The following is a 107,689-nucleotide window of genomic DNA, read 5'->3' as shown; positions in this document are numbered from 1 at the left end:
GCTCGCTGAAGAAGCAGAAGGACGGCAGCTGGACCCTGAAGTACCGCAACAGCCTCGGTCACACACCCGGCCGCATCAACGCGAAGTTCGTCTTCGTCGGCGCGGGCGGCTGGGCTCTGAAGCTGCTGCAGCGCTCCGGCATCCCCGAGATCAAGGGCTACGGAGTCTTCCCGATCGGCGGACAGTTCCTCAAGACCACGAACCCGGCAGTCGTCTCGCAGCACAAGGCCAAGGTCTACTCGCAGGCATCCGTCGGAGCCCCGCCGATGTCGGTTCCGCACCTGGACACCCGCGTGGTCGACGGTGAGGCGTCGCTGCTGTTCGGACCGTTCGCGACGTTCAGCCCGAAGTTCCTCAAGAACGGCTCGATGCTCGACCTCGTCACGCAGGTGCGCACGCACAACCTGTGGCCGATGCTGCGCGTCGCGTTCGCGAACCCCGACCTCATCACGTACCTCCTCGGCGAGCTCGTCAAGACGCACCGCAAGAAGGTCGACAGCCTGCGCGTGTTCATGCCCACCGCGAAGGACGAGGACTGGACGCTCATCCAGGCCGGTCAGCGCGCGCAGGTCATGAAGAAGGACCCGAAGAAGGGCGGCATCCTGCAGTTCGGCACTGAGGTCGTCTCGGCCGCCGACGGATCGATCGCAGGCCTCCTCGGCGCGTCCCCCGGTGCGTCCACGGCGGTGCCGATCATGCTCCAGCTGCTCAAGAGCTGCTTCCCCGAGCAATACGCGGGCTGGGAGCCGACGCTGCGCGAACTCATCCCGACGTACGGTCAGACGCTCAACGACGATGCGGCGGCAGCCGAGAAGTCGATGACGGCGACGGCCGACGCCCTGAGCATCTCGAAGTGATTCCGCGCCGTGGCGAAGCTGTACTTCCGCTACGGGGCGATGAACTCCGGCAAGTCCACGGCGCTGCTGCAGGTCGCGTACAACTATGAGGAGCGCGGCCAGCACGTGCTGCTGGCCAAGCCCGAGATCGACACCAAGGGCGCATCACAGATCGAGAGCCGCCTCGGCGTCACGCGCGAGGTCGACTTCCTCATCCCCGCTGGCGGCGATGCGCGTGCACTGTTCCGGGACGAGCGCGAGCGGATGCGGCAGCGCAGCGCCGAGGGACTGATCCCGGCCGATCCGGTCGATGTGGCCTGTCTGCTCGTCGACGAGGCGCAGTTCCTCACCGCTGAGCAGGTCGACGATCTGTTCCGGATCGCCGTGGAGGACGGCATCCCCGTCATGGCGTACGGGATCCGCAACGACTTCCTCACGCACGCGTTCCCCGGCTCCGCGCGGCTGCTGGCCATCGCGCACTCGCTGGAGGAGATGAAGACGATCTGCCGGTGCGGCCGCAAGGCCGTCTTCAACGGCCGCGTCGTCGGCGGCCGATTCGTCTTCGACGGCGACCAGGTCGCGATCGACGAGGCCGCCGGCGGGGGAGCGGCACCCGACGTGGTCACCTACGAGTCGCTGTGCGGAAACTGCTACCTGGAGGAGTCCGGCGGCCGTCTCGGCTGAGTGCCCTTGCGTGGTCTGACCACACGAGTTACGCTGTGGTCAGACCACAGGAGGAGACATGGCCGACCGCGCCTGGCAGACCGTGCTCGAGCACATCGAGCGGGACCTGCTCGAGGGACGCCTCGGCGCGGGCGACCGTCTGCCGTCCGAACGCGAGCTCGCCGCCGATCTCGGCGTCGGGCGCTCGAGCGTCCGCGAGGCTCTGCGGGTGCTCGAGGTCATGGGACTCATCCGCACCGCGACGGGCTCAGGGCCCTCCTCCGGCGCGATCGTGATCGTCACGCCCTCCGGGGGCATGTCTGCGCTGCTGCGCCTGCAGGTGGCCGCACAGGGCTTCCCGCTGGCCGATGTCGTGCAGACCAGGCTCGTGCTCGAGGATGCGGTCGCCGCATCCCTCGCATCCGCCGACATGCGCGATACCGCCGATGCGCACCGCATCCTCGACGCCATGGATGCAGACGGACTCGCCGCGGGGGAGTTCCTCGCACTCGATGCGCAGCTGCACCTCGCGCTCGCCGAATCGGCCGGCAACGCGGTGATCGTGTCCATGATGGCGGGGCTGCGCACGGCCGTCGAGTCGTACGTGCTCGCCGGATCCGAGCTGATCGACGACTGGGATGCCATGGCCGACCGTCTGCGCGCGGAGCACCGCGCCATCGTCGCCGCCATCGACGCGGGCGATGCGGATGCCGCGCGCACCCGCATCCACGACCACATCGCCGGCTACTACACCGCCACCGGGCTCACACCCGCCGGCACCGACTGAGAGGAACGCCATGGTCCAGCGCCAGTTGCCCAATCCCGCCGAGCTCCTCGAACTCATGAAGTTCAAGAAGCCCGAGCTCGACGGCCGGAAGCGCCGACTCGACGCCGCGCTGACGATCGGCGACCTGCGGACGATCGCCAAGCGCCGCACGCCCAAGGCCGCGTTCGACTACACCGACGGGTCGGCCGAGGGCGAGATCTCGCTCGCCCGCGCCCGTCAGGCGTTCGAGGACGTCGAGTTCCACCCCGGCATCCTCAAGCCGGCGCCCGACGTCGACACCTCCGTCGAGATCCTCGGAGGCCCGAGCGCACTGCCCTTCGGGATCGCGCCGACCGGGTTCACGCGACTCATGCAGACCGAGGGCGAGGTCGCCGGCGCCGGAGCGGCCGCGGCAGCCGGCATCCCGTTCACCCTCTCCACGCTCGGCACGACCTCGATCGAGGGCGTGAAGGCGGCCACCCTTCGACAGGCTCAGGGACCGGTTCCCCCGCGCAACTGGTTCCAGCTGTACGTCATGCGCGACCGCGAGATCTCCTATGAGCTCACGCGCCGGGCCGCCGCCGCCGGATTCGACACCCTGCACTTCACGGTCGACACCCCCGTCGCCGGAGCCCGCCTGCGCGACAAGCGCAACGGGTTCAGCATCCCGCCCCAGCTGACGCTCGGGACGATCATCAACGCGATCCCGCGCCCCTGGTGGTGGTTCGACTTCCTCACCACGCCCAAGCTCGAGTTCGCCTCGCTCAGCACGACGGGCGGCACCGTCGGCGAGCTGTTGGACGCCGCGATGGATCCGACGATCAGCTATGACGACCTGGCCGTGATCCGCGACCTCTGGCCCGGGAAGATCGTCATCAAGGGGGTGCAGACGGTCGACGACGCCGTGCGCCTGCGCGATGAGGGCGTCGACGGCATCGTGCTGTCCAATCACGGCGGACGTCAGCTCGACCGGGCTCCCATCCCGTTCCACCTGCTGCCGTCCGTGCGCACCGCGGTCGGTGACGACTTCACCGTGATGATCGACACCGGCATCATGAACGGCGCCGACATCGTGGCATCCGTCGCGCTCGGCGCCGACTTCACCCTCATCGGCCGCGCCTACCTCTACGGCCTCATGGCCGGCGGGCGGCAGGGCGTCGATCGGACGATCGCGATCCTGCGCACCGAGATCGAGCGGACCATGCGTCTGCTCGGGGTCTCGTCTCTCGCCGAGCTCGAGCCGCGGCACGTGACGCAGCTGCAGCGCCTGGTGCCGGTCGCGCGGGATGCCGCGGAGGCTGCCGCGCGGTGACCGACGTCAGCGTGTCGCGGCGACCGTGAGCGTCGGGAGCAGCGCGTCGAGCTCGTCGGCTGTGCTGTGCCAGTCGGCGACGGCGATCGATCGCACACCGAGTGCGAGCACGGGGTAGTCGTTGCCGCCCTCGTCGAGACGGTCGCCGTAGAAGAGCATGTCGTCGAGAGGGATCCCGGTGCGCTCGGCGAGCGCGGTCATGCCGTACGCCTTGTCGATGCCCGCTCTCGTGATGTCGATCGACGTCGAGCCGCCGGCGCGCACCTCGAGCCCGGGAAGGCGGGCGGCGACCGCGTCGCGCAGCCGCAAACGCTTCTCGCCCGAGGGGTCCCAGGCGTGCTTGGCCGCTCCCGGCGCCTGCTGTCCGAGTGCGGAGAACGTGATCTGCGAACCGCGGTCCTCGAGGATCTCCCCCCACGGGTTCGGCTCCCACAGGCCGAGCCGCTCGGCCTCTTCGCGCAGCGCCAGCAGAGCCGCAGTCTTCTCGTCGTCCGACAGATCATGCGCGTAGACGGCGACGAAGTCCGTGCCGTCATGGCGGAGGTAGCGCGTGCCGCACGTCGGCAGCAGGTGCAGGCGCGCGAGCTCGGCCGCGTCGGCATCTCCCAGGTGGGCGATGACCTGAGAACGGAACTGCGTCTCGTTGCCGCCCGAGATGATGGCAACGTCCACGACGCGCAGGAGCGCGCGCAGCTGCGCGGCGATGCGCGGGTCGATCGCGCTCTTGGACGGTGCGAGCGTGTCGTCGAGGTCGAAGGCGACCAGGCGCGGGGCTGTCGGGCGAGAGGCAGTCATGATGTCTCCAGGATATGGAAGAAGGCCGCCCCGGAGGGCGGCCTTCCTGCAACGTCGGGGTGACAGGATTTGAACCTGCGGCCTCTTCGTCCCGAACGAAGCGCGCTACCAAGCTGCGCCACACCCCGTTGCAACCGTTCGAGTCTACAGGGAAAAATCTGCTGCGCCGAATCGGGGGCCGTGCCGTGATCAGGCGGGCGTGTCCCGTGCGGTGAGCGTCAGGAGCGTCGCCTCCGGGCGGCACGCGAACCGCACCGGGGCGTAGATCGAGTGGCCGATGCCGGCGCTGACGTTCAGCGGGATGCTGCGCCCGTCATGCGCCCACGTGCTCAGGCCCTTGGCCTGCTTCAGGGGGATGTCGCAGTTCGCGACCAGGGTGCCGTAGAACGGCAGGCAGACCTGGCCGCCGTGGGTGTGACCGCCGAAGATCGCCTGGGCGCCGAGGTCGGTGAAGCGGTTCAGCACGCGCTGATACGGGGCGTGCGTGACGCCGAGCAGAGGAGTGGAGGCATCCCGTTCGCCGAGCCGTGCGATGGCGCCGGGGAGCGCGTCGAGATCGTCCCACTCGCGGTGGGCGTCGCTCACGCCGAAGAGATCGATACGACGATCGCCCGCCTGCACGCTCGCGGCCGTGTTGTTGATCTGCGTCCAGCCGATCTCCTTCTCGAGGAACCGGTTGAGCGCGGCGGTGTCGAGCGGCTGCGCCTTCTCGTTGCGGCGCGACGGCGCGACGAGGTAGCGCAGCGGATTGCGCGGCGTGGGTCCGTGCACGTCGTTGGACCCGTGCACGAAGACCCCCGGGATGCCGGCGAACGGCTCGAACGCCCGGCGCACACCGATCAGGCCGTCCTGGTGACCCAGGTTGTCGCCCGTGTTGATGATGAGGTCCGGCTCGAGTTCGGCGAGCGAGGCGAGCCAGTCCTGCTTGCGGTGCTGCCAGGGCGCCATGTGCGCATCGGAGATGTGCAGCACGCGCAGCGGAGCGGAGCGGGGCGGGAGCGCCGCAGCGGTCGCTTCGCGGACGGTGAAGAGGTAGCGCTCGATCCCGATGCCCCACACGGCGCACGCGACGCCGACGGCCCCCGCCGCGCCGAGCGCGACGAGGGCCGGATGGGCTGACCTACGACTCAATCGTCGCCGCCGGCGCACAGGAGCATCACGGTGGAGTCGGGCTTCGCCTCGCCGCCGCCGGGGTTTTGGGCGACGACATCGTCACCGTTGTCGCATCCGTTCGAGTCGACTGAGAATCCGGCTTTCTCGATCGCCGCCTTCGCCTGGCCGAACTTCGATCCGACGACGTTGGGCACCGTGGCCGTCGGCGCCTTGCCGTTGCTGGGGGAGAGCGTCACCGAGGTGCCGCTGGTGACGCGGCCGGCGCCGGGGCTCTGCTCGGCGACGAGGCCCTTCGCGAGGTCGCTGTCGACGGCCTTGCCGACCGTCACCGAGAACCCGGCGTTGCGCAGCGTGGAGGTCGCCTCGTCGACGGACATGCCCACGACGCTCGGCAGGTTCACGTAGATCTGGCGCGTGAGGTTCTTGTCCGGCTGCGGGAACGGGTCGCCGCCTCCGAGCGCCCGGTTCGCGGCGGCCTGCATCTCGCGGGCGACCGCATACCGCATGTTCTCGATGAGATTCCCGTTCGTCCAGTAGCCCCAGATGTTGTCTTCCTTGCCGTCCGTGCGGCCGATGAACACCGCCGTGGCCGCCTTCGTGCTGGCCTCAATCATCATGGTGGTCGCGACGTTGTGCGAACCCGTCTTGCCGATGAGCGGAGTGCCGTCCCACGGGTTCGCGTTGCTGCCGGTTCCGCCGGAGGCCATGACGCCCTGCAGGGCGTATGCGGCCGTCGCTGCGACCTCAGGCGAGATCACCTGCGAGCAGTCCGCCTCGGGGACGGGAATCTCTTCGCCGTTCTGGTCGACGATCTTGTCGACCGCGCGGGGCTCGCAGTAGACGCCCTTGTTGGCGACGGTCGCGTAGGCGCCCGCCATGTCGATCGGCGCGATGTTCTTCGAGCCGAGCACGTCGAACGGAAGGTTCTTCTCCGTCGTCTTCTGTCCGGTGGCCAGCGACACGCCCATGCGGTCGGCGACGCCGTTGATGTCGCAGAGGTCGAGCTTGGCGGCCATGGCGAAGTAGCCGGAGTTCAGCGACTCGCGCGTGAACCTCATAGGGCTGCCGTAGTACCCGGGGTTGTTGCCGAAGTTCCTGACCTCGGAGGTGTTCACGGGGATGGTCGCGTTGTCGCACGAGGCGTTCATCGTCAACGTCTGGTAGCGCCCGTTCAAGTTCTCGTTCACCGAGTGGCCCTTCTCGAGCCAGTCGATGAGCGTGAACAGCTTGTACGTCGAGCCGACGGGGAATCCGCCGGAGCCGCCGTGATCCTTGTCGGAGGCGTAGACGAGACTCGAGTACGCCGGGTCCTTGCTCGCGGTCTCGCGGAACTTCGTGTTCTGCGTCATCGACAGCACGCGGCCCGTGGAGGGCTCGATCGTCACTCCGGCGCCGCCGAGGCTCAAATTCTGGAAGCTGGCCGGAACGTAGTTCTTCATCGCGGCGACAGCGGGCTTCTGGATGCGCATGTCCAGCGACGTGTAGATCTGCAGGCCATCCCGCTGCAGTGCACGCGTGCGCTCCGCAAGGTTGGCGCCGAGCGTATCGTCCTCGAGCAGGAGCGACTTCACGTACTGGCAGAAGTAGGCGTTGCTGCCTGCCGCGCCGCAGCCCTGCGTCGGGGCGTTGATGTCCGGCACGATGTCCGATGCATCGGCCTCGTCGAACTGCGCCTGCGTGATCTTGCCATCGGCCAGCATGCGCGTCAGCACGTAGTGGCGGCGGTCCTTCGTCAAAGACCAGCCGTCCGCCTCGCCGTTGACGGCCTCGCCGGCGTCATTGGTCGTCGTGCCGTCCTTCAGGTCGATGCGGAAGGTGTTCGGGTTCTGCACGATGCCGGCGAGCGTCGCCGCCTGCGCCACGGTGAGCTTGGCCGCGCTGGTGCTGAAGTAGTAGTTCGCCGCGGCCTCGATGCCGTAGACCGTGCCGCCGAAGCTGGCGATGTTCAGGTAACCGAGCAGGATCTCGTTCTTCGAGTAGTCCTTCTCGATCTGGATCGCGTAGCGCATCTCCTGGAGCTTGCGCTCGATGCCGTCCGTTCCCGTCGCGTTCGTGGCATCCAGCCAGCACTGCGCGGTCTCGTCCTCGTAGTTCTTGGAACCGGGCAGGACCTTCTGCTCGCACTGCTGCACGAGGACGTTCTTGACGTACTGCTGGCTGATCGTCGAGGCTCCGCGCGACGAGGTTCCGCGGAGGTTGTCGACCAGCGCCTTCACCGTCGCACCGATGTTGACGCCGCCGTGCTCGTAGTAGCTCTTGTCCTCGCTGGAGAGGATCGCGTCGTACATGACGGGACTGATCTGATCGAAGTCCACCTGCTCGCGGTTCTGATCGAAGAACGTCGCGAGCTTGACCGGCTTGCCGTTGATGCCGGTCGCGTAGATCGTGCTCGGCTCCATCGGCTCGTCCGGCTTGAGGTAGGACGGCAGCTTCTCGAACAGATCGAGGGCGCTGGATCCGGCGGCGCCTGCCACCGCGAGAGCCGGGGTGACGGTGGCTGTGACCAGGATGCCGGCGACGACGCTCAGGCCGACGAGGCCGAGCAGTCCGCCGAGCACGCCTGATGCCGTGCGATTCTTCTGGGGCATACGCTTGATGGTAGGGGAGTTCCCTGAATAACCGCCCTTGACGCACGGATGCCGGGCGTCACCGACGCCAGGAGTGCCATGACAACGTGGGAGTACCTCACCACCCCGCTGCTGATCCACAACACCGCCGCGATCCTCAACAACTGGGGCAAGCAGGGGTGGGAGCTCGTGCAGGTCGTGCAGGGCCCTGAAGGCGGGCTCGTCGCCTACTTCAAGCGCCCGGTGACGGCGGACGGCTCGAACACCGGCGGCCTCGCCGCGGCCGAGCAGGCCGCCCGCCAGTTCGACGGAGGTGCCGCATGAGCGTCGCCGCACGCCTCGCAGAGCTCGGAATCGAGCTGCCGGAGGTCGCGCCTCCTGTCGCTTCCTATGTCCCCGCCGTCGTGCACGGCGGTCTCGTCTACACCTCCGGTCAGCTCCCGTTCGCTTCGGGTGAGTTGCCGGCGACGGGCAAGGTCGGTGCAGAGGTGCCCGCAGAGGATGCCAAGGGCTATGCCCGCACCTGCGCCCTGAACGCGCTCGCCGCGGCGGCGTCCGCAGCCGGAGGCCTGGAGAAGATCGGCGGCGTGCTGCGCGTCGGCGGGTTCGTGGCATCCGCCCCGTCGTTCACCGGGCAACCGGGCGTCATCAACGGAGCGAGCGAGGTGCTCGGCGAGATCTTCGGCGACGCGGGACGCCATGCTCGTGCCGCCGTCGGCGTCGCCGTGCTGCCCCTGGACAGCCCCGTCGAGGTCGAGGTCACCTTCACGCTGGCATGACGCTGCGCCGCTGAATCCTCAAGGCCGCGCCGAGACAGCGTCGAATCGACGCAGTCTCGGCGCGGCCTTGCAGTCTCGTGGCTACTTCACCTGGCGCCGGCGGCCTCCGTCCGTGTCACCTCATCAGACGCGCGCCCGGCGCCGCGTCCGGAGCGATGAGCCGATCAGTGCGCCCGCTCCGAGCACGAGCAGTGCTGGCCCGACCCAGAGCGCCGCACCCGACTCGCCTCCGGTCGCGGCGAGTTCATTGCGCTGCACGGTCACCGCGGCAACGACGGTGAGGCCGAGGCCGTCGAAGCTGAGGATGAGGTGGTGCTCCCCGTCCGTGACGCCGGTGAGGTCGAAGCTGCCGGTGATGGCGGCGCTGTCCCACTGGACAGTGCCGAGCGATACCGGGGTCGATCGCATGTTGCCGATGATCGACGACTGCGAACCCTGCATCTTCGTCAGGAATGAGGACATCAGGTCGGCCGCTTCACTGCGCTTGTCGGTCAAGCCGGCCAGTCGCAGCATATCCATCTGCTGAGTGTTCGTGACGGCGTCGCGTTCTACGCGCAGCGTTGCGACGAGGTCGGCAGCGGCCGTTCTCACCCCGGTGGAGTCCGACGTCGCCGAAAGGAGAACGTGCGACTCCACGGCCGGGCGTGCGGCCGCGATCGCAGTGGCCAGCGACTCATCAGTCGGCCCGGCGACGTATGCGTTCAGGGCCGTGATGGCCGCGTTGAGCGTGACCACGCGGGCGTTGCGTTTCTGCACAGCCGTGACCTGAGAGGAAAGCTGCTGGTCGAGCAGCCGGACGCGCTGATCCTGGACAGCGCGCAGAGCCCCTTCGAGATCGAACGCGGTGAGCGAGATCTCGTTCACAGTGACACCCGGCAGGCTGGAGACCACCGGCGACAGCAGCTGGGATGCGGCGGCCGCCTCGTTCGTAGACGGCCGCTCCGCGAGGCCGAGCGCCTGTCCCGAGCCGTTGAGGAGAGGGAATGTGACATTCGGTGTGCCCGCCGCGGCCGCGAGCAGGTCGGCAAGCTCGGGCTCCGAGATGCCGCTGAAAGCGCCGGTGAGGCCGACATCGTCCGGGCGCTGGAAGACCGCGATGTAGGCCTGCTGTACCGGATCGGTGGAGGGCGTCGGGGTCGGGGTGGCGGTGGGTGTGGGTGTGGGTGTGGGCGTGGGCGTCGGAGCGTCCGTGGGTGTGGGTGTGGGTGTGGGTGTGGGTGTCGGTGTCGGGGTGTCCGTGGGTGAGGGGGTCGGTGCCGCGGTATCCGAGATGAGCGCGAAGGAGCGGTCCACATGGACGAGGCTGGGACTCTCTTCGCCTCGGGGAAGCGCGAAGGCGGGATTGTCCGACGGCTGCGCATCCGCGAGCGTGAATCCCGTGGCCGGCTCGAAGCGGATGCTGTAGTCGTCGGTGGATGTCGTCGGCAATGAGCCTGATCGGAACGTGCCGTCTGCGGCGACCGGGACGCGCTGCACTGCCGTGCCGCCACTGAGGATGGTGACGCTCGCGCCCGAGAGGTCGGCGAGAGGGGAGGCATCCGATGTCGCGGTCACCGCGCCGCTGATCTCACCGAAGGAGCCCTCGAGCGGGAGGGTGACGGGATCTCCCAGCGTGGGGTTGAACTCCCTCCTCACCGCGGGTTCGAGGAGGTCGCCGACAGCGCCGGGCCAGGATGCCTCGGCGATGAAGCTGGTGTCCGTCGCGGGTATGCGCACCGACACGGTTCCGTCTGCCGAGGTGGTGCCGGTGGCGATGACCTGCTCGGGGTACTCGGTGGAGAGCACGGTCACGGCAGCACCGCCGAGCGGTGCGGATGCCGTCCCGTCGGAGAGAGTCGTCGTGATGAGTATGTGGCCTGATTCGGACTCCGCGGCGCTGGCGATCGCGGGCAGCCCCACCAAGACAAGGCCGGTGGCTACGGACAGCACACCTGCGGTGCGTAGCGGGGAGAGCAGATTCCGACGTCGTCGTGCGACGGTGTGAGGCATGGCGATCCCTTCTGATGGTTCATGGCTAAGTATGGACTCAGTCCAAACTTTTACGCAACCCAGGGAGATTGACTTAGGGTGGGATGAAGGGAGAGGAGGGACGGCGATGACGGAAGGGCTCCGCGAGAAGAAGATGCGCGTCGCGCGTCGGGCCATGGAGGAGGCCGCGGTCGGAATCGCCTATGAGGAAGGCGTTCACGCCGTGACGGTCGACCGCATCTGCGAAGTGGCGATGGTGTCGCGCAGCACGTTCTTCAACTACTTCCCCTCGCTCGAGCATGCGATCTTCGGATCCGCCCTGGTCTACGACCCTGTGCTCACCGAGCGCATTTTGAGCGCGCACCGAGACGACCTCGTGATCGCCGCCTCGCGGATCGTGATGGAGACCGTCCGCGGGCAGGGTGGCGACGAACTCCTGCGCAAGCGGTTCGCGCTTTTCGCCCGGGAACCGGGCACCACTACGACGGTGTCGTGGGCGGCCGGGACGAGTCGCGCCGGACTGCAGGACGTGATCGAGAACTGGCTCGATGCACATCCGGCATCGGCTCGCTTGGCGGACGCCGATCACGCCACCGAGGCGCGGATGATCGTGAACTTCTCCATCACGCTCGGCGACGAGGTTATGCGGCTGGTGGGTGAGGACGGCGGGGACTTCCCGTTCGACCCCGCCGTGTTTCGCACGGTCCGCGAGCGGATGAGGGCGCTGAGCGTACCCGCACGGTGAACCCCCCGCACCGCGATCAACGGCACGAGGTGTTCGGGACCGCCGCTACTTGACCTGTGCCGAGATGATGCTCATGACCGCGGTGTCGGCGAGCGTGGTGGTGTCTCCCACTTCACGGCCCTCAGCGACGTCGCGCAGCAGCCGTCGCATGATCTTGCCCGAGCGGGTCTTGGGCAGCTCGCCCACGATGTAGACGTCGCGCGGGCGGGCGATCGCGCCGATCTGCTCGCCGACCCAGCTGCGCAGCTGCGTGGCGAGACCGGCCGGGTCGTGGGCCGCGAGGTAGCTCTCCTTGATAATCACGAAGGCGACCACGGCCTGCCCCGTGGTCTCATCCGACGCTCCGACCACCGCGGCCTCGGCCGTGGCCTCGTGGGCGACGAGCGACGATTCGATCTCGGCGGTCGAGAGCCGGTGCCCGGAGACGTTCATGACGTCGTCGACGCGGCCCAGCAGCCACAGGTCGCCGTCGGCGTCGAGGCGGGCGCCATCGCCGGCGAAGTAGTAGCCCTGCTTCTCGAACTTCTCCCAGTACGTCTCCTTGTAGCGCTCGGGGTCGCCCCAGATGCCGCGCAGCATGCTCGGCCACGGTTCGGTGATCACGAGCAGACCGCCGTTGCCGTTACCCACCTCGCTGCCCGTCTCGTCGACGACATCGATCGAGATGCCCGGGAGCGGCACCTGCGCCGAACCGGGCTTGGTCGCCGTGACGCCGGGGAGGGGCGAGACCATGATCGCGCCGGTCTCGGTCTGCCACCACGTGTCCACGATGGGGGCGCTGCCGCCGCCGATGACCTCGCGGTACCACATCCACGCCTCGGGGTTGATGGGCTCTCCGACCGAACCGAGCACGCGGATCGACGACAGGTCGAACTTCTGCGGGATCGCGCGGCCGGTCTTCATGAACGAGCGGATCGCCGTGGGCGCGGTGTAGAAGATGCTCACCCCGTACTTCTGGATGATCTCCCACCAGCGACCGGGATGCGGGGCGTCGGGCGTTCCCTCGTACAGCACCTGGGTGGCGCCGTTCGCGAGCGGGCCGTACGTGACATAGCTGTGCCCGGTGATCCATCCGATGTCGGCCGTGCACCAGTACACGTCGCTCTCGGGCTTCAGATCGAAGACGTTCCGGTGCGTGTAGGCGGCCTGGGTCAGGTATCCGCCGGAGGTGTGCAGGATGCCCTTCGGCTTCCCGGTGGTTCCGGACGTGTAGAGGATGAACAGGGGGTTCTCCGCGGGGAACGGCTCCGCGACGTGCTCGGCGGATGCCGCAGGCACGACGTCGTGCCACCACACGTCACGTCCCTCCACCCAGTCCACCTCGTTCTCGCCGCGCTTGACGACGAGCACGTGCTCGACGGTCTGCTGCTCGCCGAAGCGGTCGTCGCTGAGCGCTTGGTCTACGGCGGGCTTGAGCGGCGAGACCTTGCCCTTGCGGTAGCCGCCGTCGGCGGTGATGACGAGCTTGGCACCGGCGTCGTCGATCCGGGAGCGCAGGCTCTCGGCGCTGAATCCTCCGAAGACGACCGAGTGGATCGCGCCGAGCCTGGCGACCGCGAGCATGGACGCCACGGCCTCAGGGATCATGGGCAGATAGATCGCGACCCGGTCGCCTGCTCCGACGCCCAGCCCTTCGAGGACGTTGGCGACGCGCTTGACCTCGTCGGTCAGCTCGGCGTACGTGATGCGCCGTTCGTCGCCCGGCTCGCCCTCCCAGAGCAGGGCGACGCGGTCGCCGTTGCCCGCTTCGACATGCCGATCGAGGCAGTTGTAGGCGACGTTCAGTTCGCCGTCGTCGAACCACTTGGCGAACGGCGGCGTCGACCAGTCCAGGACGCGGGTGAAGGGCGTGTGCCAGTGCAGCAGCTCCCGTGCCTGATCGCCCCAGAAGCCCTCGCGGTCCGCCGCTGCGCGCTCGTACAGGTCTGCCTTCGCGACCGCAGACGCGGCGAACTCGTCGGACGGCGGGAACTGCCGGCTCTCGTCGAGGAGGTGATCGATCTGGCTGCTCATGGACGCGCTCCTTTGCGGTGGACGAGGTCGTGCACGGGTCACGACTGTGAGGTGAATCTAGTCTCGCTCATATCGCGCCAGTACCTCCGAAAGTGGGTAAAGGCGCACTGCGCAATCGTTCTGCACCGCGCGATCCGCTGCACCGGTTGCGCACGGGCCGTGGGTTTCCGGCCCCGGCGAGGATGCCGACGGGCCTAACGTCGGGTCATGCCGCAGCCGTTCATCATCCGACCCCGTGCATCCGCCGCGGTGCACATGCCGGGCGAGCGCGCACCGCTCCCTCCCGAGCTGGAGGCCGTGCTCGGCCCCCTCGCCGAGCACTGCGCCGATCCGCTCGTCACCGACCTGTTCGTCAATGGCGCCGACGGACTCTTCGTCGACCGCGGGTCCGGAGCCGAGCGCGTTCGCGACTGGGCGGCGTCCGAGCGCGAGGTGCGAGACCTGGCCGTGGCGCTGATCGGAGCGGGCGGCAGGCACCTGGACGACCAGTCTCCCTGCGTCGATGTGCGGCTCGCCTCCGGCATCCGCGTGCACGCCGTGCTGTCGCCGGTGTCGGCGTCGGGGACGGCGGTGTCCGTCCGCATTCCGCGCGTTGGGGCGAGCGATCTCGACGCGCTGGCGGCGCTCGGCGCCTTCGACGCGCCGCAGCGGGCGTGGCTCGAGTCGCTCGTGGCGGCCAGGGCGAACGTCCTCATCACAGGCGGCACGGGAACGGGCAAGACGACGCTGCTGTCCGCGATGCTGCGCGCCGTTCCTGCCCGCGAACGGATCGTGACCATCGAGGATGTCGCGGAGCTGCGTCCGGAGCATCCGCACCACGTCGCCCTCGAAGCACGGCAGTCGAATCTCGAGGGCGCCGGCGCCATCACGCTCGCGCGCCTCGTGCGGGAATCGCTGCGCATGCGACCGGATCGTCTGGTGGTCGGCGAATGCCGCGGCGAAGAGGTGCGCGAGCTGCTCTCGGCGCTGAACACCGGGCACGACGGCGGTGCAGGAACCATGCACGCCAGCGGCATCGCCGACGTGCCTGCTCGTCTCGAGGCGCTCGGCGCGCTCGCCGGGATGGATGCCACGGCTCTGGCCCGTCAGGTCGTCAGCGCCTTCACCGTCGTCCTCCACCTCGACCGTGATACCGGCGGCATCCGCCGTCTCGAACAGGCCGGCCGGTTCCTGCTCCGGGGCGAGCGACTCGACATCGAGGTCGTGCAGCCATGGTGACCGGGCGCCGCGGGTCCGCAGCCGTCGACACCGCCGAGGCGGCTGCCGTCGCCGTCCGGACGCTCGCCGTGCTGCTGCAGGCGGGATCGGTGCCGCTGAACGCCTGGCGCCACCTCGCCGACTCCGGCGATGCGAGTGCGCGCCGGGTCGTCGATCGCTGCGGCGAGGGGGTACCGCTCCCGGCGGCGATCGAAGCCGAGGGCGGAGCGTGGCGCGACGCCGCCGCGGCGTGGGAGGTCGCGACGACGGTCGGCGCACCGCTCGCGGAGGTGCTGCGCTCCCTGGCCGAGAGCATGCGGGATGCGGCGTCCGCTGCCGACGACGTGCGGATCGCCCTCGCGGAGCCGGCGGGAACCGCGCGTCTGCTGCTGTGGATGCCGCTCGCGGGGCTGCTGCTCGGATTCGCTCTCGGGTTCGACACTCTCGGCATCCTGTTCACGCATCCGATCGGCATCGCGTGCCTGGTCGCCGGGCTCCTGCTCGTGCTCGCGGCGCGGCTCTGGACGCGGCGCCTCCTGCAGCGGGCGCAGCCGGATCCGGGGAGCCCAGGGATGCACGCCGAGCTCGTCGCGGTCGCGCTGTCCGGCGGAGCGTCGATCTCCCGGTCGCTGCAGCTCGTCGACGACACCCCGGCCCGAGACCACCTGCAGGGCGATCGTACGGCCGCGGTGCTCGACCTCTCGCGTGCCGCCGGCGTCCCTGCAGGCGAGCTCCTGCGTGCGGCCGCCGCACAGGAGCGCCACGACGCCCGGGTGCAGGGGCGACTGCGAGCGGCGAGGCTCTCGTCACAGCTGCTGATCCCGCTGGGCGTATGCACTCTCCCCGCATTCCTCCTATTGGGCGTCGCACCCCTCATCCTCTCCGTCCTCTCATCCACCCCGCTGCCCATCTGACGGCGGCACACCCAGAAAGAAGGAACACATGAACACCGTCCCCACCCTCACCAGACGCCGCGCGGCGTCGCTGTTCACCGACGAGTCGGGAGCGGCGACCGCCGAGTACGCGATCACGACGATGGCGGCTGTCGCGTTCGCGGGACTGCTCGTCGTGATCATGCGCTCGGACGAGGTGCGTGGCATCCTCACCGACCTCGTGCGCCGAGCCCTGACCGTCTCGTGAGCGCATGCGCGGCTCCTCCCACGACTCCGAACGCGGCTCCGTGGCCGCCGAGCTCGCCCTCGCCCTGCCCGCCGTCGCGCTGACGCTGCTGCTCGGTGCCGGCGCGCTCGGCGCCACAGCGCAGCTCGTCGCCGTGCAGGATGCCGTGGCCGATGCCGCTCGGCTCCTCGGCCGCGGCGAGAGCGCAGCGGCTGCGGAAGCCGCGGTGGCGGCATCCGTCGACGGCGCGCGCGTCAGCAGCCACACCCGCGACGAGTTCGTCTGCGTCAGCGCGCGGATCGATGCCCGGCTCGGACGGATCATCAGCATCCCCCTGTCGGCATCGAGCTGCGCGCTCGCCGGGGGACTGTGATGGCGGGCACGGCGCTGTCGGCCTCCGTGCTCGCGGTGTCCGCAGCCCTCGCTGTCGGGCTCGCCGCGGTCGGCGGTGCGGCGGTGACCGCGCAGCGCGCGGCAGGGGCGGCCGACGCGGCGGCGCTCGCCGCAGCGGATGCCGCATCCGGGGCCGTGATCACGGACGCCGAGCCCTGTGTGCTCGCCGCGCGCGTCGCCGCAGCGTCCGGAGCGGTGCTCGTCGAGTGCACGCTCGACGGACTCATGGCGACCGTGCGCGTGGAAGCGGCGTACGCTGGACTTGCTGCCGTCTCCCGAGCCCGCGCAGGGCCGCCCGAGGGATTCTGACGGCATCGACCCGAGACCCGCTCACAGTTCTGCTGTGAGCACGCCACGACAGTGGTGTGTATGGTGTGCTTCGAAGAAAGGACGCACCCTTGGCTGAAGGCAAGAAGCTCGTCATCGTCGAGTCCCCGACGAAGATGCGGTCGATTCAGGGATACCTGGGCGACGACTACGAGGTGCTCAGCTCCGTCGGCCACATCCGCGACCTCGCTGACAAGAAGGACATCCCGGCCGCCGACAAGAAGGCCTACGGCAAGTACTCGATCGATATCGAGAACGGCTTCGACCCCTACTACGTCGTCTCCGACCGCAAGACGAAGACCGTCGCCGAGCTCCGGCGCGCGCTCAAGAGCGCCGACGAGCTCCTGCTCGCCACTGATGAGGACCGCGAAGGCGAAGCCATCGCCTGGCACCTGCTCGAGACCCTCAAGCCCAAGGTGCCTGTCAAGCGCATGGTGTTCCACGAGATCACGAAGGACGCCATCCAGGCCGCCGTCGGCAACACCCGCGAGCTCGACCTCGCGCTCGTCGACGCCCAGGAGACCCGGCGCATCCTCGACCGCCTCTACGGCTGGGACGTCTCGCCCGTGCTCTGGTACAAGGTCAAGACCGGTCTCTCTGCCGGACGCGTGCAGTCAGCGGCGACGCGCATGATCGTCGAGCGGGAGCGCGAGCGCATGGCCTTCGTCTCGGCCGACTACTGGGACGTCGAGGCCTCGGCATCCAGCGGCAGCTCGTTCCGCGTGCGCCTCGTGCGCGTCGACGGCGGGCAACTCGCTCGAGGAACCGACTTCGACGACACCGGAAAGCTCAAGAAGGCCGTCGTCGTCCTCTCCGAGAAGGACGCGACAGCCCACGCGCACGCCGTTGACGCCGCCGGCGCCGGCACAGTCACCAAGGTCGAGGCCAAGCCGGGCACGCGCAGCCCGTACGCCCCGTTCACGACCTCCACCCTCCAGCAGGAGGCCGGTCGCAAGCTCTCGATGAGCGCCAAGCAGGCGATGAGCGTCGCCCAGCGCCTGTATGAGAAGGGCTTCATCACCTATATGCGAACCGACTCGGTGGCGCTGAGCACCCAGGCGGTGCAGGCGGCGCGCAGCCAGGCGGTCGCGCTGTACGGCGACAGCGCTGTGCCGCTGAAGCCCCGGGTGTACAAGTCCAAGAGCAAGAACGCGCAGGAGGCGCACGAGGCGATCCGTCCGTCGGGCGAGAACTTCCGCAAGCCGGCTTCCGTGTCCGGCGAACTCGACCGCGAAGAGCTGCGCCTGTACGACCTGATCTGGAAGCGCACGGTCGCCAGCCAGATGGCCGACGCCAAGTACGAGACCACGACCGTCACGATCGCGGTCGATGCCGACGGCCGCAACGCCGAGTTCACGGCATCCGGAACCGTGTACACGTTCAAGGGCTTCCTCGAGGCGTACGAGGAGGGCAAGGACGAGAAGCGCGGCGACGCCGACGCGGACTCGAACCAGTCCCTCCCCGCCGTCACCGTCGGCGACGAGCTCGCGATGTCGGATGCCGAGGCGAAGGGCCACAGGACCACGCCGAAGCCGCGGTACACCGAGGCTTCGCTCGTGAAGGCCCTCGAAGAGCACGGCATCGGTCGCCCGTCGACGTTCGCCAGCATCATCGGCACGGTCATCGACCGCGGGTACGCCACCAAGCGCGGCCAGGCCCTCGTGCCGACCTGGATGGCGTTCAGTGTCGTCCGGCTGCTCGAGGAGCACTTCTCCGATCTCATCGATTACGACTTCACCGCAGCGCTCGAGGACGACCTCGACGCGATCGCCCGCGGCGAGCAGAAGCGCGTCGAATGGCTGCACTCGTTCTACTTCGGCTCGGATGCCCACGTGGGTCTGCGTCAGGTCGTCGACAACCTCGGCGAGATCGACGCCCGCGCACTGAACTCGACGCGCATCACCGACAACGCCACGCTCCGCTTCGGCAAGTACGGCCCATACCTCGAAGTGATCGACCCGGCCAAGCCCGATGAGCGCGGACGCATCGTGAACGTCCCCGAGGACCTCGCGCCCGACGAGCTCACCGCCGAGAAGGCACAGGAGCTCATCGACGCACCGGTCGCCGGCGACCGCGTCCTCGGCGAGAACCCCGAGAACGGGCGCGTGATCGTCGTCAAGGACGGCCGCTACGGACCCTACGTGCAGGAGAACCTGCCCGAAGAGGACCCGCAGATCGACGAGGCCACCGGCGAGGTCGTCGAAGCGCCGAAGAAGAAGACGGCGAAGAAGGACGCACCCAAGCCTCGGACCGGGTCGCTGTTTCGCTCGATGTCGGTCGACACGATCGATCTCGACACCGCGCTGAAGCTGCTGAGCCTCCCGCGCATCGTCGGCACCGACCCCGAGTCGGGCGACGAGATCACCGCCCAGAACGGCCGGTACGGTCCGTATCTGAAGAAGGGGACGGACTCGCGGTCGCTCGAGAACGAGCAGCAGATCTTCGACGTGACGCTCGATGAGGCACTCGCGATCTACGCGCAGCCGAAGTACGGCGCCGGCTCCCGCCGGGCCTCCAGCGCGCTCGCCGAGTTCGACGCCGACCCGGTCAGCGGCAAGCCGATCCGCGTGCGCGATGGGCGCTTCGGGCCGTACGTGACCGACGGCGAGACGAACGTGACGATCCCGCGCGGCCAGAAGCCCGAGGACGTCACCTTCGAGATCGCCGTCCAGATGCTCGCCGACAAGCGCGCCAAGGGCCCGGCCCCCAAGCGCGGGGCGAAGAAGGCCGCGGCGAAGGCACCGGCCAAGAAGACGGCGACCAAGAAGGCGCCGGCGAAGAAGGCCACGGCCAAGACGGATGCCGAGAAGGCGGCCGCCCGTTCGGCTGCGGCGAAGAAGGCCGCCGCGACCCGTGCGGCCAACGCCGCGAAGGCGAAGGCGTGACGAGGCGCTCCGGCCTCTGGATCACCCTCGAGGGCGGCGACGGCTCGGGCAAGACGACACAGGCGGAGCGCCTCGAGCACTGGCTCATCGAAGAAGGGCGCACCGTCGTGCGCACCCGCGAGCCGGGCGGCAGCGAGGTCGGGCAGCTGATCCGCGAGATCGTGCTGCACCACCGCGGCGACATCGCCCCGCGCGCCGAGGCCCTGCTGTACGCCGCCGACCGAGCCCACCATGTCGCGACCGTCGTGCGTCCGGCGCTCGAACGCGGCGAGATCGTGCTGCAGGACCGGTACCTCGACTCGTCGGTCGCCTATCAGGGCGCGGGCCGTGTTCTCGATTCCACCGAGGTCCGCGAACTGTCGCTGTGGGCATCCGACGGTGCGCTTCCCGATCTCACGCTGCTGCTCGACCTCGATCCGGCGGCGGCGCGGGAGCGCCTCGATTCGGCCGACAAGCCGTTCGACCGCCTCGAGGCCGAGAAAGTCGACTTCCACACGCGTGTCCGCGCGGCGTACCTCGCGCTGGCGGATGCCGAGCCCGAGCGCTTCCTCGTCGTGGATGCTGCGGCATCCCCCGACGAGATCGCCGAGGCGATCCGCTCCCGCGTCGCCGCGATCCTGCCCCCGCCGCCTGACCGCGAAACAGGTCCTCCCCTGTGAAACAGGGCGTCGCACGGCCCGTTTCGCAGGACAGGGCCTGTTTCGGCGAGGGCAGGCGGACGCGCCGGCCCTGTCGGCAGTGACGGTTAGGCTGAGACCATGACCGCGACCCTCGCCCCGTTCCCCTGGACGGACGTGTGGGGGCAGGAGGATGCGGTCGACGCGCTGCGGTCGGCGGCAGCCGATCCTTCGGCGCTGTCGCACGCCTGGCTCATCACCGGTCCGCCCGGATCGGGCAGGTCGACCCTCGCCTACGCGTTCGCCGCGGCGCTCATCGCCGACGGGCCCGAGGACGAGCAGACCATGCGACAGGTCCTCGCCGGCACGCACCCCGATGTGACGGCGTTGCGCACCGACAAGGTCATCATCACGATCAAGGAGGCGCGCGCGCTCGTCGAACGGTCGTACTTCGCGCCATCCGCCGGCCGATATCGCGTGATCGTCGTCGAAGACGCCGATCGCATGGTCGAGCGCACCTCGAACGTGCTCCTCAAGGCGCTCGAAGAGCCTCCCGAGAAGACCGTCTGGGTGCTGTGCGCCCCGAGCGAGGCCGATCTGCTGCCGACCATCCGCTCCCGGGTGCGTCCGCTGCGGCTGCGCGAACCCGACGTCGCCGACGTCGCCCGGCTCATCGTCGAACGCACCGGAGCCTCTCCCGAGGTCGCCGAGCAGGCCGCCCGCCATTCGCAGCGCCACATCGGCATGGCCCAGCGGCTCGCCACCGACGACGCGGCCCGCCGTCGGCGCGACAGCACCCTGCGATCCGTGCTCTCGGTGCGCGGCGTCGGGACGGCGGTCGAGGTCGCCGGCGAGATCATCCAAGCCGCGACCGACGACGCCAAGGCGCTCACCGCCGAACGCGATGCGACAGAGCGCGCCTCGCTGCTGCGCACCGTGGGCATCGCAGAGGGGCAGGCGGTTCCCCCTGCCGTCCGCGCACAGATCTCAGCGCTGGAGGACGATCAGAAGAAGCGCGCGACGCGCAGCCTGCGCGACGGCATCGACCGGGTCCTCACCGACATGCAGTCGATGTTCCGCGACGTCATGATGCTGCAGTACGGCCGCGGCGACGACCTCATCAACAGCGAGCTGCGCACCGAGCTGACCGCACTGGCGTCGGCCTGGCCGGTGGACCGTACCCTGGTCGTGCTCGACCACCTTGCCGAGACCAGGGAATCCCTGGAGCGCAACGTCGCACCGACGCTGGCGCTGGAGAGTTTGCTCGTGACGATCGCGAGCGGGAGGAAACCGTGAACATTCGACAGACTTCTCGCCTGCGACGGCTGGCGGCGATCACGGCCGGGCTGGTCGCGGCATCCATGATGCTGAGCGGATGCCTGTACTCGATGATCCCCGAAGGAGCGGAGCCCCGCCCCTCGGTCACGAACACCCCCGACACCGAGGGCGTGCCGGCTGAACTGCTGCCGTTCTACGAGCAGACGCTGGAGTGGGCGGCATGCGACCGGGGAGGCGCGACCTTCGATTGCACGTACGTCACGGCGCCGCTCGATTGGGAGAACCCGGGCGACGGCGAGATCCAGCTGTCGGTCGTGCGCCATCAGGCCAGCGGCACCCCGGTCGGATCGCTGCTGACGAACCCGGGCGGGCCGGGGGCCAGCGGCCGGGACTTCATCCTCGACAGCCTGAGCTACGCCGTCAGCGCCGATCTCGCCGACGCGTACGACGTCATCGGGTTCGACCCCCGCGGCGTCGGCGATTCCACCGCGGTGCGCTGCTTCGATGCAGCCGGCATGGACGCGTACCTCTATGACATCCCGGCAGCGCCCCGCGGCAGTGCCGAGTGGGAGGCGGAGCTCACGCAGCGCAACACGGCCTTCGCGGAGGCATGCGACGCGAACAGCGACGGCATCCTGCCCTTCATCACCACTGTGAACTCCGCGCGCGACATGGACCTGATCCGTGCGGTGCTCGGCGACAAGCAGCTCAACTACCTGGGCTACTCGTACGGCACGTTCCTCGGTGCGACGTACGCGAACCTCTACCCCGAGAAGGCGGGGCGCCTCGTGCTGGACGGTGCGATCGACCCGGCGGTCTCGGGAACCGAGGTCGGCACCACGCAGGCTCTCGGCTTCGAATCCGCGCTGCGCGCGTACATGCAGGACTGCCTGGATTCCGGATCCTGCCCGTTCAACGGAACGGTGGACGAGGCCATGGCCGACCTGGGCGCTCTGCTCGCCGCCGTCGACCGCACCCCGCTCGAGAACGGCGACGGCCGGATGCTCGGCGCCGACTCGCTCATGACAGGGATCATCGCCGCCCTCTATTCCGCCGACAGCTGGACCTACCTCACCCAGGCGCTCGACGAGGCCCTGCAGGGCGATCCGTACACGGCGTTCGTCCTCGCCGATTTCTACAACGCCCGCGAGGACGGCGCCTACCTCGACAACTCCAGCGAGGCGTTCCGCGCCTACAACTGCATGGACTACCCGGTCGAGAACGACCAGGCCGCTCAGGATGCGGCGGACGCGAAGATCGCCGAGGGCGCCCCGACGATCGCGCCGTACTGGAGCGGCCCGGACTCCTGCGAGGTGTGGCCGTACCCGCCCACCGGAACCCGCGGAGAGATCCACGCCGCCGGCGCAGGCCCCATCCTCGTCGTCGGCACGACCAACGACCCCGCGACCCCGTACGAGTGGTCGGTCTCGCTGGCGGACCAGCTGGAGGAGGGCGTGCTCATCACCCGCGTGGGCGAGGGGCACACCGGCTACAACAAGGGCAACAGCTGCGTCGACAGCGCGGTCGACGCGTACTTCCTCGACGACACCGTGCCCACCGGCGACCTGGAGTGCGAGTGAGCGCCTCGGCGCGCGCGACGCGTCGGGTGATTTCGCGGTGACGGTGCGGACAGGGTAAGATTCTTGATCGTGCCGCTTTCGCCGCGCACGCCCCGATAGCTCAGTGGTAGAGCATTCCACTCGTAATGGAAAGGCCGTCAGTTCAATCCTGACTCGGGGCTCCACAGGTCCCGTGATGCGTCCAGCGTCACGGGACCTTCGCGTTCGTCCGAGCGCCCGCGTACGCTCGAGACATGGGCAGAGCACTTCTCATCGTCGACGTGCAGAACGACTTCACCGAGCGCGGGGCGCTCGCGGTGACCGGAGGGGATGCCGTCGCATCCGCGGTCTCGGAACTCCTGGCCTCGCACAGGGGCGACTACGACGTCATCGTGGCGTCGCGCGACTGGCACGATGCGGCCGGAGACAACGGCGGGCACTTCGCCGATGACCCGGACTACGTCGACACCTGGCCGGTGCACTGCGTCGCGGATACGCACGGCGCCGACTACGACCCGCTGCTGGTGACGGATGCCGTCACACATCATGTGCGCAAGGGACAGGGCGTCCCGGCGTACTCCATGTTCGAGGGCGTGGAGGACGGCGGTGCGACGACGGCCGCGATCCTGCTGGACCACGGCATCCTCAGCGCCGACGTCGTCGGCATCGCGACAGATCACTGCGTGCGCGCCACGGCACTCGACGCGATCGCGCACGGCGTGCACGTGCGCATCCTCACGGACCTCGTCGCCGGGGTCGGCGCGGAGTCGAGCGCGGCGGCGCTCGGCGAGCTCGCGCACGCCGGGGCGGAGCTCGTCGAGAGCCCGGCGGCGTTCGAGGGCCGGGGATGAGCCGCAGCGTCCTGCTGCTTCGCGCTGTGAACGTCAGCGGTCGCAATCTCGTTCCGATGGCGCGGCTGCGCGAGGCGCTGGCATCCGACACCGATCTCGAGGGCGTGTCGACCTACATCGCGAGCGGCAACATCATCTGCGAAAGCCCGCCCGACGCCGTCGCCGCCTGCGCGCGCGTGCGCGAGCTCATCCATGCCGAGTTCGGCGTGGACACCCCGGTGATCGCGCGGACGCACGACGAGCTCGTCGCTGCGCTGGACGCGCTGCCCTTCCCCGGCGGCGTCGACAAGCTCGTGCATGCGATGTTCCTCGAGAACGATCCGGCAGTGGGTGCCCTCGACGCTCTGCGGGAGCGCCTGGTGCCGGGGGAGGAGATCGCGCTCGTCGGTCGCGAGCTCTGGATCGGCTACAGCGAGAGCGGCGTGCACGCGACCAAGCTCACCAAGGCCGTGCTCGACCGGGCGCTCGGCGTCGCGGGAACGGCGAGGAACCTGCGGACGACCCGCAAGCTCGCCGAACTCACCGGCTGAGCGCCGTCCTCACGCTGCGAGACGCTGCTTCTCACGGGCGTTGACCGCGGCGAACAGCCGGTTGCGCTTGGTGTTCTGGAACGACGCGCACAGCCAGCGGTCGCCCTCGCGCACCATGACGAAGGTCTGCACCTTGTCGTGGCGGATCCGCGCACCCTTGCCGATGCCGCCCTCGGTGACGACCACGGCGGCGCGCTCGCTCAGCATCCGCGCGTCGACGATCCGCATCGACATGCGCGAGCCGCGCTGCCAGCGTTCGAAGACCGGCACGTGGTCGGCGCGGATGGCGGCGCGACCCGTGCTGACGATCCCGGCGAAGATTACGTACGTCGCGTCCTCGGTGAATTCGGCAGCGTAGGCGGTCGCGTCGCCCGCATCCCAGGCGCGCTGGATGCGGTCGAGCGCCTCGATGACGCCGGTGGGGATAGCGGTGGTGTTCATGATGACTCCGTATGGCAACTTGCAATAACTAAATAGTGCAACTCGCCATAACGGTTGTCAAGCTCGTAGAGTGGTGAACGTGAAGGACCCCAAGCAGGAACTCCGTCGGGGCGATCGCGATCTCGCCGCTTTGACCGTGCTCGCCCTGCTCACCGTGGGCCCGCGGCATCCCTACGACATCCACCGGTTCGTCGTCGAGACGCGGAAGGACTTCGTCACCGGCGTCCCGCGGAGCATCTACCACGCCGTCGGCAGGCTCGAGCGCGCGCATCTGATCGAGCCGATCGGCTCGGAGCAGGCCGGCGGACGCCCGGAGCGCACGGTGTTCGCGCTGACGGATGCCGGACGCGCAGAGGTGCGGCGCCGGGTCTCTCTTCTCGTGTCGCAGCCGCAGACGGATCGCACCGCCACCGTGGCCGGGCTGTCGTATCTCGGCATCCTCGACAGGGCAGGCGCGATCGCGGCGCTGCGGGCGAGGGCATCCGCGCTCGACGCCATGATCGCGGCGATCGACGCCGACCTCGCGGAGGCCTCCGAGGTTCCGGAGATCCTGCTCATCGAAGCCGAGTACGAGCGAGCGCAGGTGGTGTCCGAACGCGAGTGGTTCGCGGCGGTGACAGCGCGCTTGGACAGCGGCGACCTGGCGTGGATGCCCGGGCAGGCATGAGCGGGTCCCACCCCTCCACGATCGCCCGCGCCGTCGATCACGAGCTGCTGGTCAAGAAGTCGCGCTTCATCGCACGCATCGCACCGGTGTCGTCGCCCGAGGATGCGGATGCCGTGATCGCCGCGGTCAGGAAGCGGGCGTGGGATGCTCGGCACCACTGCTCGGCGCAGATCACGGGCCCGCTGGGCGAACGCGCGCGTTCATCGGACGACGGAGAGCCGTCGGGGACGGCGGGAGTGTCGATGCTGGAGGTTCTGCGCCGGCGGGAGTTGACCGACGTCGTGGCGGTCGTGACGCGCTACTTCGGCGGCGTGAAGCTCGGCGCCGGAGGGCTGGTGCGCGCATACTCGTCATCCGTGTCGGAGGCCCTCGACCTCGCGACCGTCCTCGACCGGCGGATGCTCACCGCCGTCGAGGTGAGCGTTCCGTACGTCGATGCCGGACGCTTCGACAATCTGCTGCGCGAGTGGGTGCACAGCCGCGGCGGCGTTCTCGACGACCCCGTCTACGCGGCGGCGGCGTCGTCGTTCGTAGTGTGGGTGCGGCCGGAGGCGGTGCCGGAACTGGCCGCGGCTATCGCCGAGGCCTCCGCGGGCGCGGTGACGGCCCGGTCGACCGGTGTCGAGAAGCTCATCGACGTGCCGCGGGGCGCGCCGTGAGCGGTCACGTCCGCGGCTGCACCGTGACGGTCATGGCGATCGGCGGCAGCTGGGCGCTCGGGCTCAGGTCGATGCGGCGGGCGCCGCAGCCGGCGCAGACGACGTAGAGGATCGTCCCCTCGCTCGTCGGATGCCGGGACTCGACGTCCCAGCCGTGCTCGTGCGCGTCGAGAGCGATTCGGGGGAGCGGGGCGGTGTGGAGTGCGGTCATGCCTCCAGCGTGCTGTAATGGCCTTATGCATCTCAACCCTTACGGGGAGTACGCCGTGCTCCTGGCCGCATCCCTCGCGAACGAGTGGCCGGAGGACCGTCAGGGAATCGAGACGCGCACCCTCGACATGGGCATGACGATGACGTTCCCTCCTGCGTCGGGGGACCATGCGGACGTGCGTGCCGTCATCGACGAGTGGCTCGAGATCGTCGACGAGACGGACCCCGATGCGCGAGCCGCGCTGCTGAACACGCGCCTTGCCGAATCGGCCGCGTACCCGCGGCTGACGAACCATGACGGTGAGGGATGGCACCTGCACTATCGCGACGACGTGCCGTCGATGCCGTTCGTTCTGCGAGCGATCATCAATCTCGGAACGGCGCTGCATCTGGTGACGCGGGGGATGGGCAGGCTCGGCCGCTGCCAGGCTCCACCGTGCACCAATGTCGTCGCCGATGTGACGCGCAACGGCCGCCAGAGGTTCTGCTCCGTCCGCTGCGCGAATCGTGCGGCCGTGCGTCGTCACCGCGCGCGCGGCGTATTAACTCCGGCGGCCGTCGACGCTGCCACCGAGCGCCAGTTCGTTCCCATTCGGTCATAGGTGACGATCGCGTGGCAGTTGCGACACCGTACATCGCATTTCGCTATCTCGTTCGTGATCGTGACGAGACCGAATCCATCGCGCACGAGTTGCATGACGCCGTCTCGCTTGTCACTGCCTGGCCGGTGATCGAAATCGAGGACGCGCACGTCTGTCGCTCCGCAGTCCACGCAAGGGTGTGCGATCAGATACCGCCGGATGAGGTCGATGCTCTCGAGGCGTTGCGCATCGTTGCGTCTTCTGATCACCGCGATGTGATGTTCGCGATTCTCGCGGTAATACCGCCGTGAGCGCGAGCGATTGCATTCGCGGCAGACTTCTTGTCGTCCGTCAGTGCGAGACGACTTTCTGTTGAAGTCGGTCAACGGCTTGACTTCCTGGCAGGTGCCGCATTTCTTCATGAGCAGACGGTATCGCTGAGGTCTGACTTTGTGCGGTGGGCCCCATGGGGCTCGAACCCATGACCCGCGGATTAACATGCCACTTCGGCTTTCGCCGCCGTCCATGGACGTTCGTGGTCTGGACTGTCCCTTCACCCTGGCTTGCGCTTTAGGTGCCACCCGTCCAGTCTCTACACCTTCCGGACTCGCGTCCGGCTTGGCTCGGGATTGCCATCTGGTCTCCCAGGAAGGGTTCCCCGACTTTGAGTGGTGTCATCCCCGGAGTTTCCCCCGAGGCGCTCCTATTTATGTTGAAGTCCGATGCTCTGCCAACTGAGCTAGAGGCCCGCGTCTTCGAGTCTAGCCGTTCTCCGAACCGAGGCCGAGCCAGGCACCCGCGGCCACGACGAGCGCAGCGGTCCCCGTCTCGAGCGTCGGCTGGATCACCGGCAAGAACGCCGGGGAGTGGTTGGCCGGGATGTCGGAGAAGATCGTTCCCTTCCGCTCCGCCTCGGCCCAGGCATCCGGGTCGGTCCCGCCGATCGACCAGTACGTGTACGGCACGCCGAGCGCCCGGGGCACGTCGCTGAAGTCTTCGCTGGCGGTCTGCAGATCCATCTCCAGCGCGCGCTCGCCGAAGTGCTCGGCGAAGGCATCCGCCACCCGGGTCGTCACCGTCTCGTCGTTCTCCGTGAGGGGGAACGAGTCGTACACCTCGATCTGCGGCTCCTTCGGCGATCCGCTCGCCATGCTCTCGCCGCGCGCGATGCGTTCGATCGCTTCGAGCATGTGCGTTCGCGTCGCCTCGGTGTACGTCCGCAGGTTCAGCTCGAGCACGGCCTCGTCCGGGATGATGTTGCTCTTCGAGCCCGCCCGGATGCTCCCCACCGTCAGCACGGCGGTATCGGTCGGCGCGATCTCCCGGGCGACCACGGTCTGCATCCGCACCACGATGAGTGCGGCGAGGACCACCGGATCCACGGTCTTCTGCGGCGTCGACCCGTGTCCGCCGCGGCCGTACACGGTGATGCGCACGCTGTCGGCGCTCGAGAGCACCGGGCCGGGGCGGGTGAGCACGGTGCCCGCGGGGCCGGGCAGCACGTGCTGCGCGAGCGCGACATCCGGCTTCGGGAGGAGGTCGGCGAAGCCGTCGTCCAGCATCCCTCGCGCCCCGTCTCCGGTCTCCTCTGCCGGCTGGAACAGCGCGACGACCGTCCCGCTCCACTGGTCCTGATGCGACGAGAGGAGTCGCGCGGCGCCCAGCAGACACGCGACGTGCACGTCGTGCCCGCAGGCGTGCATCACGGCATCCGCGGTGCTTCCGTAGTCGGCTCCGGTGGCCTCGGTGATCGGCAGCGCGTCCATGTCGGCGCGCATGAGCACCGTCGGTCCGTCACCCGCGCGCAGGATGCCGACGACCCCCGATCCGCCGATGCCGCTGCGGACGTCGAAGCCCCAGCCTTCCAAGCGCCGCGCGACCTCGGCGGCCGTGCGCGACTCCTCATGCGAGAGCTCGGGATGCGCGTGCAGATCGCGGTACAGCGCCTCCTGATCATCGCGGATCGCGTCGTAGCCGTTCAGGATGCCGGTGGCCGCGCTCATTCGGATGCCATGCCCTTTCTCGGTCCTCCCTTGGCGTGCGGGATGCGCCAGTGGAACTTCAGCGACAGCACGCGGAACACGAACACGACCGCCGCGGCGGCGGCGACGGTGACGATGTTCGGCAGCGACGTGGACCACAGCGCCGCCACGATGGCCGCTCCGAGGAAGGCCGGGACCGCGTACAGATCGGAGGAGTTGAACAGCTGCGGGTCGCGGTTGGCGACGACGTCGCGCAGGAGCCCTCCGCCGACGCCCGTGGTCACGCCGAGCAGCATCCCGGCGACCGGGTTCATCCCGGCCTCGAGCGCCTTGACGGTCCCAGTCGTGCAGAACAGCGCAAGACCTGCGGCGTCGAAGATCAGCAGCGGTCTGGAGTACCGCTCGATGCCCGCGGAGAGGAAGAACACGAGCACGGCCGCCGCCAGCGGCGCCGCGAGATACACGGGCTGCGCGAACGCTGTGGGCGGCACCCCGATGATGAGGTCGCGGATCACTCCGCCGCCGAGCCCGGTGAGGCTTCCGAGCAGCAGGGACCCGACGATGTCATAGCCGCGCTGCGCTGCCAGGAGCGAGCCGGAGATCGCGAAGAAGAACGTTCCGAGCAGATCGGCCGTCAGCGCCCAGTTCATGCGCGCACCTCTGGGTGATCCGCTGCGAGGAGCATGAGGCAAGGATATGCGGCGCGCCCCATCGCGTGAACGAAGGGCGCGCCGCATCCGGGCGCTATCTGGAGCGGGTCACTCAGCCGGCGGCATGAGCACCGAATCGATCAGGTACACCGTTGCGTTGGCGGTCTGCACGCCACCGCAGATGACGTTCGCGTCATTGACCATCCACATGTCGCCCTCGCCGGTGACCTCGAGGTCGGAGCCCTGAACGGTCTTGTGGGTTCCGGCGATGTCTGCCGGCTCGATCTGACCGGGGACCACGTGGTAGGTCAGAATCGACGACAGCAGGTCGGAGTCGGTCTTGAGCGTCTCGATCGTCGCCGGATCGATCTTCGCGAACGCGTCGTCCACCGGCGCAAAGACGGTGAACTCGTCGCCGTTGAGAGTGTCGACGAGGTCGACGTCGGGGTTGAGCTGACCGCTGACCGCCGAGACCAGCGTCGTCAGCATGGGGTTGTTGGATGCCGCGACCGCCACCGGGTCCTGGGACATGCCCTGGATCGAACCTGCGCCGTCCGGAACCTGCTCGGCATACGCCTCGCATCCGGGACCGACGAGGTTCGCGGCCGGGTCCATGGTGTCGGGCGCCGGCTCCGACGTCTCCGGCGTGGTGGGCTCGGCGGGCTCTTCGGCCGAGTCGCCGCCGCCCATGGAACAGCCCGCCAGAACGAGCACGCTCGCGAATCCGAGCGACAGTGCTGCGGCCATCTTCTTCTTGGTGCTGAACATCTCTCTACCTCCGGGGGTCGGAGCCGCGACATCTCCGCGGCGTTGACTGGTGTTCGGAACCCCCGCCGGTTCGGATGGGACGATCTTCAGGTTTCTTCCGATCAATCCGAAAGAGGGCGCGCATCGAAGAACTCGCAACAGAAGCGAGGAGCTCATGGACCTGGTACTCATCGGCCTGCTCGGAGGGCTCATCACCGGCATCTCGCCGTGCATCCTGCCCGTCCTGCCGGTCATCTTCTTGACCGGAGGAGCGCAGTCCGCGAGCTTCGAGGGCGACGGCGAGGTGATTCCGGCGCGTCGCAGCCGTCCGTACCTCGTGATCGCCGGACTCGTCCTGAGCTTCACGCTCGTGACGCTCGTCGGGTCATTGATCCTGGGTCTCCTCGGGCTTCCTCAGGACGTGCTGCGCTGGGCCGGCATCATCGTGCTGATCATCATCGGGATCGGCCTGCTTGTTCCGAAGTTCGAGCAGCTGCTCGAGAAGCCCTTCCAGTGGCTGCCGCGCAAAGAGGTCAAGAATCAGGGGAGCGGCTTCGGCGTGGGGCTCGCGCTCGGGGCCGTGTTCGTGCCGTGCGCCGGGCCCGTGCTCGCCGCGATCATCGTGGCCGGCTCCACGGGGCAGATCGGCCCGGGAACCGTGCTGCTGACCGTGTCGTTCTCGATCGGCGTCGCGATCCCGCTGCTGATCTTCGCGCTCGCCGGACGCAGCGTCGTGAACCGCATCCGCGCATTCCGCACCCGCGAGCGCGGGCTGCGCATCGCCGCTGGCATCGCGATGATCGCGCTCGCCGTCGGCCTCGTGTTCAACGTGCCGCAGATGCTGCAGCGACTGCTGCCCGACTACACCGCCCCGCTGCAGCAGGAGCTCACGGAGAACGACGCCGCAGAGGAGGCCCTAGGCCTCGGTGGCCTCGTGAACGATGAGAACCGCGACCTCGACAAGTGCACGAACGGCGCGGACGAACTCGAGTCCTGCGGCACGGCGCCGTCGATCCGCGGGATCGAGCAGTGGCTGAACACGCCGGAGGGCGAGGCGATCGACCTCGAGGACCTTCGCGGCCAGGTCGTGCTCATCGACTTCTGGGCGTACTCGTGCATCAACTGCCAGCGATCGATCCCGCACGTCGTCGGGTGGGACGAGACCTATCGTGACAGCGGGCTGCAGGTCATCGGCATCCACTCGCCGGAGTACGCGTTCGAGAAGGATGCGGGAAACGTCGCAGCCGGCATCCGCGATTTCGGGATCGAGTACCCCGTCGCGCTCGACAACAGTCTCTCGACATGGACCAACTACCGTAACCGCTACTGGCCGGCGCACTACCTGATCGATGCCGAGGGAACCGTGCGGCACATCGCGTTCGGCGAGGGCAACTACGAGGCCACCGAGAAGATGATCCGCGAGCTCCTCGTCGACGCCGACCCGGACGTGCAGCTTCCGTCCGTATCCGGCGTTGCGGATGAGACGCCGGAGCTCGGCTCGACCACGCCCGAGACATTCCTCGGCTCGTCCAAGGACGTCAACTACGGCGGCGGCGATGAGTACGGCGCCGGGGAATCGGAGTTCTCCTTCCCTGCCGATCAGGCGGAGGACACCTTCGCGCTCGACGGCACCTGGGAGATCGCCACGCAGTACGCCACGCCGGCGGCCTCCGGAGCCGAAGTGCGTCTCAGCTACCGGGCCTCCGAGGTGCGGATGGTGCTCGCAGGCTCGGGAGAGATCACCGTGACCACCGACAACGGTGAGATCCGCATGATCGATGTCTCGGGGACCCCGCGGTCGTACCGCCTGCTGCAGGGGGATGCGGGGTCCGGAGAGCTGACGGTGAAGATCCCCGAGGGCATCCAGGCCTACTCGTTCACCTTCGGATGAGTCGTGTACCGGTGAGTGGTCAGGGAGAAGGGCGTTGATGCGGCATGCTTGTGGAGATGGTCATCGACGGTGTGGACGTGCCGGAGGACGGCTCGGCGGGAGACCCCGTCGCCGATCTTCTGGTCAGCGTCGCGCTCGGAGACCAGCGGGCATTCGCCGAACTCTACGACTTGCTCTCGTCCCGTGTCTTCGGGCTCATCCTCCGCGTGCTGGTCAACCGGGCGCAGAGCGAGGAGGTCCTGCAGGAGGTCTTCCTCGAGATCTGGCAATCCGCCGGGCGGTTCGCTCCGAACAAGGGGCAAGGACGCACCTGGATTCTCACGATCGCCCACCGCAGGGCGGTCGATCGTGTGAGGGCGTCGCAGTCCAGTTCGGATCGGGACGTCCGGGCCGGAATCCGCGACGTCTCGGTCGCGCATGACAGCGTGGCCGAGCGCGTGGAGCTGAGCATCGAGGGCGAACGCGTGGTGACCGCGCTGAAGACGCTGCCGGAGCCGCAGCGCGAGGCGATCGTGCTGTCGTACTACGGCGGTTACAGTCAGAGCGAGATCTCCGTTCTCATCGGGGCTCCGCTGGGAACGGTCAAGACGAGGATGAGAGATGGACTCTCACGGTTGAGGGACGAGATGGGGGTGAACGCATGAACGAGGACGAGTTCGCTGAGCTCGCGGCAGGGCGCGCCCTGCACGCGCTGTCGGATGCCGACGAGCGTCGCTATGCGGACGCCCTCGCCGCGCACCCCGAATGGGCCGCCATCGCCGAGCACGATGCCGAGACCGCCGCGATGCTGGCGGGCGGCGCTCCTGCTGCTGCGCCGCCCGCCGGCATCCGCGACGCCCTCCTGGCTCAGATCGCTGTGACACCGCAGGAGGATCCGACTTCGCCGACCGGAGCTGCGCTCGATGCCGAGGCCGCGTCCGCCCCAGTCGCGCCGGCGCGGCGCTGGAGCCGTCGCCTGTTCGCGCTCGCTGCATCCGTCGTCCTGATCGTGGGGCTGGGAGTCACCGCCGCCGTCGTGATCCCGCAGCTCACTCAGCCGGCATCCGTCGTCGCGCTCGAGAAGATCGAAGCCGCCCCCGACGCTCAGCAGGCCACAGTCGAGCTCGAATCCGGTGCGGAGGCGACCGCGCACTGGTCGGCATCCGTCGGCAGCGCCGTACTCGTCACGGACGGGCTCGCGGTGCTCGACGAGGACCAGACGTATCAGCTCTGGTTCGTCCGCGGGGACGAGGCGCTGCCGGCCGGGTTGTTCGAGACGGACGCAGGCACGGCGACGGCGCTGCTCGACGGCGCCATGCACGAGGGCGATGTGATCGCCGTGACCGTCGAGCAGGCGGGCGGATCGCCGACCGGGCAGCCCACGACGGATCCGATCATCGCGATCCCGACCGCCTGAGCGCGAGTACCCTGGACGGATGCCCGAGCAGTTCCACCGCCCCGTCCGCAGGCCCTCCGCAGCCTTCGACAATCTGGTCGGTTCGGCCGATTCGGCCGAGACCATCAGGGTCGCGCACGCCACGGCATCCGCTCTGCTCACGCGCGCACGCGAGGACTCCAGCGGCGAGAGCGCAGAGCGCCTGATCGCGTTCACCGCCGAGCACGGCATCGACGACATCGCCGAGCTGTGGGCGCAGGCACCGGCCGTCTCCCTGCCAGGAGCGCTGTGGCGGCTGTACCTGCTTCAGCTCGCCATCCACACCGATCCGCAGACCTCGGCGCTGCTGTACGAGCGCGGCCGTGTCGAGCTGGGATCCGCGGATGCCGTCGTCGCCGGCGCGCCTGTCCCCGCGAGCCCGGAGGAGCTCGTCGCCTTGATCGACACGATCCTGCGCGGAGTCTTCCGCGGTGACTTCTCGATCGCGTTGGATCGCGCGGCAGCGTTCTGCCGCGTGCAGGTGTCGGGCGCCACGCACGTCGCCGACGACTACGAGGTCACGGTGCCGGAGCGTGCCACCGAGCTCACGGCCAGGGCGCGCAGGCTGCACCTGTACGCGAACGACCTGACGGCTGCCGCGGGGCTGTGGCGGTCCGGCGGCCTCACCTGATGGGCGGCACGGAAGGCGCCTGACGGCGCCGGGAGACAGAAAGACCGGGCCGCAAGAACGCCTCTCGGCGGAAGGCCGCTCGCAGCGGCAGAAGTTGGAGCCCGGGGTTATGCGGCCCGGCCACTCCAGTGTAACGTCCCCGCGCCCTGGGTATTCCTGAGTGGCCGTAGAGTCTTCTCATGGCCCAGCGCTTCGCTCTGATTCTCGATCCAGCCGATGCCGCCGAGGAGCGCGCCGACTTCTCCGACACCTTCACGGTGGTGGATGCCGGTGCGCCGGCGCTGAGCGTGAGCGAACTGAGTACCCAGCGAGGAGACGGCGTCTTCGAGTCGATCGGTGTGATCGATGCGCACGCGCAGGAGGTCGTGCCGCACCTGGAACGTCTGGTGAATTCCGCCCGGATCTGCGATCTGCCGGCTCCGAACCTGGAGCAGTGGCGTCAGGCGGTCGCGGTCGCCGCCGCGGAATGTCCGGCCGGCGAGTGGGTCATCAAGCTGATCCTCAGCAGGGGAGTGGAGCACGGCCCCACACCGACCGCCTGGGTGACGGCCGCGCCGGCTGCGGACTTCACTGCGGTGCGAACGTCGGGAGTCTCCGTCGTCACGCTGGACCGCGGCTATCCGCTCGACGTGGCCGAGAGCGCGCCGTGGCTGCTCCTGGGGGCGAAGACGCTGTCGTACGCCGTGAACATGGCGGCGCTCCGCGAGGCGCATCGCCGGGGCGCCGATGACGCCGTGTTCCTCTCCAGCGACGGCTACGTGCTCGAGGCACCCACGGCATCCCTCATCCTGCGGTTCGGCGACCGATTCGTCACGCCGGCGCCGAGCGGCGGCATCCTGCAGGGCACGACGCAGCTCAGCGTGTACGAGTACCTGGAGGGTCGCGGTTTCGAGGCGGGCTACGAACAGGTGCCCGCGTCGCGGATCGCCGAGGCGGATGCCGCATGGCTCGTCTCGAGCGTCCGCCTGGCCGCGCCCATCACGGCTGTCGACGATCGCCTGCTGTCCGTCGACCACGCCCTCACGACGGACCTGAACCAGTACCTCCTCTCGCCCCGCGACTGACCGCGTCCCGAATCCCAGATGCTGATGCTGTTCAGCAGCGTGTCGGGTCTACGACACGCCGAACGGCGGCCGTTGCGTCTGGGATTCAGGCCGCGACGCGTGCGAACGAGTCACCAAGGTGGGCGCCGGCGCGGACCTTCGCCAGGATCGCTGCCTCCACGGTCGGCCAATCGTGCACGATCAGGGCGTAGTCGAAGCGCAATGTCTCGTACCCGAGAGCCGCGGCCTTGGCATCCCGAACCAGATCCTTGTGGCGGCGCGAACCCTTCAGAGGAGCGGAGACCCCGGGGTCGTCGTCGTGATTCTCCTTGCCGTCGGCTTCGACGATCAGGCGGTCGCCGATGACGAAGTCGACCTCTCCGACGCCGTCGATGAGAACCTGACTTCGCATATCGACCCCGACGCGGTGCATGCGCAGCCGGATCAGCGACTCGAGCCCGCTGTCCGCGTCCGCGCGGGCGAAGTTCACGAGCCACTTCAGCGCCTCCGGCAGCCGCCGCCGCAGCCAGCGCTCAGCATTGCGCGGGAGCCGACTCTGGCGCAATGCGGATTCCAGGGCGACGAAGAACGGCTCCTCCCCGAGGCAGAGGGCGATCTGCAGCAGTGTGTTGTGCACAGGCGGAACGGCGCCGAGCCCGGCGACACCGTCATCCCAGTGCATCCGGATGCTCCTCGCGCAGTCAGTTCGGTCGCACGCGTGGCGTTCGGCAGCGTGACCCAGCCAGAGATGCAGGCCGGTCTCGGACTCGTCATCCAGCATCCAGAGGCCGTGAAGCCTGCCGGCGCCGGCGCATCCGGGAGCGCCGCCGTGCTCCGCAGCGTGCAGAAGGAGGTCGTCTGTTCCGAGCGCTGCATAGACGCCTTGGCGGACCTTGATGATCTCTCCCGCGCGATGAGCGCGCGCGAGCTCTCGCTTCGACACGCCTCGTTCTCGCAGTTCACTCGTGCGAGCGATCGGACCGGTCTGCTGCAGCGCTGTGGATGCCAGGACGAAGCTCATCTCCCGAGCATCCGCGTTCTGTCGGAATGACAAGAGGCGGTAACCCGCCACGTGTGAAGGACTCTTCAGGAAGTGGCGCCCGTGCAGGACGAGTCAGAATGTGCCGAATCCCGGACGACCTGGCTCAAACGCGGCATGTCGTCGTGGTGACACACCGATGCGAACCCAAGTGTCTGGGATTCGGGACGGAGGGGAAGCGCTCCCGCCCCGGGGCTCAGCCGAAGCGGCCGGAGACGTAGTCCTCGGTCGCCTGGACAGACGGGGTCGTGAAGATCGTGGCGGTGTCGTCGTACTCGATGAGCTTTCCGGGCTTGCCGGTGCCGGCGATGTTGAAGAACGCCGTGCGGTCCGACACCCGCGAAGCCTGCTGCATGTTGTGCGTCACGATCACGACCGTGTACTGGGTCTTGATCTCGGCGATGAGCTCCTCGATCGCGAAGGTCGAGATCGGGTCGAGCGCCGAGCACGGCTCGTCCATGAGGATCACGTCGGGCGAGACCGCGATCGCTCGGGCGATGCACAGACGCTGCTGCTGACCGCCCGAGAGGCCCGATCCCGGCTTCTCGAGGCGGTCCTTGACCTCGTTCCACAGGTTCGCGCCGCGCAGCGACTTCTCGACGAGGGCGTCCTGGTCGGACTTCGCCATGCGCGAGTTGTTCAGCTTCACGCCAGCGAGCACGTTCTCCTTGATCGACATCGTCGGGAACGGGTTCGGGCGCTGGAACACCATGCCCACCTGACGGCGGACGAGCACGGGGTCGACGCCCGAGCCGTACAGGTTCTTTCCGTCGATCAGCACCTCGCCCTCGACACGCGCACCGGGGATGACCTCGTGCATGCGGTTGAGGGTGCGCAGGAACGTCGACTTGCCGCAGCCGGACGGACCGATGAACGCCGTCACGGTGTTCGGCTTGATGTCGATGCTGACGCCTTCGACGGCGAGGAAGTCGCCGTAGTAGACGTTGAGGTCGTTGACTTCAATGCTCTTGGACACTGGAATCCTTCTTGTCGGGTCGGAGGGCCGCTCAGCGGCCGGTCTTGGGCGCGAACACCTTCGCGATGATTCGGGCGACGAGGTTGAGGATCATGACGACCAGGATGAGCGCCAGCGCAGACGCCCAGGCCCGATCGATGAACGCCTCGGCGGGGATGCCGGGATATTTGGCCTGCATGTACGTGAAGACGGGGAGCGTGGCCATCTGGCCGCTGAACAGGTTCGTGTTCAGGCTCTGGACCATGCCGACCGTGAGCAGCAGCGGGGCGGTCTCGCCGATGACTCGGGCGATCGCGAGCATGATGCTCGTGGTGATGCCGGCGATGGCGGTGGGCAGGACGACCTTGAGGATCGTCAGCCACTTCGGGACGCCGAGCGCGTAGGCGGCCTCGCGGAGCTCGTTGGGGACGATGCGCAGCAGCTCTTCGGAGCCGCGGACGACCACGGGGATCATGAGCACCGAGAGCGCCAGCGAGCCCATGATGCCCATGCGCGTGCCGGGGCCGATGAGGAGGGCGAACACCGAGTAGATGAACAGACCCGCGACGATCGACGGGATGCCGGTCATGACGTCGACGAGGAACGTGATGCCGCGGGCGAGCTTCTTGCCCTCGCCGTACTCGACGAGGTAGATCGAGGTCATCAGGCCGATCGGCACCGAGATGATCGTGGCGGCGAGCGTGATGAGGAGCGTTCCCCACAGGGCGTGGACGGCGCCGCCTCCTTCGCCGACGACGTTGCGCATCGACGAGCTGAAGAATTCGGCGTCGAAGCGCACGAGACCGTTGACGAGCACGGTGTACAGCAGCGATACCAGCGGCAGGAGGGCCACGACGAACGCGGCGGACACCAGGGCGGTCATCAGGCGGTCGGTCGCGTGGCGACGGCTCTCGGCCACGGTCGAGACGACGAAGATCAGCACCATGTAGAGCAGCAGGCCGACCACGAGCGTCATGGCGATGTTGAAGTCGGCGGGGTCTCCGCCGCTGTTCGCGAAGGCGAAGACGGCGGCCGCGATGACGAGGCAGACGACCAGCAGCGCCCACGGCGCCCACTTGGGCAGGTGGCCTGCGGTGTTCGAGGAGGTGACGGAGGCGGGGGCGACGGCAGTGGTGCTCATGTCAGTTGGCTCCCGAGAACTCGGCGCGCCGCGAGACGATCCAGCGTGCGATGAAGTTGACCGCGAAGGTCACGATGAACAGGATCAGACCCGCGGCGATCAGGGTGTTGACGCCTTCGTCGTGCGCCTCGGGGAACCGCAGGGCGATGATCGCGGGGATCGTCGTCGGGTTCTCGGGGTTCAGGAGGTTGAAGGTCACGATGCCGAGCGGGGAGAGCACGAGCGTCACGGCCATGGTCTCGCCGAGGGCGCGGCCCAGGCCCAGCATCGCGCCGGAGACCATGCCGCTGCGCGCGAACGGCAGCACGGCCATGCGGATCATCTCCCAGCGCGTGGCGCCGAGCGCGAGGGCTGCCTCCTCGTGGAGGCGCGGCGTCTGCAGGAAGACCTCGCGGCAGATCGCGGTCATGATCGGGAGGATCATCACGGCGAGAACGAGGGATGCTGTGAGGATCGTCTTGCCGGTGCCGGACGGCGTTCCGCCGAAGATGGGGATCCAGCCGAGGTTCTCGTTGAGCCACTTGTAGAAGGGCACGAGCATCGGCGCGAAGGTGAGCGCACCCCAGAGGCCGAAGACGACCGAGGGGACGGCCGCGAGCAGGTCGATGATGTAGCCGAGGACGCCGGCGATCTTGCGCGGCGCGTAGTGCGAGATGAACAACGCGATGCCGATCGCCAGCGGTGCGGCGACGATCAGGGCGATGGCGCTCGCGTACAGCGTGCCGAAGACGAAGGGCCACACCCAGGTGATGAAGGACTGGCCCTCGAGGATGTGGTTGTTCGAGGTGTCGGCCTTGAAAGCAGGGATCGACTGGACGATCAGGAAGACCGCGACGGCGGCGAGGGTGACGAGGATGATGATTCCGGCCGCGAGCGCCGTGCCGGAGAAGACGCGGTCGCCCACGCGCTTCACGGATCGGGGCGCCGCAGACGGGCGGGTGGTGTCGGGTCCCGTCGTGGTGGTTGTCATCTGAGCGGCTCCACGGTGTTCAGAGAGAGGATCTGGGCTCGAGGTGTGTTCTGGTTCTCATGCGGGTGCCCCCGCGGCGCTTTTCGATCCATTCGATCAGCGCCACGGGGGCGTTGGACTGTCTCAGCGTGGGCTGAGGGTCAGGTCACTCCGTGACGATCGCGTCGATCGCGGCGTTGACCTTCTCGCGGAGGTCGTCCGAGATCGGGGCGCTGCCGGCGGCCTCGGCCGAGACGTCCTGGCCCTCGGCCGAAGCGACGTACTGGAAGTAGGCCTTGACGAGTGAGGCGACCTCGGAGTCCTCGTAGTTGACGCAGCCGATCAGGTACGAGACCAGGGCGATCGGGTACGAGCCCGCGGGTGCTGCGGCCGGGTCGACGGCGAAGGCGAGGTCGTGAGCCGAGCGGCCCTCCTCGAGCGGCGAAGCGGCGACGAGTGCGGACGCGGCCTCAGCGGAGTACGAGACGTACTCGCCCTCGACCTCGATCGCGACCTGGCCGAGGCCCGACGCCTGCGAGGCGTCGGCGAAGCCGATGTAGCCCACGCCGTTGGTGATCGCGTTGACGACGCCCGAGGTGCCGTCGGCGGCCTCACCGGTCGAGAGCGGCCACTCGTCGCTGGCCTCGTTCGTCCACACGTCGGGTGCGACGGCCTCGAGGTAGGTGGTGAACGTCTCCTGCGTGCCCGAAGCGTCGGCGCGGTGGACCGGCACGATCGCCTGGTCGGGCAGCTCGACGCCCTCGTTCTGCGAGGCGATCGCCTCGTCGTTCCAGTTGGTGATGTCGCCGGCGAAGATGCCCGCGATGGTCGCACCGTCGAGGTTCAGGCTGTCGATGCCATCGAGGTTGAAGGCGACCGCGACGGGGGAGATGTAGACCGGGACCTCGACGATCTCGTCATCGGTGCAGGCGCCGAAGCCGCCGGCGGCGATCTCGTCGGCGTTGTAGGCGCGGTCGGAGCCGATGAAGTTCGAGGATCCGGCGATGAAGTTCTCGCGGCCGGTGCCGGAACCCGTCGAGGTGTAGTTGACGGTGGCGCCCGTGTTGGCGGTCTGGAACGCGGCGACCCACGCCTGCTGCGCGGCCTCCTGCGAGGAGGCGCCGGTGGCCTCGATGGTGCCGGAGACGGTCGACTCGGGAGCGTCCGAGCTGCCGCCTTCGGGGGCGGTCTCGTTCGCGGCACAACCGGCGAGTGCGAGAGCGGCGACGGCGCCGATGGCGCCGATGCGAGCGATTCGGGAGATCTTCACTGTGGGATCCGTTCGATCGTGGATGGGTTGAGGCCCGGTGCAGGGCACACAGTGACGCTAGGCGCGGCGGTTAACGAGAATCGCCCCCGCGGGTAAACGGGAGGTGAACGGAATCGGGCCCGTTGGGGCGGACGCCGGTCACACCTTGGGGACGTGGGTCTCGATCGAGATGATGCCCGAGCCGGGGTTGGTGGCCGACAGGTGCGCGACGGAGAATGCGGCGAGCTCGAGGGAGGAGGCGCTGCCGACGTACGATCCGTGCATCGTCCCGGTGGCGAGGGCGAGCTCGGAGAGGATGCCGGGGAGCACAGGGCCGTGGCTGCAGATGACGGCGGGCTTGCCCGAGCGCACGCGTTTTCCGATGACCGTGCGGACGTCCGAGACGCCGTCCTCCCAGGCGTCCTGGCTGATGAGCTCGGTCTGCACCGGACGCCGATCGAGTGCTCGGGCGAGCGGAGCCACGGTCTGCACGCAGCGGACCGCGTCGCTGGTGACGATCTTGCGGATCCCGAACGCGCGCAGCGGAGCCACGATCGCCTCCGCCTGCTCCCTGCCCCGACCTGTGAGCGGCCGTGCGGCATCCGGTCCGTCCCAGTCCGACCTGGATGCCGCCTTCGCGTGCCGCAGAGCCACGATGGGGAACGTGCGCAGCGCGCCGTCCGACACCAGCCGCTCGAACTCGTCGAGGATCTCGAGGTCCACCGGATAGCTGAGGTTCTTGCGGGCCTTCTTCAGGCTCACCCACTCGAGCGCGGCGATCTCGCGGTTGGGCACGAAGGTGGACTTGCGGATCGCGTCGTCCGTCGCCTCCGCGGCCCAGTAGTGGACGACCTTCTGTCGCTTCGGGCGCATGAAGTAGCGGCTGACGCCCACCGGAACGCCGAGGTGCACCCGGATGCCGGTCTCCTCGTGGACCTCGCGCACGGCCGTCTGGGCGAGCATCTCTCCGGGATCGACCTTGCCCTTGGGCAGGGTGGCATCGCGGTACTTGGTGCGGTGGATCAGCAGGATCCGGAGCTTGCCCTCGGTCTGGCGCCACACGACCGCGCCAGCGGCGTACACCGCCTTGTCGTCGCGGACGACCTGCACCGTCTGCGTCATCGCACCGAACGGGAACGGCGGCGGCGACGGATCTGGCTCATGGTCTTATCCTGCAGATCGACCAGCGGCTTGCCGTCTGCATCCACGGAGTGTCGCTCCCATACCCCGTCGGGGCCGAGGTGCCACGTGCTCGTCCCGTCGTCCATCGCGAAGTCGAAGAAGTCGAGCAGTTCCGACACGTGGCGCTCGTCCGCGACCCGCACGAGCGCCTCGACGCGTCGGTCGAGGTTCCGGTGCATCATGTCGGCGCTGCCGATGAACACCTGCGGGTCGCCGTCGTTGTCGAAGGCGAAGATGCGGGAGTGCTCGAGGTAGCGGCCGAGGACGCTGCGGACCGTGATGTTGTCGCTCACACCGGGCAGGTCGGTCTTGATGCTGCAGATGCCGCGGACCCAGATGTCGACCTTCACCCCGGACTGGCTGGCGCGGTAGAGGCCGTCGATGATCTCCTCGTCGACCATCGAGTTCACCTTGATGCGGATGTGCGCCGGCTTTCCGGCGACGGCGTTCTTGCGCTCGTTGTCGATGTGGCGCAGCAGGCCCTTGCGCAGGTGCAGGGGCGCGACGAGGAGCCGCTTGAACTTCTTCTCGATCGCGTATCCGGACAGCTCGTTGAACAGGCGCGTGAGGTCCTTGCCGACCTGGGCGTCCGCGGTGAACAGGCCGAAGTCCTCGTAGATCCGGCTCGTCTTGGGGTTGTAGTTGCCCGTCCCGACATGCGAGTAGTGGCGCAGCTGCCCCTCCTCCTCGCGGATCACGAGCGCGAGCTTGCAGTGGGTCTTCAGGCCGACGAGGCCGTAGACGACGTGCACGCCGGCCTTCTCGAGCTTGCGCGCCCAGACGATGTTGTTCGCCTCGTCGAACCGCGCCTTCACCTCGACGAGCGCGAGGACCTGCTTGCCCGCCTCGGCCGCGTCGATCAGGGCCTGCACGACAGGACTGTCGCCGGAGGTGCGGTAGAGCGTCTGCTTGATGGCGAGCACGTGCGGGTCGCGCGCCGCCTGCTCGAGGAACGCCTGCACGCTCGTGGCGAACGACTCGTACGGGTGGTGGACGAGGACGTCGCTCTTGCGGATGGCCGCGAACACGTCGGCCCGGTTGCTCGAGCCGGTCGGCTGGAAGGCGACCGGTGTCGTCGGCAGGTGCGGCGGGTAGCGCAGGTCGGGACGGTTGACCTTGGACAGCGAGAACAGGCCGCGCAGGTCGAGCGGGCTCGGCAGCCGGTAGACCTCCTGATCCGTGATGTCGAGCTCCTTGATCAGAAGATCGAGGGTCACGTCATCCATGTCGTCGGCGATCTCGAGGCGGATCGGCGGGCCGAAACGGCGGCGCAGGAGCTCGGCTTCGAGGGCCTGGATGAGGTTCTCGCTCTCGTCCTCCTCGATCTCGACGTCCTCATTGCGGGTGAGGCGGAAGGCGTGGTGGTCGAGCACCTCCATCCCGGGGAACAGATCGTCCAGATGGTTGGAGATGAGGTCCTCGAGCGGGAGGTAGCGGGCGATCTCGCTCGTGCTGGGCACCTCGACCAGGCGGGGAAGCATCGGCGGCACCTTGAGGCGCGCGAACTCCTGGCGCCCGGTGCGCGCGTTGCGGATGCGGATGGCGAGGTTCAGCGAGAGCCCCGAGATGTAGGGGAACGGATGCGCCGGGTCCACGGCGAGCGGCATGAGCACGGGGAACACATGCAGCTGGAAATACTCCGTCAGCGCGGCGCGCTCGGCGTCGTCCAGACTGTCCCACTCCGTGATCTCGATCCCGGCATCCGCCAGCGCGGGGCGGACGAGTTCGGTCCAGGCCCGCGCATGCCGCAGCTGCAGCGCATGCGCCTCGCGCGAGATGTCGGCGAGAACGTCGGACGGTGCGCGTCCGACGTTCGTGGGGACGGCGAGGCCGGTGACGATGCGGCGCTTGAGGCCCGCGACGCGGACCATGAAGAACTCGTCGAGGTTGCTCGCGAAGATCGCCAGGAAGTTGGAGCGCTCGAGCTCGGGGATCATCGGGTCCTCGGCTAGCTCGAGGACGCGCTGGTTGAACGCCAGCCAGCTGATCTCGCGATCGTGATAGCGGTGGTCGGGCAGCAGCGAGTCCGGTGCCTCGATGGCGTCGAAGTCGTCGTCTTCGGCGTCGCCGAGACCGGCATCCGTGATTGCAGCATCGATCATGGACTACATCTTCGCATCGCCAGGTGACGTGCGTGTGAACGAGTCGCCCGCCGCGTCAGGATGCCGGTGCGCTGACCGCCTCGTCGTCATGCACGTTGAACCGGTAGCCGACGTTGCGGACGGTGCCGATGATCTGCTCCTGGTCGCCGAGCTTGGCGCGCAGGCGCCGCACGTGCACGTCGACCGTGCGCGTGCCGCCGAAGTAGTCGTAGCCCCACACCTCGCTGAGCAGCTGTTCGCGCGTGAAGACGCGGGACGGATGCGTCGCGAGGAAGTGCAGCAGCTGGAATTCCTTGAACGTGAGATCCAGCGGGCGTCCGCGCAGCTTCGCCGAGTAGGACTGCTCGTCGATCGTGACCCCCGAGGCCTGGACCCTCGTGGGAGCGGCCGTGGATTCCGCCTTCGCGATCGCCAGACGGATCCGGGCGTCGGTCTCAGCGGGGCCGGCGTCGAAGAGCAGGACGTCGTCGATGCCCCAGTCGCCGGACAGCGCCGTCATACCGCCCTCCGTGACGACGAGCAGCAGCGGTGCGTCCTGCCCGGTCGCCCGAAGCAGGCGGCACAAGGACTTGGCTCCGGCGAGGTCGGTCCGCGCGTCCACGACGACCACGTCGCTGTCGGGGGCGTCGACGAGCTGAGCCGGTTCGGCGGGGATCCTGCGCACCTGATGGGCGAGCAGTTCGAGCGCGGGCAGGACCTCTCCGGAGGGAACCGAAGACAGAACCAGGATCGAAGCCACGCGTATTCCTTTCGGGTGACGGGACCGCCACCCAGACCGGCGGCCTGCACGGCGCCGTGCGCCCATGATACCGATGGGTCACAATGGAGGCATGTCCGAACCCGCCCTCGCGCCCCGCAACGCCCTCGTCGGCGTCGTCATCGTCTGGGCCGCGGCGCTCGTCGCAGCGGTCGTGATCGGCATCGCCGTTCCCGAGGAATGGCGCGTGCCGTGGCTGCTGATCGGATTCGGCGGAGCCGTGCTCCTCTCGTTCGCGCTGCAGCTCTGGTACGGCCAGACGAAGGGGTTCATCTTCCGGGTCGCGGCCAGCACGATCGGCGCGATGCTGCTTCTCGGCGTCATCTCGGCCGGATTCGGTCTCGCAGCGCTGATCCCCGCGTGAGCGCTGCGGGGTAGAGTGGTGCCATGGATCTCGTCGCCCTCGAATTCTTCTTCATCGGACTCCTCGGCCTCGCGAGCCTCGCGATCGTGTTCGTCGCGGGCGTCGTGCTGCGGAACCTGTTCCGCGGCCAGCGCTGAGCCCGGCTGACTCCGAGCCGTCATGCTCGAGCTGCCGACCGATCTCCCCGCCGATCTCGCACCGCTGAGCTGGCTCATCGGCGTCTGGGAGGGCACCGGTGTCATCGAGTACACCGCCGGCGATCATCATTTCCAGGGCGAGTTCACGCACCGGGTGAGCTTCAGCCACGACGGAACGGGCCATCTGAACTACTCCGCCACGGGCTGGATGAACGATCAGCAGGGCGACGCGCATGCGCCCCTGGTCGCCGAGACCGGATTCTGGCGTCTGTCGCGCGCGGCGACGGAGGCGGATGCCGGGCCGGCGCTTCTTCCGCCGATGCGTGAGGCGCCCGCGCGCACCGTCGACGACGTCGAAGAGCTGCGCGCGGCATCCGGCGGGTTCCCGATCGAGGTGTCGCTCACGCACTCGGACGGCGTCCTCGAGCTCTACCTCGGCGAGATCAACGGCCCGCGCATCGACATCGCCACGGATGCGATCGTGCGCCCGGCCGGGGCCAAGGAGTACGGCGCGGCCAGCCGCATGTACGGTCTCGTCGACGGACACCTGCTCTGGGCGTGGGACATCGCGGCTCTCGGCGCCGGGATGGCCTCGCACGCCTCAGCACGTCTGGCCAGGGTCTGATCGTGCCTCTTCTGCACGACGCGCTCGCCGCGCGAGACGGAGCCGTCGACGAGGACGGCGTGATCACGCACTACGGCGATCCGATGCGCGAGCAGCGCCGTCTCGTCGACGGTTCGGCGGTCGTGCTGCTCGGCGACCGCGTCGTCATCGAGGTGGCGGGCGAGGACCGTCTGACGTGGCTGGACTCGATCACCTCGCAGGCGCTCACGCGGCTGGGAGCGGGGGAGAGCACCGAACTCCTCGTGCTCGACCCGCAGGGGCGCGTCGAGCACGCGGCCGGTGTGCTCGAAGACGGCGCGACGGCGTGGCTCATCGCGGATGCCGCAGACGCTGCGCCGCTCGCGACGTGGCTGCAGCGCATGGTGTTCCGCTCGCGGGTGACCGTGACGGTCCGCACGGACCTCGAGCTGCTCGGCTTCTTCGCCGACGGCGCCGCCGAGGCTGCGGTGGCCGGGATCGCGGCAGCCCCGAACTCCACACCCCTGGTGTGGACCGATCCGTGGAGCGTCGTCCAGCCGGGCGGCTATCAGTACGCTCAGGTCTCCGAGCATCCGTCGGCGGAATACGCCTGGCGGGTCGCGATCGCTGACCCGGATGCCGCGGCATCCGCCCTGCCCTCGCTCGAAGCCGCAGGTGTGCTCGCGGCCGACGCGCTCCGCGTCGCCGCGTGGCGTCCGCGCTGGTCGGCCGAGGTCGACGAGCGCTCGCTCCCGCACGAGTCCGACTGGATCCGCAGCGCCGTGCACCTGAGCAAGGGCTGCTACCGGGGGCAGGAGACGGTCGCGAAGGTGCACAACCTCGGGCACCCGCCGCGCAGACTCGTCGCGCTGCACCTCGACGGCAGCGACGATCTGCTGCCTGCCCGCGGCGACGCCGTCGTCGCGGGGGAGGACGAGGTGGGGTCGATCACATCGGTCGCCCGCCACTTCGAGGACGGACCCATCGCGCTGGCGATCCTCTCCCGTCGTGCGCCCGTCGGCGACCTCGTCGTGCGGACGGATGGCGGCGACATCGCCGCGGCTCAGCAGGTGATCGTGCCGGCCGATGCCGGCGCCACCGCTGACGTCCCCCGGCTGACACGCCTGTCGAGGCGGCCGGCAGGTCAGGATCCGCGCAAGGCCTGATCGGCCGGAGCCACGGAGCTCCACGCGACGGTGAGTTCGCCGAGCCTCCAGCGGGCGCGTCCGCCGAGCACGGCCCAGCCCTGGTCCTTCACCGCGCCGACGGCGGCGATGAACCGCTGCGTGGCTCCGAACGATGACAGCGCAGCGGCGCGGTCCCACTCGCGATCGAGCGCGAGGAGCAGGTCGTGGATGCGCTCCCCGGGGACGTTCCGATGTATCAGGGCCTTGGGCAGACGCTCGGCGACGATCCCGGGGCGGTCGAGCTCGGCCAGACGGAGCGAGATCGTGAAGCTCGACGGTGCGCCGCTGCCGTCGACGTCCACCCAGCTCGCGATGCGGCCGATCTCGTCGCAGGTTCCCTCGATCAGCACGCCGCCGGGGGACAACCGTGCGCTCATGGTCTGCCACGCGGCGCGGACATCGGCCTCGTCGTACTGACGCAGCACGTTCATCGCGCGGATGATCGCCGGTCGTCTGCCACCCGCGATCGGGACCTCGAAACCGCCGCGTGCGAACGACACCGGCAGGTCCGCCGCGAACGGCGTGACGTCCGCCCGCACCTCGGCGAGCTGATCGCGTGCCGTCGCGACGCGCGCGGGGTCGAGCTCGAAGCCGACGACCTCGACGTCGGGGCGCACCTTCCGCAGCCGTGCGGCCAGCTCGAACGCGGTCACGCCGCTGGCGCCGTACCCGAGATCGACGACCAGTGGATCAGCGGCACGCCGCAGCGCGGCGCTCGCCGCGATCGCGCGGTCGTTGCGCCGCAGCCGGTTCGTTCCGGTCGTGCCGCGCGTAGGGCGACCGAGCGGAGAAGGGGCCATGAAGCCATTCTCCCAGAGCCATAGACTGGAGCCATGACCCGCACCCTCATCCTGCTCCGCCACGGCCAGAGCGAGTGGAACGAACTGAATCTGTTCACCGGCTGGGTGGACGTCCGCCTCACCGAACAGGGCAAGGGAGAGGCCCGCCGCGGCGGCGAACTCCTCGCCGAGTCGGGGCTGCTGCCCGACGTGCTGCACACCTCGGTGCTCAGCCGCGCGATCCAGACCGCGAACATCGCACTGGACTCGGCCGATCGGCTGTGGATCCCGGTCAAGCGCTCATGGCGGCTCAACGAGCGCCACTACGGTGCCCTGCAGGGCAAGGACAAGGCGCAGACACTCGAGGAGTTCGGACCCGAGCAGTTCCAGCTGTGGCGCCGCTCGTTCGACGTTCCGCCGCCGCTGCTCGATGACGACAGCGAGTTCAGCCAGGTGAACGATCCGCGCTACGTCGGCATCGACGGCGAGGTTCCCCGCACCGAGTCGCTGAAGATCGTCATCGACCGGATGCTGCCTTACTGGGAGAACGAGATCGTCCCCGACCTCGAAGCCGGGAAGACGGTTCTGGTCACAGCGCACGGCAATTCGCTGCGCGGCCTCGTCAAGCACCTCGACGGGATCAGCGACGACGACATCGCCGAGCTGAACATCCCGACCGGCATCCCGCTGGTCTACGAACTCGACGAGAACAACGTCCCCACCGGCCCCGGCCGCTATCTCGACCCCGAGGCCGCCGCCGCCGGTGCCGCAGCGGTCGCCGCGCAGGGCAAGAAGTAACCCGGAGACCTCTCCTACGCGACGAGACCTCCTGCGGCTGACGTCAGCAACAGGAGGTCTCGTCGGCAGGACGGGGTCTCAGGCCTCGTCGGCGGGCGCGTGCGCCTCGGCCGCGGCGGCGATGTCCTCGTCGTCGACGGCCCAGTCGCCGGTGGCGAGGTAGACGACCTTCTTGGCGACCGCGACGGCGTGGTCGGCGAAGCGTTCATGGTAGCGGCTGGCCAGGGTCGCGTCGACCGTCGCCGTGGGCTCGCCCTTCCAGTTGTCGCTGAGGACCTTCTCGAAGACGCGGGCGTGGAGCTCGTCGATCTCGTCGTCCGCGTTGCGGATGACGTCGGCGAGGCGCAGGTCCTGCGTGCGCAGGAGCTCGGACAGCGTGCGGGAGACCTCGACGTCGCGCTCGCCCATCTTCACGAACGTGCTCTTGAGCCCCTTGGGGATCGCGCGCTCGGGGAAGCGGAGGCGGGCGAGCTGAGCGATGTGCTCGGCCATGTCGCCCATGCGCTCGAGCGATGCGCTCACGCGCAGCGCGAAGACGACGATGCGGAGGTCGCGGGCGACCGGCTGCTGGCGGGCGAGGACCTCGATGGCCAGCTCGTCGAGGCTGATGGTCAGCTCGTCGATCTGCGCGTCGTCCGCGATGACCTCCTCGGCCATCGCCACGTCGCTGTTCGCGAACGCCCGAGTGGCCTTGTCGATCGCGATCGTGACGAGGTCGGTGATCTCCACGAGGCGGGACTGGATCTCCTCGAGGGACTGGTGGAAGACTTCGCGCATGAGCGGCGCAACCTTTCGTTCGGAAATCGGGCGGTTCAGCCCGCCGATGGACGGGCGAGGCGGCATCCGCACCCGCTGAGCGATTCTCTGCGCCGAAGGTTAACGAACGGTGCCCGTTACGTGAATACTACTTCGCAGCCTCCCCGGATGGCGCGGAATCATGCGGAAGCGGAGGTGAACGGGCCCTACGCTTGAGGCATGACCACGGGGAGCATCGCGCTGATCGCACTGGCTGTCGGCCTGCTGATCGGCGTCGGGCTCTCGGCGATCATCGTGTGGGCGTACCGTGCCAGGGCGCAGGTCGTCGAGGCCGCCTCGACCCTCGTGCCGCAGGGGACCGAGGACGTCCTCGACAGCATGGACGACGCCGCCTGCGTCGTGGACGCGTCAGGACTCGTCCTGGCGACATCCCACCCGGCTGCCCGCTTCGGGATCGATGTGGGTGCGGTCCTCGAGAACACCGAACTGCGCCAGCTCGCCCGGTCCGTGCGTGCCAGCGGTGTCGCGGCGACAGAGACGATGCGCATCACGCGATCGGGGGTCGGACTCGACCCTCGCCTGGTCTCCGCACGGGCGAGCGCCCTCGGCGGCCAGCTCACCCTTCTCGTGATCCGCGACGTCACCGAGCAGGAGCGCCTGGACCAGGTGCGGCGCGACTTCGTCGCCAACACGAGCCACGAGCTGAAGACGCCGGTGGGCGCCGTCAGCCTGCTCGCCGAGGCCATCGAATCCGCCGCGGACGACCCGGCTCAGGTGCGCATCTTCGCCTCCCGGATCTCAGCGGAGGCGACCCGCCTGGCCCAGTTGACCGGACGCATCATGAGCCTGTCGCGCCTGCAGGCGTCCGACGGCGCCGCGGACTTCGAGGCCGTGGCTGTCGACGAAGTGATCACGGCATCCATCGAAGGCCATGCCGTTCAGGCCGACTCGGCGGGCGTCGAACTCGTCAGGGGCGGCGATCGCGGAGCGTACGTGCGCGGCGACGCGCAGATCCTCATCGAAGCGGTCGGCAATCTCGTCGCCAACGCGATCGTGTACTCGCCTCGGGGCTCGCGCGTCGGGGTGGGCGTGACGATCGAGGGGGAGACCGTGTCGATCGCGGTGTCCGATCAGGGCATCGGCATCACGGAGGCCGACCGGGAGCGCGTCTTCGAGCGCTTCTACCGTGCCGACGAGGCGCGGTCGCGGCGCACGGGAGGGACGGGGCTCGGCCTGTCGATCGTCAAGCACGCGACGCAGCGGCACGGCGGCGAGGTGCGGCTCTGGTCGCGCCCCGGCCGCGGGTCCACGTTCACGATGGTGCTGCCGCGCATCGACGCACCCGCGCCTGATGCCGAGAAGAAGACCAAGAAGAAGAAAAAGAAGAAGCGCGCGCGCACGGCGCTGGTGACCGACGCCGCGCGCATCCGAAACGGAGAGAACGCATGACCCGCATCCTTCTCGTCGAGGACGAGCCAGACCTCGCCGACCCCCTCGCCTATCTGCTGCGCCGCGAGGGGTATGAGGTCGAGATCGCCGAGGACGGACCGGGCGCGCTCGGCGCGTTCCGCGAGCGGGGAGCCGACATCGTCCTGCTGGACCTCATGCTGCCCGGGATGCCGGGAACCGAGGTGTGCCGGCAGATCCGCTCCACCTCCGCCGTGCCGATCATCATGCTCACGGCGAAGGACTCCGAGGTCGACATCGTCGTGGGGCTCGAACTCGGCGCGGACGACTACATCACCAAGCCCTACTCCTCCCGTGAGCTGCTCGCACGCATGCGGGCCGTGCTCCGCCGGGTCGTCCAGGCGGAGAGCGATCTGGACGAGCGCGTTCTCGACGGCGGCCGCGTCTCTCTCGACATCGATCGCCACACGGTGACGGTCGCCGGATCCGAGATCAACATGCCGCTCAAGGAGTTCGAGCTGCTCGAAGTCCTCATGCGCAACTCCGGCCGCGTGCTCACCCGCGGTCAGCTCATCGACCGGGTGTGGGGCAGCGACTACTTCGGCGACACGAAGACGCTCGATGTGCACATCAAGCGGATCCGATCCCGCATCGAGGAGAACCCCGGCGAACCGGTCATGCTCGTGACCGTCCGCGGTCTGGGCTATCGCTTCGAGGGCTGAGCCCGACACGGAAGAGGCCGCCACCCGGATGGGTGGCGGCCTCTTCCAGATCCTCGATCCGACGTCAGTCGGTCGGCACGAGGTCAGCGTAGTAGGGGAGGGTTCCGTCGAGCACGGGAACCTCTGCGGTCGCACCGGTCGCGTCACCGGACTGGAAGTACAGCTCGACGGTCGCACCCGGCTTGGCGCCGAGGTCGTCGATGCGCAGCGGCTCGGCGTCTGCACCCAGGCTCAGCGTGTCTCCGGCGCCGACGCGCACCGTGAGCGGCGCGAGTCCCTCGGCCTCGATCGTGAGGACCTCGTTCTGGTCGGTGTCGTTGACGATGGCGGCGACGAGGTTGCCGACGGAGCCGTCCTCGTTGGCGATGATCATCGCGTTGCGGATCTGCAGTGGGCCGTCCGTGTCGGGGATGTTGATCCCATCGGAGGCCGAATACTGGATCTCGGTCGACTGCGGTGTGATGAACGTGCACCCGGTCGCGCCGAGCAGAACGAGGGCGCTGAGGGCGGCAGACGCTACAAGGCGCGATTTCACGGATCCTCCTGGAGCTGTGGGATATCCCGTCCATTCTACGGGTATCGCCACGGGCGTCAGGGACGCTGCGGGGGCAAACCTTAGCGCATGTCGCCTGTGGTATTCTGGAGGTTGCCGAAAGGACACGATTTTATGCTTTTTGAGGTTGGCGAGACGGTCGTCTATCCGCACCATGGGGCCGCGACGATCATCGAGGTCAAGGATCGCGTCATCAAGGGCGAGACGAAGAAGTATCTGAAGCTCAACGTCACCCAGGGCGACCTGATCATCGAGGTTCCCGCAGAGAACGTCGACCTCGTCGGCGTGCGCGACGTGATCGGCCAGGAGGGCCTCGACCACGTGTTCGAGGTGCTGCGCGCCCCGTTCACGGAGGAGCCGACGAACTGGTCCCGCCGGTACAAGGCGAACCTGGAGAAGCTCGCATCGGGCGACGTGATCAAGGTCAGCGAGGTCGTGCGCGACCTGTGGCGCCGCGATCAGGACCGCGGACTGTCCGCGGGCGAGAAGCGGATGCTGGCGAAGGCTCGTCAGATCCTCATCTCCGAACTCGCGCTCGCCGAGAAGTGCGACGAGGACAAGGCCGGCGCTCTGCTCGACGAGGTTCTCGCGTCGTAGTCTGAGAGCGTGACTCTCCTCCCTGTGCCGACGACGGCGATCATCGTCGTCGCGGCCGGTTCCGGCACGCGCCTGGGTGCTTCGGCGCCCAAGGCGTTCGTCGGGATCGATGAGCGATCCGTACTGCGTCATGCGCTCGACGGCGTCTTCGCCGCGTCTCCGGCGCAGGTGATCATCGTCGCGCCCGCGGGGCACGAGGGGGACGCCGAGAGCGAGCTGCGCGCAGCGGCCGGCGATCGCCTGGACCTCGGCCGCGTCGTCGTGGGCGGTGGGACCCGTCAGGAATCGGTCGCCGCCGGTCTGCGCGCCCTGTGGGGCGACATCACCACCGTGCTGGTCCATGATGCCGCCCGCGCACTGACGCCTCCGGAGCAGATCGACACGGTGGCGGCTGCCGTGACGGCGACCACCGGGGTCATACCGGCGCTGCCCGTCGTCAACACGCTCAAGCGGGTCGCGGGCGACGACGTCGTCGAGGCGGTCGACCGTGCAGAGCTCGTGGCGGCGCAGACACCGCAGGGATTCCCGCGCGATCTGCTCGAATCGGCGTATGCCGCAGCTCTCGCGGCAGGGGCGGAGTACACCGATGACGCCGCCGTGTTCGCGGCGGCGGGGCACCCGGTCACCCATGTCCCAGGATCACCTCTCGCCTTCAAGATCACCCTGACCGCCGACCTCGACCGTGCACGGCAGCTCGTGGCGCCGGCCCCGCAGCGCCCTGCCATCCCGCGCGTCGGCGTCGGCACGGACGTGCATGCCTACGGCGGCGACGGCGACCTGTGGCTGGCAGGTCTCGAGTGGCCGGGGGAGCCAGCGCTGTCCGGGCATTCCGACGGAGACGCCGTCGCCCACGCCATCGTCGACGCGCTGCTCGGAGCCGCCGGGCTCGGCGACATCGGCGAGCACTTCGGCACAGCGCATCCCGAGTACGCAGGGGCGCACGGGGGCGTCTTCCTCGCCCGGACGCGCGAAATCCTCCAGCGCTCAGGATTCACGATCGGCAACGTCTCGGTGCAGCTGCAGGCGAACAGGCCGCGCTTCAGCGGTCGCCGCCTCGAGGCGCAGAGCGCCCTGTCCGCAGCGCTCGGGGGAGCGCCCGTGTCGATCACCGCCACGACGACCGACGGGCTCGGTTTCACCGGCAGGGGAGAAGGCGTCGCCGTCACAGCGGTCGCGCTGGTGCTGCCCGGTACGCTGGAGCAGTGACACTCCGCCTCTACGACACCCGCGCGCAGCAGCTGCGCGACTTCGTGCCTCTCGACCCCGAGAACATCACGATGTACGTCTGCGGACCCACCGTGCAGTCCGGGCCGCACATCGGGCACGTGCGCGCGGCGCTGAGCTTCGACATCCTGCGCCGTTGGCTGTCGCACCGGTACGGGCGGGTGACCTTCGTGCGCAACGTCACCGACATCGACGACAAGGTCATCGCCAACGCCACCGACGCCGAGCCCTGGTGGGCGCTCGCCTACCGGATGGAGCAGGAGTTCACAGCCGCATATGCCGGCGTCGGCATCCAGCCCCCGACGTACGAGCCGCGGGCGACGGCATCCGTGCCGCAGATGCAGGAGCTGATCCAGGAGCTCATCGAGCGCGGGCACGCCTATCCCGCCCCGGACGGTTCGGGCGACGTGTACTTCGACGTGCGCTCCTGGTCGGCCTACGGCGAGCTGACGAACCAGTCGGTCGACGCCATGGAGGCGGCGCAGGACGCAGACCCGCGCGGCAAGCGCAACCCGCAGGACTTCGCGCTCTGGAAGGGCGCCAAGCAGGGCGAGCCCGCGGATGCCACGTGGGCATCCCCGTGGGGCGCCGGCCGCCCCGGGTGGCACATCGAATGCTCGGCGATGGCGAAGCGCTACCTCGGCTCCGACTTCGACATCCACGGCGGCGGGCTCGACCTGCGCTTCCCCCACCACGAGAACGAGCTCGCGCAGTCGACGGCGGCGGGTGACGGCTTCGCCCGCTACTGGGTGCACAACGGCCTCGTGACCGTCGACGGGCAGAAGATGTCGAAATCGCTCGGCAACTTCACCCTCGCCTCCGACGTGCTCGAGCAGCACGAACCGCTCGTGGTGCGGTACGCACTCGCCGCCGCGCACTACCGTTCGAGCCTGGACCTCTCCGCGGCGTCGTACGCCGAGGCCGAGGCGGCGCTCGGCCGCATCGAGACCTTCCGCCAGCGCGTGCTGCGTGTCTCCGACGCGGACCCCGTGTCCGCTGCGCCGGGTGCGATCCCGGAGGCCTTCGCCGCCGCGATGGACGACGACCTCGGAGTGCCGCAGGCGCTCGCCGTCGTGCACGACGCCGTGCGTGCGGGCAACGCTGCTCTGGATGCCGGTGACACGGCAGCGGCGGTCGATTCCGCGCGCGCGCTCACGGCGATGCTCGCGGTGCTCGGACTCGACGGCCCCGGCGTGTCCGTCGCAGGAGGCACCGAGGCATCCGCCCTGGACGCTCTGGTGCAGGAGATGATCACGCAGCGCGCACAGGCGCGCGCCGACAAGGACTGGGCCGCGGCCGATCGCATCCGCGACGCGATCGCCGCGGCAGGAATCACGCTGGAGGACACTCCGGCCGGAACTCATTGGAGCATCGATGGCTAAGCCAGGAAACCCCTCAGCGGGCAAGGGAAAGAAGAAGGGCCCCACCAAGGGCACCGGAGGACTCGGACGCAAGGCGCTCGAAGGCCGCGGACCCACGCCGAAGGCGGAGGACCGCGCGTGGCACGTCGCCGGCAAGCGCAAGGCGGCGGCCGAACGCTACGCCGCTGCGGGCGGACGCGGCAGGCCGGGACGGCAGACGTCCGGCGGCAACCCGAACCGCACCGCTCGCGCCAAGGACAACACGTCCGACACCGAGACGGTCACCGGGCGCAACTCCGTGCTCGAGGCGCTGCGCACGCGGATCCCCGCGACGGCGATGTACATCGCTCAGCGCGTCGAGATGGACGACCGCGTCAAGGAGATGCTCTCGATCGCGACGCACCGCGGCATCCCCGTCCTCGAGGTCACCCGTCAGGAGCTCGACCGGATGGCGGGGTTCGACGGCGTGCACCAGGGCGTCGCGCTGAAGGTTCCGCCCTACGAGTACGCGCACCCGCAGGATCTGCTCGAGAAGGTGATCGATCGCGGCGAGGTGCCGCTGTTCGTCGCGCTGGACGGCATCACCGACCCGCGCAACCTCGGAGCGATCATCCGTTCGACCGCCGCGTTCGGCGGGCACGGGGTCATCCTCCCGCAGCGCCGCTCGGCCGGCGTGAACTCGGCAGCGTGGAAGACGAGCGCGGGGGCCGCGGCCCGCATCCCGGTGGCGATGGCGACCAACCTCACCACCCAGCTCAAGGAGTTCAAGAAGCAGGGCGTCTTCGTGCTCGGCCTCGACGGCGACGGCGACGTGTCGCTCCCGGCGCTCGAGCTGGCCGATCGGCCGGTGGTCGTCGTCATCGGCTCCGAGGGCAAGGGGCTGTCGCGTCTCGTCACCGAGAACTGCGACCAGATCGTCTCGATCCCGATCTCGGCGGCCACCGAGTCGCTGAACGCCGGCATCGCGGCCTCGGTCGCGCTGTACCAGATCTCCACGTTCCGGGCGGCCGGGCGGAACTGATCCGCAGACCACGGAATACTTGCCGCGGCAGGTTGTTGCTTCCTGGGGAGCGCAATCGCGCCCGTCGTCCACGAAGGGAAAACCATGGCACGCATCGCCGTCATCGGAGGAACCGGCTACGCCGGATCGAACATCGTCGCAGAGGCGGTGTCGCGCGGCCACTCCGTGGTCTCGATCGCCCGCTCGGTCCCGACCGAGCGCGTCGAGGGCGCCGTCTACCTCGAGGGCAACATCCTCGACGTCCCCGGTCTGCTCGCACAGCTCGGTGAGGTCGACGTCGTGATCCAGGCCCTCTCGCCGCGCGGCGACATGACCGGCAAGGTCCGGGCGGCGACCGCTGAGCTCTACGCGGCACTCCCCGAGAACGTGCGCCTCGGCGTCGTCGGCGGTGCGGGTGGAAGCCTCGTCGCGCCCGGTGGCCCCCGCGTGATCGATTCGGGCTTCCCCGAGGAGTTCAAGGCCGAGGCTCAGGAGGCCATCGGCGTCCTGGAGGACCTCCAGGCGGATGCCGAGGGCAACGACTGGTTCTTCGTCCACCCCGCCGGCGGCTTCGGCAACTGGGCGCCCGGGGAGCGCACCGGAACCTACCGCGACGGCGGGCCGGTTCTCGTGACCGATGAGAAGGGCGAGTCGTACATCTCCGGAGCCGACCTCGGCGTCGCCTTCGTCGACGAGATCGAGAACCCCAAGCACCACCGCGAGAACTTCGCCGTCGGGTACTAGAAGACGCGTCAGACGAGGTCGCGCCAGTCGACCTCGTCGTCCTCGTCGGTCACCGGAACCGCTCCGGTGACCACGGGGATGGACACGGTCTCGGTCGGCGGTCCCATGATGGTCGCCTCGTCGCGCCGGTGGCGCAGCACGTCGTTGATGTACGAGGTGAGCACTTCGGCGAGCGGGATCGAGCGCCCATGGCCCTGCGAGAGGTACCACCGGTGCTCGAGCACCTGGTGGAACACCTCGGCGGGCTCGAGCTTCGCCCGCAGCTCGTAGGGGATCGCCCGCACGACCGGCTCGAACACGCGCGTGAGCCACTCGTGCGCGTACATCTCCTCATCGGCCCACTCCTTGGTCGAGCGGGCGCGGAACTCATCGAGGTCGTTGAGCAGGCGCCGGGCCTGGTTCTCCTCGACGTCGAGACCGGTCAGCCGGATGAGGCGGCGCTGGTGGTGGCCGGCATCGACGACCTTGGGCTGGATGTGCACGACCGTGCCGTCCGTGGTCGTCGACATCGACATCTCGTCGATGTCGAATCCGAGGGCATTGAGGCGCTCGACGCGCTCGGTGATGCGCCAGGTCTCGTTCGCCGAGAACGATTCCTCGGCGGTGAGCGCTGCCCACAGCGAGTGGTAGGCCGAGACGATGCCGTCGGCGATCGCGACGGCGTCCACGCCGTGCTCGAGGCGCCCGCCTGCGGCGAGGTCCATGATCTCGCCGGCGATGTTCGTTCGGGCGAGGTCCAGGTCGTAGAGGCGCTGCCCCTCGGTCAGCCCCTCCTCGTGCAGCTCGCCGGTCTCGGCATCCACGAGGTAGGCGGCGAACGCGCCCGCATCACGACGGAACAGCGTGTTCGACAGCGACACGTCGCCCCAGTAGAAGCCGACATTGTGCAGACGGACCAGCAGCAGCGCCAGCGCGTCGACGAGACGCGTCGCGGTGTCCGGGCGCAGCACGCGGGTGAACAGGGCGCGGTACGGCATCGAGAAGCGCAGGTGCGAGGTCACCAGAGCGGCGGGCAGCACATCTCCTGCGGAATCGGTGCGCCCGTCGATCACGGCCACTCTGTCGACGCACGGCACGTCGAGCCGTGCGAGGCTGCCGAGCATCTCGTACTCGCGTCTGGCCATCTCGGCCGTGGTCTCCTTCACCGCGACGACACGGCCGGAGAGATCGGCGAATCGCACGAGGTGGCGGGAGAGCCCCTTGGGCAGCGAGACGATGTGCTCGCTCGGCCATTTCCCGAGCGGCACCGACCAGGGAAGCCCCAGCAGCCCGGGGTCGACCGTGCTGGCGGTGATCCGCAAAGCGTCTTGCATGGCCCTCCTGGATGCCGGGGAAGACGACGCGGCGCGGGCGACCTGCTGGTCAGCCCGCGCCGCGCGTGTGACGAGGTTACGAGGCCGAGACGACCGGCTTGTCGTTCAGGCGGTCACCCGACTCGAGGTCGAAGGCGTGCACGTGGCCGGGGTTGGCGGCCAGCGTGACGGTCTCGCCCGCGTTCGGGTGGTTGCGGCCGTCGACGCGCGCGACGATGTCGGTGCGCTTGCCGTTGATGTCGGTGTGCCCGTACAGGTAGCCGTCCGCGCCGAGCTCCTCGACGAGGTCGACCGTCACCGACAGGCCCTTGCCGTCTGCGGGACCGACCGTGATGTCCTCGGGGCGGACGCCGACCGTGACCTGCGAGCCCGTGGCGCGGCCGACGGTGTCGCGGTCGAGCGGGACGACCTCGGTGCCGAACTGCACGCCGCCGTCGGCGAGGTCGGCGGCGAACAGGTTCATGGCGGGCGAGCCGATGAAGCCGGCGACGAAGACGTTGTTCGGCTTCTCGTACAGGTCGCGCGGGCTGCCGACCTGCTGGAGCAGGCCGTCCTTGAGCACGGCGATGCGGTCGCCCATGGTCAGAGCCTCGGTCTGGTCGTGCGTCACGTAGACCGTGGTGACGCCGAGTCGACGCTGCAGCGAGGCGATCTGGGTGCGGGTCTGCACGCGCAGCTTGGCGTCGAGGTTCGACAGCGGCTCGTCCATGAGGAACACCTGCGGCTGGCGGACGATGGCGCGGCCCATCGCGACGCGCTGACGCTGACCGCCCGAGAGCGCCTTGGGCTTGCGGGTCAGGTACTGCTCGAGGTCGAGGAGCTTGGCAGCCTCGAGGACGCGCGCTGCGCGCTCCTCCTTGCCGACGCCGGCGATCTTGAGCGCGAAGCCCATGTTCTCGGCGACCGTCATGTGCGGGTAGAGCGCGTAGTTCTGGAAGACCATCGCGATGTCGCGGTCCTTCGGCGGGACGTCCGTGACGTCGCGGTCGCCGATGAGGATGCGGCCCTCGTTGACCTCTTCGAGGCCGGCGAGCATGCGCAGGGAGGTGGACTTGCCGCAGCCGGAGGGGCCGACCAGGACGAGGAACTCGCCGTCTCCGACTTCGAGGTTGAGCTTGTCGACGGCCGGGCGGGTTCCGCCCGGGTAGAGCCGAGTGGCGTTGTCGAAAGTCACCGATGCCATGATGTTTCTCCTTCACCGGCAGGTACGTGCCGGACGATCCGTTGTGATGGAAGCGGTGGAGAGACCCCACCGTGGCCCGTCGTCGGGCCGGTTTCAGTATGGCACGAAGCGCCCCGTCTGGGTATTTCCCAGGCTGGCTGGATACCATCGAAGACGGTCCGGAACACACACGCAGGCCGTGTGTCCGACGGACGCCGGGGAACCCGTCCCCGTCCAGATCTTCAAGAGGAACGATGTCGAGCGACGAAACGCCGAACGTCCCCACCCCTCGCACATCCCGTGAGGCGGTCCGGGAGAAGGCCCAGCAGGTGCACGCCAAGCAGTCGCGTGCCCGCATCATGCGACGCATCATCATCGGTGCCGTCGCGATCGTGGCCGTCGGCGCCATCGGCACCGCCGTCACGATGGCGATCACCTCGAGCGTCTCGAAGCCCGTGCTGAACCCGAAGGGCCTCGACGGTGACGGAATCGTCGTCGGCAGCGTCAGCGACATGTCGGCGGAGACCGTCCCGACCACTCCCGCGCCGGAGGAGAGTGGTGCGGGTGAGGAGACGTCGGAGCCGACGCCGACGGCGACGCCCACCACGGCGCCCGTCGACGTGCACATCTACGTCGACTACCTCTCGCCGGGCGCGGGAGACTTCGAGCTCGCGAACACCCGGCAGCTCGCCGGATGGATCAACGAGGGCGCCGTCACGGTGACGTACCACCCGGTGGCGATGCTCACCGCCAGCTCCAACGGCACGAAGTACTCGCTTCGCGCGGCTGCTGCCGCAGCCTGCCTCGCGACGCATTCGCCCGACAAGTTCTACGCGTTCAACCACGAGCTCCTCGTGGATCAGCCCGAGGTCGACAGCCCCGGCCGCACCGACGTCGAGCTCGCCGACCTGGCGGTCGCGGTCGGCGTCGACAGCCCCAAGGTCGTGCGCGCCTGCATCGAGGATCAGGACTACATCACCTGGGCGAAGGACGCGACCTCGCGTGCACTCGAGGGTCCGCTGGACGGATCCGAGGACCTCGTCCTCACCAGCGCGCCGATGATCGTCGTGAACGGCGAGGCCTATGTCGGGTCGCTCAAGGACCCGGCCGAGTTCTCGCAGTTCGTGCTCACCGTCGCCAGCGAGACCGAGCCGACGCCCGAGCCGACGACGACGTCGTCGCCCACGCCCACCGAGACCCCTGCGTCGTAGTTACCGACTCGTGCGCCCGGCTCGCTAAGCTGGACGCCGTTCGCCGACTTAGCTCAGCTGGTAGAGCACCTGTCTTGTAAACAGGCGGTCGCGGGTTCGAATCCCGCAGTCGGCTCCATGATGCCCTCGCTCTGGTGACTCCAAGGGCGGTATGCGATCCTGGGTCCTCAGCACGATGGACGGAGACGACCATGAGCAATGCCGCATTCCCTGAAGGCGCTCTCCCACAGGATGATCCCAACCCCGAGGGCGAGGACGTGGATCCCGACTTCGCGGTCGATGAGGACGTACCGGAATCCAGCGAGTCCGATGAGGACGTCGCCGAGATCTGAGGTTCCGCTCTAGCGCTGGCTGTTCGGCCTGCGCCCACGGCGCGGGCGATCGTGCCAGGCTGCGATGGCCTCCGGCGTCAGGTCGTCGCGATCCCAGAGGTATCCCGAGACGTTCCCGATCGGGTCGATGAACGCGTCGCTCGCGGTCGAGGCCTCACCAGCATCCCGGCGCCGCATCGTCTGTCGCAGCGACACCGGTGTCACGCCCAGAAGCTCGGCCACTTCGTCGATGGTCGCGTAACGCGCGGCGAAGCGCGGTTCGGCCGTCGCGTCGCGCAGTGCGCGGGGACGCGGCCGGTCGTCGTCGGACCCCATGAGCTCTCCCGATCTGTGCAGTCAGACCACGATAGCCGACCACTAGCATGGCGCCATGGGCGATGCCGTCACCCGTCTCGACGTGCCAGGGACGTACAACTTCCGCGAGGCTGCGCCCGGGGCGCTGGCATCCGGCGTCCTCTACCGCTCGGATGCGCTGCACCGGCTCGATCGCACCGGGCGACGACGCATCCGCGAGCTCGGCATCAGGACCGTGCTCGATCTGCGATCGAGCATCGACCGCCGTGTCGGCGGTCGGGATCGTCTGCGCGGCACGGGCGCCGTCCGGGTCGGCATCCCGATCGACGGGACACCGCGGCGGATCGACCTCGACACGATCAGCCTGTCCGGCGTCTATCGGACGATCCTCTCCGGCCATCGGCCTGCTCTGGGGCGCATCGTCCGCGAGATCGCGGCGTCGGACGGCGCCGTCGTCGTGCACTGCACCGCGGGCAAGGATCGCACGGGTCTGGTCGTCGCACTCGTGCTGGAGGCGATCGGCATCGACCGCGCGGTGACGCTTGCCGACTACGCCGCGACGGCGGCGAACCTCGAGGGGGAGTGGACAGAGCGGATGCTGCGCAAGGCGCGCACGTTCCGGGTGCGGATCACCGATGAGGTCGTCGCGGTGCTCACCGGGTCGCCGCCCGAGGTCCTCGCCGACGCACTCGACTGGATCGATGACGAGTACGGCGGCGTTCCCGCGTATCTGGCCGGCGCCGGCGTCGACGACGCCGTACTCACCGCGCTGAGGGACAAGCTCCTCAGCGATCGTCCGTCCGCGGCGCAGCGCTGACCCTGCCGGCGACGTCGGCCGACGCGATCAGCGCCTCGTCGATGAGCTCGCGGCTGGGGGCGCCGGTGAGCCAGTCCGTGCTCATGGCCGGCGGGATGAGCATCGGCATCCGGTCGTGGATCTCGACGAGGTGATCGGGCGCCGGAGCCATGACGATCGAATAGCAGGTGACCCATTCGCCGTCCGGGGTCCGCCCGCGCTGCGTGACTGCGGCCATGCCGAACAGGGCGCCCTCGTCCAGGCGGAACTCGTGCCAGACCCGTTCGGGCTTGCGCATCTCGAACCACCCGGTCGTGGGTACGATCGCGCGGCCGCGCATCTTGCCCGGCTGATCCTGCAGCCGCTCGGAGCGGGTGTTGATCGAGGGGAACTTCGACGGCTGGCCGCCCACGAGGAAGCCCCACCATGCCGTCTCGAGCGCGGCGGGCTGGTCGCCCGCCGGCACGATGAGCGGGTTGAGGTTGCGCAGATTCCTCCCCGTCGGACGCAGCGTTTCGCCGTCGTTCGTCTGCGCCCACGAGCGCAGACCCTCGAGGACGTCGGCGTCGGCCTCGGCGAGGAGCTCGGCGTCGGTGAAGCGTGGATCCAGTCCATAGCTCGCGCACATGCCCGTCAGCGTACCCGCCGCCGCGGACATCGGCGCCGCGCGGCCTCGGGTACTGTGCTGAGGTGACCCCGACCCGCCGACTGCGCGCCCCGATCGCACTGGGAGGGGCCGTCGCGATCGGGGTGATGACCGCGATCCAGGCGCGCGTCAACGGCGTCCTCGGCGTGCGCATCGACGACGGCATCGTCGCGGGACTCGTCTCGTTCACGGCGGGGCTGATCATCCTCGTCGCCGTCACGGTCGCCGTTCCGTCGTCGCGAGCCGGCGCCGCACGCCTGTGGAACGGTCTGCGCACCCGTCACGTGCCGATCTGGATGCTGTGCGGCGGGGCGTGCGGCGCACTCACCGTCTCTACGCAGGGACTCACTGCCGGCATTCTCGGCGTCTCGCTCTTCACCGTCGGCGTCGTCGCGGGGCAGACCGTGAACGGACTGATCCTCGATCGCCTCGGCGTCGGCCCCGCAGGCGTCGTCGCCGTCACACCGGGCCGAGTGCTGGGCGGGCTGTTCGCTCTCGCAGCGGTCGGCATCTCGCTCAGCGGCGATGCTCTCGCACGCGCGCCCTGGTGGCTGCTCGTGCTCCCGTTCGCGGCCGGCGTCGGGATCGCCTGGCAGTCGGCGGCGAACGGTCGGCTCGCGCAGCGGGTGGCATCGCCGATGACGGCGACGCTGATGAGCTTCGTGGGCGGCACCGTCGTCCTGGCGATCGCCGCTGCGCTCAGCGTCGCGTTCAACGGGATGCCGCAGGCCCTGCCCGCCGAGCCGTGGCTCTACCTCGGCGGGGTGCTGGGCTTCGCCTACATCCTTCTCGGAGCGACGATCGTCGCGCACACCGGTGTGCTTCTGCTCGGCCTGGGCTCCGTGCTCGGGCAGCTCGTCACGTCGGTGATCATCGACCTGCTGTGGCCGGCATCCGCGGGACCCGCGCTGTGGCAGCTCCTCGCCATGATCGGCGTCGCGGTCGCCTCCGTGATCGCAGCCCTGCCGTGGCGGCGGCGCCGCCGCTGAGCGCTAGTCCTTCGCGGTGTCCGACTTCTTCGACTTCTTCGAGGGCATCCGCGTCAGGAACGACTCGGCGTCGATCGTCTTGCGCCGACTGGGCTTGGAGCGCTCCGGTTTGCCGCCGACGTAGAGCCAGCCGAGCAGCTCCTCGTTCTTCTCGAGGCCGTGCGCCTTCGCGACCGCGCGGGTGCGCGTGTAGTGCCCGGTGCGCCACAGCACGCCCCAGCCCGCTTCGTCGAGCAGCAGGCTGAGCGTGTGCGCGACGCCCGAGGCGACGGCCTCCTGCTCCCAGTGCGGAACCTTGGAGCTCTTGCGGAAGCTCACCACCACGGCGATCAGCAGCGGCGCGCGCAGGGGTTTCGTCGACGCGCGCGAGCGCTCGGCCTTGCCGATCGCCTTGCCGAGCCGGAGGCGGTCATCGCCGCGCAGCTCGATCAGCCGCCACGGCCGCAGCGACGAGTGATCTGCGACCCGTCCCGCCGCTGAGATCAGTCGGACGAGCTCCTCGTGCGACGGCGCATCGCCTGTGACCTTCGACCAGGACTGCCTGGAGAGCGCCGAATCGAAAGCGCTCAAGCCTCGGGAGCCTCGGGGCTGAAGTTCAGGGCCAGGGAGTTCATGCAGTACCGGTCGCCGGTGGGCGTGCCGAACCCGTCGGGGAAGACATGGCCGAGGTGCGAGCCGCAGTTCGCGCAGCGGACCTCGGTGCGCTGCATCCCCAGGGTGTTGTCCTCGAGCAGCTGTACCGCGTCGGGCCGGATCGACTCGTAGAAGCTCGGCCAGCCGCATCCGGAGTCGAACTTCGTGCCGCTCTTGAACAGCTCGGCGCCGCACGCGCCGCAGGTGTACAGCCCGGCTCGCGACTCGTCCAGGAGCTCGCCCGTCCAGGCGCGCTCGGTGGCGGCTTCGCGCAGAACCGCGTACTGCTCGTCGCCGAGCTCTTCGCGCCATTCGGCGTCGGTCTTCTTCACGCTGTAGTCCATACGTCCTCCTGAGTCGCTTCCATTGTCCCCCGTCCACGCGGCACCGGGGCCATCATGACGAGAGGTGACGACGGCGGAGAATGGAACCATGACGGATGCTGTTCGCGAACGCTACGAGCGCTTCGCGCGCGACGAGGCGCCGGGCCGGTCGGACCTCTACGCGGAATGGGCGCGGGGCGCGGCATCCGATCCCGAAGTGCGGGCGATCCTCGCGCGGATCCCCGAGAACAGACGCCAGCCGCCCCTCGTCTTCGCCGTCACCCGGATGCTGGGCGCACCGCTCGACGGATACCCGGTCTGGCGCGACTTCGTGCGCGCGAACGCGGATGCCGTCGTCACGGAGTGCGCGGCGCGCAGCGTGCAGACCAACGAGCCGCTGCGGCTCGCCCCGCTGCTGCCGGTGCTCTCGGAGATCGACGGCCCCATCGCGCTGCTCGAGCTCGGAGCGTCGGCGGGCCTGTGCCTGTACCCCGACCGCTACTCGTACCGCTTCGTCGACGAGCACGGACTGCTTCGTGCCAGTCTCGACCCGTCGGACGGCGTCTCGTCAGTCGTGCTCACCAGCGAGGTCCGCGGTGCCGTGATCCCTGCCCTGCGGATGCCCGAGGTCGTGTGGCGCGCAGGCATCGACCTCGCACCCCTCGACGCCGGGGATTCGCGCGATCGCGCTTGGTTGCAGGGTCTCGTCTGGCCCGGGGAGACCGGGCGCGAGGAGCGGATCGCCGCGGCGCTCGACGTCGTCGCATCCGATCCTCCGTCGATCGTGAGAGGTGATGCATCCCAGGTCGCAGCGGTGGCGGCATCCGCTCCGCCGGACGCGACACTCGTGATCACCACCCCCGGCGTGCTCGCGCACATTCCCCGTGCGCAGAGGCTGGCGCTCATCGACCGGGTGCGCAGCCTGCCTGCCCGCTGGATCACGATCGATGCGCCCGTGCTGCACGACGCGTGGAACCCGCCCGTGGACCCCTCGAGCTGGCCGGGCTTCGTCGTCGCGCTCGACGGAGACGTGCGCGCCGGGGCGGATCCGCTCGGCGGATGGTGGGAGTGGCGCGCCGACGCAGAGCCGTCGCCCGCCTAACCTGGACCCATGCTCGGAGACCTCACCGATCGCGATCGCGCGATCCTCGCCCTGGAGGCGGCCTGGCCGCGCCACGGGGGAAGCAAGGAGGAGGCGATCCGCAGCACGCTCGGCATGAGCCCGGCACGCTACTACCAGCTGCTCGGCCGGCTCATCGACACCGAGCAGGCGCTCGAGCACGACCCGCTCCTGGTCAGGCGGCTGCGCCGCTTGCGCGAGCATCGTGCCGATCAGCGCGTTGCGCGGATGCGCGGTTTCGCCGGGTAACATCATCGGGTGCCCCAGCCCGTGAGAGACCGCTTCGACGACATTTCCCGAACGTCAGGACGTGTCGGGGCGCACCGCGCCGAGGCGCCGGGCATGAACGGCTGGATCGTGCTGCTGTGGTCGGTCGTCGCAGCGCTCGTCCTCATCGTCGCCGGCATCTTCGTCGCTCTCGTGATGATGGGGCGGATCACGCTGTTCCCCGTCGCCGAGGATTCCGTGGCGCCGCTCCCGGAGGAGACCGGGGTGGTCGACACGACGTACTCCATCCTCATCCTCAACGCCACCGCCGAGGAGGGCCTCGAAGAGCAGGTGCGCGAGACGCTCATCAACGAGCAGTGGCCGGACGAGCTCATCAGCTACGGCCCCGCAGGGCAGCAGGACTTCGCCGAGACCACCGTGTACTACGTCGGCGACGACGAGCGCGAGGCGGCGCTGGGCCTGGCCGACCTCATCGGGGGAGCCCTGGTCGACCAGAGCGACATCTACGCCGATCCCGACGACCCGGAGCAGAAGCAGCTCGTCGTCGTGATCGGCCTGGACCGCGCGAGCGCCCAGCCGGAATCCACCCAGACGCCTGCTGAATAGACGCCGCCCTCACGGCTTGCACTCGATGGGGTCGAGTGCCAGAATGGGCGTTAGCACTCTCTTCCTCTGAGTGCTAAACCGAACGCCTACGTCCAGGAGGGACGACAAAACTCATGGCAAAGATCATCGCTTTCGATGAGGAGGCCCGCCGCGGCCTCGAGCGTGGCCTGAACATCCTCGCCGACGCTGTCAAGGTGACCCTCGGCCCGCGCGGTCGCAACGTCGTGCTCGAGAAGAAGTGGGGCGCCCCCACGATCACGAACGACGGTGTGTCGATCGCCAAGGAGATCGAGCTGGACGACCCGTACGAGAAGATCGGCGCGGAGCTCGTCAAGGAGGTCGCCAAGAAGACCGACGACGTCGCCGGTGACGGAACCACCACCGCGACCGTCCTCGCCCAGGCGCTCGTGCGCGAGGGCCTGCGCAACGTCGCCGCCGGCGCCGACCCGATCTCGCTCAAGCGCGGCATCGAGAAGGCTGTCGCCGCGATCACCGAGGAGCTGCTCTCCAGCGCCAAGGAGATCGAGTCCAAGGAGCAGATCGCCGCCACCGCGTCGATCTCGGCCGCTGACAGCGAGATCGGCGAGCTGATCGCCGAGGCCATCGACAAGGTCGGCAAGGAGGGCGTCGTCACCGTCGAGGAGTCGCAGACCTTCGGCACCGAGCTCGAGCTCACCGAGGGCATGCGCTTCGACAAGGGCTACCTGAACCCGTACTTCGTCACGGACCCGGACCGCCAGGAGGCCGTGTTCGAGGAGCCCTACATCCTCATCGCGAACTCCAAGATCTCGAACATCAAGGACCTCCTCCCGGTCGTCGACAAGGTGATCCAGGACGGCAAGGAGCTCGTCATCATCGCCGAGGACGTCGAGGGCGAGGCTCTCGCGACGCTCGTGCTGAACAAGATCCGCGGCATCTTCAAGTCGGCAGCCGTCAAGGCTCCCGGCTTCGGCGACCGCCGCAAGGCTCAGCTGCAGGACATCGCGATCCTCACCGGTGGTCAGGTCATCACCGAAGAGGTCGGCCTCAAGCTCGAGAACACCACGCTCGACCTGCTCGGACGTGCGCGCAAGGTCATCATCACCAAGGACGAGACGACCATCGTCGAGGGCGCCGGTGAGACCGACCAGATCGAGGGTCGCGTGACCCAGATCCGTCGCGAGATCGAGAACACCGACAGCGACTACGACCGCGAGAAGCTCCAGGAGCGCCTGGCGAAGCTCGCCGGTGGCGTGGCCGTCATCAAGGCCGGGGCTGCGACCGAGGTCGAGCTCAAGGAGCGCAAGCACCGCATCGAGGACGCCGTCCGCAACGCGAAGGCAGCAGTCGAAGAGGGCATCGTCGCCGGTGGTGGCGTCGCGCTCATCCAGTCCGGCACGAAGGCGCTCGACGCCCTCGAGTTGTCGGGCGACGAGGCGACCGGCGCGAACATCGTCCGCGTCGCCATCTCGGCTCCGCTGAAGCAGATCGCGATGAACGCCGGTCTCGAGCCCGGTGTCGTCGCCAACAAGGTCGCCGAGCTGCCGACCGGTGAGGGCCTCAACGCCGCCTCCGGCGAGTACGTCGACATGTTCGGCGCCGGCATCATCGACCCGGCCAAGGTGACCCGCTCTGCTCTGCAGAACGCGGCATCCATCGCCGGTCTCTTCCTCACCACGGAGGCCGTCGTCGCCGACAAGCCCGAGAAGGCCGCGGCTCCGGCCGGCGACCCCACGGGTGGTATGGACTTCTGATAAGCCCAGTCCGTACAGAAGCGCCCCGGCCGTCAGGCCGGGGCGCTTCTGCGTTCCGTCGGGGGTCAGTGCCGGAACAGGCTCGCGGAGTACTGATCGGCGTCGGAGTACTGCGTCGCCGCGGACCCGAGCGCTGTGCCGATCGAATCGAGGACCTGCTCGACGTGCAGCTGGGCGGCCGCCCATTGGTCGCTGCATCCCTGGAAGGCGGCCGATGCCGCACCGGTCCAGGACGACTGCAGCTGGGTGAGCTGCGCCTTCAGCGCCTGGGACTCGCTGCGCAGACGCTCCATCGTGGCTCGTGTCTGGCCGTGCGCTGCGAAGACCGCCTCGGTGTCGACGGTGAAGACGGACATGAGAACTCCTCTCGTAGGGAGCTCTCACGATAGAAGAGCGGCCGTCCGGCCGTTCTGCGCGAACGCGGCATCCGTGGACGGACGGTCGCGGCGCGGGTATGTGCAGAACGGGTCAGACGTCGCCCGGAGACAGCCGATCCAGGGGCTGGGTGTCCTCGAGCAGATGCTCGGGCGTCGCCTGCGCCGGCGCGAGGGGGAGCGTCACCGTGAACGTGGCCCCGCCGCCGGGCGTCTCATCGACGCGGACGCTTCCCTTCAGGGCCGACATGATCGATGCGACGATCGCCAGCCCGAGCCCCGAGCCGCCGGTCTCCCTCGCCCGGGAGGTGTCTGCGCGCCAGAAGCGCTCGAAGATCTGCTCGCGGATCTGGGGCGGAATGCCCTCGCCGTGGTCGACGATCGCGATGCTGGCCGTGCCGGCGGCGCGGTCGGCGTCGACGACGAGCTCTATCGGCGCATCGTCCGGTGAGAACCGGCGGGCGTTGCCCAGCAGGTTCGCGATCACCTGGCGCACCTTGTTCTCCTCGCCGAGCACGATCGGGGGCGTCGGCACAGGGACGTCCTCCACCTCGGTGAAGTCGATCTGCGGCATCGGCTCTGCGCTGCGCGGGCGCCGCCGCAGACGCGCGAGCGCGCCGGCGCGCGGCTTCGGGGCCGGCGGGTTCAGCTTCGGCAGCGCGGGTCGGGTGCGGGCCGGTGCCGCCGTGCGCGCATCCGCCGTCCTGTCGATGACGGTGATCGTCCTGTTCGGCGCGGCGGCGCGGACGTCGAGGGCGGCGTCCCTGGCGATCGGGCGCAGGTCGAGCGGGTCGAGCTGGAGCTCTGGCTGTTCGTCCAGCCGAGCGAGGTCCAGCAGGTCCTCGACGAGGACGCCCATCCGGATGGCCTCCTTCTCGATGCGCTCCATCGCCCTGGCGGTGTCCTCCTCGCCGCGGATCGCGCCCATCCGGTAGAGCTCAGCGTAGCCGCGGACGCTCACGAGGGGGGTGCGCAGCTCGTGACTCGCATCGCCGATGAACCGGCGCATGTGCCGGACGGTGCGGTCGCGCTGTGCGAGCGAGCGGTCGATGCGCTCGAGCATGGTGTTGATCGCGAAGTTCAGGCGCCCGACCTCCGTGCTCGGCTCGAGGTCCGTGAGCCGCTGACTGAAATCGCCCGAGGCGATGAGCATGGCCGCCGACTCGACCTGTCCGAGTCGGCGGAACGTGAGCGTGACGAGTCCGCGGATGAGGAGCGCGGCGAGCAGGATGGTCACCAGTGCGACGGTGGTGTAGACGCCGAAGTACTGCGCGATGATGGAGTCCGCCTCCGCGAGAGGGAGAGCGACGAACTGCACGTACAGGGTGCCGTCGGCGCCGGGCACCACGGCGACGGCACCGCGGAACTCATGGCCGTCGGCGCTGCGCAGCGGGATCTTCTCGCCGTCCAGCGCATGCGCCTGCTCGAGTGCGAGCGATGCGTAGAAGGCGGGGGCGGCGTCGCCGGTCGCTCCGCCGGCCCTGGCGAGGAACGTGCCGTCGGCCGCGTACACCGTGAAGGTGTAGTCGGCCGATCGAGGCGCGTTCTCGGAGAGCACGAGCTTCTGCTCGCCGTCGACCGTCTCGACGTCGAACCAGCGGCTGACGAGGTCGCTCGCCGCGAGCGACGGCAGCTGGGACTCGATGTTCTGGATGAGCGAACTGCGCAGCAGCGGCACGGTGCCGATTCCGGCGATCACGAGACCCAGTGCGAGCACCGCGACGGTGACACCGGTGACCTTGGCGCGCAGACTGATGCGTCGCCACCAGCTGGTGACCGCGTCAGGGTTGTGCGCCATGCGCGCTCCCTTCGCGGTCTACTTGCCCACCTTGAGCATGTAGCCGAAACCGCGCTTGGTCTGGATGACGGACTCCTCGGTGTGCGGATCGATCTTGCGCCGCAGGTAGGAGATGTAGCTCTCGACGATGCCCGCATCGCCGTTGAAGTCGTACTCCCACACGTGGTCGAGGATCTGCGCCTTCGACAGCACGCGGTTGGGGTTGAGCATCAGGTAGCGCAGCAGCTTGAACTCGGTGGGGCTCAGTTCGATCGGCTCCTTGCCGACGAAGACGTCGTGGGTGTCCTGATCCATCGACAGCTCGCCGGCGCGGATGATCGACTCCTCGTCGGCCTGCATCGTGCGTCGCAGGATCGCCTGCACACGGGCCACGATCTCGTCGAGGGCGAACGGCTTGGTCACGTAGTCGTCGCCGCCGGCGTTGAGGCCTTCGATCTTGTCCTGCGTGTCGTCCTTCGCGGTGAGGAACAGGATGGGGGCGGTGAATCCCGCCCCGCGCAGGCGCTTGGTGACGCTGAACCCATTCATGTCGGGCAGCATGACGTCGAGGATGATGAGGTCGGGCTCCTCCTCGAGGACGGCCGAGATCGTCGCGGCGCCGTTGGCCACCGTCTTGACCTGATAACCGGCGAAGTTCAGACCGGTGGACAGCAGGTCTCGGATGTTCGGCTCGTCGTCGACGACCAGGATGCGTGCATCAGTCATGCCCCCATTATGGTGACTTCAGCCTTGCGGCGGCTGATTGTCTTGCGGAGCGCCCGTATTGTCGTGGACGGCCGTGCGGACCGCGAGAGCGATGGATGCCGCCACCGGGGCGCCAGGGTCGACGGTGAGCCGGTGCAGGAGCAGGCCCTCGCAGGATGCCATGAGGAAGGGAGTCCGCTCTGCCGCGGCCGGCCCGCCGAGGCTGCTCAGGATGCCGCTGGTCCACTCCTCGAAGGCTGCGCGCTGCTCGTGCATCGGCGCTGCGGCATCCGGGTCGGCTTCGAGGAAGAGGGCGTAGCGGGCACGGGTCCGCGTCGCGAGAAGGCCGGACTGCGCCTCGATCATGGCAATGAGCGCCGCGATCAGCTCGTCCTCGGTGCGGATGCGCGGGTTGCCGCCGTCAGCCCGCTCCTGCTCGGCGAGGTGCGCGATCACGCCGGCGACGAGAGCTGCTCTGGTGCGGAAGTGGTTCGAGGTGGATCCGCGGGGGAGGCCTGCCGCGGCATCCACTCGCGCGTGCGTGAGAGCGCGGACGCCGTCGTGGCCGACGACGTCGATCGCCGCGTTCAGGGCACGGGTGCGGGTGCTCATGTCTCGAGCCTAACGCGATTACTACGTTTCTAGTGACAAGGCACTATGAACGTAGTAGAGTGCGCGCATGGACATCGTGCTGCTGGGAGCCTGGGTGATCCAGGTGGGGGTGGGGATCGCGCTCTTCGTAGGCTGGCTCCGACACGCGCACGGCGCAGGCCGCCCCGCCGTGTCGGCGCATGTCTCTCTGATGTTGATCGCGTTCGCGTCGTGGACAGTCTTCGTCGCGACGGATGCCGTCGTGTGGGCGTGGTGCGCCTGGGCGATCCTGACGGTCGGAATCGGGTTCGGCGACTACATGATGGTGCGGCGATATCGGGGGCTCGAGGGCATGACGCGCCCCGGGCTGGGTGACTACGGTCCTGCGATCGGTGCGGTCTTCCGCGGACGGATGCCGGGGAAGGTCGCGTTCCACGCCGTGTTCTCGGCGGTCGTCTACTTCGGCTCTCTCGGCGTGGCGATCGCCGCGTCGATCATGTGATCAGGCCGCGGCCAGCGCGTCCGCATCCAAAATCGTGTAGCTGTAGCCCTGCTCGGCGAGGAAGCGCTGGCGGTTCTGCGCGTAGTCCTGATCGACGGTGTCGCGGGCGATGAGCGTGTAGAAGCTCGCCGTGTGCCCGGACTCCTTCGGGCGCAGCAGGCGACCGAGACGCTGGGCCTCCTCCTGACGGGACCCGAACGAGCCCGAGACCTGGATCGCGACAGACGCCTCGGGAAGGTCGATGGAGAAGTTCGCGACCTTCGACACGACGAGCAGCTCGATCTCGCCCTCGCGGAACTGCCGGTACAGCTCTTCGCGCTCGTCCACCGGGGTGGCCCCGGTGATCTGCGGCGCGTTCAACGCCTCGGAGAGCGTCTCGAGCTGGTCGAGGTACTGGCCGATCACGAGGATGCGCTCGCCGGGGTGCTTCGCGATCAGCTCGCGAACGGCGTCGATCTTGGCCGGAGCGGATGCCGCGAGGCGGTAGCGCTCGTCGTCGGTCGCCGCCGCGTATTCCAGCCGGTCATCGGCGGGCAGGTCGACGCGCACCTCGTAGCAGGCGGCGGGGGAGATGAAGCCCTGCGCCTCGATCTGCTTCCACGGAGCATCGAAGCGCTTGGGGCCGATGAGGCTGAACACGTCGCCCTCGCGGCCGTCCTCGCGCACGAGCGTCGCCGTCAGGCCGATGCGCCTCCGTGCCTGGAGATCGGCGGTGAGCTTGAAGACCGGCGCGGGCAGCAGGTGCACCTCGTCGTAGACGATGAGGCCCCAGTCCATCTCGTCGAGGAGCGACAGATGTGCGTACTGGCCCTTCCGCTTCGCCGTGAGGATCTGGTATGTCGCGATCGTGACCGGCTTGACCTCCTTGGCCTGGCCGGAGTACTCGCCGATCTCCTCGGGAGTGAGGGAGGTGCGCTTGAGCAGTTCATCGCGCCACTGGCGGGCGGAGACGGTGTTGGTCACGAGGATCAGCGTGGTCGTCTTCGTCGCGGCCATCGCGCCGGCGCCGACGATGGTCTTGCCCGCGCCGCAGGGGAGGACCACGACGCCCGAGCCGTCCTTGGCGAACGCGTCGACGGCATCCTGCTGGTAGGGGCGGATCTGCCAGCCGCTCTCGTCGAGCTCGATCTCGTGCGGGGTGCCGGGCGTGTATCCGGCGAGGTCCTCGGCGGGCCAGCCGATCTTCAGCAGCTCCTGCTTGATCTGGCCGCGCGCCCAGGCATCGACCACGAACGTGTCGGCGGAGGGATGGGAGATCAGCAGGGGCTGGATGCGCTTGTTGTTCGCGACCTGGGCGAGGACCGCCGGGTCGGTGGACCGCAGGATCAGGGTGCCCTCGTCGTCGCGCTCGATCACGAGACGCCCGTAGCGGTTCACGGTCTCGCGCAGGTCGACCGACACGGAGGGCGGCACGGGGAACCGCGACCAGCGGTCGAGGACCTCGAGCATGTCTTCGGCCGTGTGCCCGGCGGCACGGGCGTTCCACAGGCCGAGCCGGGTGATCCGGTAGGTGTGGATGTGCTCGGGAGCACGCTCGAGCTCGGCGAAGATCGCCAGTTCGTGGCGGGCCGCCTCGGCGTCGGCATGCGCGACCTCGAGGAGCACGGTGCGATCGCTCTGGACGATCAGGGGGCCATCGGACATAGCTTTCGATTCTACCGTTCTCCGGCCGCCGTGGTCTCTGAGCGCTTCGACAAGCTCAGGAACCACCCGCCGACGGATCGATCACGCGGGCAGAGCGGATGCTCCGCACGGGCAGGGTGCGCTCCACGTCGGCCGCCCGGTCGCGTCCGCGCAGGCGGCCGCCGCCGAGCCCGCTGGCCTCCAGCTGCAGTTCCCGCGCAGTGCCGTCGGGCATCTCGATCTCGACGAGCAGGACGGCCTTGGAGCGCACGGCCGCCTCGAGCTCGCGGTCGAGCCAGGCGGCATCCGCATCAGGGCCCTGGCGCTCGCGGAGCCGGGCGATCAGCGGCAGGTAGTCCGGCGCGGTCGGGGGAGCCTGGTCGGGGGCGGGGTTGCGGTCGACGACGAGGGGGTGTCCGTCGTCGCCGACGATCATCGCGGGGTAACGGGCGTCGGTCAAGGTCCAGTACACGGTGTCCCGGCCGACCCTCGAGGTGAGGCCGTCGGCATCCCTGGCCAGCGCGAGCGGACGGAGCGCCTGGTCGACGCCCATCGCGTCCAGCAGGGTCGCGTCGACGCTCGCGACGCGTGTGCGGCCCGACGCATCCGTGAACACCCGCACCAGGCCGTGGCGCTGATCGGTCTGGGTGACGAGGTACTCCAGCGGCTGGGGGATGCCGGTCAGTGAGATCTCCGCGAGGAAGTCGAGGATCGAGGCGGCGGTCTCGCCGGATGTCAGCGCGTGCGCGACCGAATCCACGGTGAACCGGTACGACGACGCCTGCGCGGCCGACTCGCGCACAGCGACCCGGCGCAGCCGCACGTCGAGGGCGGGCTGCAGCGGCCCCGGCGCGATCGCCGTCAGGTCGTTCTGCAGGAAGATGCGATCCACCTCGGTGGGCAGCATCCGCTGGAGGGATGCCGGGTCCGCCGGCTCCCCTTCGCGCAGGGGAACGGCCCATTCGGGCTCGGAACCGTCATCGGCGGCGAGCCCCAACAGGCGAGCCCGCTCGGCGATCGCCGCGCACTGCTCGGGCCACGCGCTGCTCCAGGGGTACTGGGCAGCCCAGGCCGTGGTGGGGATCCACCCGTCCCCGTCGCGCAGACCTCGGGGGAGCGCAGCGCGGAAAGCCTCGACGAGTCCGGTCCATCGCGCGGATGCGGGCTCCCGCAACCAGGAGTCGGCGGACTCGGTCGCGAGGAGGCGTCGGTCGAGCGCCGCGAGGAGTCTGGCATCCACGGCGATCGCGGCGAGGTCGTCGAGGATCTCCGGTGCCGTTCCCGTCTCGGCGATGCGACGCTTCTCGCCCGACGCGAGTGCCCCGCCGGTCAGGAGGGAAAGCGGCGTCTCGGACGCCAGGAGCACGAGATCGGCGATCGCGGCCACCGTCGTGAACGCGCGCTCCGCGGCGCGCGCGGCCGCGCTCTCATCGGACGGCTCAGGGGCTGGGATCGTGGAGGCCGTAGGATCCTGCTGTGCCGTGACCGCCTCCGTTACGGGCGGGGCAGGCGTTCCGTCGGGGCGCAGCAGCGCCAGGGCGATCAGCGGACCGGCGTCGTCACCGGCGTCCTCGCCGTCCACCGCTCGCCGCAGGGCGACGGCCTCGGTCAGGGGCAGTCGAGGAAGGGCGCGCTCGATCGATGACGGCTCGAGCAGTGCCTCGGCGGCATCGAAGAAGTCCGACCAGGCGACATCGGCCCGCACGCCGCGCGCCTCGAACAGCGCGGCCAGCTGCGCGTCGGGCGCTTGGGCCAGCCACACGGCGAGCGGGCGTGCGTGCGTGCTCATGTCACGAGCGCCTCGCGGCCCGTCCCTTCCGCACGAAGCTCCTCACGAGCAGTGCGATGATCATCACGAACGCGAGCGGGAGTCCCCACAGCGGGATCGCCGCGACGACCGGCCAGATGCCTTCGCTGAACGAGGCCTGGTCCATTCCGGTGGCGCTGCCGATGATGATGGCGAAGAAGCAGATCACCGAGAGCGCGGCCAGCGTCAGCGCCGTGAACGCCAGGATGCGATCGAGTCGGCCCACGGGAGCCTCCGGCCCGGATTTCTGCGTGCTCATCCGTCTCAGCCTAGTCCCTGGAACACCGGTAGGCTGGGGTGTGGCCGCGCATGAGCGCGCCTTCATATCGGCACCATCACCCAGCGAGGTTCTCCCATGCCCACCGGCAAGGTCAGGTTCTACGACGACGAGAAGGGTTTCGGCTTCATCGCCACAGATGACGGCCAGGACGTCTTCCTCCACGCCTCAGCCCTGCCCGCCGGCGCCACCGTCAAGTCGGGCGCCCGCGTGGAGTTCGGCGTCGCCGACGGCAAGCGCGGCCTGCAGGCGCTCTCGGTGCGCGTGCTCGAGGCTCCTGTGAGCCTTTCGAAGGCCAAGCGCAAGCCGGCCGACGACATGGCCATCATCGTCGAGGATCTCGTGAAGCTCCTCGACGGCATCGGCGGCGACCTGCGCCGCGGCCGCTACCCCTCCAGCAGCCACGGTCGGAAGATCGCGGCGGTTCTGCGCAAGGTGGCCGATGACCTCGACGCCTGAGCCCTCTGCCGACGGGTCCTCTGCCGAAGCGGACGACCGCCTGATCGGCGCGCACGACCTCGCGCTCGCGGCTCTGCAGGAGATCACGCCCGCCTCGACGATCGGTCCGGCCGCCGGATACGTCGCCGAGGAGGACGGGTCTGTCTCGCTGCGGTTCGAGAACCGGCTGCCCGGCTACCCGGGGTGGTACTGGACGGTCACGGTCGCCCGTGTCGACGACGCCGAGCCCACTGTGCTCGAGGTCGAGCTGCTCCCCAACGAGGGTGCACTGCTCGCCCCGGAGTGGGTGCCGTGGGCGGAGCGTCTGGCGGAGTACCGGGCGCACCAGGCCGAGCTCGCCGAGCAGGCGGCGGCGGCCGAGGCCGGCGACGCGGATGCCGAAGGCGACGACGCCACGGAGGGCGACGACCTGGACGAGCTCGACGAGGACGAGGACTCCGATGAGCCCGACATCCTGCACGCGGGCGACCTCGACGGTGTCGACATCGACGAACTCGACGAGTCCGGCGTCGACGAGGACGCCGAGTCCGAGGAAGTCGACGACTCCGAGTCGGAGGATGACTCCGACGCGGACGACGCCGACATCGACGACGAAGAGGAGTGAGCGCGCCGGGTCAGGCGCCGCTGTTCTCCAGCACGTAGTCGATCGAGCGGATGAGCTGACGCACGTCGTCCGGTTCGATCGAGACGAACGTCGCGATGCGGAGCTGGTTGCGACCGAGCTTCCGGTACGGCTCGGTGTCGACGATGCCGTTGGCGCGCAGCGTCTTCGCGATGCCTGCGGCGTCGATGCTGTCGTCGAAGTCGATCGTGACGACGACGGGGGAGCGGTGCGCGGGGTCGGTGACGAACGGAGTCGCGACCTCGGAGGCCTCGGCCCAGTCGTACAGCGCCTGCGATGACTCCGCAGTGCGACTGCCCGCCCAGGCGAGTCCGCCGTTGTCGTTGATCCACTGCAGCTGCGAGTCCAGCAGGTGCAGGGTGGTCAGCGCGGGGGTGTTCAGCGTCTGGTTCAGACGCGAGTTGTCGACAGCGTTCTTGAGGCTGAGGAACTCGGGGATGTAGCGGTCGGACGCCGCGATCCGCTCGATCCGCTCGATCGCGGCCGGGGACATCGCCGCGAACCAGAGCCCGCCGTCGGAGCCGAGGTTCTTCTGCGGAGCGAAGTAGTAGACATCGGTCTGCGTGACGTCGAAGTCGATGCCGCCGGCGGCGCTGGTCGCGTCGATCACCGTCAGTGCGCCGTCAGCGGCGACGCGCTCGATCGTGGCTGCGACGCCGGTGGAGGTCTCGTTGTGGGGCCAGGCGTAGACGTCGATGCCCTCGATGATCTCGGCGTGCGCGCGTGAACCGGGCTCGGCGGCGCGGACGTCGGGCGATTCGAGCCACGGGGCCGCAGCGGCCTTGGCGAACTTCCCGCCGAACTCCCCGAAGGTGAGGTTCTGGCTGCGTCGCTCGATGAGGCCGAAGGCGGCGGCATCCCAGAACGCGGTCGAGCCGCCGTTGCCGGTCACGATCTCGTACCCGTCCGGGAGACGGAACAGGGTGCCCAGCTGCTCGCGGACGCTGCCGACGAGGTTCTTCACGGGCGCCTGGCGGTGCGAGGTGCCGAGGATGCTCGCCCCCGCGGTGACGAGGGCCTCGAGCTGCGCCGGGCGCACCTTCGAGGGACCGCAGCCGAATCGGCCGTCGACGGGCAGGAGGTCACGCGGAATCTCGATCGCCATGGCTCGATTCTAGGTGCGCGTGCGGAGTGCCGATCGCCGTGTGACCTCGTCCGACCTCGCGCGGGGAATGTAGGCTTGCCTAAGAAGACCCGGAGGGCCAGATGACGGACTTGATCGACACCACGGAGATGTATCTCCGCACCATCCTCGAACTCGAGGAGGAGAACATCGTTCCGCTGCGCGCTCGCATCTCCGAGCGCCTCGGGCACTCGGGGCCCACCGTCTCGCAGACGGTCGGCCGCATGGAGCGCGACGGCCTCGTCGTCGTGTCCGAGGACCGCACGCTCGAGCTGACGGATGCCGGGCGCCGCAAGGCCGTCGACGTCATGCGCAAGCACCGTCTGGCCGAGCGCCTGCTCTCCGATGTCATCGGTCTGGACTGGGCGTTCGTCCACGATGAGGCCTGCCGCTGGGAGCACGTGATGAGCGAGCAGGTCGAGCGCCGCCTCGTCGAACTGCTCGGCCACCCGACCGAGTCGCCGTACGGCAACCCGATCCCCGGCCTCGACCAGCTCGGCGATGCGCCGGCGCGTCAGTTCGAGGAGGGCGTGATCGGGCTCGTGCAGAAGCTCAACGCCGCTGGAGAGCCCATCGAGGGCACTGTCCGTCGGCTCGCGGAGCCCGCTCAGGTCGACCCCGAACTGCTGCAGCAGCTGCGCGATGCGGGCGTCGTCCCCGGTGCTCGGGGCAACTACCGATACAGCGAGGGCTACGTGCTCATCGAGATGGAGGGGACCGAAGAGGGTCTCGAGCTTCCCGTCGAGCTGGCCTCGCACATCTTCCTCGTGGGCGAGCCCGCCTGACCGCTCTCGGAAGATTGCCAGCCCGGCAGGGTGACACGATCGTTATCTTCCGGTAACCTCGGACGGGTCGTCGGCGAAGAAGCCCGCCGATGACAGCCCCGTGAGGATCGCCTTCCCGGCTCGTCGTCTTCACGGTCACATCGCACGAAGTACCCGAGCTAGTGCCACGAGAGCAGAGTGCCGACGAGCCAGCGCACCCGAGCGCTGAGGCGCAGGAGGACCACCTTTGGCCGAAGACATCGAACCGATCACGACATCTGAACAGAGCCTGAAGCGTCGGCGCACCGTCGCGCCGCGAGAGGCCGCCCGCAAGATGATCGCCCCGATGCGTTCGATCGCGATCTTCGGCGCCGTCGGCGCACTGGTCGCCGCCGTCGCACTCCCCGCATACGCCGCGTCGTCCGGGTCTTCCGACGCCACAGCCACATTGCAGCAGGTCGCGGCAGGCGACGCGCAGTCGCTGGTCGTGGCATCCCAGGCCACGGCATCGCCGCTGGATCGCTCGACCTACTCCGCGACCACTCCCGAGGAGATCGCCGAGAAGAAGGCTGAAGAGGCAGCGAAGGCACGCGCGGCTGCTGCCGCAGAGGCGGCTGCAGCGTCGGCCGGATCCATGCCCGTGGACATCGGAAACTACGCGCTCGTCTCGCCCGGTTCCGGCGAGGTGCGCTATCCGCTGCCCGGAGGCTCCTACTACGTGAGCCGCACGCTCGGCAGCGGCCACGATGGTGCTGACATGGTCGCGTCGGCCGGAACACCCATCTACGCGGCCGCGGGTGGAGTCGTGCGCGTGTCTCAGAGCGGCTACGGCGGCTACGGCGAGGCCATCGTGATCGACCACGTCATCGGCGGCAAGGTTGTCTCCACCCTGTACGGCCACATGATCTACGGGTCGCGAGCGGTCAGCGCCGGCCAGAGGGTCGAGCCGGGTCAGATGATCGGACAGGTCGGCAACACCGGACGCTCCTACGGTGCGCACCTGCACCTCGAGGTTCGTCTGGGCGGCTCGCTGGTCGAGCCGATCTCGTGGCTCGCAGCCAACGCCGGCTGACCCTCCAGATCGCGTTCTTTCAGGGCGACACGCGCCCGAGTGTTCAACGACCGTTTCGTCATCTCTCGGCCTGATGGGCTAGCCTGTTCCCGTCGTCGCACGGACGGGAGAAGCTGATGGAAGGAACTCCGGGCATCCGCACCATGGATGCACTCGGTCGTCACGTCCTTCGGCATTGCCCGCAGGGATGCACCGAGCTTGTCGTGTGCGCGAGGCGTCGTCCATAGGACGGCGTCTTTTTTCGTCTCTGCGTGTCGTCTGTCGCCCTCGCGGCGTCATGGGTTCGAGAGCGCCGGGAAGCCGTCCCGGCGGATCGAGAGGATGACGATGCGCACACTAGTTCTGAACGCGGGCTACGAGCCGCTGGCTGTGGTCTCCTTCAAGCGAGCACTCGTGCTCGTGATGAATCACAAGGCGACCGTGATCGAGCGGGTGGAGGACGATCCCGTCTGGGCGACGGGTGGGCCCTATGACAGACCGGCCGTCATCATCCTGTCCCGATACGTCCGCGTTCCGATGAGTCGGCGTGTGCCGGTCACGAGGCGCGGAGTGCTCCGCCGTGACAATCACCGGTGCGGATACTGCGGCAAGGCGGCATCCACGATCGATCACGTCCTGCCGCGCTCGCGCGGGGGAGCGGACTCGTGGGAGAACCTCGTCGCCTGCTGCCTGCGCTGCAACAACGTGAAGAGTGACCGCACGCCGCAGGAGATGCATTGGGAGCTGCGGTTCACACCTCGCCAGCCGAACGGCAACAGTTGGACGGTCCGCGGAACCGAGCGCAGCGAGCCGTGCTGGGAGCCGTACCTCGCGCTCGCCGCGTGACGCCACGCGCGTCAGTATCGAGGCGGACGGTGAGCGATCCGTGTCGGGCGGTCGGCTCGTGAAGCGCTGCCGCCGGAGACCGCCGCGTCGAGCTCGGCGAGGAGCTCGTCCAGCGTGCGGTAGCGCGATCGGGACGGGCACGGGCTGCGGAGCCACAGCACGTCGTAGGTGCCGATATCCGTGCGGTCGACGTAGGCGATCAGTCGCGAGGCCTCGGCCGCGCCTCGTGCGGGATCGCAGATGCGCCAGGACGTGCGGCTGATCGCTATCACCTCCCACTCGGCGCCGCGATGGGGGAGATCATCGGTGGTCATCGTCACAGGATCTCCTCGGGGGGCTCGGTCGTTCCTCATGATCCTTGCTCCAGGCAGTACGTCGGCCAAGGGGGTTGACAGCGCAGGGTCCGTCCGTCCGGGGCGCACAACTCGTCGTCCGCGTCAACCCCTCGCGGAGGTGGGTCGACTGTGGAAACGTGGGCATTCCGAACGAGGAGGACAGCACATGAACTCTCGCAGCGAGCGTCAGCCCTATCGGCCCACGACCACGCACGCCGGGTGGGGCGAAGGCGACCCCCATCTGACCGTCACTCGAGATGACGAGCGCTTCGTCTTCGCGCTGACGGCCGAGATCGTGCAGATCGGATCGGCGGCTGACAACGAGCTCCGTCTCGATGAGACAGACCCGGTGCACGCCGAGATCGCGCACGATGATCGGGACGAGTACGTGCTCACGATGCATGGCGAAGGCGAGACGAGTGCGCGCACGGATGTCGCGGCCACCGGCACAGACGACGATTCGATGATCCTCCGGACCGGAGCGAGATTCACGGCGGGGCCGTGGACTCTGGTCTTCGGTCGAGCGGAGTCCTCCGATCACGGACGACCCTACGGTGGACGCGTCGGCGGGGAGTTCTCCGACCAGCGCGAACAGCCCTCGCGCCCTGACTACGCGCAGGGCGCTCAGCACGCTTCGGAAGACGACCGTCCTCCGCACGGCGGCGGCGACGAAGTCAAGGACGGATGAGAGGAGAAGCGGATGCCACGCGGAGCGAACTCACGATTGAAGGATCCCGAGCTCTATGAGGAGCTTCGGGATGACGGCGCCTCGAAGGAGAAGGCTGCCCGGATCTCGAATGCGACGGGCGGCACCAAGAAGGGACGCTCGGAGGTCGGCCGGCGCGGGGGCAAGGCCGGTGACTACGAGGACTGGACGGTTGACGAGCTGCGGAAGCGGGCGAAAGAGCTCGGGCTGACCGGCTACTCCGGCAAGCGCAAGGCCGAGTTGATCAGCGCCCTGCGCAATCACTGACCCCCAGCACAGGAACGATCCATACGGTGGCGCCGACAGCGTGATCCATCGATGAGGATGCAGACCGCTCGTGATGGACGTCAGTTCCCGTTGCCCGCTGCCGGGGCGCCGCCGAGCAGTCGTATGATCGCAGTCTCGGCGCTGACGGAGAGATCGAGGATCCGTCCCTTCCTGTACTCGGTGAACACCCGCGGGTCGATGTAGCTCGCGCGGGCGACGGGAGCCGTATTGCCCAGAAGTCCTGCCGTCGCACGAACAGCGAGTCGTTCGGCATCGCGACGTGCGGATGCGGTGTCCAGCGCTCCGATCCGTGCGAGTGCCTCCGCCGCGCACGTGGTGCCTCGCAGCGTGCGGAAGTCCTTCGCCGAGAACTCGGTGCCGAGCATATCCGCGATGTGCACGTTGACGTCGGATGCGGTGACAGCCGTCTGGCGGCGGCCGTCGGCGAACCAGAGCAGAGGCGAGCGTCGGTCTCCCTTGGTCAGCAGTGTGATGGCCGACGCGAGGTCGTTGTCATCCACCTCCAGGTGAACCCGCTGACGACTCTTTCCCGGGAAACTGAAGCTCACGAGCGAGCCGTCGACGCTGGCGTCACGGCGACGAAGGGTGGTGAGCCCGCGGCTCCCGTGGCGAGCGAGGTATCGGGTCGATCCGATGCGCGGTGCTGCGGCGTCGAGAAGTCGGAAGGCCACGGCGAGGGCTTTCTCGCGTGTCGTTCCGTCGCCGCGCAGAGCGGTCGTCACTCGGGCGCGAGCGTGCGGGAGCGCCTCTGCCAAAGTCAGGGCGCGACTGTACTTGTTGCGATCGCGCCGGCGGCGCCACTCCTGGTGGTACAGGTACTGTCGGCGGCCCGCGGCGTCGACGCCGACGGCCTGGATGTGGGCGAGCGGCTCGGCGGCGATCCAGACGTCCTCCCAAGCCGGTGGGATGACCAGGTCGCGGATGCGTCGTCGTGCACGGGAACCCGCGGCCTTTCCCGAGGCGTCGAGGTACCGGAAAGACCGTCCCGCGCGCACCCGTCGGAACCCCGGGTCGTTGCCGGGATCCACACGGACCAGACGCGCCATGGATCACCTCGCTGTATCAGCACCGCTGTCTGGGCCACGAATAGCACCGCCGGTTGTTGCGAGTCAACCCCCGGGCGTTCAACCGGGCTTCCTGCCAGTGTGGCCTCAACGCTAGAAGCGACGGAACCCGTCGCGGAAGGGCAGGACATGAGTACCGTACTCATCATCGTCATCATCGTCGCCGTCGTGCTTGCGATCGTCGGCGGCCTCAACACTGCGCTCAACTGGCTGCTGTGGGTCGCGCTGATCGTGGGGGTTATCGCGCTCATCGCGTTCCTCATGAGAGTGATCAGCGGCCGCAGAAGCAACTGACGCTCTGATGGCAGGCGATCTCGTGATTCCCTCACTCACCGCCCTCACCATCAACTGCACGCTGAAGCCATCACCCGCCGATTCGAGCACGGCGGTTCTGCAGGGCCAGCTGTCGACGTTCCTGCGGGAACGGTCCGTCGCCTGCGAAGACGTCCGTGCCGTCGACTTCGCCATCGCGCCCGGCGTGGAGAAGGACATGGGCGACGGCGATGAATGGCCGATGCTCCGGCAGAAGGTGTTGGCGGCCGACATCGTGGTGCTGCTGACACCGACGTGGCTGGGGCAGCATTCCAGCGTCGCGCAGCGGGTGCTCGAGCGGCTGGACGCGGAGTTGTCCGAAGAGGATGCTGAGGGGCGCCCGATCCTGTTCGGCAAGGTGGCTGTGGTCGGCGTCGTCGGCAATGAGGACGGCGCGCATCACATCGTCGGCATCCTCTACCAGGCGCTCAACGACGTCGGGTTCACCATCCCCGCCCAGGGCTGCGTCTACTGGAACGGCGAGGCGATGCACAAGACCGACTACAAGGATCTCTCCTCGACTCCGAAGGCCGTGCGTGCTTCCATCACGACGGCTTTGACGAACGCCATTCACCTCGCGGGCGCATTGCGGAACGAGGGATACCCGCCTACGGGGTGAGTCTGAGCCGCGTCAGCGGCGGCTCAGGAATCGGCGGCGGGTGTCCGCTCGCGCGTCGCGCTCAGATGGACTTGCGTCTCCTTGACAGCATAGGTGGGTTTCGCCGAGCATCGGCCCATTCAGGTCGTCCGCTCCTTCGGCGACGCCAGGGGCGGGACGTGCCGTGCCCCTCCTCCCGAGGACGGAACGCGTCGTCCGTGCTCGCCTTCGATCGCCCACCCCAGGTACACCGTTCCCGGTGGATGACCGTCCTCGGGCTCCGGTCCGCCGACTCCGGTGGTCGCGACGCACACGTCCGCGCCGAAGAGCTCGCGTCCACCTGCGGCAAGCTGTTCTGCGCACTGCGGAGAGCAGGGATCGGCGCCGGGCGTCACGTCGAGCAGACTCTCCTTGACGTCCTGCATATAGGCGATGATCCCGCCTGCGAACCATTCCGATGCGCCGTCGCCGGCTCCGATGGTGTGGGCGAGCGTGCCCGACGTGAGCGACTCGACGACGGCGATGCGGAGTGGTCGCTCGCGTGCCAGCGCGCTGAGCACGGCGATGTCCGCGGTGCCGAAGGTCGTGCTCATGTTCACGAGGCAGCCTGTCTGGATATGCTCTCGACGGTCACGCCTGTCGCCTCCGGGCTCAGTGCCAGTGCGACATCGGCCTGACTGATGATGCCGACGAGCCGGTGATCTTCGATGACGGGCAGGCGCCGGATCTGCTGCTCCTGCATCAGCTCGAGTGCGACTTGGATGTCGGCAGCAGCGTCCACAGTGTACGGTTTGCCCGCGGCGAGGACCCGAGCCGGCGTGGTCTCGAGATCGAACCCGTAGGAGACTGCTCTGACGACGATGTCGCGGTCGGTCAGCATCCCTTTCAGCCGCCCGTCTTCCCCGCAGATCGGGAGCGCACCGACGTCGAGTTCGGACATGACGGATGCCGCGATGCTGAGGGAGTCGTTCTCGCCGATGCAGCGCGGGGCCGGGGTCATGATGTCGCGGGTAAGGGTCATGGTCCTGCTCCTTCTCGATTCCGGACTTCTGAGGCGCACCCCGTGCGTCGTCTGGGACCGCCCCGTTCGCAGTCTTCACGGTAGAACCGGAGCGGTTCGCGACAGGAGGGGGTTGACCCGATCTCAGTGCTGTGCTGGAATCTGCGGCCCTGGATCGACGTCCTCGGGAATCAGCGAGATCCCTCCGCTGGAGTTGGCGGAATTCGCCATCGCCGTGATCCATTCCGTCGACAGCTCAGGCGGTTCCGGGTCGTCGAAGACGAAGCGCAGCGGAACGGCCGGATGCAACCAGATCGTCGACCGTCCGGAGTCGTCCGGATGCCGCCACGACAGCGTGAAGCTCTCGTTGCGTCGGAGCTTCGTCGCGATCACGACCTTGAGATGGGCGAGGGCACGGTCCTCGATGAAGATGGTGTCACTTCTTCCGCCGTAGAACATCAGGCCCATGGGGCTACGCTACCCATCATGGGCAAGTTCATCTACGAGGGCGGCGTCAAGGTCGAGATCGAAGACCGCGCGCTGACCCACGTACAACTCGTCATCAGTGCGAAGCTGCGCCGTGGTGAGCCGTTCGCCTTCAGCTGGAGAGAGGATGCCAGCGTCGGTGGCGGACGCACCACGGTTTGGCTGCACCCGAGCAGTTCGATCGTCTACAAGTATTACGGCGGCCGACAGCCGTCGATCAACCGGGCGTGGGTGGACGCGCTCGCGTTCACCGCGAACTCTCCGACCGGGTTGCACCTCGTTCCGGAGCCGGCGGAGTCGGGCGAGGAACGGCCGACGGCCGAACCGCCGGCCTGAGCGTCACCCGATGTTCAGACCGAGCGGGCGCTCGGTGATCGAATCGATGCCGGTGACGGTGATCCAGCCGTCGCCCAGGAGAGTCGCATCGCTGCCGGGAGCGGGCACGTTGGGCAGCTCCTCGACGGCGAGTCGGACGAAGCGGTCGTCGCTCTCCGACACCGTCATGTGCACGATCCCGAACGGGGCGAGCGATGCTTCGCGGACGCCTCGCGGCTCGGAGGCGTTCGGCACGTTGACGTTCATGACCGCTCCGATCTCACGCTCTTCGAGATGGGGCACGAGGCCGATCGCCGCCTCCGCGGCCGTGCGCCAATGGAACGCTTCGGGATTCATGCCGACATCCAGGGAGACGGCCATGGCCCTCGCTCCGTTCAGGGCTCCGGTGAGCGCCGCGCCGACCGTTCCCGAGTGCAGGATGGCGCGACCGACGTTGGCGCCGTGGTTCACACCGGAGAGCACGATGTCGGCGGGGTCTCCGAACGCCCCGCGCGCAGCGATGAGGGCGATCAGCCCGGGGCCCCCGTGCACGGCGAACGCCGGGACGCCGGGCAAGCGCGACAGTGTCCGGCGATCGACGGCGATCCGGCCGTCCGCCTCGGCCGCCATGATCGACGCGCTCGAGCCGCTCGACTGCGTTGCCGGGGCCGCGACGGTGACATCGAATCCTGCGCTCGCCGCGGCCTCGGCGAGAGCGCAGAGTCCTGGCGCCTCGATGCCGTCGTCGTTCGTGATCAGCACACGGGTCATGACGCGTCCTCGGTGTCGGCGAGGACGGCGAGGCCGTCCGGACTCACTCTGCCCTCCTGCTCGTGCTGGTCAGGGGCAGGAGGCGCCGTGTCGCGGACGACGACCTTCCCCCGCAGGCTCTCGATGACCTCGGCATCGCCAGTGCCGAGTCCGTGCCGTGTGACGTTGAGCGCCCCGGCCGCCGCCCCCAGTGTGATCGCATCGCGCAGATCCTCCCCGCGGGTGACGGCGGCGATGACGCCGGCGGTGAGGGAGTCTCCAGCACCGCGCGGTTCGTTCTCCTCGAACGGGGGAGAGACGACCTGCGCCACCCCGTGCGCATCCGCGAGCAGAAGCGGTTCGGACGATCGAGTGACGATCACCGCCCCGGCACCGTCCGTGCGCAGTCGTCCCATCGCCGCGACGATCTGATCGACGGTGGGGTCCTCGACAAGTCCGTCCGCCAACAACTCCTCGTGACTGACCTTCAACACGTCGACATGACCCTGGACCACCGCGCGCAGGCGGTCGCCAGCGAGATCCGCCACCACTGTCTTGCCCGCCGCACGCAGGTCGATGGTGAGCCGCCGATAGAAATCGGCGGGGATCGTACTCTCTCCGGCGGGGCCGCTGAGCACCACCACCTCGGACGGCTCGCTGCCGCGCAGCATCGCACTGTAGAGATCGTCGAGATCGTGACGTCCGATCGGATCGCCGTCCTCTTCGTCGATGACGATGCGCTCGCCCCCGCGACGGTCGTGGACATACGCCGACCCGCGGCCGTCGCGCACGACGGCCTGAACAGTCAGACCTTCATCCTCCAGCAGATGATTCAGCATCCGGCCGACCTCGCCGGTCAGCACGCAGCACATCGTCACCGGCACATCGAGTCTGCGCAGCATGCGCGCCTGCCAGACACCTTGGCCGCCGGCGTGCACATGGATCTCGGATCCCTGCGGATGATCCTCTACCGTCACGGTCAGGGTGGGGGAAGGGGCCAGAATCGTCACGCCGCTCATGGTGTCTCCTTTCGTTCGTTTCCGGTGTCAGTCTGCGATGCCGTGAGGTCGGCGGCATCCCCATTGACAGATGCCGGGGGTCGCGATGTCAACCCCCTATGCTGCGCGTACGCGATCGAAGAAGGTGGTCTGACCCCCCGAAGCAAGGAGCGCTCAGATGCCTGACAATCCCGCTGATCCACGACATGCGCACCGAAACGAGGAGTTCCCCCCGCAGACGCAGAGCCAGCCCGGCCAGACCGAGCAGATGCGCCCCGAACCCGATCATGGCGAGTCGACCTACGAGGGACACGGACGTCTGGACGGTCGTCGAGCGTTGATCACGGGCGGCGATTCCGGCATCGGCCGAGCCGTCTCGATCGCTTTCGCCCGCGAGGGCGCCGACGTCGCGATCGCGCACCTGCCCGAGGAGCAGTCGGACGCCGACACCACCCTCGAGCTCGTGCGGGAGGCTGGACGGACAGGCCTCAGCCTCGCCGGTGATCTACGCAACGAGGACTTCGCGATCGAGGCAGTTCGCAAGACGCGAGACGGGCTGGGAGGCCTGGATGTCCTCGTCCTGAACGCTGGCTACCAGCATGACATCGACGGATTCGAGAACCTGCGCACCGATGAGATGCGGCGGGTGTTCCAGACCAACCTCGAAGGGCTGCTCTTCTCCGCGCGGGCCGCCTTCCCCGATCTCGAGAGTGGAGCGAGCATCATCGTCACCGCGTCCATTCAATCGTTCAACCCCTCGCCGGGACTCATCGACTACGCCATGACGAAGGCCGCGCAGGTCGCCTTCGTAAAGGCGCTCGCCGAGGAGGCGGGTCCTCGCGGCGTCCGTGTCAACGGCATCGCTCCCGGCCCGATCTGGACACCGCTGATCCCCGGGACGGGTTGGGACGACGAGAAGGTGCAGTCGTTCGGCAGTGATACTCCGCTCGGACGGGCAGGTCAGCCGGCGGAACTCGCCGGCGCCTACGTCTACCTCGCCTCGGCCGAATCGACGTACACCTCGGGTGCGATCCTGGCCGTGACCGGGGGGAAGGCGCTGTGACCATGGCCGCGCAGGAACCTCCACGGGCGGCCTCCGACTGGGAGATCATCCCGATCTCCCGCACCGCGTGGCGCATCTGCGACGGTTCTCTCACCGAGACGGATGCCTCCCGATTGGTCGCCTACGTCGACAGGTATGAGACAGGGACGTACGACGTGCTCTGGTTGCGCAGCCCATGCCCGACCCGCTCCCGCTATCGAGATCTCGACGAGCTGCTTGCAGACCTGGATGCCGCCAATGCAACCGGCTCTTCGTCCGAGGTGTCGAGGGCGACTCGCCCTGTCCACATCGCGCACTTCCCGCCGCGCGAGTAGCCGGCCGGTTCGAACGCCGAGGTCAAGGGCGACGGCTGCGCGTATCGGCGACCTCCGGACGCTTGTTCTGCACGCACGATTCCAGCTCAGGAGGTGATCACATGGTCCGATTCGGCATCGAAGAGGAATTCATGACGTTGGATCCGCGCACCCTTGCGCCGATACCGCAGGGGGCGGCAGCCCGGACCGCTTTGGCACGTGATCGCCTGCAGTCGGCAAACGGGCAAAGGCCTGCCGGGGACGTCCAGAAGGAGTTCCTCGACTGTCAGGTGGAGATCGCGACCGCGCCGTCGCAGACGCTGGAGGAGGCCGGGGCGCAGCTTGCACGGTACCGCGCGCAACTGCGAGATTTCGGTCGGCGGGCCGGCCTCATCGTCGCGAGCGCAGGTACGCCCTATGGAATCGCGGCGAACGCGTCAGTGACCGACACGCAGAGGTATCGGATGATCGCCGACTTCCTGGGCGGCCTCACCCGGGAGCACCTCGTGAACGGGCTGCATGTCCATACCGAGGTGATCGGCGTCGAGGAACAGGTGAGTGCATTGAACGCCGTGCGCCCGTGGCTGCCGGTCTTGCTCGCTGCCACCGCGAACGCTCCGTTCTGGCGCGGCCAGGACTCGGGATTCGCCAGTTGGCGCAGCATGCTGCTTCGGCGGCTGCCCACGATGTGGTGCCCGCCTGTGTTCCAGGACGCGCAGGACTACCAGCATCGAGTCGAGCGACTCGTCACGCTGGGGGCAGCCCTGGATCCGGCATCCATCGCCTGGGCCGCGCGAGTCTCCGACACGTATGACACGGTCGAGGTGCGGGTCTTCGACGCGCAACTCACCGTCGCAGACTCGCTCTTCACGGCCGCGCTCACCAGGGCGATCATCACTGACCGCCCTCGCACCGTAGCCTTGGATTCCGAAGCGATCGACGCCTCGTTATGGATGGCGGCCCGCGGCGGCATGCGCGCACGAGTGGTCGATCCGATCACCGGCGACGTGAGCCCGGTGCCGGCGGTTCTTCAGGCCCTGTGCGAGACAGTGCGAAACGCCCTGGAAGGACATGGGGACCTGGAGTTTGCGCGGAGTCGGATCGAACGCGCCCAGGCGGAGGGAAGCGGGGCTGACCGGCAAAGGCGGGCCGTCGCCAGTGGGGGAGCCCTGGGCCTCGCGGGGCTGCTCGTCGACCTCGATAACGAACCACCTGCACCTCGCGAGACGGATCTGGTCAGGGCCCCCGCGCCGGGCTGAGGGCCGAGTTGCTGGCGAAAAACAGACGGTGCCCCTGGAGGGACTCGAATGCGAATTGAGCAATTCGCATCTCGGCATACAACGACAAAATCCGCGTAATTACGCGGGTTATCGAGATGCCGCCGACATCCAGCAACGTCCGAAAACAGCCAGTGGGAAATAGGATGCGGGCAAAAAACGGGCAAGAAAACCAGTCACAGAAAGGCTCTCAGACGTATGCCGAAACGGGATGCGGGCAAGCTCAAGCTCGAGCGGCGCTGGAAGTCTCAGATTTGCGCACTTTGCATTTGACTGCCGTCTATTACTTGGCAATGCGCTGAAACGGTGTTGAATGCACCCGATTGCGGTCAGAGGCCGATCGAGGGGCCGGACGATGAGCCCGGGACCTGGTGCGGGTGCGCACGATCCTCTTCTTCGATGCGCATCCTGTTGTGCGTCTCGCGGGTGATCAGGTCGATGGCGAGGCCGGCTTCGCGCGCGCGGGCCATCATGCGCGTGGCCGTGCTCACGCTCACGCCGAGTTGCTCCGAGACGAGCTTGAGGGGTGCGAGGTTCACGGTAGCCGCGATCCGGTAGAGCGTCACCGCCTCGCGCATGGTTTCCTCGTCGGTGCGATCGGTACGCGATCTCACCTCTGCCAAGTACTGGTTGAGAGGCTCGATCCCGCCCTGTTCTCGGGCGACTTCGACCACGCGCATCGATGAGAGTGCGACGAGGTACTGCACGCGCACGTCGCGGAGTGCGGCAGCCGTCACCTCCACGCCCTCCCCCGCACGATCGACGCGGACCGACGCCGCTGCCGTGCGGCGCAGCTGTTCGTCGAACACGATGTGGAGGTGGATGGCTCCGGCGACGTTCGCCTCACCCATGGCGATGACGTCCCACGCCTTGGGAATGCTCACCCCGTCGCCCACATCGATCCGCTCGCTGTCGGTCACCTCGACTGAAACGTCGCTCATGCCGTGAGCTTTTCACAGATCCGGCAACGTGAGCAATACATGTCGCGGATTGCTCACGATCGGAGTACGGTGTGGGCAAGCGATGTCACGCATTGCTCACGAGAGGAGAAGGACATGAACAGGACAGACACTTCACTCGCCCTGACGATGAAGGATGCCGCCAAGCTCGTCGGCGTCGACTACCGCACGATCAAGCTCGGCATCGAGAGCGGAACCATTCCGACCGTGCAGCTCGGGCCGAGGCGGATGATCCCGCGGGTGCCGCTGCTGCGCGCGTTCGGCGTCGACGCCAGGTAACCCCGCGCGACGGGTACACCCGGGATAGCCAGCAGCCAGCGGCACAGCGCGATCCGCTTCCGGGCAGGGGCTCGAATCGGGTCCTCAATCGAACACGCCGCTGTGGAGGTTGGGGGCCTGTCCGGGAGCTCCTTGTGCGGCCGACACGCGGACTCACACGCGTGCGACAGAAAGCGTGGGCAGAAGACGGAGCCGTAGATACAGAGGCTGGTCGGCTGACGCCAATCAGCCAGGTAGTAGCTCGAACCCATCTGTCGACACCAGTTTGAGTTTCTGTCCCGTGAGCTTTGACTTCCGGTGGAGAACCACGAAGTTGAGCCGTCCGTTTGTGAATCCCTCGGCGACGAATGAGGTGGAGCCTCTTGTGGTGTCCAAAGTGACTTCGCAAGCCGGGGCGCTGCCGGTCTGAAGACTGAGAAGTGCGGCAAGCTCCGGGTAGGTGGTGTTCCCCACTCTGCCGCGGAGCATGGAGGCCAGTCGCCCGTACCGCTCGCGGAAGCGGCTCGATTCAAACGTCTGGGTTCCGAATAGCTCGACTGTTCCTCCAGCCTTGGGGTACCGACCAATGGTCAAGACTGCGATCGCATGCTCGCTGTCCTCGACGTACTTACGGATGGCGGCGTGCGCTGACACTCCGTATTGCGGGGCGAGGTGAAGGGCGGCCTCGAGTCCAGGAGCGTACTGGTCAGCGTGCTTCGTGAAGCGCCCAGCTCCAAACAAGAGTTCGGCGGAGAACTGGTTGGCTTCTTGTTCGAGAACTTCCTTCGTGGACGGATCAAGTGTCGTGTGATCGTCTCCCCAGAATGCAGCGCCATGCCAGGGCAGGGCGTCATGACCGATCTCGTGAGCTTCGGTGAAGCGTTGACGAGGAACGGGAAGTGATCGGTCGACGTAGTACTCGCGCTTCGCGACTGAAAGCAGACCTAGGACCTTGCCGCTCAGCTTCTTGATGACCTCTCGGAAGCGGCGCGGCGCCTCCTCGCCGAGTTCGAACAGATCGCGGCGGTGCAGGCCGACAGCTTCCGCCACCTGGTCGACCGGCACCCTCGTGACGTCGCCGACCCCCGCCGCCGCCAGCGCGCCTTTGGCATACTGGCGGATTTTCGATGTCGACGCTGCACCCTCGAGCATTGGCCTACCGCTTGCTCTTGAGGTAGTTGAGGTAGTCCATCAGATCCTTCTTCTCATCCTCCGTGAGGTCTTCGAGCGCTCGGAGCGGTATGCCGTTGAGCGAATCGGACGGCTGCGAGGGAGCTGATGGCACACGGTGCCCGGCTCTGACAAGAAGCTCGGAGTACTCGACGCCATAGAGTTCCGCCAACTGGAACAGCACGTTAGGGGACGGCTTCGCTATCAACTGGTTCTCGATCTGTGAGAGATACCCGTTGGTGATGTCCGTCTTCGCTTCGACGTCCCGGAGTGTCAGCCCCACAGATCGTCGTGCGCTCTTGAGGAAGGGGCCGAGATCGCTGGTCGTAGTGGTCACTCGAGGGGTCATACGTCCATTCTTGCGCAGTTGACCAAGCTTTGCATTGGGTAACTTGCGCCAAGGACGAGTCTTGCGTAGTGTTCTAAGCAATGCAGGCAACAGCTTGCAGGCTGTCTCAACAGAAAGGCCTCTCATGGCACACCGCAGCGCGATCTCAGGTCGCTACATCTCATCCGCCGCAGCCGCGCGTCACCCGCGCACAAGCGTCTCGGAGAGCGGTGCGAACCGCTCCAGCGGCACGCATCACCGCAGTGCGATTTCGGGTCGGTACATCGGCCCGGCGGCCGCGGCCCGTCACCCCAACACGAGCATCACTGAGCAGGGCTGACCCCCTCTCAACAACAAGGAACGCCACCCTGCCTGGGGTGGCGTTCCTTGCGTCGGCGCATGGGATCCGCTCGCTCTGCACATGAGCAGCGACTTGCTGGGCGATCCGCTTTCGGGCGGCGACCGATTGGGGTCCCTCGCCGTGCGCTCCGCCAAGTGTCACGTCGTCGGTAGGTCGGTGTCTGCGTCGTCGTCGGGACTTGTGTTGGCTCCGACTCCGGGCTGCGCGGGAGCCAGCTCGAAACTGTCGAGGTCGAACGCCCTTCTGAGCAACGCAAGGTTCGGATCTACGAGTCTGTCTCTGAGTACAGGCGGGCGAACGACCGCCGACGGCTAGAGAGTCATTTCCCTCGTCAGAAGACGCACCGCCGGCAAGTCGGCGTCGGCCCAATCGAGGTCGGGCAACTCCTCGCGGCGAACCCAACGTAGATCATCGTGATCCGTACTTGCCTCGGGTCGTGAGCCGAGGAGCTCCGCTCTGAGGCAGATCAGCCTGATGATTTGACTGCCAACGATGGTGTCGTCGGTTGTCAGCGTTCCAGTGACCGCCACGTGGACGCCAAGCTCCTCGTGGATCTCCCGGACAAGTGCTTGGCTCGGAGACTCGCCTGGTTCGAGTTTGCCACCCGGGAACTCCCACTTTCCCCCAAGCACTCGATCGCTGTTCCGCCGGCACGCGAGCACCAGCCCGTCCTGCTCGATGATCGCCGCCGCCACCTCAAGCGCAGCCGGGTTCTCGAGCATGCCGCTACTCTATTCGCTCGTCATCGACACGGTATCCGTCGAACTGTTGAATCACTACCGGCATCAGGGATCTCTACTAGCGTTTACCCGGCGCCACCTCATGGGAGAACGATGACGATATTCTGCGCGAGCGAAAGTACGCTCGACGATCTATTGCACGAGATCCTTGGTCACCTGCTTGAGAGCGGCAAGACGATTCATCCGACCAAGGGTGAAGCGCTTGAGCTTGTCGGAGTTGCGATCGAACTCACGGATCCGCGGTCGAGGGTGAGCAGAAGCCACAAGCGCAGTCGAATCTTTAGCGCCCTCGGCGAGCTGCTCTGGTATCTGTCCGGCTCGGACGACGTCGATTTCGTCAAGTACTACATCTCGATCTACCCGGACTTTGCGGTCGACGGCCGCGTCGAGGGCGCCTATGGACCCCGACTGTTCGGCCCGCAGCACCGACTTGAGGACATCATCGAACTCCTGCGGCGAAAGCCAGATAGCCGTCAGGCTGTCGCGCAGATCTTCGCGCACGACGACCTCACCAACGTGAAGGACGTCCCATGTACCACCAACCTGCAGTTCTTCATCAGGGAGGGCCGTCTGGACATGGTGGCGAGCATGCGATCAAACGATGCGTACTTGGGGCTGCCTCACGATCTGTTCGCATTCACGATGATTCAGGAGATGGTTGCGATCCGCTTGGGCGTCGAGCTGGGCACATACAAGCACTTTGTCGGCAGCCTGCACCTCTACGCCCGCAACATCGATGATGCTCGTACGTTTCTTGACGAAGGCTGGCACCAATCGACACCGATGCCAGCCATGCCGAACGTCGCGCTAGACGTCGGAGTCGAGCGCCTGAGGTCGGCCGAAGTCGCCTTACGGACGCAAACCGACGAAAAGCCTGTGCTGGAGGATCTTGGCGCAGACTACTGGGATGATCTGATTCGCCTCCTTCTCGCGTTCCGCGCGGCAACAGTGGAAGAGCTCAGTCGCATACGCACTTCTATGACGAGCGATTTCTTCAAGGTCTACCTGACCGACCGACTGCCGCGGCTCGAGGAGAATGATGCGCGCTAACTACATCGTCGACGCCGAGCGTATCGATGGGTTGTTGCGCGATTTCGAAGCGCAGAACGGTGCACTGCCCGGAATCGTCGACCCCGCGGTCCGGGGAGCCTTGATTAATCAGATCATCGACTCTGAGCAGCGGGTGCGCTACTTCTCGGTCCTTCAGGAGCGCGTCCTCGATCCCGCGAGCTGCGATCCGGCCAAGCCGGGGTTCGATCCGTTGCGTGCGGCCCTTATCCATCGAGACGCAGGCAACTACGACGAAGCGGTGTGGCTTGTCTTCTTGTATGTGCACTTCGGGAAACATCTACGAGCCGGATGGCGCTATGTTCGCGATGTTTACGGGAGGCTTGGGGAAGGAGATCTCTGGGATTGGAGCAACACCTCCAACGACGTGACCGCCTTTAGGTATTGGCTCGACGACAACCAGGAGGCGTTGCGAGCGGCGCCTGGGCCACAGGGATTCGGGAATCATCGAAAGTACGAGAGTCTCAAGGCGTGGACAGACAACGGGACAGGTGCGGCTTTCGAGAGCTACATCGACTGGGTGCACTCAGGCGGCGGCGAGCACGCGGAGCGGTTCGCTCCCTTCGCGCCGCTGACGCCCGAGGAACGGTTTGACGCGCTCTACCGGTCACTTCGGGAGGTGGCCCGCTTTGGCAGGATTGCGAAGTTCGATTACCTGACTACGCTCCATCGGCTTCGTCTGATCGAGGCAGTGCCGCCCCACTCGTACCTCGTTGGGGCCACCGGCCCACTTGCTGGCGCGCGGATGTTGCTCGAACCTGACGGATCTACGGCTAGCGCGCGCGAACTGCAAGTTGCTCTTCAGAGCTTGTCATCGGCGACTGGGCTCGCCCCAGACGTTCTCGAAGACGCGGTCTGCAATTGGCAGAAGAGCCCGGATCGCTACGTCAGATTCTCAGGGTAGTTCCTTCCCACTTATAGCGACGCTTCAACGTGTTCAGTTGGTTGAACTGCACCACGCCCTCGTGTTGAAGCTGTCCGACCACAGCTCCGGCAGATACGTTCTCGCGCGAGGCGAATCGAAGCACATCTCGCTTCGTGGGGCCTCGGCCAGACACGCGTAGAGAGTCGATCCCACTCGGAACCAAGGCCTGTTGGGCGAAGCGATCTGCCTCTGACTCCGCAGAGCTGGCCTCTGCGGAACTCTCCGCCCCCTCAAAGTCATCCAGGAACGTCTCTTCTGCACCGTGCAGTAGCAGGTGCCCGATCTCATGGAAGATCGTGAACCAAAGGTGATCGTCACTGAGGTGGCGAGCTGTCAACGCGACTGTCGCGGTGCCATTAGTTGTTCTGAACGCCGCACCACTAAGAACACATCCCTTCGGGGCCCGGACGACGACGATCGCAACACCTGCGTCAGCGGCGAGTTCTTGGAGCGCTGGGAGGAAGTCCGCGGGGTCTGCTACGCGAGTCAGATTGCGAATTGCGGGCAGGCTACCGCGCAAGCGAGCAGCGTTCCACTCCCCAACGCCGAGATCCTCCGCCTCAAGCTCCGCCCGCCTGAGCCACGCCGCCAAGGTCACTTCGTCTGATGAGAACGCGCTCGAAGTTCGGTAGTGTGCGCCGCCGATTGCGTCGCGGATCTTCCTTCTGCCCTCTTCTGCATCCGACGCGCCAAAGAACGCCAAGCCGATCCTCGCTTGAGACCGCCAACTGTCGCTCGAATCAACCCATCCGAGCTGGATCATCTGACTCATCGGCATGCGTTGAAGAAGTTCGTCAGCTGTTAACCACTCCGTGGCCTCACGGTACTGACGCTCGCGAGCGAGCCAGAAGGAACTCGAACCACCAACTCGGTCCGCGAGGAGGGCGGCGATGTCGACGGTAATCTCCTGCGAACCCGCAAGTAGTCGCCTGGTCGCAGGGTCGCCGATACCAAGCTGATCGGCGAGGTCTTCGGCCGTCCAGCCTCGATGGTCGAGCAACCTCCGGATTGCGTCGGAAGGGCTAGACGCCCACCGGGGCTCAAAAGCCGTGACTGTAGTCATCCGGTGATGTCCCTTCGCTTAAGTTCATCGATTCGCACCCGCGTCGATCGCAGCGAATCCAGATTCGCGGACTGTGGCACATGATCTAGTCGTCCCACGATCGCCCACCTCTCGTTGACCTCGATAGCCACAGAGCCAGGCTCAGAATCACGAATCTTTACACCCCAGGGTAGGTCGTCGAGCTCATCGGCGGCCATCAGGTCCGCCAATCGCACGATGAGGTCCTCGACGTCGTCCTGCGCCATGAAGTCGACCTCGGGGCTTGTGCAGAACTCCCGCAATTGCCGAGTGCGGAAACTGAGTTCCATCGCCCATCCCCTCGAAGATTGGCATCGGCTCCCCGCTTTCGGACGAGTGCATTCGACTACAACTGCTTCGATCTGGATGTTATCCATGATCCGTGGACCGAGTCTGGCTCTCCGCGGTTCGGCGTGTCCTCCTTCGTGCGACCAGTCGCTCGGAGGATCCCAGATTGAGCGGTGGTCCTACCCGCGCTTCGATGATCGGAAGTTTCCCGCCCGATGAGGAGTCCCTCACCGACGCTGGCCCCTTCGAGCGCGCGTGCCCCAGCTCTTCGCGGCGTCCGCCATGCTAGGTGGATGCCAGCATGGAAAGACTACCAAGAGCAATCAGCAAGCCTCTTTCGCGAGCTTGGCTTCACCGCAGAGACGGACGTGACCGTGGAGGGCGCTCGGGCGTCACACGATGTCGATGTGCTCGTCGCTTACCAACACGCTGGCCTAGATCTCATGTGGGTCGTCGAATGCAAGGCCTGGAAGTCACGCGTCAAGAAGGAGAAGGTCCTCGCGCTCCGAAGCGTTGTCGAGGACGTCGGTGCGGACAGGGGCGTGCTGCTCGCAGAAGGGGGCTTTCAAAGCGGTGCAATCAAAGCCACGACGAAGAGCAACGTAATCGCGAGTTCCTTGGCAGAGCTGCGAGTCCGAGCAAGTGACTGGCTGATCGAGCAGCGCCTGCTCTCGCTTCCCGAACGCATCGGTAGAGCGAACGCTCGCTACTGGAACATACCGAAGAACTACCGCGAGGAATCGGGGCTCCGGCCCGACGGGCCGTTGGCTGGCGGTTATAGCGGCACTAGCATCCTTAGTCTGCTTCCAGTGCTAGTCACCAATGCCCTTGGCAACGTTCTACCGCCTCGCGGAATGATGGGCCCGGATCTCCCGGTGCACACCCGTGAGGAAGCGGCTGAGGTAGCGGAACTGCTCATCGGGGACCTCGAGAGCAGATTGCAGGCGGCAGAGCTAGACATGCCCGAGTCCGTTGCCGCCCAGGTTGCGCACAACGAAAACAGTCGGGCGACGCGTGAATTGCCGAACGACAACGACCGGATCCGCCTCCAGATGAGTGTGGCCATGCTGTTGGGTCAACCGGTAGAGGCGATCGTGCGAGGCCTGCTAGAGAAGCACTCGCCACCCGACGCGGCAGCCGGCGAGGCACCGGCGTAGTTGGACGATTAGCCTGGGACCGCTCGTGCGGTCAGCTACCTGAGAGTCGGTCGGCGCGCCCGATCACCGGTCCTTCAGGGACGTCTGCGACGAGGGTTCCGGTAGCGATGCTGAAGCGCCGCCTACGTCGCCCGTATAGCCCGGCCGAACGCTCTCTCGCTCAGCGCCCGCCAATCGGGCACCTCCACATCCCCACCCGCACCCGGCTCCCGCATCCCGAAGCCACAGCGTGGGCGCTGCATCGGCAGGATCGCAGAGCCGGTACACCGCGTCGTTCGAGTTCCTCTTGGCGAACCAACACGTCACGAGTAAGTGCATGTCACGCTCGAAAGCCAACCCGGCACCCGCCCAGCGAGCACGGCACCGGGTGCGATGAGGACGCGGGAGCAACAACGGCTACGCATCAGCGCCCCGACATCCGCCGAATCACAGACGCGTACGCATCGAGCGCCTCGAAGATCCCCCGGTGCTGCCACACGCGGCCACGACTCTTCCCCGTGGTCTCAGTGAGCACCTCGCGCTCGGTGAGCGAATCGAGCGCGCGAAGCGCGGTCATCTCCCCGAGACCCAGCGCGCTCTTGAGGTACTTGACGTTCACCGCGGGCTGGCCAACCAGTGTGGGCAGGATCTTCCACGCCGCGGCATCCGCACGGATGCCCGTCATCTTCGCGCGGGACTCGTCGAGCTGCTCGACGAGATCATCGACGAGCTCCGTTCCCGTGGCGGCAGCGATCCTGCTCGCGCCGGCGAAGGCGCGGATGATCGGGCCGGCGTCGCCGTCACGGAAAGAGGTGAGTGCATCGAAGTAGCGGGGCACGTCGACGAGTAGGCCGGCAGAGATCGGCACGGCGGTCGATCCGACGAGGCCCTTGTTTCTCAGAATCGACTGCGCGAGTGCGCGGCCGGTTCGACCGTTGCCATCCGGGAACGGGTGGATCGTCTCGAACTGTGCATGCGCCACGGCAACTTGCACGAGAACCGGCACGTCCTGGCGCTTCACGAACCGGACAAGGTCTCCGATCGCACCGGGAACACGACCCTGATGTGGTGCGACGAAGTCGGCGACGCGAGGACCGGCTTCGCCCTTCCCGATCCAGACCTGCTCATTGCGGAATCGCCCCACATCCTCAGGCGGGAAGCCGGTCTGATGGAGCATCAGCGCTTTGTGCATCGCCAGGATCGAGTTCTCGCTGATGTCATCGGCGAGCTGCAGCGCGGCCTCCATGGCGCGAACATTCCCGACGACCGTGAGCGCGTTCGCCTTATCACCCTCGTCGATCTCCGCGAGGGCAAGCTGCTTGGCCGACGTCGTGAGCTGCTCGATCTGCGAGCTCGACGCCGACTCCGTGCGCAGCAGGATCGCCGTCATCGGCCCCAATGCAGGATTGCCCGTGCCGAGCTTCCGCTGCGCATGGTGATCGAACTCGACCAGCTGACGCGTCGCGTCCTCGACGTCCGCCGAATCCTCACTCGAGATGACAGGACTCCACGCGGCTATGGCCGGCGTCACTGCAGCGTCGTATGCACCAGTCTGACGCTCCACTTCGGCGCGCGAATGGATCTGAGGTGCACGCGGCGCCCAGTCGAAGATCTCGTAAGTCACCGCATCGATGGGGATGGGACTGCTGGCAGGTGTAGCCATGAAACGATGTTACCAACATTTATCGCAATAAGTGTTAGTAACGAAGGTCTCCACCAACACTACGCCCCGATTCCACGCCCAGCCCTCAGCTCCCTGACCACCGGTCCGGTACCCACCGCCGCCTCGTGCATCCGCGCCGCACGCCGCAGCTCCGCCTCCGCCGCACGCACGGCATCCTGCATCGTCAGCTCCGGCGTGCCCCGCTGCATCGACTCCACAAGGCGCTCGCGCGCCGCAGCATCCGTTCGCGCGACCACGACCGCGAGGTTGTGCACCCGCCCGCGCGTCAGGCCGACGTAGAGCCCCGCGGCATCCACGTCCGGCCCGACCACCGACGCATCGGCGGTGTCACCCTGCACCCCGTGCACGGTGGACGCGTACGCGAGTTGCAGATGCTGGCGCGCGTAGTCGGCCGAGACTCGTGCCACCTCGCCGCTGTCGCTCACGGAGACAAGAGATAGATACTCGTCGCGGATGCTGCGCACAACCCACTGCGCACGATTCTCGACGCCCGTGCGACGGTCGTTGCGACGGGTCTGGACGGTGTCACCGACGAGGATGCGCTGCTCGCCCATTCCCCACGCGACGACGCCGGCATCGAGCTCGCCCTGATCCACTCGCCGTTGCTGGATGGCGTCGTTGATCGCATCCGCCTCGGCGTTCGTGCCGGACACCAGCGTCACCCGCTTACCGCGCGCATGCCACTCGAAGTACGCCTCGATTATCCGCTCACGCGCCGCTTCGTGATGGTCGACCCTGTCGACGTGGCCCTGTTCGGCAAGCTCGCCCGCAACCGCCAGCGCGCGCTCGTGATCACCCGCATCCCGGAGCCGCAGCGTGAGCGCCGCGTAGTCGGGATCGCGGAACCGGTGCACCGTGTCGAGCTCGACCGCGGCGTTCGCATGCCGGATCGCAGACCCCATCGCCCCCGCATGCCCGACTGGCAGCGCCTGATGCGTGTCGCCGACGAACGCCAGCCCGACACCTTGCTCGATCGCGAGTTCGACGAGCGCGTTCGCCGCATTCAGGTCGACCATTCCGGCCTCGTCGATGACGATCCGGTCGTGCGGACGCAACGCGTACTGGCTGGGCCCGCCGTACGCGGTGCTGGTGTCGGGATCAACATCTCCCGCTCGAACCCTGGTCCAGACTTTCGCGCCGGCAGAGTCTGTGCCCCATCGGTAGCCGTGGTCCGAGAGCAGGGCGTGGATGCTGGATGCCTCGGCGCCGACCTCGCGAGACGCCACGGATGCCGCCTTCCGTGTGGGAGCGACAACGAGCATCCGTCGCCGCTGCGTCGTCAGCGCCGTGAATGCAGTGCGCAGCATTGTTGTCTTGCCCGCACCGGCTGGCCCGGTCACCGTCACGAGCCCGTTCGTGCCGGCGATCGCGCACGCGGCCGCGCTCTGCGAGGCATCCAGCGTCGAAAGATCCGCGTCCGGTGCCAGCCTGTGCAGCTCGCTGGTCAACAGCGAGCGCCCGGGATGGGCGAGCACGTCCAAGCGGCCGGCGAGACGCACCTTCGCGCGCACGGTTTCGGTCGCCATGAACGCCTTGACGTGCGCGGGTGGATCGTCCGCAACGAGCCGGTGGACAGAACGTATCGCCCGCTCGGTGATCTCGCTGATCACGCCGTCGAGTCGGTTGCGCTCGGCGACGACGCCCGTGCGTGAGAGCGCGCGTATGGCGCCCGCGCGGATGTCGAAGATGCTGAACCTTCCGCCGCATGAGGTGGAGCGCTCGTCGGCGTCGACGACGGCCTGTGCCGCGAGCAGATCCAAATCGACCACATGCAGGTCTGCCCCAGCGACCGGAGTGGGCGCGTGAGGTGTGATCAGTTTCGGGTCGATGGCGGCGATCTCATCGCGGACTTGAGCCTCCCAATCCGCCTCGTCGAGGTCGGCCGGTTTGTTCGGGCGCGACACCGCCCACGCGCGCCGATCGATCTGCTGCAGCACCTCCACGCTCGGAGCCGAGCCTCTGTGCGCCGCCGACCACTCCGCGATCAGGTGCGCGCGGTTGGATTCGATCTGCGCCGCCCGGCGCGAGACGGGTCGGACGGCGCTGGCGAGTTCGGCGATCTCGCCAGTCTCGTCCAGGGTGTATCCGTGCCGGGCGAGCGCGGCGACCCAGGCGGGATCGGTGCGGGCGGCGAGCTCGCCCTCGGCGTTGACGACGGTGTGCAGTTTCATCGCGACGCGCGAGTCGAGGTTCGACCACTTGCCGTCGGCGCCGAGCACCTTGATGTTCAGCCAGAGGTGACGGTGGATGTGCGGGTCGAGCGCACGCGAGCGACGGTGCTGCAGCTCGACGACCTCGACGCGGGTGATCTCCTCACGGATGAGCCCGCCGTGTCCGCGTCGTGCGTTGAGCTCGGTCTGCCAGGTGAGCAGGATGCGTTCACACAGTCGGTCTTGGAGAGCTTCGAATTCGGTGGCGAGTTCGGGATGCAGCAGCGCGGCGATGCTGTACGACTTCGGGTGGTTGAGCGTTCCGTCGAGCAGCAGGTCGGCGTCGGGGCTCAGCCGCTGATGGCCGCGCTCTTCTCCGGTGACCGGGTCGTGGCCGGTGAGCCAGACGCGAAGCCCGCCGGCAGTGAGCTCGTCGGAAGTGATGACGCCGTTGTTGACGATGAACCGGGAAACGGTTGAATCGGATGCTGCGCTATATGTCTCGAGCGCGTTGACACCGGTCGTGTGATGAAGATGTGCGTCGCACGTGCCCTCGAGTGCGTAGGAGATCGCCTGTCGAACCCCCCGGGAATCGACACCTCGTTTCCAGCGCTCGAGACCTCCTCGCATGCCGCCAGGATAAGTCGCGTTTTACGGGTTATCCAGGTATTTTTACGATGTGTAGCAAGGTGTAGGGGTGTGCTTCTATAGGGTGCCGCTCACCGAGGGTGCCTGCGTGCATTGCATCGCTTCTGTGTGGTCGCGAACGCCCACTCTCGGGGGGCAGCCGAATACGTACCACATGCGTTTCGGCGTGAATCGGGTTCGGCAAGGGGTTTCGGCGGATCGTTCCTCGGCGTGTCGCGCAGGTCGCTGTCGCAAGAGACGAGGTCGCCGGAAACGATCGTTATCGGCAGGTGCTAAAACATCACCTTCTACGCCGAATGGGTGTGAGCCGTGTTGCTCAAACTGCGACGCCCTCGGCGATGAGCCGAGTTCGAAGGCCTTCGACGCCCTCGAACAAGTGGGTGCGCATCGAGATACTGGCAGCACCGGAAAGTTTCGATGCAGAGTCATCTGTGAAGAGGATCTCGCCTGGTCCCACGTCAAGTGCATCCAAGACGTGTCGGAAGGCACGCACATCTGGCTTCGTGAAGCCGATGTCCGCCGAGTTGAAGATCGCATCAAACCTCTTCGCAATGCCCATCGCCGCGACCTCCGCGGGGATGGTGTCCGTACCGTTCGTGAGCACTGCCGTTCGAAGACCAAGGCTGCGCACCTTGTCGGCCAACTCCAAGACGGCGACGTCTAGGGCTGCAGGTTGGACTCCCCACTCGTCAGCAGCCTGGACGCTACCGGCACGGTCACCGACCTGTCGGATCCAATCGGCTCTGGAGATCCGACCAGTCGTCACCGCTTCAATCAATGGTTTCGCGAAAGCGATGCCTTCGAGCGACCCGGGAGTCAGCCCGTGTCTGAGCTCTATGCCGGTCGTGTAATCCCGATCGAAGTGACGAATGACGCCGTCGAGGTCGAACAGCACGACGCGAATCATGCGGCGATTATCCCACTGGTTGCAAGACCATAACGTCGACCGGCTGTCGATCAACCCAACCTCCACCAAGAACGCCTGCCGATTCGTGGTTGCGACGAGCGTTAACGGCACCCCTGTCGTGTCGTGCACTTGGCTCCCGCCGCAAACGATCGTTTTCGGCTGGAAGTTGAACTCGACTTTGAGATAACTCGCCGGTACGGCGTCAGCTGCGCTACCCTAGACGTATAACCACCTGGATGCTTCGGCTACCGGGCGCGGCCCCCGAGAAATCGGGGGCCTGCTTTTTTCATGGCCAGGATGGTGGCTTGCGAATCGTCCGTCCCTCATCGTCCTTCACGGCCATCGCGAATTGAGAAGCGGCCAGCGTGCCCCGCCGAATCTGGCGAACCGTCTCGAGTCCCACCTCTTCGAACGCCTTGTTGTACTTCTCGTGAGCGACGGACACCAGCGCGATCCCCTTGCCCCGCTCGCTGAGCAATTGCATGGGCGGGACGAGGTCCGAGTCGTTCGTGACGATCGCGTATGAATCCGCTCGGTCTTCCATGGCGTCTATCAGCAGGTTAGACGCCAAAGCGACATCGCTGCCCTTCTCCTCAGGACGCTTCACCCGAACCGTAACAACTCGGCCGTTCTCATCTACCTCTTCAGGATGAACGGGTAGGTACTGCTTCACGAAACTGAACTTACCTTCGATGATCTCAACGTTCGTGGTCCTGAGCGCGCGCCAGTAGATCTGCTGACGCTGTCCAATCCCGGGGTCATTGGTCAAAGGTTTGAGAGCCGCAGTGAAGTACTTCACTCCGACCACGTCCCTGTGCGGGAACAGACGACCAGCCAGTGCTTCCAAATCGAGCCACTTGTACTCGCGATATTTGTACTGGAGTAGAGCCTTGTAGAGCGCGAACCCGTCTATGTAGACCATAACCGTCCGGCGGGTGCGCATTAGCCGATCTTACATTCGCCTACGCGGGCGCTGGTCGATACAAGGTGCTCTGTCGTCGAGAACTTGGGATGAGCCCGACGCGGTACTGGCGGACTCGGTGGTTGCTACGAAGCCCCAGTGGTCGCTGCAAATAGAGTGGCTTCCTCGCCGTCGCTCCAGACGCAGCGAACGCCTGTAAGTGTTCCGTTGTCTGGACTGAGAATGGGCTCGCAGTCGGCGTCATTGAACAGTCGGATGTCTCCGGGGTCGACTTCGATGCCGTTTCCGAAGTGCTCGGACTCGGGTTTGATCGTGTTCGTCGTGCTGCTGCCGAGTGCGTAGCCGGTGAAGCCGGCGATGACAACGCCGATCCCCGCGGCGACGCGCCAAGCTACCATTCGTTGGCGTTGCGAGCCGCGACCATGCATGACTTCCTCGACCGACGCGGCTCCGGGCCCGATAGTAGAGCGCTCGCTCATGCTGCGAAGCTGTGCGAGTTCAGCGTCGCTCAGCGGCGGCTGATTCGGCCCATAGGCGCGACGTTGCAACTCCGGTGTGCTGATGTCGCTCTGCGGCACCAGAAGGCGACTGGGTGACTCGGGTGTGGGCAATGTATCGGTCATAGATGAGGCGCTTCCGTAGAACTCGATGGTGTAACGATTTGTAGTCTGTACGTGGCAGCCGGTCATGATCGGATCATGGCGAAGGTGCGCGCTCGTTTCATGGGGCTTGGAGCCATGGTCTTGGTCTGCGTGCTGGCCGGGTGCAGCGGTTCGGGCGCTGGCGTCGCTCAGGCGATGAAGCCGGGTATCCCAGATGGGCTTGTCCTCGAGCCGTTCAGCGAGGATCCCGCGACCACGTGGATTGAACGCGGCAAGACATTCGCCATCGTGACGTTGGGCAGCGGGAGCTGTCCCCGTATTGCGACCGCCCTCACACAATTCAGCCCAGATCGTATCGCGGTGACGTTCGGGGCATCCCCCAACGACCCCTGCACTGCAGACATCGCCCCAACAACCCACGAATTCGAACTGCCGGACGAAATCACCCACGGTCCGGTCACTATCGAGATCAGTTATGAAGACTGGCCGGGCGTGGACACGCTCACGCTGAAGTAGCCGCGGTGACGTCAAGACCGCGCCACGACAGCATCCTCCGTGAGGCTTGACCTGCGGTTGCTTCTGCAGACTGCGGATGAGACATGTCGTTCGTGCCAACCGACGTCCGTCCGCATGCTTACCTGCCGTCGCCAACGTACTCAGCATCAGTTAGTTGCCCGCGTAGTCTCGTTCGCGCTCGGTGATATCGGCTGCGAATGGTGCCGTCCTTCAAGCCCAGTGCTCGAGCGATCTCGTTGAGTGAGAGTCCATCCCAGTGAAGCAAGGTGATGATTTCTTGATCGATCTGGTCTAGCGAGCTCAGCGCGTCGTGAAGCTCGTCAAAAGCGTCGCTGTCCGCGAAGCCGGCCGTGGGTTCCGCCGAGAGTTGGCTGCGGAGTCGGTCCGCGAGCGCGTGACGTCGTGCCGCGCTCCTTCGATGATGGAGTAATACGTTCCTCGCTATTCCGAACATCCACGGTCTGATCTCTTCGTCAGCTGCCGGAAGGACGTGCGCTTTCTTCCACAGCGTGAGCAGGGTATCGGCGAGAAGATCCGCCGCATCGAAAGTCGGATCAGTACGCCGAGCGAAGTACGTGAGAAGTGCTGGGGAGTTCTCGGACACCGCGCGTTCGAATCGTGCGAGCCGCCTGTCCTTGCGAGCGCTCACTTCTCGTCTACCCTGCAGCTCAAGCCCATCGCTCCGATGGAAACCGGGCCGTCAGGATCCCCCACCGCGACGTGCATTGATTCCTCGAGATCAAGAACGCCAGGAATGGCCGTCTTCGTCATCGCGACGAGTTCCGGATACAACTCATTCCCAACGCGAGTTTCGCTGCCGGGATCCTCGTCGACGGGTGTGCCGCGTTCGTAGAGCTGCTGCCCGAAGCCCGTCCAGTCCCGTGAGTCGATTTCGTCATTGAGCGCGGCGATGTCAGCCTGATCCGCGTTTCGCAACTCCACGTACGCACCGCAGGACTCCGAGTGCCCGTCTGCAGTGGTGTACTCGACCGGAATGCGATGTGATCGCAAGTACCCCTCCGGCAACTCCACCCACGGCCAACCAGAAAGTTGGGCAACGGTCATGCTCGCGGCGCCGGTCAGTGCGAGCGAACCGACTACTACGACCGGGATCACCCAGCGCGGCCGACGTCGTTGTCCGCGCCGGAGGCGAGAGGGCTTTGTGGCCTCCACAAGCGATGTTGCTTCGCGCAACGTCGCGGTAGGCAATGGCGCGATCGCTGCGGTGAGCAGATCGTCGAGATCGGAATCGTTCATGATCATCCCTACTGTCGTTTACAAGTACATTCCCGGCAAACGACGTAACGTTGCAGCCCCCGCAGATTTACGACCCGAAGCCCGGCTGCGCGGCCATTCCGGCGGACGATTGTGGCGACTGGTTCGGGACGGTACGCCCAGGCAGTCAGAAACGATCGTTTGCGGTGACGCCGACGCGCGCGTTTCGACATACTGTAGCCATGCGCAAGGCACGTGGACTGCTCGTCATCACGCTTGTTGCGAGCGGGATCCTGGCATTTTCGGGATGCTCGGCTTCAGTGAAAGATGATTTTGCCGATCTTCGGAAATCGCACACGTCTGAAGACCAACTGCCTGCGCTCGACGAAGACCCGATCGAGACGATCAACTTTTCTACGACACGTTATGTTGGCGAGCACGAGGGAACGTCGTTGTGGATAGGTGAGGGCATTGAGCCATCGTCGATCTGTCTCGTCGCTTTATTTGGAGACTCCGAGGGGTCC

Annotated in this window: 120 protein-coding genes, 3 tRNA genes and 1 pseudogene (1 of these 124 running past the window's edge); 68 read left to right on the top strand and 56 right to left on the bottom strand. The window is 67.8% G+C overall.

The genetic code is table 11. The features are described from left to right. The 4 genes in view from AB0269_RS13760 to AB0269_RS13745 are tightly spaced (at most 58 nt apart) and all read left to right on the top strand, a layout consistent with a single transcriptional unit that may run on beyond the window. Positions 1-857, top strand: partial view of a malate:quinone oxidoreductase gene (locus tag AB0269_RS13760; RefSeq protein WP_366211818.1) — the 3' portion only. Its footprint begins 616 nt before the window's first position; only the last 857 of its 1,473 coding nucleotides appear in the window; its start codon lies beyond the left edge, outside the window; the stop codon is at positions 855-857. A 9-nt stretch (positions 858-866) separates the two neighbouring features. Beyond that, entirely contained in the window at positions 867-1,520 is a 654-nt protein-coding gene (locus AB0269_RS13755; RefSeq protein WP_366211817.1) for a thymidine kinase, read from the top strand. Positions 1,521-1,578: 58 nt separating this feature from the next. Continuing rightward, complete coding sequence (locus tag AB0269_RS13750) at positions 1,579-2,286, top strand: GntR family transcriptional regulator (protein ID WP_366211816.1); 708 nt, start codon at positions 1,579-1,581, stop codon at positions 2,284-2,286. A gap of 10 nt (positions 2,287-2,296) precedes the next feature. Then, on the top strand, positions 2,297-3,577 hold the full coding sequence (locus tag AB0269_RS13745) for an alpha-hydroxy acid oxidase (protein WP_366211815.1): 1,281 nt from the start codon (positions 2,297-2,299) through the stop codon (positions 3,575-3,577). A 6-nt stretch (positions 3,578-3,583) separates the two neighbouring features. On the opposite strand, the gene AB0269_RS13740 is transcribed toward AB0269_RS13745, so the two are convergent. The 4 genes from AB0269_RS13740 to AB0269_RS13725 form a co-directional block, all read right to left on the bottom strand. Next, positions 3,584-4,372, bottom strand: coding sequence for an HAD-IIB family hydrolase (locus AB0269_RS13740; RefSeq protein WP_366211814.1), 789 nt, complete (start codon positions 4,370-4,372; stop codon positions 3,584-3,586). Between the two features lie 54 nt (positions 4,373-4,426). Further along, positions 4,427-4,500 (bottom strand) — tRNA-Pro (locus tag AB0269_RS13735). Between the two features lie 61 nt (positions 4,501-4,561). Next, the gene (locus AB0269_RS13730) at positions 4,562-5,503 is read right to left on the bottom strand and encodes a metallophosphoesterase (protein ID WP_366211813.1); all 942 of its coding nucleotides are present in this window, start codon (positions 5,501-5,503) and stop codon (positions 4,562-4,564) included. Next, positions 5,500-8,073: a transglycosylase domain-containing protein gene (locus AB0269_RS13725; protein ID WP_366211812.1), complete on the bottom strand. Its 2,574-nt coding sequence runs from the start codon at positions 8,071-8,073 to the stop codon at positions 5,500-5,502. The genes AB0269_RS13730 and AB0269_RS13725 overlap by 4 nt, the downstream gene beginning before the upstream one ends. Before the next feature lie 78 nt (positions 8,074-8,151). Between AB0269_RS13725 and AB0269_RS13720 the strand changes: the two genes are divergently transcribed. Both AB0269_RS13720 and AB0269_RS13715 read left to right on the top strand, forming a co-directional pair. Continuing rightward, positions 8,152-8,376: a hypothetical protein gene (locus AB0269_RS13720; RefSeq protein WP_366211811.1), complete on the top strand. Its 225-nt coding sequence runs from the start codon at positions 8,152-8,154 to the stop codon at positions 8,374-8,376. Beyond that, a complete protein-coding gene (locus AB0269_RS13715; RefSeq protein WP_366211810.1) occupies positions 8,373-8,831 on the top strand; it encodes a RidA family protein in 459 nt (152 codons plus the stop codon). The genes AB0269_RS13720 and AB0269_RS13715 overlap by 4 nt, the downstream gene beginning before the upstream one ends. 123 nt (positions 8,832-8,954) lie before the next feature. Here AB0269_RS13715 and AB0269_RS13710 read toward each other — a convergent pair whose 3' ends face one another. Next, positions 8,955-10,820: a hypothetical protein gene (locus AB0269_RS13710; protein ID WP_366211809.1), complete on the bottom strand. Its 1,866-nt coding sequence runs from the start codon at positions 10,818-10,820 to the stop codon at positions 8,955-8,957. A gap of 106 nt (positions 10,821-10,926) precedes the next feature. Between AB0269_RS13710 and AB0269_RS13705 the strand changes: the two genes are divergently transcribed. Beyond that, entirely contained in the window at positions 10,927-11,544 is a 618-nt protein-coding gene (locus AB0269_RS13705; protein ID WP_366211808.1) for a TetR family transcriptional regulator, read from the top strand. A 45-nt stretch (positions 11,545-11,589) separates the two neighbouring features. Here AB0269_RS13705 and acs read toward each other — a convergent pair whose 3' ends face one another. Further along, positions 11,590-13,557 (bottom strand): acetate--CoA ligase, encoded by a 1,968-nt coding sequence (gene acs / locus AB0269_RS13700; protein ID WP_366211807.1) that lies wholly within the window; start codon positions 13,555-13,557, stop codon positions 11,590-11,592. A gap of 207 nt (positions 13,558-13,764) precedes the next feature. Here acs and AB0269_RS13695 point away from each other — a divergent pair, with 207 nt between their 5' ends. From AB0269_RS13695 to AB0269_RS13640, 12 genes are all read left to right on the top strand, one after another. Then, entirely contained in the window at positions 13,765-14,775 is a 1,011-nt protein-coding gene (locus tag AB0269_RS13695; RefSeq protein ID WP_366211806.1) for a TadA family conjugal transfer-associated ATPase, read from the top strand. Further along, positions 14,769-15,668, top strand: coding sequence for a type II secretion system F family protein (locus AB0269_RS13690; protein WP_366211805.1), 900 nt, complete (start codon positions 14,769-14,771; stop codon positions 15,666-15,668). Before AB0269_RS13695 ends, AB0269_RS13690 begins: the two co-directional genes overlap by 7 nt. A gap of 28 nt (positions 15,669-15,696) precedes the next feature. Next, positions 15,697-15,894: a DUF4244 domain-containing protein gene (locus tag AB0269_RS13685; RefSeq protein WP_175985370.1), complete on the top strand. Its 198-nt coding sequence runs from the start codon at positions 15,697-15,699 to the stop codon at positions 15,892-15,894. Between the two features lie 4 nt (positions 15,895-15,898). Beyond that, positions 15,899-16,246, top strand: coding sequence for a TadE family type IV pilus minor pilin (locus AB0269_RS13680; RefSeq protein ID WP_366211804.1), 348 nt, complete (start codon positions 15,899-15,901; stop codon positions 16,244-16,246). Further along, positions 16,246-16,575 (top strand): helicase, encoded by a 330-nt coding sequence (locus AB0269_RS13675; protein WP_366211803.1) that lies wholly within the window; start codon positions 16,246-16,248, stop codon positions 16,573-16,575. The genes AB0269_RS13680 and AB0269_RS13675 overlap by 1 nt, the downstream gene beginning before the upstream one ends. A gap of 89 nt (positions 16,576-16,664) precedes the next feature. Beyond that, on the top strand, positions 16,665-19,478 hold the full coding sequence (gene topA / locus AB0269_RS13670) for a type I DNA topoisomerase (RefSeq protein WP_366211802.1): 2,814 nt from the start codon (positions 16,665-16,667) through the stop codon (positions 19,476-19,478). Further along, positions 19,475-20,137: a dTMP kinase gene (tmk, locus tag AB0269_RS13665; protein ID WP_366211801.1), complete on the top strand. Its 663-nt coding sequence runs from the start codon at positions 19,475-19,477 to the stop codon at positions 20,135-20,137. The genes topA and tmk overlap by 4 nt, the downstream gene beginning before the upstream one ends. A gap of 99 nt (positions 20,138-20,236) precedes the next feature. After that, the gene (locus AB0269_RS13660) at positions 20,237-21,391 is read left to right on the top strand and encodes a DNA polymerase III subunit delta' (protein ID WP_366211800.1); all 1,155 of its coding nucleotides are present in this window, start codon (positions 20,237-20,239) and stop codon (positions 21,389-21,391) included. Positions 21,392-21,456: 65 nt separating this feature from the next. Then, positions 21,457-22,953, top strand: a complete 1,497-nt coding sequence (locus AB0269_RS13655; RefSeq protein ID WP_366211862.1) for an alpha/beta hydrolase — start codon at positions 21,457-21,459, stop codon at positions 22,951-22,953. 89 nt (positions 22,954-23,042) lie between these two features. After that, positions 23,043-23,117: transfer RNA gene (locus AB0269_RS13650), tRNA-Thr, on the top strand. 69 nt (positions 23,118-23,186) lie between these two features. Continuing rightward, positions 23,187-23,783 carry an isochorismatase family protein gene (locus AB0269_RS13645; RefSeq protein WP_366211799.1) on the top strand — a complete coding sequence of 199 codons (597 nt, stop codon included), beginning with the start codon at positions 23,187-23,189 and terminating at the stop codon, positions 23,781-23,783. Further along, on the top strand, positions 23,780-24,313 hold the full coding sequence (locus AB0269_RS13640; protein ID WP_366211798.1) for a DUF1697 domain-containing protein: 534 nt from the start codon (positions 23,780-23,782) through the stop codon (positions 24,311-24,313). The genes AB0269_RS13645 and AB0269_RS13640 overlap by 4 nt, the downstream gene beginning before the upstream one ends. Positions 24,314-24,322: 9 nt before the next feature. Here AB0269_RS13640 and AB0269_RS13635 read toward each other — a convergent pair whose 3' ends face one another. Further along, positions 24,323-24,754: an SgcJ/EcaC family oxidoreductase gene (locus AB0269_RS13635; protein ID WP_366211797.1), complete on the bottom strand. Its 432-nt coding sequence runs from the start codon at positions 24,752-24,754 to the stop codon at positions 24,323-24,325. A 79-nt stretch (positions 24,755-24,833) separates the two neighbouring features. Between AB0269_RS13635 and AB0269_RS13630 the strand changes: the two genes are divergently transcribed. Then, positions 24,834-25,421 carry a PadR family transcriptional regulator gene (locus AB0269_RS13630; protein ID WP_366211796.1) on the top strand — a complete coding sequence of 196 codons (588 nt, stop codon included), beginning with the start codon at positions 24,834-24,836 and terminating at the stop codon, positions 25,419-25,421. Then, positions 25,418-26,080, top strand: a complete 663-nt coding sequence (locus tag AB0269_RS13625) for a YigZ family protein (RefSeq protein WP_366211795.1) — start codon at positions 25,418-25,420, stop codon at positions 26,078-26,080. The genes AB0269_RS13630 and AB0269_RS13625 overlap by 4 nt, the downstream gene beginning before the upstream one ends. Before the next feature lie 4 nt (positions 26,081-26,084). On the opposite strand, the gene AB0269_RS13620 is transcribed toward AB0269_RS13625, so the two are convergent. Further along, positions 26,085-26,291, bottom strand: a complete 207-nt coding sequence (locus AB0269_RS13620; protein ID WP_366211794.1) for a hypothetical protein — start codon at positions 26,289-26,291, stop codon at positions 26,085-26,087. A gap of 25 nt (positions 26,292-26,316) precedes the next feature. Here AB0269_RS13620 and AB0269_RS13615 point away from each other — a divergent pair, with 25 nt between their 5' ends. Both AB0269_RS13615 and AB0269_RS13610 read left to right on the top strand, forming a co-directional pair. Beyond that, the gene (locus AB0269_RS13615) at positions 26,317-26,892 is read left to right on the top strand and encodes a CGNR zinc finger domain-containing protein (RefSeq protein ID WP_366211793.1); all 576 of its coding nucleotides are present in this window, start codon (positions 26,317-26,319) and stop codon (positions 26,890-26,892) included. Between the two features lie 11 nt (positions 26,893-26,903). After that, complete coding sequence (locus AB0269_RS13610) at positions 26,904-27,182, top strand: hypothetical protein (RefSeq protein WP_366211792.1); 279 nt, start codon at positions 26,904-26,906, stop codon at positions 27,180-27,182. Between the two features lie 450 nt (positions 27,183-27,632). Here the strand turns inward: AB0269_RS13610 and AB0269_RS13605 are convergent, their stop codons facing one another. The 3 genes from AB0269_RS13605 to AB0269_RS13595 all read right to left on the bottom strand — a co-directional run bounded on the left by AB0269_RS13605 (position 27,633) and on the right by AB0269_RS13595 (position 30,271). Continuing rightward, complete coding sequence (locus AB0269_RS13605; RefSeq protein WP_366211791.1) at positions 27,633-28,874, bottom strand: amidohydrolase; 1,242 nt, start codon at positions 28,872-28,874, stop codon at positions 27,633-27,635. Beyond that, positions 28,871-29,503, bottom strand: a complete 633-nt coding sequence (locus AB0269_RS13600; protein ID WP_366211790.1) for a TRIC cation channel family protein — start codon at positions 29,501-29,503, stop codon at positions 28,871-28,873. Before AB0269_RS13600 ends, AB0269_RS13605 begins: the two co-directional genes overlap by 4 nt. Positions 29,504-29,611: 108 nt before the next feature. Continuing rightward, positions 29,612-30,271, bottom strand: coding sequence for a fasciclin domain-containing protein (locus tag AB0269_RS13595; protein WP_366211789.1), 660 nt, complete (start codon positions 30,269-30,271; stop codon positions 29,612-29,614). A 154-nt stretch (positions 30,272-30,425) separates the two neighbouring features. Here AB0269_RS13595 and AB0269_RS13590 point away from each other — a divergent pair, with 154 nt between their 5' ends. The 5 genes from AB0269_RS13590 to AB0269_RS13570 all read left to right on the top strand — a co-directional run bounded on the left by AB0269_RS13590 (position 30,426) and on the right by AB0269_RS13570 (position 35,250). Then, entirely contained in the window at positions 30,426-32,141 is a 1,716-nt protein-coding gene (locus tag AB0269_RS13590; protein ID WP_366211788.1) for a cytochrome c biogenesis protein DipZ, read from the top strand. A gap of 56 nt (positions 32,142-32,197) precedes the next feature. Next, on the top strand, positions 32,198-32,785 hold the full coding sequence (sigK, locus tag AB0269_RS13585) for an ECF RNA polymerase sigma factor SigK (protein WP_366211787.1): 588 nt from the start codon (positions 32,198-32,200) through the stop codon (positions 32,783-32,785). Then, positions 32,782-33,537: an anti-sigma factor gene (locus AB0269_RS13580; RefSeq protein WP_366211786.1), complete on the top strand. Its 756-nt coding sequence runs from the start codon at positions 32,782-32,784 to the stop codon at positions 33,535-33,537. The genes sigK and AB0269_RS13580 overlap by 4 nt, the downstream gene beginning before the upstream one ends. A gap of 19 nt (positions 33,538-33,556) precedes the next feature. Next, positions 33,557-34,186 (top strand): DNA-directed RNA polymerase subunit beta, encoded by a 630-nt coding sequence (locus AB0269_RS13575; RefSeq protein WP_366211785.1) that lies wholly within the window; start codon positions 33,557-33,559, stop codon positions 34,184-34,186. 179 nt (positions 34,187-34,365) lie between these two features. Then, positions 34,366-35,250, top strand: coding sequence for an aminodeoxychorismate lyase (locus AB0269_RS13570; protein ID WP_366211784.1), 885 nt, complete (start codon positions 34,366-34,368; stop codon positions 35,248-35,250). A gap of 85 nt (positions 35,251-35,335) precedes the next feature. Here AB0269_RS13570 and AB0269_RS13565 read toward each other — a convergent pair whose 3' ends face one another. From AB0269_RS13565 to AB0269_RS13530, 8 genes are all read right to left on the bottom strand, one after another. Next, positions 35,336-36,250, bottom strand: a complete 915-nt coding sequence (locus AB0269_RS13565; RefSeq protein WP_366211783.1) for a type IV toxin-antitoxin system AbiEi family antitoxin domain-containing protein — start codon at positions 36,248-36,250, stop codon at positions 35,336-35,338. A 214-nt stretch (positions 36,251-36,464) separates the two neighbouring features. Further along, positions 36,465-37,244, bottom strand: a complete 780-nt coding sequence (gene pstB, locus AB0269_RS13560) for a phosphate ABC transporter ATP-binding protein PstB (protein ID WP_366211782.1) — start codon at positions 37,242-37,244, stop codon at positions 36,465-36,467. Positions 37,245-37,275: 31 nt separating this feature from the next. Further along, on the bottom strand, positions 37,276-38,364 hold the full coding sequence (pstA, locus tag AB0269_RS13555) for a phosphate ABC transporter permease PstA (RefSeq protein ID WP_366211781.1): 1,089 nt from the start codon (positions 38,362-38,364) through the stop codon (positions 37,276-37,278). Position 38,365: 1 nt separating this feature from the next. Continuing rightward, positions 38,366-39,334 (bottom strand): phosphate ABC transporter permease subunit PstC, encoded by a 969-nt coding sequence (gene pstC, locus AB0269_RS13550; protein WP_366211780.1) that lies wholly within the window; start codon positions 39,332-39,334, stop codon positions 38,366-38,368. 145 nt (positions 39,335-39,479) lie between these two features. Next, a complete protein-coding gene (locus AB0269_RS13545) occupies positions 39,480-40,583 on the bottom strand; it encodes a phosphate ABC transporter substrate-binding protein PstS (RefSeq protein ID WP_366211779.1) in 1,104 nt (367 codons plus the stop codon). Positions 40,584-40,721: 138 nt separating this feature from the next. After that, positions 40,722-41,684, bottom strand: a complete 963-nt coding sequence (locus tag AB0269_RS13540) for an NUDIX hydrolase (protein ID WP_366211778.1) — start codon at positions 41,682-41,684, stop codon at positions 40,722-40,724. Beyond that, a complete protein-coding gene (locus AB0269_RS13535; protein ID WP_366211777.1) occupies positions 41,681-43,846 on the bottom strand; it encodes an RNA degradosome polyphosphate kinase in 2,166 nt (721 codons plus the stop codon). The genes AB0269_RS13540 and AB0269_RS13535 overlap by 4 nt, the downstream gene beginning before the upstream one ends. 55 nt (positions 43,847-43,901) lie before the next feature. Beyond that, on the bottom strand, positions 43,902-44,585 hold the full coding sequence (locus tag AB0269_RS13530) for a response regulator transcription factor (RefSeq protein WP_366211776.1): 684 nt from the start codon (positions 44,583-44,585) through the stop codon (positions 43,902-43,904). A 91-nt stretch (positions 44,586-44,676) separates the two neighbouring features. Here AB0269_RS13530 and AB0269_RS13525 point away from each other — a divergent pair, with 91 nt between their 5' ends. From AB0269_RS13525 to AB0269_RS13515, 3 genes are all read left to right on the top strand, one after another. Then, positions 44,677-44,967, top strand: coding sequence for a hypothetical protein (locus tag AB0269_RS13525; RefSeq protein ID WP_366211775.1), 291 nt, complete (start codon positions 44,677-44,679; stop codon positions 44,965-44,967). Between the two features lie 159 nt (positions 44,968-45,126). After that, the gene (locus AB0269_RS13520; protein WP_366211774.1) at positions 45,127-45,729 is read left to right on the top strand and encodes an FABP family protein; all 603 of its coding nucleotides are present in this window, start codon (positions 45,127-45,129) and stop codon (positions 45,727-45,729) included. Positions 45,730-45,740: 11 nt separating this feature from the next. Next, positions 45,741-46,853, top strand: a complete 1,113-nt coding sequence (locus AB0269_RS13515; RefSeq protein ID WP_366211861.1) for a folate-binding protein — start codon at positions 45,741-45,743, stop codon at positions 46,851-46,853. Here AB0269_RS13515 and AB0269_RS13510 read toward each other — a convergent pair. Continuing rightward, positions 46,832-47,674 (bottom strand): class I SAM-dependent methyltransferase, encoded by an 843-nt coding sequence (locus AB0269_RS13510; protein WP_366211773.1) that lies wholly within the window; start codon positions 47,672-47,674, stop codon positions 46,832-46,834. The genes AB0269_RS13515 and AB0269_RS13510 overlap by 22 nt on opposite strands. 33 nt (positions 47,675-47,707) lie before the next feature. Between AB0269_RS13510 and AB0269_RS13505 the strand changes: the two genes are divergently transcribed. After that, complete coding sequence (locus AB0269_RS13505; RefSeq protein ID WP_366211772.1) at positions 47,708-48,451, top strand: phosphoglyceromutase; 744 nt, start codon at positions 47,708-47,710, stop codon at positions 48,449-48,451. Between the two features lie 78 nt (positions 48,452-48,529). Here the strand turns inward: AB0269_RS13505 and phoU are convergent, their stop codons facing one another. After that, positions 48,530-49,228 carry a phosphate signaling complex protein PhoU gene (gene phoU / locus AB0269_RS13500; protein WP_366211771.1) on the bottom strand — a complete coding sequence of 233 codons (699 nt, stop codon included), beginning with the start codon at positions 49,226-49,228 and terminating at the stop codon, positions 48,530-48,532. 198 nt (positions 49,229-49,426) lie between these two features. On the opposite strand from phoU, the gene AB0269_RS13495 reads away from it, so the two are divergent. Beyond that, complete coding sequence (locus tag AB0269_RS13495; RefSeq protein WP_366211770.1) at positions 49,427-50,656, top strand: ATP-binding protein; 1,230 nt, start codon at positions 49,427-49,429, stop codon at positions 50,654-50,656. After that, positions 50,653-51,336: a response regulator transcription factor gene (locus AB0269_RS13490; protein ID WP_175985400.1), complete on the top strand. Its 684-nt coding sequence runs from the start codon at positions 50,653-50,655 to the stop codon at positions 51,334-51,336. The genes AB0269_RS13495 and AB0269_RS13490 overlap by 4 nt, the downstream gene beginning before the upstream one ends. A 64-nt stretch (positions 51,337-51,400) precedes the next feature. On the opposite strand, the gene AB0269_RS13485 is transcribed toward AB0269_RS13490, so the two are convergent. Further along, positions 51,401-51,871 (bottom strand): DNA modification methylase, encoded by a 471-nt coding sequence (locus AB0269_RS13485; protein ID WP_366211769.1) that lies wholly within the window; start codon positions 51,869-51,871, stop codon positions 51,401-51,403. A 132-nt stretch (positions 51,872-52,003) separates the two neighbouring features. Here AB0269_RS13485 and AB0269_RS13480 point away from each other — a divergent pair, with 132 nt between their 5' ends. From AB0269_RS13480 to AB0269_RS13460, 5 genes are all read left to right on the top strand, one after another. Next, on the top strand, positions 52,004-52,486 hold the full coding sequence (locus AB0269_RS13480) for a CarD family transcriptional regulator (protein WP_033106646.1): 483 nt from the start codon (positions 52,004-52,006) through the stop codon (positions 52,484-52,486). Positions 52,487-52,495: 9 nt separating this feature from the next. Continuing rightward, positions 52,496-53,692 (top strand): 2-C-methyl-D-erythritol 4-phosphate cytidylyltransferase, encoded by a 1,197-nt coding sequence (gene ispD, locus AB0269_RS13475; RefSeq protein ID WP_366211768.1) that lies wholly within the window; start codon positions 52,496-52,498, stop codon positions 53,690-53,692. Beyond that, positions 53,689-55,092 (top strand): cysteine--tRNA ligase, encoded by a 1,404-nt coding sequence (gene cysS, locus AB0269_RS13470; protein ID WP_366211767.1) that lies wholly within the window; start codon positions 53,689-53,691, stop codon positions 55,090-55,092. Before ispD ends, cysS begins: the two co-directional genes overlap by 4 nt. Then, positions 55,085-56,092, top strand: coding sequence for a 23S rRNA (guanosine(2251)-2'-O)-methyltransferase RlmB (gene rlmB / locus AB0269_RS13465; RefSeq protein ID WP_175985405.1), 1,008 nt, complete (start codon positions 55,085-55,087; stop codon positions 56,090-56,092). Before cysS ends, rlmB begins: the two co-directional genes overlap by 8 nt. 84 nt (positions 56,093-56,176) lie before the next feature. Then, a complete protein-coding gene (locus AB0269_RS13460; RefSeq protein WP_366211766.1) occupies positions 56,177-56,815 on the top strand; it encodes an NAD(P)H-binding protein in 639 nt (212 codons plus the stop codon). A gap of 8 nt (positions 56,816-56,823) precedes the next feature. On the opposite strand, the gene AB0269_RS13455 is transcribed toward AB0269_RS13460, so the two are convergent. Further along, positions 56,824-58,128 carry a DUF4032 domain-containing protein gene (locus AB0269_RS13455; RefSeq protein WP_366211765.1) on the bottom strand — a complete coding sequence of 435 codons (1,305 nt, stop codon included), beginning with the start codon at positions 58,126-58,128 and terminating at the stop codon, positions 56,824-56,826. 76 nt (positions 58,129-58,204) lie between these two features. Then, on the bottom strand, positions 58,205-59,311 hold the full coding sequence (ugpC, locus tag AB0269_RS13450) for a sn-glycerol-3-phosphate ABC transporter ATP-binding protein UgpC (RefSeq protein WP_366211764.1): 1,107 nt from the start codon (positions 59,309-59,311) through the stop codon (positions 58,205-58,207). 233 nt (positions 59,312-59,544) lie between these two features. Between ugpC and AB0269_RS13445 the strand changes: the two genes are divergently transcribed. The 3 genes from AB0269_RS13445 to AB0269_RS13435 all read left to right on the top strand — a co-directional run bounded on the left by AB0269_RS13445 (position 59,545) and on the right by AB0269_RS13435 (position 60,833). Further along, positions 59,545-60,501, top strand: coding sequence for a thioredoxin domain-containing protein (locus tag AB0269_RS13445; RefSeq protein ID WP_366211763.1), 957 nt, complete (start codon positions 59,545-59,547; stop codon positions 60,499-60,501). Between the two features lie 42 nt (positions 60,502-60,543). After that, positions 60,544-60,619 (top strand) — tRNA-Thr (locus AB0269_RS13440). Positions 60,620-60,692: 73 nt separating this feature from the next. Beyond that, positions 60,693-60,833 (top strand): hypothetical protein, encoded by a 141-nt coding sequence (locus AB0269_RS13435; RefSeq protein WP_366211762.1) that lies wholly within the window; start codon positions 60,693-60,695, stop codon positions 60,831-60,833. 9 nt (positions 60,834-60,842) lie between these two features. Here the strand turns inward: AB0269_RS13435 and AB0269_RS13430 are convergent, their stop codons facing one another. Further along, positions 60,843-61,148, bottom strand: a complete 306-nt coding sequence (locus AB0269_RS13430) for a hypothetical protein (protein WP_366211761.1) — start codon at positions 61,146-61,148, stop codon at positions 60,843-60,845. 55 nt (positions 61,149-61,203) lie between these two features. On the opposite strand from AB0269_RS13430, the gene AB0269_RS13425 reads away from it, so the two are divergent. Beyond that, positions 61,204-61,944 carry a tyrosine-protein phosphatase gene (locus AB0269_RS13425; protein WP_366211760.1) on the top strand — a complete coding sequence of 247 codons (741 nt, stop codon included), beginning with the start codon at positions 61,204-61,206 and terminating at the stop codon, positions 61,942-61,944. Here the strand turns inward: AB0269_RS13425 and AB0269_RS13420 are convergent. After that, the gene (locus tag AB0269_RS13420; RefSeq protein WP_366211759.1) at positions 61,913-62,551 is read right to left on the bottom strand and encodes an SOS response-associated peptidase family protein; all 639 of its coding nucleotides are present in this window, start codon (positions 62,549-62,551) and stop codon (positions 61,913-61,915) included. The two genes, AB0269_RS13425 and AB0269_RS13420, sit on opposite strands and share 32 nt — an antisense overlap. A gap of 92 nt (positions 62,552-62,643) precedes the next feature. Here AB0269_RS13420 and AB0269_RS13415 point away from each other — a divergent pair, with 92 nt between their 5' ends. After that, positions 62,644-63,558 carry a DMT family transporter gene (locus AB0269_RS13415; RefSeq protein WP_366211860.1) on the top strand — a complete coding sequence of 305 codons (915 nt, stop codon included), beginning with the start codon at positions 62,644-62,646 and terminating at the stop codon, positions 63,556-63,558. 3 nt (positions 63,559-63,561) lie between these two features. Here AB0269_RS13415 and AB0269_RS13410 read toward each other — a convergent pair whose 3' ends face one another. Next, positions 63,562-64,128: a nitroreductase family protein gene (locus AB0269_RS13410; RefSeq protein WP_366211758.1), complete on the bottom strand. Its 567-nt coding sequence runs from the start codon at positions 64,126-64,128 to the stop codon at positions 63,562-63,564. After that, positions 64,125-64,535, bottom strand: a complete 411-nt coding sequence (msrB, locus tag AB0269_RS13405) for a peptide-methionine (R)-S-oxide reductase MsrB (protein ID WP_366211757.1) — start codon at positions 64,533-64,535, stop codon at positions 64,125-64,127. The genes AB0269_RS13410 and msrB overlap by 4 nt, the downstream gene beginning before the upstream one ends. 88 nt (positions 64,536-64,623) lie before the next feature. On the opposite strand from msrB, the gene AB0269_RS13400 reads away from it, so the two are divergent. From AB0269_RS13400 to groL, 4 genes are all read left to right on the top strand, one after another. Next, positions 64,624-65,616: a DUF2332 domain-containing protein gene (locus tag AB0269_RS13400; RefSeq protein ID WP_366211756.1), complete on the top strand. Its 993-nt coding sequence runs from the start codon at positions 64,624-64,626 to the stop codon at positions 65,614-65,616. Between the two features lie 9 nt (positions 65,617-65,625). Continuing rightward, entirely contained in the window at positions 65,626-65,883 is a 258-nt protein-coding gene (locus AB0269_RS13395; RefSeq protein ID WP_366211755.1) for a DUF3263 domain-containing protein, read from the top strand. Positions 65,884-65,976: 93 nt separating this feature from the next. Further along, the gene (locus AB0269_RS13390) at positions 65,977-66,468 is read left to right on the top strand and encodes a LytR C-terminal domain-containing protein (RefSeq protein WP_366211754.1); all 492 of its coding nucleotides are present in this window, start codon (positions 65,977-65,979) and stop codon (positions 66,466-66,468) included. 113 nt (positions 66,469-66,581) lie between these two features. Further along, positions 66,582-68,201 (top strand): chaperonin GroEL, encoded by a 1,620-nt coding sequence (groL, locus tag AB0269_RS13385; protein ID WP_366211753.1) that lies wholly within the window; start codon positions 66,582-66,584, stop codon positions 68,199-68,201. 65 nt (positions 68,202-68,266) lie between these two features. On the opposite strand, the gene AB0269_RS13380 is transcribed toward groL, so the two are convergent. The 4 genes from AB0269_RS13380 to AB0269_RS13365 form a co-directional block, all read right to left on the bottom strand. Beyond that, positions 68,267-68,557, bottom strand: a complete 291-nt coding sequence (locus AB0269_RS13380) for a WXG100 family type VII secretion target (protein WP_175985419.1) — start codon at positions 68,555-68,557, stop codon at positions 68,267-68,269. Between the two features lie 112 nt (positions 68,558-68,669). Then, the gene (locus AB0269_RS13375) at positions 68,670-70,373 is read right to left on the bottom strand and encodes a HAMP domain-containing sensor histidine kinase (protein ID WP_366211752.1); all 1,704 of its coding nucleotides are present in this window, start codon (positions 70,371-70,373) and stop codon (positions 68,670-68,672) included. Between the two features lie 18 nt (positions 70,374-70,391). Then, positions 70,392-71,078, bottom strand: coding sequence for a response regulator transcription factor (locus AB0269_RS13370; protein WP_366211751.1), 687 nt, complete (start codon positions 71,076-71,078; stop codon positions 70,392-70,394). Between the two features lie 18 nt (positions 71,079-71,096). Then, entirely contained in the window at positions 71,097-71,669 is a 573-nt protein-coding gene (locus AB0269_RS13365) for a TetR family transcriptional regulator (protein WP_366211750.1), read from the bottom strand. A gap of 67 nt (positions 71,670-71,736) precedes the next feature. Here AB0269_RS13365 and AB0269_RS13360 point away from each other — a divergent pair, with 67 nt between their 5' ends. After that, on the top strand, positions 71,737-72,150 hold the full coding sequence (locus tag AB0269_RS13360) for a hypothetical protein (RefSeq protein WP_366211749.1): 414 nt from the start codon (positions 71,737-71,739) through the stop codon (positions 72,148-72,150). On the opposite strand, the gene AB0269_RS13355 is transcribed toward AB0269_RS13360, so the two are convergent. Genes AB0269_RS13355 through AB0269_RS13345 form a run of 3 tightly spaced genes read right to left on the bottom strand, consistent with a single transcriptional unit; the run spans position 72,151 to position 75,839 of the window. Next, the gene (locus tag AB0269_RS13355) at positions 72,151-73,794 is read right to left on the bottom strand and encodes a DNA repair helicase XPB (RefSeq protein WP_366211748.1); all 1,644 of its coding nucleotides are present in this window, start codon (positions 73,792-73,794) and stop codon (positions 72,151-72,153) included. It lies immediately after the preceding gene. A 55-nt stretch (positions 73,795-73,849) separates the two neighbouring features. Then, positions 73,850-75,562 (bottom strand): helicase-associated domain-containing protein, encoded by a 1,713-nt coding sequence (locus AB0269_RS13350; RefSeq protein WP_366211747.1) that lies wholly within the window; start codon positions 75,560-75,562, stop codon positions 73,850-73,852. A 1-nt stretch (position 75,563) separates the two neighbouring features. Further along, on the bottom strand, positions 75,564-75,839 hold the full coding sequence (locus AB0269_RS13345) for a multidrug ABC transporter ATPase (RefSeq protein WP_366211746.1): 276 nt from the start codon (positions 75,837-75,839) through the stop codon (positions 75,564-75,566). 96 nt (positions 75,840-75,935) lie between these two features. Between AB0269_RS13345 and AB0269_RS13340 the strand changes: the two genes are divergently transcribed. Then, the gene (locus AB0269_RS13340; protein WP_175985426.1) at positions 75,936-76,316 is read left to right on the top strand and encodes a cold-shock protein; all 381 of its coding nucleotides are present in this window, start codon (positions 75,936-75,938) and stop codon (positions 76,314-76,316) included. Continuing rightward, entirely contained in the window at positions 76,300-76,920 is a 621-nt protein-coding gene (locus AB0269_RS13335; RefSeq protein WP_366211745.1) for a DUF3027 domain-containing protein, read from the top strand. The genes AB0269_RS13340 and AB0269_RS13335 overlap by 17 nt, the downstream gene beginning before the upstream one ends. 10 nt (positions 76,921-76,930) lie before the next feature. Here the strand turns inward: AB0269_RS13335 and serC are convergent, their stop codons facing one another. Continuing rightward, positions 76,931-78,043: a phosphoserine transaminase gene (gene serC / locus AB0269_RS13330; protein WP_366211744.1), complete on the bottom strand. Its 1,113-nt coding sequence runs from the start codon at positions 78,041-78,043 to the stop codon at positions 76,931-76,933. 101 nt (positions 78,044-78,144) lie between these two features. Here serC and AB0269_RS13325 point away from each other — a divergent pair, with 101 nt between their 5' ends. The 3 genes from AB0269_RS13325 (at position 78,145) to AB0269_RS13315 (ending at position 80,722) form a co-directional block, all read left to right on the top strand. Further along, positions 78,145-78,846, top strand: coding sequence for a metal-dependent transcriptional regulator (locus AB0269_RS13325; protein WP_366211743.1), 702 nt, complete (start codon positions 78,145-78,147; stop codon positions 78,844-78,846). 226 nt (positions 78,847-79,072) lie between these two features. After that, complete coding sequence (locus AB0269_RS13320) at positions 79,073-79,897, top strand: M23 family metallopeptidase (RefSeq protein ID WP_366211742.1); 825 nt, start codon at positions 79,073-79,075, stop codon at positions 79,895-79,897. A gap of 327 nt (positions 79,898-80,224) precedes the next feature. Continuing rightward, positions 80,225-80,722 carry an HNH endonuclease gene (locus AB0269_RS13315; RefSeq protein WP_366211741.1) on the top strand — a complete coding sequence of 166 codons (498 nt, stop codon included), beginning with the start codon at positions 80,225-80,227 and terminating at the stop codon, positions 80,720-80,722. 11 nt (positions 80,723-80,733) lie between these two features. Here the strand turns inward: AB0269_RS13315 and AB0269_RS13310 are convergent, their stop codons facing one another. Further along, positions 80,734-81,036 carry a hypothetical protein gene (locus AB0269_RS13310; protein ID WP_366211740.1) on the bottom strand — a complete coding sequence of 101 codons (303 nt, stop codon included), beginning with the start codon at positions 81,034-81,036 and terminating at the stop codon, positions 80,734-80,736. Between the two features lie 187 nt (positions 81,037-81,223). Here AB0269_RS13310 and AB0269_RS13305 point away from each other — a divergent pair, with 187 nt between their 5' ends. Both AB0269_RS13305 and AB0269_RS13300 read left to right on the top strand, forming a co-directional pair. Continuing rightward, positions 81,224-81,745, top strand: coding sequence for a hypothetical protein (locus tag AB0269_RS13305; RefSeq protein ID WP_366211739.1), 522 nt, complete (start codon positions 81,224-81,226; stop codon positions 81,743-81,745). A 12-nt stretch (positions 81,746-81,757) separates the two neighbouring features. Beyond that, positions 81,758-82,030 (top strand): Rho termination factor N-terminal domain-containing protein, encoded by a 273-nt coding sequence (locus AB0269_RS13300; RefSeq protein ID WP_175985431.1) that lies wholly within the window; start codon positions 81,758-81,760, stop codon positions 82,028-82,030. An 80-nt stretch (positions 82,031-82,110) separates the two neighbouring features. Here AB0269_RS13300 and AB0269_RS13295 read toward each other — a convergent pair whose 3' ends face one another. Beyond that, a complete protein-coding gene (locus AB0269_RS13295) occupies positions 82,111-83,097 on the bottom strand; it encodes a DNA topoisomerase IB (RefSeq protein WP_366211738.1) in 987 nt (328 codons plus the stop codon). Positions 83,098-83,244: 147 nt separating this feature from the next. Between AB0269_RS13295 and AB0269_RS13290 the strand changes: the two genes are divergently transcribed. Further along, on the top strand, positions 83,245-83,409 hold the full coding sequence (locus tag AB0269_RS13290) for a hypothetical protein (protein ID WP_366211737.1): 165 nt from the start codon (positions 83,245-83,247) through the stop codon (positions 83,407-83,409). Between the two features lie 7 nt (positions 83,410-83,416). Then, positions 83,417-84,046 (top strand): NAD(P)H-dependent oxidoreductase, encoded by a 630-nt coding sequence (locus AB0269_RS13285; protein WP_366211736.1) that lies wholly within the window; start codon positions 83,417-83,419, stop codon positions 84,044-84,046. 119 nt (positions 84,047-84,165) lie between these two features. Here AB0269_RS13285 and AB0269_RS13280 read toward each other — a convergent pair whose 3' ends face one another. The 3 genes from AB0269_RS13280 to AB0269_RS13270 all read right to left on the bottom strand — a co-directional run bounded on the left by AB0269_RS13280 (position 84,166) and on the right by AB0269_RS13270 (position 85,493). Next, positions 84,166-84,618, bottom strand: a complete 453-nt coding sequence (locus tag AB0269_RS13280) for a nicotinamide-nucleotide amidohydrolase family protein (RefSeq protein ID WP_366211735.1) — start codon at positions 84,616-84,618, stop codon at positions 84,166-84,168. Positions 84,619-84,620: 2 nt separating this feature from the next. Next, positions 84,621-85,046 (bottom strand): CBS domain-containing protein, encoded by a 426-nt coding sequence (locus tag AB0269_RS13275; protein WP_366211734.1) that lies wholly within the window; start codon positions 85,044-85,046, stop codon positions 84,621-84,623. Between the two features lie 123 nt (positions 85,047-85,169). Then, positions 85,170-85,493, bottom strand: coding sequence for a hypothetical protein (locus AB0269_RS13270; protein ID WP_366211733.1), 324 nt, complete (start codon positions 85,491-85,493; stop codon positions 85,170-85,172). An 18-nt stretch (positions 85,494-85,511) separates the two neighbouring features. Here AB0269_RS13270 and AB0269_RS13265 point away from each other — a divergent pair, with 18 nt between their 5' ends. Beyond that, positions 85,512-85,847, top strand: coding sequence for an ATP-dependent DNA ligase (locus AB0269_RS13265; protein WP_366211732.1), 336 nt, complete (start codon positions 85,512-85,514; stop codon positions 85,845-85,847). Between the two features lie 3 nt (positions 85,848-85,850). Here AB0269_RS13265 and AB0269_RS13260 read toward each other — a convergent pair whose 3' ends face one another. Then, positions 85,851-86,597: a 5'/3'-nucleotidase SurE gene (locus AB0269_RS13260; protein ID WP_366211731.1), complete on the bottom strand. Its 747-nt coding sequence runs from the start codon at positions 86,595-86,597 to the stop codon at positions 85,851-85,853. Then, entirely contained in the window at positions 86,594-87,595 is a 1,002-nt protein-coding gene (locus tag AB0269_RS13255; protein WP_366211730.1) for a PfkB family carbohydrate kinase, read from the bottom strand. The genes AB0269_RS13260 and AB0269_RS13255 overlap by 4 nt, the downstream gene beginning before the upstream one ends. Before the next feature lie 157 nt (positions 87,596-87,752). Between AB0269_RS13255 and AB0269_RS13250 the strand changes: the two genes are divergently transcribed. The 3 genes from AB0269_RS13250 (at position 87,753) to AB0269_RS13240 (ending at position 90,189) form a co-directional block, all read left to right on the top strand. Further along, positions 87,753-88,637, top strand: coding sequence for an SDR family oxidoreductase (locus tag AB0269_RS13250; RefSeq protein WP_366211729.1), 885 nt, complete (start codon positions 87,753-87,755; stop codon positions 88,635-88,637). Between the two features lie 2 nt (positions 88,638-88,639). After that, entirely contained in the window at positions 88,640-88,951 is a 312-nt protein-coding gene (locus tag AB0269_RS13245) for a hypothetical protein (RefSeq protein WP_366211728.1), read from the top strand. Between the two features lie 101 nt (positions 88,952-89,052). Further along, positions 89,053-90,189, top strand: coding sequence for a YbdK family carboxylate-amine ligase (locus tag AB0269_RS13240; protein ID WP_366211727.1), 1,137 nt, complete (start codon positions 89,053-89,055; stop codon positions 90,187-90,189). A gap of 347 nt (positions 90,190-90,536) precedes the next feature. Here the strand turns inward: AB0269_RS13240 and AB0269_RS13235 are convergent, their stop codons facing one another. Then, positions 90,537-91,148, bottom strand: coding sequence for a hypothetical protein (locus tag AB0269_RS13235; RefSeq protein WP_366211726.1), 612 nt, complete (start codon positions 91,146-91,148; stop codon positions 90,537-90,539). A gap of 114 nt (positions 91,149-91,262) precedes the next feature. Between AB0269_RS13235 and AB0269_RS13230 the strand changes: the two genes are divergently transcribed. After that, positions 91,263-91,445: a helix-turn-helix domain-containing protein gene (locus tag AB0269_RS13230; RefSeq protein ID WP_325471887.1), complete on the top strand. Its 183-nt coding sequence runs from the start codon at positions 91,263-91,265 to the stop codon at positions 91,443-91,445. Between the two features lie 225 nt (positions 91,446-91,670). Here the strand turns inward: AB0269_RS13230 and AB0269_RS13225 are convergent, their stop codons facing one another. The 3 genes from AB0269_RS13225 to AB0269_RS13215 form a co-directional block, all read right to left on the bottom strand. Then, positions 91,671-92,576, bottom strand: coding sequence for an ImmA/IrrE family metallo-endopeptidase (locus AB0269_RS13225; protein ID WP_366211725.1), 906 nt, complete (start codon positions 92,574-92,576; stop codon positions 91,671-91,673). A 4-nt stretch (positions 92,577-92,580) separates the two neighbouring features. Further along, entirely contained in the window at positions 92,581-92,943 is a 363-nt protein-coding gene (locus tag AB0269_RS13220; RefSeq protein WP_366211724.1) for a helix-turn-helix transcriptional regulator, read from the bottom strand. Between the two features lie 651 nt (positions 92,944-93,594). Further along, a complete protein-coding gene (locus tag AB0269_RS13215) occupies positions 93,595-94,005 on the bottom strand; it encodes a (deoxy)nucleoside triphosphate pyrophosphohydrolase (RefSeq protein WP_366211723.1) in 411 nt (136 codons plus the stop codon). Between the two features lie 111 nt (positions 94,006-94,116). On the opposite strand from AB0269_RS13215, the gene AB0269_RS13210 reads away from it, so the two are divergent. Continuing rightward, complete coding sequence (locus AB0269_RS13210) at positions 94,117-95,073, top strand: thymidylate synthase (protein ID WP_366211722.1); 957 nt, start codon at positions 94,117-94,119, stop codon at positions 95,071-95,073. Further along, complete coding sequence (locus AB0269_RS13205) at positions 95,063-95,995, top strand: hypothetical protein (protein WP_366211721.1); 933 nt, start codon at positions 95,063-95,065, stop codon at positions 95,993-95,995. Before AB0269_RS13210 ends, AB0269_RS13205 begins: the two co-directional genes overlap by 11 nt. Here the strand turns inward: AB0269_RS13205 and AB0269_RS13200 are convergent. Then, positions 95,979-97,079: an ImmA/IrrE family metallo-endopeptidase gene (locus AB0269_RS13200; protein ID WP_366211720.1), complete on the bottom strand. Its 1,101-nt coding sequence runs from the start codon at positions 97,077-97,079 to the stop codon at positions 95,979-95,981. The genes AB0269_RS13205 and AB0269_RS13200 overlap by 17 nt on opposite strands. Continuing rightward, positions 97,076-97,387, bottom strand: coding sequence for a hypothetical protein (locus tag AB0269_RS13195; RefSeq protein WP_366211719.1), 312 nt, complete (start codon positions 97,385-97,387; stop codon positions 97,076-97,078). Before AB0269_RS13195 ends, AB0269_RS13200 begins: the two co-directional genes overlap by 4 nt. Before the next feature lie 291 nt (positions 97,388-97,678). Between AB0269_RS13195 and AB0269_RS13190 the strand changes: the two genes are divergently transcribed. Continuing rightward, positions 97,679-98,542: a restriction endonuclease gene (locus AB0269_RS13190; RefSeq protein WP_366211718.1), complete on the top strand. Its 864-nt coding sequence runs from the start codon at positions 97,679-97,681 to the stop codon at positions 98,540-98,542. Positions 98,543-98,945: 403 nt separating this feature from the next. On the opposite strand, the gene AB0269_RS13185 is transcribed toward AB0269_RS13190, so the two are convergent. The 5 genes from AB0269_RS13185 to AB0269_RS13165 form a co-directional block, all read right to left on the bottom strand. Then, a complete protein-coding gene (locus AB0269_RS13185) occupies positions 98,946-100,184 on the bottom strand; it encodes a Fic family protein (protein ID WP_366211717.1) in 1,239 nt (412 codons plus the stop codon). 59 nt (positions 100,185-100,243) lie between these two features. After that, on the bottom strand, positions 100,244-102,985 hold the full coding sequence (locus AB0269_RS13180) for an AAA family ATPase (RefSeq protein WP_366211716.1): 2,742 nt from the start codon (positions 102,983-102,985) through the stop codon (positions 100,244-100,246). 334 nt (positions 102,986-103,319) lie between these two features. Beyond that, positions 103,320-103,910: an HAD-IA family hydrolase gene (locus AB0269_RS13175; RefSeq protein ID WP_366211715.1), complete on the bottom strand. Its 591-nt coding sequence runs from the start codon at positions 103,908-103,910 to the stop codon at positions 103,320-103,322. A gap of 286 nt (positions 103,911-104,196) precedes the next feature. Next, positions 104,197-104,853 (bottom strand): NYN domain-containing protein, encoded by a 657-nt coding sequence (locus AB0269_RS13170; protein ID WP_366211714.1) that lies wholly within the window; start codon positions 104,851-104,853, stop codon positions 104,197-104,199. Between the two features lie 104 nt (positions 104,854-104,957). After that, positions 104,958-105,521: a hypothetical protein gene (locus AB0269_RS13165; protein ID WP_366211713.1), complete on the bottom strand. Its 564-nt coding sequence runs from the start codon at positions 105,519-105,521 to the stop codon at positions 104,958-104,960. A 9-nt stretch (positions 105,522-105,530) separates the two neighbouring features. Between AB0269_RS13165 and AB0269_RS13160 the strand changes: the two genes are divergently transcribed. Next, positions 105,531-105,950, top strand: coding sequence for a hypothetical protein (locus AB0269_RS13160; RefSeq protein WP_366211712.1), 420 nt, complete (start codon positions 105,531-105,533; stop codon positions 105,948-105,950). A 118-nt stretch (positions 105,951-106,068) separates the two neighbouring features. Here the strand turns inward: AB0269_RS13160 and AB0269_RS13155 are convergent, their stop codons facing one another. Together AB0269_RS13155 and AB0269_RS13150 are read right to left on the bottom strand one after the other, a co-directional pair. Next, positions 106,069-106,599, bottom strand: a complete 531-nt coding sequence (locus tag AB0269_RS13155; protein ID WP_366211711.1) for a sigma-70 family RNA polymerase sigma factor — start codon at positions 106,597-106,599, stop codon at positions 106,069-106,071. After that, a complete protein-coding gene (locus AB0269_RS13150; protein ID WP_366211710.1) occupies positions 106,596-107,207 on the bottom strand; it encodes a hypothetical protein in 612 nt (203 codons plus the stop codon). Before AB0269_RS13150 ends, AB0269_RS13155 begins: the two co-directional genes overlap by 4 nt. 200 nt (positions 107,208-107,407) lie before the next feature. Between AB0269_RS13150 and AB0269_RS13145 the strand changes: the two are divergent. Beyond that, a pseudogene (locus AB0269_RS13145) lies at positions 107,408-107,689 on the top strand (hypothetical protein); the annotation flags it as partial.

The sequence above is a fragment of the Microbacterium sp. NPDC077644 genome (assembly GCF_040702785.1).
In the GTDB taxonomy this organism is placed as follows: Bacteria; Actinomycetota; Actinomycetes; order Actinomycetales; family Microbacteriaceae; genus Microbacterium.
The sequence above is the reverse complement of the archived record's forward strand: the minus strand, read 5'-3'. Positions and strand labels throughout refer to the sequence as shown.

Excerpts from the sequence above, each read along its gene's own strand:
- AB0269_RS13295 (WP_366211738.1), bottom strand. The coding sequence starts at position 83,097 with ATGGCGCGTCTGGTCCGTGTGGATCCCGGCAACGACCCGGGGTTCCGA.
- AB0269_RS13285 (WP_366211736.1), top strand. The coding sequence starts at position 83,417 with ATGGCAGGCGATCTCGTGATTCCCTCACTCACCGCCCTCACCATCAAC.
- msrB (WP_366211757.1), bottom strand. The coding sequence starts at position 64,535 with ATGGACTACAGCGTGAAGAAGACCGACGCCGAATGGCGCGAAGAGCTC.
- AB0269_RS13615 (WP_366211793.1), top strand. The coding sequence starts at position 26,317 with ATGCATCTCAACCCTTACGGGGAGTACGCCGTGCTCCTGGCCGCATCC.
- AB0269_RS13290 (WP_366211737.1), top strand. The coding sequence starts at position 83,245 with ATGAGTACCGTACTCATCATCGTCATCATCGTCGCCGTCGTGCTTGCG.
- AB0269_RS13315 (WP_366211741.1), top strand. The coding sequence starts at position 80,225 with ATGCGCACACTAGTTCTGAACGCGGGCTACGAGCCGCTGGCTGTGGTC.
- AB0269_RS13250 (WP_366211729.1), top strand. The coding sequence starts at position 87,753 with ATGCCTGACAATCCCGCTGATCCACGACATGCGCACCGAAACGAGGAG.
- AB0269_RS13580 (WP_366211786.1), top strand. The coding sequence starts at position 32,782 with ATGAACGAGGACGAGTTCGCTGAGCTCGCGGCAGGGCGCGCCCTGCAC.
- AB0269_RS13535 (WP_366211777.1), bottom strand. The coding sequence starts at position 43,846 with ATGATCGATGCTGCAATCACGGATGCCGGTCTCGGCGACGCCGAAGAC.
- AB0269_RS13740 (WP_366211814.1), bottom strand. The coding sequence starts at position 4,372 with ATGACTGCCTCTCGCCCGACAGCCCCGCGCCTGGTCGCCTTCGACCTC.
- AB0269_RS13540 (WP_366211778.1), bottom strand. The coding sequence starts at position 41,684 with ATGACGCAGACGGTGCAGGTCGTCCGCGACGACAAGGCGGTGTACGCC.
- AB0269_RS13645 (WP_366211799.1), top strand. The coding sequence starts at position 23,187 with ATGGGCAGAGCACTTCTCATCGTCGACGTGCAGAACGACTTCACCGAG.
- AB0269_RS13365 (WP_366211750.1), bottom strand. The coding sequence starts at position 71,669 with ATGAGCACCCGCACCCGTGCCCTGAACGCGGCGATCGACGTCGTCGGC.
- AB0269_RS13355 (WP_366211748.1), bottom strand. The coding sequence starts at position 73,794 with ATGTCCGATGGCCCCCTGATCGTCCAGAGCGATCGCACCGTGCTCCTC.
- AB0269_RS13435 (WP_366211762.1), top strand. The coding sequence starts at position 60,693 with ATGAGCAATGCCGCATTCCCTGAAGGCGCTCTCCCACAGGATGATCCC.
- AB0269_RS13425 (WP_366211760.1), top strand. The coding sequence starts at position 61,204 with ATGGGCGATGCCGTCACCCGTCTCGACGTGCCAGGGACGTACAACTTC.
- AB0269_RS13255 (WP_366211730.1), bottom strand. The coding sequence starts at position 87,595 with ATGAGCGGCGTGACGATTCTGGCCCCTTCCCCCACCCTGACCGTGACG.
- AB0269_RS13275 (WP_366211734.1), bottom strand. The coding sequence starts at position 85,046 with ATGACCCTTACCCGCGACATCATGACCCCGGCCCCGCGCTGCATCGGC.
- AB0269_RS13200 (WP_366211720.1), bottom strand. The coding sequence starts at position 97,079 with ATGACTACAGTCACGGCTTTTGAGCCCCGGTGGGCGTCTAGCCCTTCC.
- pstC (WP_366211780.1), bottom strand. The coding sequence starts at position 39,334 with ATGACAACCACCACGACGGGACCCGACACCACCCGCCCGTCTGCGGCG.
- AB0269_RS13480 (WP_033106646.1), top strand. The coding sequence starts at position 52,004 with ATGCTTTTTGAGGTTGGCGAGACGGTCGTCTATCCGCACCATGGGGCC.
- AB0269_RS13360 (WP_366211749.1), top strand. The coding sequence starts at position 71,737 with ATGGACATCGTGCTGCTGGGAGCCTGGGTGATCCAGGTGGGGGTGGGG.
- AB0269_RS13160 (WP_366211712.1), top strand. The coding sequence starts at position 105,531 with ATGGCGAAGGTGCGCGCTCGTTTCATGGGGCTTGGAGCCATGGTCTTG.
- AB0269_RS13170 (WP_366211714.1), bottom strand. The coding sequence starts at position 104,853 with ATGCGCACCCGCCGGACGGTTATGGTCTACATAGACGGGTTCGCGCTC.
- AB0269_RS13345 (WP_366211746.1), bottom strand. The coding sequence starts at position 75,839 with ATGAGCACGCAGAAATCCGGGCCGGAGGCTCCCGTGGGCCGACTCGAT.
- AB0269_RS13260 (WP_366211731.1), bottom strand. The coding sequence starts at position 86,597 with ATGACCCGTGTGCTGATCACGAACGACGACGGCATCGAGGCGCCAGGA.
- AB0269_RS13725 (WP_366211812.1), bottom strand. The coding sequence starts at position 8,073 with ATGCCCCAGAAGAATCGCACGGCATCAGGCGTGCTCGGCGGACTGCTC.
- AB0269_RS13575 (WP_366211785.1), top strand. The coding sequence starts at position 33,557 with ATGCCCGAGCAGTTCCACCGCCCCGTCCGCAGGCCCTCCGCAGCCTTC.
- AB0269_RS13655 (WP_366211862.1), top strand. The coding sequence starts at position 21,457 with ATGATGCTGAGCGGATGCCTGTACTCGATGATCCCCGAAGGAGCGGAG.
- AB0269_RS13400 (WP_366211756.1), top strand. The coding sequence starts at position 64,624 with ATGACGGATGCTGTTCGCGAACGCTACGAGCGCTTCGCGCGCGACGAG.
- AB0269_RS13370 (WP_366211751.1), bottom strand. The coding sequence starts at position 71,078 with ATGACTGATGCACGCATCCTGGTCGTCGACGACGAGCCGAACATCCGA.
- AB0269_RS13590 (WP_366211788.1), top strand. The coding sequence starts at position 30,426 with ATGGACCTGGTACTCATCGGCCTGCTCGGAGGGCTCATCACCGGCATC.
- AB0269_RS13235 (WP_366211726.1), bottom strand. The coding sequence starts at position 91,148 with ATGAGCGACGTTTCAGTCGAGGTGACCGACAGCGAGCGGATCGATGTG.
- serC (WP_366211744.1), bottom strand. The coding sequence starts at position 78,043 with ATGGCGATCGAGATTCCGCGTGACCTCCTGCCCGTCGACGGCCGATTC.
- AB0269_RS13635 (WP_366211797.1), bottom strand. The coding sequence starts at position 24,754 with ATGAACACCACCGCTATCCCCACCGGCGTCATCGAGGCGCTCGACCGC.
- AB0269_RS13185 (WP_366211717.1), bottom strand. The coding sequence starts at position 100,184 with ATGGCTACACCTGCCAGCAGTCCCATCCCCATCGATGCGGTGACTTAC.
- AB0269_RS13455 (WP_366211765.1), bottom strand. The coding sequence starts at position 58,128 with ATGCAAGACGCTTTGCGGATCACCGCCAGCACGGTCGACCCCGGGCTG.
- AB0269_RS13270 (WP_366211733.1), bottom strand. The coding sequence starts at position 85,493 with ATGGGCCTGATGTTCTACGGCGGAAGAAGTGACACCATCTTCATCGAG.
- AB0269_RS13305 (WP_366211739.1), top strand. The coding sequence starts at position 81,224 with ATGAACTCTCGCAGCGAGCGTCAGCCCTATCGGCCCACGACCACGCAC.
- AB0269_RS13225 (WP_366211725.1), bottom strand. The coding sequence starts at position 92,576 with ATGCTCGAGGGTGCAGCGTCGACATCGAAAATCCGCCAGTATGCCAAA.
- AB0269_RS13565 (WP_366211783.1), bottom strand. The coding sequence starts at position 36,250 with ATGAGCTTCGTCCTGGCATCCACAGCGCTGCAGCAGACCGGTCCGATC.
- AB0269_RS13620 (WP_366211794.1), bottom strand. The coding sequence starts at position 26,291 with ATGACCGCACTCCACACCGCCCCGCTCCCCCGAATCGCTCTCGACGCG.
- AB0269_RS13510 (WP_366211773.1), bottom strand. The coding sequence starts at position 47,674 with ATGGCCCCTTCTCCGCTCGGTCGCCCTACGCGCGGCACGACCGGAACG.
- AB0269_RS13380 (WP_175985419.1), bottom strand. The coding sequence starts at position 68,557 with ATGTCCGTCTTCACCGTCGACACCGAGGCGGTCTTCGCAGCGCACGGC.
- AB0269_RS13175 (WP_366211715.1), bottom strand. The coding sequence starts at position 103,910 with ATGATTCGCGTCGTGCTGTTCGACCTCGACGGCGTCATTCGTCACTTC.
- AB0269_RS13460 (WP_366211766.1), top strand. The coding sequence starts at position 56,177 with ATGGCACGCATCGCCGTCATCGGAGGAACCGGCTACGCCGGATCGAAC.
- AB0269_RS13245 (WP_366211728.1), top strand. The coding sequence starts at position 88,640 with ATGGCCGCGCAGGAACCTCCACGGGCGGCCTCCGACTGGGAGATCATC.
- AB0269_RS13680 (WP_366211804.1), top strand. The coding sequence starts at position 15,899 with ATGCGCGGCTCCTCCCACGACTCCGAACGCGGCTCCGTGGCCGCCGAG.
- AB0269_RS13195 (WP_366211719.1), bottom strand. The coding sequence starts at position 97,387 with ATGGAACTCAGTTTCCGCACTCGGCAATTGCGGGAGTTCTGCACAAGC.
- phoU (WP_366211771.1), bottom strand. The coding sequence starts at position 49,228 with ATGCGCGAAGTCTTCCACCAGTCCCTCGAGGAGATCCAGTCCCGCCTC.
- AB0269_RS13505 (WP_366211772.1), top strand. The coding sequence starts at position 47,708 with ATGACCCGCACCCTCATCCTGCTCCGCCACGGCCAGAGCGAGTGGAAC.
- AB0269_RS13600 (WP_366211790.1), bottom strand. The coding sequence starts at position 29,503 with ATGAACTGGGCGCTGACGGCCGATCTGCTCGGAACGTTCTTCTTCGCG.
- AB0269_RS13205 (WP_366211721.1), top strand. The coding sequence starts at position 95,063 with ATGCGCGCTAACTACATCGTCGACGCCGAGCGTATCGATGGGTTGTTG.
- rlmB (WP_175985405.1), top strand. The coding sequence starts at position 55,085 with ATGGCTAAGCCAGGAAACCCCTCAGCGGGCAAGGGAAAGAAGAAGGGC.
- AB0269_RS13215 (WP_366211723.1), bottom strand. The coding sequence starts at position 94,005 with ATGCTCGAGAACCCGGCTGCGCTTGAGGTGGCGGCGGCGATCATCGAG.
- AB0269_RS13220 (WP_366211724.1), bottom strand. The coding sequence starts at position 92,943 with ATGACCCCTCGAGTGACCACTACGACCAGCGATCTCGGCCCCTTCCTC.
- AB0269_RS13325 (WP_366211743.1), top strand. The coding sequence starts at position 78,145 with ATGACGGACTTGATCGACACCACGGAGATGTATCTCCGCACCATCCTC.
- AB0269_RS13445 (WP_366211763.1), top strand. The coding sequence starts at position 59,545 with ATGTCGAGCGACGAAACGCCGAACGTCCCCACCCCTCGCACATCCCGT.
- AB0269_RS13210 (WP_366211722.1), top strand. The coding sequence starts at position 94,117 with ATGACGATATTCTGCGCGAGCGAAAGTACGCTCGACGATCTATTGCAC.
- AB0269_RS13745 (WP_366211815.1), top strand. The coding sequence starts at position 2,297 with ATGGTCCAGCGCCAGTTGCCCAATCCCGCCGAGCTCCTCGAACTCATG.
- AB0269_RS13625 (WP_366211795.1), top strand. The coding sequence starts at position 25,418 with ATGAGCGGGTCCCACCCCTCCACGATCGCCCGCGCCGTCGATCACGAG.
- groL (WP_366211753.1), top strand. The coding sequence starts at position 66,582 with ATGGCAAAGATCATCGCTTTCGATGAGGAGGCCCGCCGCGGCCTCGAG.
- AB0269_RS13710 (WP_366211809.1), bottom strand. The coding sequence starts at position 10,820 with ATGCCTCACACCGTCGCACGACGACGTCGGAATCTGCTCTCCCCGCTA.
- AB0269_RS13520 (WP_366211774.1), top strand. The coding sequence starts at position 45,127 with ATGCTCGAGCTGCCGACCGATCTCCCCGCCGATCTCGCACCGCTGAGC.
- AB0269_RS13340 (WP_175985426.1), top strand. The coding sequence starts at position 75,936 with ATGCCCACCGGCAAGGTCAGGTTCTACGACGACGAGAAGGGTTTCGGC.
- acs (WP_366211807.1), bottom strand. The coding sequence starts at position 13,557 with ATGAGCAGCCAGATCGATCACCTCCTCGACGAGAGCCGGCAGTTCCCG.
- AB0269_RS13150 (WP_366211710.1), bottom strand. The coding sequence starts at position 107,207 with ATGAACGATTCCGATCTCGACGATCTGCTCACCGCAGCGATCGCGCCA.
- AB0269_RS13750 (WP_366211816.1), top strand. The coding sequence starts at position 1,579 with ATGGCCGACCGCGCCTGGCAGACCGTGCTCGAGCACATCGAGCGGGAC.
- AB0269_RS13230 (WP_325471887.1), top strand. The coding sequence starts at position 91,263 with ATGAACAGGACAGACACTTCACTCGCCCTGACGATGAAGGATGCCGCC.
- AB0269_RS13265 (WP_366211732.1), top strand. The coding sequence starts at position 85,512 with ATGGGCAAGTTCATCTACGAGGGCGGCGTCAAGGTCGAGATCGAAGAC.
- AB0269_RS13180 (WP_366211716.1), bottom strand. The coding sequence starts at position 102,985 with ATGCGAGGAGGTCTCGAGCGCTGGAAACGAGGTGTCGATTCCCGGGGG.
- AB0269_RS13335 (WP_366211745.1), top strand. The coding sequence starts at position 76,300 with ATGACCTCGACGCCTGAGCCCTCTGCCGACGGGTCCTCTGCCGAAGCG.
- AB0269_RS13395 (WP_366211755.1), top strand. The coding sequence starts at position 65,626 with ATGCTCGGAGACCTCACCGATCGCGATCGCGCGATCCTCGCCCTGGAG.
- AB0269_RS13280 (WP_366211735.1), bottom strand. The coding sequence starts at position 84,618 with ATGAGCACGACCTTCGGCACCGCGGACATCGCCGTGCTCAGCGCGCTG.
- AB0269_RS13695 (WP_366211806.1), top strand. The coding sequence starts at position 13,765 with ATGCCGCAGCCGTTCATCATCCGACCCCGTGCATCCGCCGCGGTGCAC.
- AB0269_RS13660 (WP_366211800.1), top strand. The coding sequence starts at position 20,237 with ATGACCGCGACCCTCGCCCCGTTCCCCTGGACGGACGTGTGGGGGCAG.
- AB0269_RS13190 (WP_366211718.1), top strand. The coding sequence starts at position 97,679 with ATGCCAGCATGGAAAGACTACCAAGAGCAATCAGCAAGCCTCTTTCGC.
- sigK (WP_366211787.1), top strand. The coding sequence starts at position 32,198 with ATGGTCATCGACGGTGTGGACGTGCCGGAGGACGGCTCGGCGGGAGAC.
- AB0269_RS13605 (WP_366211791.1), bottom strand. The coding sequence starts at position 28,874 with ATGAGCGCGGCCACCGGCATCCTGAACGGCTACGACGCGATCCGCGAT.
- AB0269_RS13490 (WP_175985400.1), top strand. The coding sequence starts at position 50,653 with ATGACCCGCATCCTTCTCGTCGAGGACGAGCCAGACCTCGCCGACCCC.
- AB0269_RS13525 (WP_366211775.1), top strand. The coding sequence starts at position 44,677 with ATGTCCGAACCCGCCCTCGCGCCCCGCAACGCCCTCGTCGGCGTCGTC.
- AB0269_RS13685 (WP_175985370.1), top strand. The coding sequence starts at position 15,697 with ATGAACACCGTCCCCACCCTCACCAGACGCCGCGCGGCGTCGCTGTTC.
- AB0269_RS13240 (WP_366211727.1), top strand. The coding sequence starts at position 89,053 with ATGGTCCGATTCGGCATCGAAGAGGAATTCATGACGTTGGATCCGCGC.
- AB0269_RS13640 (WP_366211798.1), top strand. The coding sequence starts at position 23,780 with ATGAGCCGCAGCGTCCTGCTGCTTCGCGCTGTGAACGTCAGCGGTCGC.
- AB0269_RS13720 (WP_366211811.1), top strand. The coding sequence starts at position 8,152 with ATGACAACGTGGGAGTACCTCACCACCCCGCTGCTGATCCACAACACC.
- AB0269_RS13430 (WP_366211761.1), bottom strand. The coding sequence starts at position 61,148 with ATGGGGTCCGACGACGACCGGCCGCGTCCCCGCGCACTGCGCGACGCG.
- ugpC (WP_366211764.1), bottom strand. The coding sequence starts at position 59,311 with ATGGCATCGGTGACTTTCGACAACGCCACTCGGCTCTACCCGGGCGGA.
- AB0269_RS13310 (WP_366211740.1), bottom strand. The coding sequence starts at position 81,036 with ATGACCACCGATGATCTCCCCCATCGCGGCGCCGAGTGGGAGGTGATA.
- AB0269_RS13595 (WP_366211789.1), bottom strand. The coding sequence starts at position 30,271 with ATGTTCAGCACCAAGAAGAAGATGGCCGCAGCACTGTCGCTCGGATTC.
- AB0269_RS13675 (WP_366211803.1), top strand. The coding sequence starts at position 16,246 with ATGGCGGGCACGGCGCTGTCGGCCTCCGTGCTCGCGGTGTCCGCAGCC.
- AB0269_RS13705 (WP_366211808.1), top strand. The coding sequence starts at position 10,927 with ATGACGGAAGGGCTCCGCGAGAAGAAGATGCGCGTCGCGCGTCGGGCC.
- AB0269_RS13690 (WP_366211805.1), top strand. The coding sequence starts at position 14,769 with ATGGTGACCGGGCGCCGCGGGTCCGCAGCCGTCGACACCGCCGAGGCG.
- AB0269_RS13350 (WP_366211747.1), bottom strand. The coding sequence starts at position 75,562 with ATGAGCACGCACGCACGCCCGCTCGCCGTGTGGCTGGCCCAAGCGCCC.
- AB0269_RS13570 (WP_366211784.1), top strand. The coding sequence starts at position 34,366 with ATGGCCCAGCGCTTCGCTCTGATTCTCGATCCAGCCGATGCCGCCGAG.
- AB0269_RS13715 (WP_366211810.1), top strand. The coding sequence starts at position 8,373 with ATGAGCGTCGCCGCACGCCTCGCAGAGCTCGGAATCGAGCTGCCGGAG.
- AB0269_RS13420 (WP_366211759.1), bottom strand. The coding sequence starts at position 62,551 with ATGTGCGCGAGCTATGGACTGGATCCACGCTTCACCGACGCCGAGCTC.
- AB0269_RS13300 (WP_175985431.1), top strand. The coding sequence starts at position 81,758 with ATGCCACGCGGAGCGAACTCACGATTGAAGGATCCCGAGCTCTATGAG.
- AB0269_RS13495 (WP_366211770.1), top strand. The coding sequence starts at position 49,427 with ATGACCACGGGGAGCATCGCGCTGATCGCACTGGCTGTCGGCCTGCTG.
- AB0269_RS13390 (WP_366211754.1), top strand. The coding sequence starts at position 65,977 with ATGAACGGCTGGATCGTGCTGCTGTGGTCGGTCGTCGCAGCGCTCGTC.
- AB0269_RS13375 (WP_366211752.1), bottom strand. The coding sequence starts at position 70,373 with ATGGCGCACAACCCTGACGCGGTCACCAGCTGGTGGCGACGCATCAGT.
- pstA (WP_366211781.1), bottom strand. The coding sequence starts at position 38,364 with ATGAGCACCACTGCCGTCGCCCCCGCCTCCGTCACCTCCTCGAACACC.
- AB0269_RS13165 (WP_366211713.1), bottom strand. The coding sequence starts at position 105,521 with ATGACCGGCTGCCACGTACAGACTACAAATCGTTACACCATCGAGTTC.